At 56.3% G+C, this 114913-nt stretch carries 108 protein-coding genes, 1 other RNA gene and 1 pseudogene (1 of these 110 running past the window's edge); 72 read left to right on the top strand and 38 right to left on the bottom strand.

Annotation, left to right across the window (positions count from 1 at the left end; genetic code table 11):
• Window positions 1–138: 138 nt before the first annotated feature.
• The 6 genes from mmuP to tauD all read left to right on the top strand — a co-directional run bounded on the left by mmuP (window position 139) and on the right by tauD (window position 6044).
• Complete coding sequence (gene mmuP / locus INF68_RS10890) at window positions 139–1539, top strand: S-methylmethionine permease (RefSeq protein ID WP_001194698.1); 1401 nt, start codon at window positions 139–141, stop codon at window positions 1537–1539.
• Window positions 1526–2458, top strand: a complete 933-nt coding sequence (gene mmuM, locus INF68_RS10885) for a homocysteine S-methyltransferase (protein ID WP_126786055.1) — start codon at window positions 1526–1528, stop codon at window positions 2456–2458. Before mmuP ends, mmuM begins: the two co-directional genes overlap by 14 nt.
• A 176-nt stretch (window positions 2459–2634) precedes the next feature.
• The gene (tauA, locus tag INF68_RS10880; RefSeq protein ID WP_126786054.1) at window positions 2635–3597 is read left to right on the top strand and encodes a taurine ABC transporter substrate-binding protein; all 963 of its coding nucleotides are present in this window, start codon (window positions 2635–2637) and stop codon (window positions 3595–3597) included.
• A gap of 10 nt (window positions 3598–3607) precedes the next feature.
• Complete coding sequence (gene tauB / locus INF68_RS10875; RefSeq protein ID WP_126786053.1) at window positions 3608–4375, top strand: taurine ABC transporter ATP-binding subunit; 768 nt, start codon at window positions 3608–3610, stop codon at window positions 4373–4375.
• A complete protein-coding gene (tauC, locus tag INF68_RS10870) occupies window positions 4372–5199 on the top strand; it encodes a taurine ABC transporter permease TauC (RefSeq protein ID WP_000029254.1) in 828 nt (275 codons plus the stop codon). The genes tauB and tauC overlap by 4 nt, the downstream gene beginning before the upstream one ends.
• Window positions 5196–6044, top strand: coding sequence for a taurine dioxygenase (gene tauD / locus INF68_RS10865; protein WP_126786052.1), 849 nt, complete (start codon window positions 5196–5198; stop codon window positions 6042–6044). The genes tauC and tauD overlap by 4 nt, the downstream gene beginning before the upstream one ends.
• Before the next feature lie 40 nt (window positions 6045–6084).
• On the opposite strand, the gene INF68_RS10860 is transcribed toward tauD, so the two are convergent.
• Complete coding sequence (locus INF68_RS10860; protein ID WP_109844801.1) at window positions 6085–7785, bottom strand: lysophospholipid acyltransferase family protein; 1701 nt, start codon at window positions 7783–7785, stop codon at window positions 6085–6087.
• A gap of 127 nt (window positions 7786–7912) precedes the next feature.
• Window positions 7913–8887: a porphobilinogen synthase gene (gene hemB, locus INF68_RS10855; RefSeq protein ID WP_028017695.1), complete on the bottom strand. Its 975-nt coding sequence runs from the start codon at window positions 8885–8887 to the stop codon at window positions 7913–7915.
• A gap of 454 nt (window positions 8888–9341) precedes the next feature.
• Here hemB and INF68_RS10850 point away from each other — a divergent pair.
• Window positions 9342–12156 (top strand): annotated as a pseudogene (locus INF68_RS10850) (autotransporter outer membrane beta-barrel domain-containing protein).
• Window positions 12157–12247: 91 nt separating this feature from the next.
• Window positions 12248–12871, top strand: a complete 624-nt coding sequence (locus INF68_RS10845) for a helix-turn-helix domain-containing protein (RefSeq protein ID WP_054830101.1) — start codon at window positions 12248–12250, stop codon at window positions 12869–12871.
• A 2-nt stretch (window positions 12872–12873) separates the two neighbouring features.
• Here INF68_RS10845 and ampH read toward each other — a convergent pair whose 3' ends face one another.
• Complete coding sequence (gene ampH, locus INF68_RS10840) at window positions 12874–14034, bottom strand: D-alanyl-D-alanine-carboxypeptidase/endopeptidase AmpH (RefSeq protein ID WP_023310524.1); 1161 nt, start codon at window positions 14032–14034, stop codon at window positions 12874–12876.
• Window positions 14035–14238: 204 nt separating this feature from the next.
• Between ampH and INF68_RS10835 the strand changes: the two genes are divergently transcribed.
• The 3 genes from INF68_RS10835 (at window position 14239) to INF68_RS10825 (ending at window position 17220) form a co-directional block, all read left to right on the top strand.
• Window positions 14239–14772: an isochorismatase family protein gene (locus INF68_RS10835; RefSeq protein WP_126786051.1), complete on the top strand. Its 534-nt coding sequence runs from the start codon at window positions 14239–14241 to the stop codon at window positions 14770–14772.
• A gap of 115 nt (window positions 14773–14887) precedes the next feature.
• Window positions 14888–16108 carry a peptide antibiotic transporter SbmA gene (gene sbmA / locus INF68_RS10830; RefSeq protein WP_023310526.1) on the top strand — a complete coding sequence of 407 codons (1221 nt, stop codon included), beginning with the start codon at window positions 14888–14890 and terminating at the stop codon, window positions 16106–16108.
• Between the two features lie 14 nt (window positions 16109–16122).
• The gene (locus tag INF68_RS10825) at window positions 16123–17220 is read left to right on the top strand and encodes a DUF1615 domain-containing protein (protein ID WP_126786050.1); all 1098 of its coding nucleotides are present in this window, start codon (window positions 16123–16125) and stop codon (window positions 17218–17220) included.
• On the opposite strand, the gene INF68_RS10820 is transcribed toward INF68_RS10825, so the two are convergent.
• The gene (locus INF68_RS10820; protein ID WP_008503287.1) at window positions 17217–17516 is read right to left on the bottom strand and encodes a DUF2755 family protein; all 300 of its coding nucleotides are present in this window, start codon (window positions 17514–17516) and stop codon (window positions 17217–17219) included. The genes INF68_RS10825 and INF68_RS10820 overlap by 4 nt on opposite strands.
• 249 nt (window positions 17517–17765) lie before the next feature.
• Here INF68_RS10820 and INF68_RS10815 point away from each other — a divergent pair, with 249 nt between their 5' ends.
• The gene (locus INF68_RS10815) at window positions 17766–17993 is read left to right on the top strand and encodes a DUF2754 domain-containing protein (protein ID WP_023310528.1); all 228 of its coding nucleotides are present in this window, start codon (window positions 17766–17768) and stop codon (window positions 17991–17993) included.
• Here INF68_RS10815 and ddlA read toward each other — a convergent pair.
• Window positions 17990–19090 (bottom strand): D-alanine--D-alanine ligase, encoded by a 1101-nt coding sequence (gene ddlA / locus INF68_RS10810; protein WP_045356387.1) that lies wholly within the window; start codon window positions 19088–19090, stop codon window positions 17990–17992. The two genes, INF68_RS10815 and ddlA, sit on opposite strands and share 4 nt — an antisense overlap.
• Before the next feature lie 103 nt (window positions 19091–19193).
• Between ddlA and INF68_RS10805 the strand changes: the two genes are divergently transcribed.
• The 6 genes from INF68_RS10805 (at window position 19194) to adrA (ending at window position 24862) form a co-directional block, all read left to right on the top strand.
• Window positions 19194–19877, top strand: a complete 684-nt coding sequence (locus INF68_RS10805; protein WP_126786049.1) for an extensin family protein — start codon at window positions 19194–19196, stop codon at window positions 19875–19877.
• 168 nt (window positions 19878–20045) lie between these two features.
• Window positions 20046–21260, top strand: a complete 1215-nt coding sequence (locus INF68_RS10800) for a multidrug efflux MFS transporter (RefSeq protein WP_126786048.1) — start codon at window positions 20046–20048, stop codon at window positions 21258–21260.
• A 210-nt stretch (window positions 21261–21470) separates the two neighbouring features.
• Complete coding sequence (iraP, locus tag INF68_RS10795; protein ID WP_023310532.1) at window positions 21471–21731, top strand: anti-adapter protein IraP; 261 nt, start codon at window positions 21471–21473, stop codon at window positions 21729–21731.
• A 99-nt stretch (window positions 21732–21830) separates the two neighbouring features.
• Window positions 21831–23246: an alkaline phosphatase gene (gene phoA, locus INF68_RS10790; protein WP_126786047.1), complete on the top strand. Its 1416-nt coding sequence runs from the start codon at window positions 21831–21833 to the stop codon at window positions 23244–23246.
• A gap of 89 nt (window positions 23247–23335) precedes the next feature.
• On the top strand, window positions 23336–23656 hold the full coding sequence (gene psiF, locus INF68_RS10785) for a phosphate starvation-inducible protein PsiF (protein WP_023310534.1): 321 nt from the start codon (window positions 23336–23338) through the stop codon (window positions 23654–23656).
• Window positions 23657–23758: 102 nt separating this feature from the next.
• Entirely contained in the window at window positions 23759–24862 is a 1104-nt protein-coding gene (gene adrA / locus INF68_RS10780) for a diguanylate cyclase AdrA (protein ID WP_126786046.1), read from the top strand.
• Between the two features lie 14 nt (window positions 24863–24876).
• Here the strand turns inward: adrA and proC are convergent, their stop codons facing one another.
• Complete coding sequence (proC, locus tag INF68_RS10775; RefSeq protein WP_024906789.1) at window positions 24877–25686, bottom strand: pyrroline-5-carboxylate reductase; 810 nt, start codon at window positions 25684–25686, stop codon at window positions 24877–24879.
• A 97-nt stretch (window positions 25687–25783) separates the two neighbouring features.
• On the opposite strand from proC, the gene INF68_RS10770 reads away from it, so the two are divergent.
• From INF68_RS10770 to ppnP, 5 genes are all read left to right on the top strand, one after another.
• Complete coding sequence (locus INF68_RS10770) at window positions 25784–26242, top strand: YaiI/YqxD family protein (protein WP_010428006.1); 459 nt, start codon at window positions 25784–25786, stop codon at window positions 26240–26242.
• Window positions 26243–26385: 143 nt separating this feature from the next.
• Window positions 26386–26910 carry a shikimate kinase AroL gene (gene aroL, locus INF68_RS10765; protein WP_023310537.1) on the top strand — a complete coding sequence of 175 codons (525 nt, stop codon included), beginning with the start codon at window positions 26386–26388 and terminating at the stop codon, window positions 26908–26910.
• A gap of 44 nt (window positions 26911–26954) precedes the next feature.
• Window positions 26955–27146 (top strand): protein YaiA, encoded by a 192-nt coding sequence (gene yaiA / locus INF68_RS10760; protein ID WP_023310538.1) that lies wholly within the window; start codon window positions 26955–26957, stop codon window positions 27144–27146.
• Window positions 27147–27383: 237 nt separating this feature from the next.
• Window positions 27384–28061, top strand: coding sequence for an AroM family protein (locus tag INF68_RS10755; protein WP_008503271.1), 678 nt, complete (start codon window positions 27384–27386; stop codon window positions 28059–28061).
• 71 nt (window positions 28062–28132) lie between these two features.
• Window positions 28133–28420, top strand: coding sequence for a pyrimidine/purine nucleoside phosphorylase (gene ppnP / locus INF68_RS10750; RefSeq protein ID WP_008503270.1), 288 nt, complete (start codon window positions 28133–28135; stop codon window positions 28418–28420).
• Window positions 28421–28468: 48 nt separating this feature from the next.
• Here ppnP and rdgC read toward each other — a convergent pair whose 3' ends face one another.
• Complete coding sequence (rdgC, locus tag INF68_RS10745) at window positions 28469–29383, bottom strand: recombination-associated protein RdgC (RefSeq protein ID WP_023310540.1); 915 nt, start codon at window positions 29381–29383, stop codon at window positions 28469–28471.
• Window positions 29384–29506: 123 nt separating this feature from the next.
• On the opposite strand from rdgC, the gene mak reads away from it, so the two are divergent.
• Window positions 29507–30412 carry a fructokinase gene (gene mak, locus INF68_RS10740; protein WP_023310541.1) on the top strand — a complete coding sequence of 302 codons (906 nt, stop codon included), beginning with the start codon at window positions 29507–29509 and terminating at the stop codon, window positions 30410–30412.
• 155 nt (window positions 30413–30567) lie between these two features.
• Here mak and sbcC read toward each other — a convergent pair whose 3' ends face one another.
• Window positions 30568–33699: an exonuclease subunit SbcC gene (sbcC, locus tag INF68_RS10735; RefSeq protein WP_126786045.1), complete on the bottom strand. Its 3132-nt coding sequence runs from the start codon at window positions 33697–33699 to the stop codon at window positions 30568–30570.
• Window positions 33696–34901, bottom strand: a complete 1206-nt coding sequence (gene sbcD, locus INF68_RS10730; protein ID WP_126786044.1) for an exonuclease subunit SbcD — start codon at window positions 34899–34901, stop codon at window positions 33696–33698. Before sbcD ends, sbcC begins: the two co-directional genes overlap by 4 nt.
• 187 nt (window positions 34902–35088) lie before the next feature.
• Here sbcD and phoB point away from each other — a divergent pair, with 187 nt between their 5' ends.
• The 7 genes from phoB (at window position 35089) to INF68_RS10695 (ending at window position 46345) form a co-directional block, all read left to right on the top strand.
• Window positions 35089–35778 (top strand): phosphate response regulator transcription factor PhoB, encoded by a 690-nt coding sequence (gene phoB / locus INF68_RS10725; protein WP_008503265.1) that lies wholly within the window; start codon window positions 35089–35091, stop codon window positions 35776–35778.
• Window positions 35779–35799: 21 nt separating this feature from the next.
• Entirely contained in the window at window positions 35800–37095 is a 1296-nt protein-coding gene (phoR, locus tag INF68_RS10720; RefSeq protein WP_109844809.1) for a phosphate regulon sensor histidine kinase PhoR, read from the top strand.
• A gap of 409 nt (window positions 37096–37504) precedes the next feature.
• On the top strand, window positions 37505–38824 hold the full coding sequence (gene brnQ / locus INF68_RS10715; RefSeq protein ID WP_023310545.1) for a branched-chain amino acid transporter carrier protein BrnQ: 1320 nt from the start codon (window positions 37505–37507) through the stop codon (window positions 38822–38824).
• An 81-nt stretch (window positions 38825–38905) separates the two neighbouring features.
• On the top strand, window positions 38906–40279 hold the full coding sequence (gene proY, locus INF68_RS10710) for a proline-specific permease ProY (protein ID WP_008503261.1): 1374 nt from the start codon (window positions 38906–38908) through the stop codon (window positions 40277–40279).
• A gap of 162 nt (window positions 40280–40441) precedes the next feature.
• Entirely contained in the window at window positions 40442–42259 is a 1818-nt protein-coding gene (malZ, locus tag INF68_RS10705; RefSeq protein WP_126786043.1) for a maltodextrin glucosidase, read from the top strand.
• 88 nt (window positions 42260–42347) lie between these two features.
• Window positions 42348–44963, top strand: a complete 2616-nt coding sequence (locus tag INF68_RS10700) for a DUF2339 domain-containing protein (RefSeq protein ID WP_126786042.1) — start codon at window positions 42348–42350, stop codon at window positions 44961–44963.
• On the top strand, window positions 44960–46345 hold the full coding sequence (locus INF68_RS10695) for a DUF3999 domain-containing protein (protein ID WP_126786041.1): 1386 nt from the start codon (window positions 44960–44962) through the stop codon (window positions 46343–46345). Before INF68_RS10700 ends, INF68_RS10695 begins: the two co-directional genes overlap by 4 nt.
• A 42-nt stretch (window positions 46346–46387) precedes the next feature.
• Here INF68_RS10695 and INF68_RS10690 read toward each other — a convergent pair whose 3' ends face one another.
• Together INF68_RS10690 and acpH are read right to left on the bottom strand one after the other, a co-directional pair.
• Window positions 46388–46990, bottom strand: coding sequence for a peroxiredoxin (locus tag INF68_RS10690; RefSeq protein WP_014168840.1), 603 nt, complete (start codon window positions 46988–46990; stop codon window positions 46388–46390).
• 127 nt (window positions 46991–47117) lie between these two features.
• Window positions 47118–47699: an ACP phosphodiesterase gene (gene acpH, locus INF68_RS10685; protein WP_023310549.1), complete on the bottom strand. Its 582-nt coding sequence runs from the start codon at window positions 47697–47699 to the stop codon at window positions 47118–47120.
• Between the two features lie 92 nt (window positions 47700–47791).
• Between acpH and queA the strand changes: the two genes are divergently transcribed.
• The 7 genes from queA (at window position 47792) to INF68_RS10650 (ending at window position 54457) form a co-directional block, all read left to right on the top strand.
• On the top strand, window positions 47792–48862 hold the full coding sequence (gene queA / locus INF68_RS10680; RefSeq protein ID WP_047173805.1) for a tRNA preQ1(34) S-adenosylmethionine ribosyltransferase-isomerase QueA: 1071 nt from the start codon (window positions 47792–47794) through the stop codon (window positions 48860–48862).
• 53 nt (window positions 48863–48915) lie between these two features.
• Window positions 48916–50043, top strand: coding sequence for a tRNA guanosine(34) transglycosylase Tgt (gene tgt, locus INF68_RS10675; protein WP_003859110.1), 1128 nt, complete (start codon window positions 48916–48918; stop codon window positions 50041–50043).
• Window positions 50044–50065: 22 nt separating this feature from the next.
• A complete protein-coding gene (gene yajC / locus INF68_RS10670) occupies window positions 50066–50398 on the top strand; it encodes a preprotein translocase subunit YajC (protein WP_003859109.1) in 333 nt (110 codons plus the stop codon).
• Window positions 50399–50425: 27 nt separating this feature from the next.
• Window positions 50426–52273 carry a protein translocase subunit SecD gene (gene secD / locus INF68_RS10665; RefSeq protein WP_071789390.1) on the top strand — a complete coding sequence of 616 codons (1848 nt, stop codon included), beginning with the start codon at window positions 50426–50428 and terminating at the stop codon, window positions 52271–52273.
• 10 nt (window positions 52274–52283) lie between these two features.
• Complete coding sequence (gene secF / locus INF68_RS10660) at window positions 52284–53255, top strand: protein translocase subunit SecF (RefSeq protein ID WP_024906803.1); 972 nt, start codon at window positions 52284–52286, stop codon at window positions 53253–53255.
• A 141-nt stretch (window positions 53256–53396) separates the two neighbouring features.
• Window positions 53397–53762, top strand: a complete 366-nt coding sequence (locus INF68_RS10655; protein ID WP_109844812.1) for a VOC family protein — start codon at window positions 53397–53399, stop codon at window positions 53760–53762.
• Window positions 53763–53776: 14 nt separating this feature from the next.
• Window positions 53777–54457 (top strand): YafY family protein, encoded by a 681-nt coding sequence (locus INF68_RS10650; protein ID WP_126786040.1) that lies wholly within the window; start codon window positions 53777–53779, stop codon window positions 54455–54457.
• Between the two features lie 120 nt (window positions 54458–54577).
• On the opposite strand, the gene INF68_RS10645 is transcribed toward INF68_RS10650, so the two are convergent.
• Window positions 54578–55462 (bottom strand): nucleoside-specific channel-forming protein Tsx, encoded by an 885-nt coding sequence (locus INF68_RS10645; protein WP_025756198.1) that lies wholly within the window; start codon window positions 55460–55462, stop codon window positions 54578–54580.
• Window positions 55463–55729: 267 nt separating this feature from the next.
• Window positions 55730–56269: a DUF3251 domain-containing protein gene (locus tag INF68_RS10640; protein ID WP_023310555.1), complete on the bottom strand. Its 540-nt coding sequence runs from the start codon at window positions 56267–56269 to the stop codon at window positions 55730–55732.
• Between the two features lie 152 nt (window positions 56270–56421).
• On the opposite strand from INF68_RS10640, the gene nrdR reads away from it, so the two are divergent.
• From nrdR to thiL, 5 genes are all read left to right on the top strand, one after another.
• The gene (gene nrdR / locus INF68_RS10635; RefSeq protein WP_008503337.1) at window positions 56422–56871 is read left to right on the top strand and encodes a transcriptional regulator NrdR; all 450 of its coding nucleotides are present in this window, start codon (window positions 56422–56424) and stop codon (window positions 56869–56871) included.
• Between the two features lie 4 nt (window positions 56872–56875).
• On the top strand, window positions 56876–57979 hold the full coding sequence (gene ribD / locus INF68_RS10630) for a bifunctional diaminohydroxyphosphoribosylaminopyrimidine deaminase/5-amino-6-(5-phosphoribosylamino)uracil reductase RibD (RefSeq protein ID WP_126786039.1): 1104 nt from the start codon (window positions 56876–56878) through the stop codon (window positions 57977–57979).
• Window positions 57980–58066: 87 nt separating this feature from the next.
• Window positions 58067–58537, top strand: coding sequence for a 6,7-dimethyl-8-ribityllumazine synthase (gene ribE / locus INF68_RS10625; protein WP_006176874.1), 471 nt, complete (start codon window positions 58067–58069; stop codon window positions 58535–58537).
• A 21-nt stretch (window positions 58538–58558) separates the two neighbouring features.
• The gene (gene nusB, locus INF68_RS10620; protein WP_006809908.1) at window positions 58559–58978 is read left to right on the top strand and encodes a transcription antitermination factor NusB; all 420 of its coding nucleotides are present in this window, start codon (window positions 58559–58561) and stop codon (window positions 58976–58978) included.
• Window positions 58979–59055: 77 nt separating this feature from the next.
• Window positions 59056–60027, top strand: coding sequence for a thiamine-phosphate kinase (gene thiL / locus INF68_RS10615; protein ID WP_033144764.1), 972 nt, complete (start codon window positions 59056–59058; stop codon window positions 60025–60027).
• Between the two features lie 68 nt (window positions 60028–60095).
• Here thiL and INF68_RS10610 read toward each other — a convergent pair whose 3' ends face one another.
• The 4 genes from INF68_RS10610 to xseB form a co-directional block, all read right to left on the bottom strand.
• Complete coding sequence (locus INF68_RS10610) at window positions 60096–61070, bottom strand: aldo/keto reductase (RefSeq protein ID WP_126786038.1); 975 nt, start codon at window positions 61068–61070, stop codon at window positions 60096–60098.
• Between the two features lie 63 nt (window positions 61071–61133).
• Entirely contained in the window at window positions 61134–62996 is a 1863-nt protein-coding gene (gene dxs / locus INF68_RS10605; protein ID WP_126786037.1) for a 1-deoxy-D-xylulose-5-phosphate synthase, read from the bottom strand.
• Between the two features lie 24 nt (window positions 62997–63020).
• Window positions 63021–63920, bottom strand: coding sequence for a (2E,6E)-farnesyl diphosphate synthase (ispA, locus tag INF68_RS10600; protein ID WP_109844817.1), 900 nt, complete (start codon window positions 63918–63920; stop codon window positions 63021–63023).
• A complete protein-coding gene (gene xseB / locus INF68_RS10595; RefSeq protein ID WP_008503331.1) occupies window positions 63921–64163 on the bottom strand; it encodes an exodeoxyribonuclease VII small subunit in 243 nt (80 codons plus the stop codon).
• A gap of 191 nt (window positions 64164–64354) precedes the next feature.
• On the opposite strand from xseB, the gene thiI reads away from it, so the two are divergent.
• The gene (gene thiI / locus INF68_RS10590) at window positions 64355–65803 is read left to right on the top strand and encodes a tRNA uracil 4-sulfurtransferase ThiI (protein ID WP_109844818.1); all 1449 of its coding nucleotides are present in this window, start codon (window positions 64355–64357) and stop codon (window positions 65801–65803) included.
• Window positions 65804–65866: 63 nt separating this feature from the next.
• Here thiI and yajL read toward each other — a convergent pair whose 3' ends face one another.
• Complete coding sequence (gene yajL / locus INF68_RS10585) at window positions 65867–66457, bottom strand: protein deglycase YajL (protein WP_023310563.1); 591 nt, start codon at window positions 66455–66457, stop codon at window positions 65867–65869.
• The gene (gene panE / locus INF68_RS10580) at window positions 66420–67331 is read right to left on the bottom strand and encodes a 2-dehydropantoate 2-reductase (RefSeq protein WP_126786036.1); all 912 of its coding nucleotides are present in this window, start codon (window positions 67329–67331) and stop codon (window positions 66420–66422) included. The genes yajL and panE overlap by 38 nt, the downstream gene beginning before the upstream one ends.
• 121 nt (window positions 67332–67452) lie before the next feature.
• Here panE and INF68_RS10575 point away from each other — a divergent pair, with 121 nt between their 5' ends.
• Entirely contained in the window at window positions 67453–67944 is a 492-nt protein-coding gene (locus INF68_RS10575) for a YajQ family cyclic di-GMP-binding protein (protein ID WP_023334701.1), read from the top strand.
• A gap of 31 nt (window positions 67945–67975) precedes the next feature.
• Here the strand turns inward: INF68_RS10575 and INF68_RS10570 are convergent, their stop codons facing one another.
• From INF68_RS10570 to INF68_RS10535, 8 genes are all read right to left on the bottom strand, one after another.
• Window positions 67976–69337 carry an MFS transporter gene (locus INF68_RS10570; protein ID WP_059446568.1) on the bottom strand — a complete coding sequence of 454 codons (1362 nt, stop codon included), beginning with the start codon at window positions 69335–69337 and terminating at the stop codon, window positions 67976–67978.
• A 148-nt stretch (window positions 69338–69485) separates the two neighbouring features.
• Window positions 69486–70373 (bottom strand): heme o synthase, encoded by an 888-nt coding sequence (gene cyoE / locus INF68_RS10565; protein WP_013095848.1) that lies wholly within the window; start codon window positions 70371–70373, stop codon window positions 69486–69488.
• Window positions 70374–70384: 11 nt separating this feature from the next.
• Window positions 70385–70711: a cytochrome o ubiquinol oxidase subunit IV gene (locus tag INF68_RS10560; RefSeq protein WP_006176899.1), complete on the bottom strand. Its 327-nt coding sequence runs from the start codon at window positions 70709–70711 to the stop codon at window positions 70385–70387.
• Window positions 70711–71325 (bottom strand): cytochrome o ubiquinol oxidase subunit III, encoded by a 615-nt coding sequence (locus tag INF68_RS10555; RefSeq protein ID WP_008503324.1) that lies wholly within the window; start codon window positions 71323–71325, stop codon window positions 70711–70713. The genes INF68_RS10560 and INF68_RS10555 overlap by 1 nt, the downstream gene beginning before the upstream one ends.
• The gene (gene cyoB, locus INF68_RS10550; RefSeq protein WP_014168864.1) at window positions 71315–73306 is read right to left on the bottom strand and encodes a cytochrome o ubiquinol oxidase subunit I; all 1992 of its coding nucleotides are present in this window, start codon (window positions 73304–73306) and stop codon (window positions 71315–71317) included. The genes INF68_RS10555 and cyoB overlap by 11 nt, the downstream gene beginning before the upstream one ends.
• Before the next feature lie 16 nt (window positions 73307–73322).
• Window positions 73323–74270 (bottom strand): cytochrome o ubiquinol oxidase subunit II, encoded by a 948-nt coding sequence (gene cyoA, locus INF68_RS10545; RefSeq protein ID WP_014882770.1) that lies wholly within the window; start codon window positions 74268–74270, stop codon window positions 73323–73325.
• A 477-nt stretch (window positions 74271–74747) separates the two neighbouring features.
• Window positions 74748–76223, bottom strand: coding sequence for a muropeptide MFS transporter AmpG (ampG, locus tag INF68_RS10540; RefSeq protein ID WP_126786035.1), 1476 nt, complete (start codon window positions 76221–76223; stop codon window positions 74748–74750).
• A gap of 46 nt (window positions 76224–76269) precedes the next feature.
• Window positions 76270–76848: a lipoprotein gene (locus INF68_RS10535; protein ID WP_023310568.1), complete on the bottom strand. Its 579-nt coding sequence runs from the start codon at window positions 76846–76848 to the stop codon at window positions 76270–76272.
• Window positions 76849–77153: 305 nt separating this feature from the next.
• Here INF68_RS10535 and bolA point away from each other — a divergent pair, with 305 nt between their 5' ends.
• From bolA to INF68_RS10485, 10 genes are all read left to right on the top strand, one after another.
• Window positions 77154–77471: a transcriptional regulator BolA gene (gene bolA, locus INF68_RS10530; RefSeq protein ID WP_021241655.1), complete on the top strand. Its 318-nt coding sequence runs from the start codon at window positions 77154–77156 to the stop codon at window positions 77469–77471.
• Window positions 77472–77801: 330 nt separating this feature from the next.
• The gene (tig, locus tag INF68_RS10525) at window positions 77802–79100 is read left to right on the top strand and encodes a trigger factor (RefSeq protein ID WP_023310569.1); all 1299 of its coding nucleotides are present in this window, start codon (window positions 77802–77804) and stop codon (window positions 79098–79100) included.
• Window positions 79101–79360: 260 nt separating this feature from the next.
• A complete protein-coding gene (clpP, locus tag INF68_RS10520; RefSeq protein WP_010428105.1) occupies window positions 79361–79984 on the top strand; it encodes an ATP-dependent Clp endopeptidase proteolytic subunit ClpP in 624 nt (207 codons plus the stop codon).
• A gap of 126 nt (window positions 79985–80110) precedes the next feature.
• Complete coding sequence (gene clpX / locus INF68_RS10515; protein ID WP_023310570.1) at window positions 80111–81385, top strand: ATP-dependent protease ATP-binding subunit ClpX; 1275 nt, start codon at window positions 80111–80113, stop codon at window positions 81383–81385.
• Window positions 81386–81567: 182 nt separating this feature from the next.
• Entirely contained in the window at window positions 81568–83922 is a 2355-nt protein-coding gene (lon, locus tag INF68_RS10510) for an endopeptidase La (protein WP_047742685.1), read from the top strand.
• Between the two features lie 210 nt (window positions 83923–84132).
• Window positions 84133–84405 (top strand): nucleoid-associated protein HU-beta, encoded by a 273-nt coding sequence (hupB, locus tag INF68_RS10505; protein WP_002444653.1) that lies wholly within the window; start codon window positions 84133–84135, stop codon window positions 84403–84405.
• Window positions 84406–84617: 212 nt separating this feature from the next.
• Window positions 84618–86489: a peptidylprolyl isomerase gene (gene ppiD, locus INF68_RS10500; protein ID WP_109844824.1), complete on the top strand. Its 1872-nt coding sequence runs from the start codon at window positions 84618–84620 to the stop codon at window positions 86487–86489.
• 148 nt (window positions 86490–86637) lie between these two features.
• Window positions 86638–87018: a helix-hairpin-helix domain-containing protein gene (locus INF68_RS10495; protein WP_047650434.1), complete on the top strand. Its 381-nt coding sequence runs from the start codon at window positions 86638–86640 to the stop codon at window positions 87016–87018.
• A gap of 99 nt (window positions 87019–87117) precedes the next feature.
• Complete coding sequence (locus tag INF68_RS10490; protein ID WP_024906822.1) at window positions 87118–87516, top strand: YbgC/FadM family acyl-CoA thioesterase; 399 nt, start codon at window positions 87118–87120, stop codon at window positions 87514–87516.
• Between the two features lie 279 nt (window positions 87517–87795).
• A complete protein-coding gene (locus INF68_RS10485; RefSeq protein ID WP_109844826.1) occupies window positions 87796–88125 on the top strand; it encodes an addiction module antidote protein in 330 nt (109 codons plus the stop codon).
• A 2-nt stretch (window positions 88126–88127) separates the two neighbouring features.
• Here the strand turns inward: INF68_RS10485 and queC are convergent, their stop codons facing one another.
• Complete coding sequence (gene queC, locus INF68_RS10480; RefSeq protein WP_023310577.1) at window positions 88128–88823, bottom strand: 7-cyano-7-deazaguanine synthase QueC; 696 nt, start codon at window positions 88821–88823, stop codon at window positions 88128–88130.
• A gap of 66 nt (window positions 88824–88889) precedes the next feature.
• On the bottom strand, window positions 88890–90590 hold the full coding sequence (locus INF68_RS10475) for an SgrR family transcriptional regulator (RefSeq protein ID WP_193525317.1): 1701 nt from the start codon (window positions 90588–90590) through the stop codon (window positions 88890–88892).
• A gap of 101 nt (window positions 90591–90691) precedes the next feature.
• Between INF68_RS10475 and cof the strand changes: the two genes are divergently transcribed.
• Window positions 90692–91510 (top strand): HMP-PP phosphatase, encoded by an 819-nt coding sequence (gene cof, locus INF68_RS10470; protein ID WP_109844829.1) that lies wholly within the window; start codon window positions 90692–90694, stop codon window positions 91508–91510.
• Between the two features lie 40 nt (window positions 91511–91550).
• Here the strand turns inward: cof and INF68_RS10465 are convergent, their stop codons facing one another.
• On the bottom strand, window positions 91551–92600 hold the full coding sequence (locus INF68_RS10465) for a PLP-dependent cysteine synthase family protein (RefSeq protein ID WP_221885114.1): 1050 nt from the start codon (window positions 92598–92600) through the stop codon (window positions 91551–91553).
• A gap of 112 nt (window positions 92601–92712) precedes the next feature.
• Between INF68_RS10465 and INF68_RS10460 the strand changes: the two genes are divergently transcribed.
• From INF68_RS10460 to amtB, 5 genes are all read left to right on the top strand, one after another.
• Window positions 92713–93171, top strand: coding sequence for an Lrp/AsnC family transcriptional regulator (locus INF68_RS10460; protein ID WP_023310581.1), 459 nt, complete (start codon window positions 92713–92715; stop codon window positions 93169–93171).
• 30 nt (window positions 93172–93201) lie between these two features.
• A complete protein-coding gene (locus INF68_RS10455; RefSeq protein WP_126786033.1) occupies window positions 93202–94974 on the top strand; it encodes a SmdA family multidrug ABC transporter permease/ATP-binding protein in 1773 nt (590 codons plus the stop codon).
• Window positions 94967–96748: a SmdB family multidrug efflux ABC transporter permease/ATP-binding protein gene (locus INF68_RS10450; protein WP_126786032.1), complete on the top strand. Its 1782-nt coding sequence runs from the start codon at window positions 94967–94969 to the stop codon at window positions 96746–96748. Before INF68_RS10455 ends, INF68_RS10450 begins: the two co-directional genes overlap by 8 nt.
• A gap of 221 nt (window positions 96749–96969) precedes the next feature.
• The gene (gene glnK / locus INF68_RS10445) at window positions 96970–97308 is read left to right on the top strand and encodes a P-II family nitrogen regulator (RefSeq protein ID WP_008503304.1); all 339 of its coding nucleotides are present in this window, start codon (window positions 96970–96972) and stop codon (window positions 97306–97308) included.
• 35 nt (window positions 97309–97343) lie between these two features.
• Window positions 97344–98633, top strand: coding sequence for an ammonium transporter AmtB (gene amtB, locus INF68_RS10440; protein ID WP_023310584.1), 1290 nt, complete (start codon window positions 97344–97346; stop codon window positions 98631–98633).
• A gap of 190 nt (window positions 98634–98823) precedes the next feature.
• Here the strand turns inward: amtB and tesB are convergent, their stop codons facing one another.
• A complete protein-coding gene (gene tesB, locus INF68_RS10435) occupies window positions 98824–99684 on the bottom strand; it encodes an acyl-CoA thioesterase II (protein ID WP_109844832.1) in 861 nt (286 codons plus the stop codon).
• A 200-nt stretch (window positions 99685–99884) separates the two neighbouring features.
• Here tesB and INF68_RS10430 point away from each other — a divergent pair, with 200 nt between their 5' ends.
• Window positions 99885–100412, top strand: coding sequence for a YbaY family lipoprotein (locus tag INF68_RS10430; protein WP_008503301.1), 528 nt, complete (start codon window positions 99885–99887; stop codon window positions 100410–100412).
• Window positions 100413–100445: 33 nt separating this feature from the next.
• Here INF68_RS10430 and INF68_RS10425 read toward each other — a convergent pair whose 3' ends face one another.
• A complete protein-coding gene (locus INF68_RS10425) occupies window positions 100446–100757 on the bottom strand; it encodes an MGMT family protein (RefSeq protein ID WP_029741631.1) in 312 nt (103 codons plus the stop codon).
• Between the two features lie 170 nt (window positions 100758–100927).
• Here INF68_RS10425 and ffs point away from each other — a divergent pair.
• The 3 genes from ffs (at window position 100928) to INF68_RS10410 (ending at window position 101748) form a co-directional block, all read left to right on the top strand.
• An RNA gene (gene ffs, locus INF68_RS10420) (signal recognition particle sRNA small type) lies at window positions 100928–101024 on the top strand.
• Window positions 101025–101284: 260 nt separating this feature from the next.
• Window positions 101285–101536, top strand: coding sequence for a hypothetical protein (locus INF68_RS10415; protein ID WP_023310587.1), 252 nt, complete (start codon window positions 101285–101287; stop codon window positions 101534–101536).
• On the top strand, window positions 101533–101748 hold the full coding sequence (locus tag INF68_RS10410; protein ID WP_023310588.1) for a hypothetical protein: 216 nt from the start codon (window positions 101533–101535) through the stop codon (window positions 101746–101748). The genes INF68_RS10415 and INF68_RS10410 overlap by 4 nt, the downstream gene beginning before the upstream one ends.
• Before the next feature lie 81 nt (window positions 101749–101829).
• On the opposite strand, the gene INF68_RS10405 is transcribed toward INF68_RS10410, so the two are convergent.
• The gene (locus INF68_RS10405) at window positions 101830–103251 is read right to left on the bottom strand and encodes a PLP-dependent aminotransferase family protein (protein ID WP_126786031.1); all 1422 of its coding nucleotides are present in this window, start codon (window positions 103249–103251) and stop codon (window positions 101830–101832) included.
• Window positions 103252–103337: 86 nt separating this feature from the next.
• On the opposite strand from INF68_RS10405, the gene INF68_RS10400 reads away from it, so the two are divergent.
• From INF68_RS10400 to INF68_RS10390, 3 genes are all read left to right on the top strand, one after another.
• Window positions 103338–103949 carry a YitT family protein gene (locus INF68_RS10400; protein ID WP_126786030.1) on the top strand — a complete coding sequence of 204 codons (612 nt, stop codon included), beginning with the start codon at window positions 103338–103340 and terminating at the stop codon, window positions 103947–103949.
• A 77-nt stretch (window positions 103950–104026) separates the two neighbouring features.
• Complete coding sequence (locus INF68_RS10395; protein WP_126786029.1) at window positions 104027–105097, top strand: LacI family DNA-binding transcriptional regulator; 1071 nt, start codon at window positions 104027–104029, stop codon at window positions 105095–105097.
• Window positions 105098–105199: 102 nt separating this feature from the next.
• Window positions 105200–108289, top strand: a complete 3090-nt coding sequence (locus INF68_RS10390) for a beta-galactosidase (protein ID WP_126786028.1) — start codon at window positions 105200–105202, stop codon at window positions 108287–108289.
• Between the two features lie 39 nt (window positions 108290–108328).
• Here INF68_RS10390 and INF68_RS10385 read toward each other — a convergent pair whose 3' ends face one another.
• Window positions 108329–109150, bottom strand: a complete 822-nt coding sequence (locus tag INF68_RS10385) for a nickel/cobalt efflux protein RcnA (protein ID WP_193525316.1) — start codon at window positions 109148–109150, stop codon at window positions 108329–108331.
• A gap of 134 nt (window positions 109151–109284) precedes the next feature.
• Here INF68_RS10385 and INF68_RS10380 point away from each other — a divergent pair, with 134 nt between their 5' ends.
• Entirely contained in the window at window positions 109285–109557 is a 273-nt protein-coding gene (locus tag INF68_RS10380) for a metal-sensing transcriptional repressor (RefSeq protein WP_023310594.1), read from the top strand.
• Here the strand turns inward: INF68_RS10380 and INF68_RS10375 are convergent.
• Window positions 109550–111115 (bottom strand): EAL domain-containing protein, encoded by a 1566-nt coding sequence (locus tag INF68_RS10375; protein ID WP_126786026.1) that lies wholly within the window; start codon window positions 111113–111115, stop codon window positions 109550–109552. The genes INF68_RS10380 and INF68_RS10375 overlap by 8 nt on opposite strands.
• A 220-nt stretch (window positions 111116–111335) precedes the next feature.
• Here INF68_RS10375 and INF68_RS10370 point away from each other — a divergent pair, with 220 nt between their 5' ends.
• Both INF68_RS10370 and ykgO read left to right on the top strand, forming a co-directional pair.
• A complete protein-coding gene (locus INF68_RS10370; RefSeq protein ID WP_010428154.1) occupies window positions 111336–111596 on the top strand; it encodes a type B 50S ribosomal protein L31 in 261 nt (86 codons plus the stop codon).
• A gap of 2 nt (window positions 111597–111598) precedes the next feature.
• The gene (gene ykgO / locus INF68_RS10365; protein WP_003859006.1) at window positions 111599–111739 is read left to right on the top strand and encodes a type B 50S ribosomal protein L36; all 141 of its coding nucleotides are present in this window, start codon (window positions 111599–111601) and stop codon (window positions 111737–111739) included.
• On the opposite strand, the gene INF68_RS10360 is transcribed toward ykgO, so the two are convergent.
• Window positions 111736–112446 (bottom strand): GNAT family N-acetyltransferase, encoded by a 711-nt coding sequence (locus tag INF68_RS10360; RefSeq protein WP_109844841.1) that lies wholly within the window; start codon window positions 112444–112446, stop codon window positions 111736–111738. The genes ykgO and INF68_RS10360 overlap by 4 nt on opposite strands.
• A gap of 101 nt (window positions 112447–112547) precedes the next feature.
• Between INF68_RS10360 and INF68_RS10355 the strand changes: the two genes are divergently transcribed.
• Window positions 112548–114008, top strand: coding sequence for a PLP-dependent aminotransferase family protein (locus INF68_RS10355; RefSeq protein WP_126786025.1), 1461 nt, complete (start codon window positions 112548–112550; stop codon window positions 114006–114008).
• Here INF68_RS10355 and INF68_RS10350 read toward each other — a convergent pair.
• On the bottom strand, window positions 113980–114447 hold the full coding sequence (locus INF68_RS10350; RefSeq protein ID WP_023310598.1) for a YlaC family protein: 468 nt from the start codon (window positions 114445–114447) through the stop codon (window positions 113980–113982). The two genes, INF68_RS10355 and INF68_RS10350, sit on opposite strands and share 29 nt — an antisense overlap.
• Before the next feature lie 117 nt (window positions 114448–114564).
• A protein-coding gene (gene maa / locus INF68_RS10345) for a maltose O-acetyltransferase (RefSeq protein ID WP_023310599.1) crosses the window boundary here: on the bottom strand, window positions 114565–114913 show its 3' portion. It continues 203 nt past the right edge of the window; the window shows 349 of its 552 coding nt (coding positions 204–552); its start codon lies off the right edge, out of view; it ends in the stop codon at window positions 114565–114567.

The following is a 114913-nucleotide window of genomic DNA, read 5'->3' as shown; positions in this document are numbered from 1 at the left end:
CTATGTGATCCTCACGACCCACCCCAGACTCAGCGCGCGGCGCGCCCGTTTGCGTCTGGTCATCTAGCTTTTTATTAACAATCGCGGTATAACACACCTTCTTTGGATGTTTAGATGTCCATACGTATAGAAGGTAATATGCAAACACAACAAGAAAATGGGCAGCTTAAGCGCACCATGAAAACACGCCACCTGATTATGCTCTCGCTGGGTGGCGTGATTGGGACAGGGTTATTCTTCAATACCGGATACATCATTTCAACGACCGGGGCTGCGGGCACGCTGCTGGCGTACCTGATAGGCGCGCTGGTGGTCTGGCTGGTGATGCAGTGTCTGGGCGAGCTTTCCGTAGCGATGCCGGAAACCGGCGCGTTCCACGTCTATGCCGCCCGCTATCTTGGCCCGGCGACGGGCTACACCGTGGCGTGGCTCTACTGGCTCACCTGGACGGTGGCGCTCGGCTCGAGCTTTACCGCCGCGGGCTTCTGCATGCAGTACTGGTTCCCGCAGGTGCCCGTCTGGGCCTGGTGCGTGGTCTTCTGCGTGGTGATTTTTGGCCTGAACGTCATCTCTACGCGCTTCTTTGCTGAAGGCGAGTTCTGGTTCTCCCTGGTGAAAGTCATCACCATCATCGCCTTTATTATCCTTGGCGGCGCGGCGGTCTTTGGCTTTATCCCTATGCAGGACGGTTCACCCGCGCCGGGCTTAAGCAACATCACCGCCGAGGGCTGGTTCCCGCACGGCGGCCTGCCGATCCTGATGACCATGGTGGCGGTGAACTTTGCCTTCTCCGGGACGGAGCTCATCGGCATCGCGGCGGGGGAAACGGAAAATCCGCACAAGGTGATTCCGGTTGCGATCCGCACCACCATTGCGCGCCTGATTATCTTCTTTATCGGCACCGTGTTTGTGCTGGCGGCGCTGATCCCGATGCAGCAGGCGGGCGTGGAAAAGAGCCCGTTCGTGCTGGTGTTTGAAAAGGTCGGTATTCCTTACGCGGCGGATATTTTTAACTTTGTGATCCTGACGGCGATCCTCTCGGCAGCGAACTCCGGGCTGTACGCCTCCGGGCGCATGCTGTGGTCGCTCTCTAATGAGAAAACGCTGCCGCGCTGCTTTGCCCGCGTGAACAAAAACGGCGTGCCGCTGACGGCGCTGTCGGTCTCTATGCTCGGCGGCGTGCTGGCGCTGTTCTCAAGCGTCGTGGCCCCGGACACGGTGTTTGTCGCGCTCTCGGCGATTTCTGGCTTTGCGGTGGTGGCGGTGTGGATCAGCATCTGCGCGTCGCACTTCGTTTTCCGTCGCCGTCATCTGCAGTCCGGGCAGCCGCTCTCTGCGCTGCAGTATCGCGCGCCGTGGTATCCGCTGGTGCCGGTGCTCGGTTTTATTCTCTGCGTGGTGGCCTGTGTCGGCCTGTGGTTTGACCCGAGCCAGCGCATTGCCCTTTATTGCGGGCTTCCGTTTGTCGCTCTGTGTTATGGTGCGTACTACCTGACCCGAAATATGACATCGCAGGAGCCTGAACATGTCGCAGAATAACCCGCTTACCGCCATCCTTGAAAAACTGCCGTTTTTGGTGCTGGATGGCGCGATGGCGACGGAGCTGGAAGCGCGCGGCTGTAACCTGGCAGACAGCCTCTGGTCAGCCAAAGTGCTGGTGGAAAACCCGGAACTCATCCGCGAAGTGCATCTCGATTACTACCGCGCGGGCGCGCAGGTGGCGATCACCGCCAGCTATCAGGCCACGCCTGCGGGTTTTGCGGCGCGCGGCCTGGACGAAGCGCAGTCCCGCGCGCTAATCGGTAAAAGCGTGGAGCTGGCGCGCAAGGCGCGCGAAGCGTATCTGGCTGAAAATCCGCACGCGGGCACGCTGCTGGTGGCGGGATCCGTTGGGCCGTACGGCGCGTATCTGGCGGATGGCTCAGAGTATCGCGGCGACTACGTGCGCAGCGCCGGGGAGTTTACTGCCTTCCACCGCCCGCGCGTGGAAGCGTTGCTGGATGCGGGCGCTGACCTGCTGGCCTGCGAAACGCTGCCTTCGTTTGTGGAGATTAAGGCGCTGGCGGCGCTTCTGGCCGAGTACCCCCGCGCCCGGGCGTGGTTCTCCTTTACCCTGCGCGACAGCGAACACCTGAGCGACGGCACGCCGCTGCATGAGGTGGTCAGCGCGCTGGCAAACTCTCCGCAGATTGTCGCGCTGGGTATTAACTGCATCGCACTGGAAAACACCACGGCGGCGCTGAAGCATCTGCAAAGCCTGACGTCGCTGCCGCTGGTGGTCTATCCGAACTCGGGCGAGCATTATGATGCGGTCACCAAAACCTGGCACCACCACGGCGAAGCGTGCGAGACGCTGGCGGGGTATCTGCCGCAGTGGTTGGAAGTCGGGGCCAAATTAATCGGTGGATGCTGTCGCACCACGCCGAAAGACATTGCTGAGTTGAACGCGCAGCGCTGATGCCCTCACCCTGACCCTCTCCCACGGGGAGAGGGAAAAAACAACCGCACAAAATCAACTATCCTTTCCCGCTTTTTATCTAAAAACGAATCGTTATGAGCGATTCATTTTTATTCCTTTATCAAAATTCCCGCGCCGGAAATACTGCCCTCATAACAACAAGGGGAGCAGACACTATGGCAATTTCATCGCGAATCACACTTCTCGGCGCACTGGCGCTGTGGGCATTTCAGGCGCAGGCGGTGGACGTCACCGTCGCGTATCAAACCTCTGCGGAACCGGCGAAAGTCGCGCAGGCGGACAACACCTTTGCGAAAGAGAGCGGCGCGAAAGTCGACTGGCGCAAGTTCGACAGCGGCGCATCCGTGGTGCGTGCGTTAGCCTCCGGCGACGTGCAGATCGGCAATATCGGATCCAGCCCGCTGGCGGTGGCGGCCAGCCAGCAGGTACCGATTGAGGTTTTCCTGCTCGCCTCGCAGCTCGGTAACTCTGAAGCGCTGGTGGTGAAGAAAAACATCACCAAACCGGAAGATCTGATCGGCAAACGCATCGCCGTGCCGTTTATCTCCACCACCCACTACAGCCTGCTGGCGGCGCTCAAACACTGGGGCATCAAGCCGGGTCAGGTACAAATCATCAACCTGCAGCCGCCGGCGATTATCGCCGCCTGGCAGCGCGGGGATATTGACGGGGCCTATGTGTGGGCACCTGCAGTGAACGAACTGGAAAAAGACGGCACCGTGCTGACCGACTCAGAAAAAGTGGGCCAGTGGGGCGCGCCAACTCTCGACGTGTGGGTAGTGCGCAAAGACTTCGCCGAGAAACATCCTGATGTGGTGAAAGCCTTCGCCAAAAGCGCGATTGATGCCCAGCAGCCGTACATCTCTAACCCGGATGAATGGCTGAAGCAGCCCGCCAACCTGGAAAAACTCTCCCGCCTGAGCGGCGTGCCGGAAGCGGACGTGCCGGGTCTGGTGAAAGGCAATACCTATCTGACCCCCGCGCAGCAGGTGCAGCAGCTGACCGGGCCGGTAAACAAAGCGATTGTGGATACCGCCACCTTCCTGAAAGAGCAGGGCAAAGTGCCTGCGGTAGCGGCGGATTACAGCCAGTACGTGACCGATCGTTTTGTGAAATAAGGAGTCCGCCATGCTGAATATTACGAACCTGTACGCCGATTACGGCGGGAAACCCGCGCTGGAAGATATCAACCTGACGCTGGACAGCGGTGAGCTGCTGGTGGTGCTGGGCCCGTCCGGGTGCGGAAAAACCACGCTGCTGAATCTGATCGCCGGGTTTGTCCCTTATCAGCATGGCACCATCCAGCTGGAAGGCAAAAAGGTGGAAGGCCCGGGCGCCGAGCGCGGCGTGGTCTTCCAGAACGAAGGATTGCTTCCCTGGCGCAACGTGCAGGAAAACGTGGCGTTTGGGCTACAGCTTGCGGGCGTCAATCGCGAACAGCGGCTGGAAACGGCACGGACGATGCTGAAAAAAGTGGGGCTGGAAGGGGCGGAAAAACGCTTTATCTGGCAGCTTTCCGGCGGCCAGCGGCAGCGCGTGGGTATTGCCCGCGCGCTGGCCGCGAATCCGCAGCTGTTGCTGCTGGACGAGCCGTTCGGAGCGCTCGACGCCTTCACCCGCGAGCAGATGCAAACCCTGCTGCTGCGCCTGTGGCACGAGACGGGCAAGCAGGTGCTGTTGATTACCCACGATATCGAAGAGGCGGTGTTTATGGCGACGGAGCTGGTGCTGCTCTCGCCGGGGCCGGGCCGCGTGCTGGAGCGCTTGCCGCTGGATTTCGCCCGCCGCTACGTCGCGGGAGAGCCCGTGCGCAGCATCAAATCCGATCCGCTGTTTATCGAACAGCGTGAATACGTCTTAAGCCGCGTGTTTGAACAACGGGAGGCTTTCTCATGAGCATCGTCTTCAGTGAAAAAACGCGCCGCACGCGTCTGGCGCTGCGCTGGCCTTTCTCGCGCCAAATCACGTTGAGCGTCGGTACGCTGCTGTTGCTGCTGGCGGTGTGGTGGGCGGTTGCTGCCCAGCAGTGGGTCAGCCCGCTGTTTCTGCCGCCGCCGGGCCAGGTGCTGGCCAAACTCATTACCATCGCCGGGCCGCAGGGCTTTATGGATGCCACGCTCTGGCAGCATCTTGGAGCCAGTCTGGCGCGTATTCTGGTGGCGCTGCTGGCAGCGGTAATTATCGGGATACCGGTCGGGATCGCGATGGGCTTAAGCCCGACAGTGCGCGGTATTCTCGATCCGCTGATTGAGCTTTACCGTCCGGTGCCGCCGCTGGCCTGGCTGCCGCTGGTGGTTATCTGGTTCGGCATAGGTGAAACGCCCAAAGTTTTACTCATCTATCTGGCGATCTTTGCGCCGGTTGCAATGTCAACGCTGGAAGGCGTGAAGAGCGCCCAGCAGGTGCGGATCCGCGCGGCGCAGTCGCTGGGAGCCAGCCGCACGCAGGTGCTGCTGTTCGTGATTTTACCGGGCGCGCTGCCGGAAATTTTAACCGGGCTGCGCATCGGCCTCGGCGTGGGCTGGTCCACGCTGGTGGCGGCAGAGCTGATTGCGGCCACGCGCGGCCTTGGCTTTATGGTGCAGTCGGCGGGAGAGTTCCTGGCGACTGACGTGGTGCTGGCAGGGATCGCGGTGATCGCCGCGATCGCCTTCGGATTAGAACTGGGGCTGCGCGCGTTACAGCGCCGCCTGACGCCCTGGCATGGAGAAATACAATGAGTGAACGTCTGACCATTACCCCGCTGGGGCCGTACATTGGCGCGCAGGTGTCGGGCCTGGATGTGACCCGTCCGCTGAGCGATAACCAGTTCGAGCAGCTGTACCACGCGGTGCTGCGTCATCAGGTCGTTTTCCTGCGCGAACAGGCGATTACCCCGCAGCAGCAGCGCGCGCTGGCCCTGCGGTTTGGCGATCTGCATATCCACCCCGTCTATCCGCATGCGGAAGGCGTGGAGGAGATTATCGTTCTGGACACCCACAACGATAACCCGCCGGATAACGACAACTGGCACACCGACGTAACCTTTATCGAGACGCCGCCCGCCGGGGCGATTCTGGCGGCGAAGCTGCTGCCGGAAACCGGCGGCGATACGCTGTGGACCAGCGGGATTGCAGCGTATGAGGCGCTCTCCGCGCCGTTCCGGACGCTGCTGAGCGGGCTGCGGGCGGAGCACGACTTCAAAAAATCGTTCCAGGAGTACAAGTACCGTAAAACGGAAGAGGAACATCAGCGCTGGCAGGAGGCGGTTGCGAAGCATCCTCCGCTGCTGCACCCGGTGGTGCGGACCCATCCTGTCACGGGCAAGCAGGCGCTGTTCGTGAACGAAGGGTTCACGACGCGCATTGTGGACGTGACGGAGAAAGAGAGCGAGGCGCTGTTAAGCTTCCTGTTCGCGCATATCACCAGGCCGGAGTTTCAGGTGCGCTGGCGCTGGCAGGAGAACGACCTGGCGATCTGGGATAACCGCGTAACGCAGCACTATGCCAATGCGGACTATCTTCCGCAGCGCCGGATTATGCAGCGGGCGACGATCCTGGGGGATAAGCCGTTCTACCGCCCTTGATTACACGTAGGCCTTACCCGGCCTACAAAAAACTGCATATTTAAAGGTGCGCCTCAATATACCGCTGATAGCGGTTCGCCTTCAGGTAACACAAATCCACCAGCACCAGTCCGTCGACGCAGTCGTTAAACGCCGGGTCGCTGCCAAAATCAATAAACTGCACGCCGCCGGGTTCGCAAAGCTCGGAATACTGCTTGTAGAGCGGCGGAATGCCGCAGCCCAGATTGCCGAGCAGGGATTTCAGCTTCGTCAGATCGTCTACGTAATCCACGCCGCCAAACTGCGCGAGCACGTCCGGCAGCGATGCGGGATACGGCTGACGTGACGCGGCCAGCGGATGCGTTGCCGGGAACCACAGGCGGTAAAAGGCCACCAGCAGATCCCGTGCGGCAGGCGGTAAGCCACCGGAAATCGAGACCGGGCCAAACAGGTAGCGGTAGTTCGGATAACGCGCCAGGTAGGCTCCAATGCCGGACCATAAATAGTCCAGGCCGCGGCGTCCCCAGTAGCGCGGCTGAATAAAGCTGCGCCCCAGCTCAATGCCGTGCTCCAGTACGTCCTGCATTTTGTCGTCGTAGTGGAACAGGCTATAGCTGTACAACCCCTCAACGCCGCGCTTTTCGATCTGCATGGCCGTCGGCATAAAGCGATACGCCCCGACGATCTCCAGATCGTCCTCATCCCACAGGATCAGGTGCAGATAATCATCGTCGTAGCTGTCGGTGTCCCGACGTTTGCCGCTCCCTTCCTCGACCGCGCGAAAGGCAATCTCGCGCAGGCGGCCCAGCTCGCGCAGCAGCGGGGCGTCTTCCTGCCCGTTGCGCTGCCAAAGATAGATGGTTTTACCGTCGCTGGTATTGCCCAGACATTCGGCCTGCGCCAGCGCGCGTTTCAGGGTGGCACGGTCTTCCGGACGGGCAATGGCGCACTGGGTTTTAAAGACGCCAGGCAATCCCTTGCCAAGACGCATCACGTGCTGACGGCACTGTTCGGCCATCTCACGCGACGAAAGGGTGGCGCTGTGCCAGTGATGCCAGGCAATCTGCTGGCCGATCTTAATCGGCAGCTGGCTGTGGCGGCGGCGGAACATCTGCTGCATGAGTAACAGCATTGACAGCGTCGGGGAGACCAGCGTGCTGGCATAGAAGAGCAGGCTGTTATGCGCCTGAATATGCACCGGCAGCAGCGGAGCGCGCAGCTTGCTGGCGAGTTTGATAAAGCCAGAGTGCCACTTTTTGTCGCGAATGCCTTTGCGCGTGGGGCGGGAAACTTCTCCGGCCGGGAAGAAGATCAGCACGCCCGCGTTTTGCAGATGCTGTTCCATCTGCACCAGGGACGATTTCGCCGTCCTGCCGCCCATATTATCCACCGGAATAAACAGCGAGCTGAGGGGCTCAAGGTGGGTCAGCATCCTGTTGGTGACGACTTTAACATCGCGTCGCACGCGAGAAACGGCGTACATCAGCGCCAGACCGTCCAGCGTACCCGTCGGGTGGTTAGCAATAATGACCAGAGGGCCATGTTCGGGGATTTGTTCAAGATCGCGGGCGGAAACGGTGCAGAGAATATCAAGGTGTTCCAGAACTTGCTCCACCATATCCAGTCCTTTCAGGTGGCGGTGTGCTGCTGCAAATTGCTGAAATTCGTCTTCGTAAAACAGTCTTTTTAACAGACTTTTTTGCCAGGGTGCAGGCCTCGCCTGAGGCCAAAGATCGTCGAGAACGCTATCGAGGCTAAACATGGTTACTCCTCCTGCCGTCTTGCGAAGACAGTAGAAGGCGCAGATGTCGGTTGTATTGCAGTTTGGTGAAGATTAGCGCAGAGAGCAGGCCGGGTAAGGCGAAGCCGCCACCCGGCGCTAAAGCGGATTAACGCAGAATTTTCTTCTCGGCCAGATCCAGCGCGAAGTAGCTGAAGATCAGATCCGCGCCTGCGCGTTTGATGGCGCCGAGGCTTTCGAGGACCACTTTCTCTTCGTCAATCGCACCGGCCAGCGCGGCGAATTTGATCATCGCGTACTCGCCGCTGACCTGGTAAGCGCCCAGCGGCAGCTCGGTGCGCTCGCGGATGTCGCGCAGGATATCAAGGTACGCGCCCGCAGGTTTCACCATCAGGCAGTCTGCGCCCTGGGCTTCATCAAGCAGGGATTCGCGAATCGCTTCCCGACGGTTCAGCGGGTTCATCTGATAGGTTTTACGATCGCCCTTCAGCGCCGTGCCCGCAGCTTCACGGAACGGGCCGTAGAAGGAGGAGGCAAATTTGGTGGAGTAAGACATGATGGCGGTGTCGGTAAAACCCGCCGCGTCCAGCGCCTGACGGATCGCCTGAACCTGTCCGTCCATTGCGGCAGAGGGCGCGATGAAGTCCGCACCCGCAGCGGCAGCAACGACCGCCTGTTTGCCGAGGTTCAGCAGGGTGGCATCGTTATCCACGCCGTGATCGCACAGCACGCCGCAGTGGCCGTGGGAGGTATATTCGCAGAAGCAGGTGTCTGACATAACCACCATTTCCGGCACGGTCTCTTTGCAGATGCGGGACATGCGGGCGACGAGGCCATCTTCTTTCCACGCGTCGCTGCCGGTGGCATCGGTATGGTGAGAGATGCCGAAGGTCATCACCGAGCGGATCCCCGCGTTGGCGATGCGTTCAATCTCACGCGCCAGATATTTCTCCGGAATGCGCATTACGCCCGGCATGGCTTCGATGGCTTTGTAGTCATCGATCTCTTCTTCGACAAAAATCGGCAACACCAGATCGTTTAAGGTCAGGGTTGTCTCTTCAAACATAGCGCGCAGTGCAGGTGACTTGCGCAGGCGGCGGGGACGTGCAATTAAATCGGTCATGGTATGCCTGATGTTTGTGGAACAAAGAAGGCTAGTGTACCTCAAAGTGGAGACAGGTGTTTTGGTAAAAGTGGGCATTTTATTTTGTAAAATGCGATGAGTCTGGTTTTTTGGCATCAATATATAATGCAGGACAGTATAACGCTGAAATGGAGATGAGTTATTCATATTGTTTTTATATTAAATAGAAAACATCATTGAAAATGATTCATTATTTATATTTATATGTACATTATGTTTCGTCTCTATTTTAATGCTTTGTTTTTATAATATTTATCTGTAGTGACAGAGGCTTTCTCGGTTTTGATGTGTTATTAGTCTGGATACGGACTTAATGGAAACATTCATTGAACCTTTTCGAAATGAAAATGCATAATTCCCTCCGCAATTAAACTAAACATTGCAAAATCATTGATGGACAAACTTGCTTACGTCCCTGAGGAGGGATGACCCAATGCAAACATGGAAAAAGAAACTCGTTGTATCTCAACTTGCATTAGCCTGCACCCTGGCTATCGCTTCTCAGGCCAATGCGAAGGATATTTCCGGTACGACATATAATACATTCGGATACGATAATACCGCTTCCGCTCCCTGGTATTATGGCTATGCCGACTGGGATTACTCAGACGCGACCCACGACGGCGATATTTATCCGGTGATGAATAAAAGCACCGTGAATGGTGTTATTTCAACATACTATCTGGATGATGGCATCAATGGGCGGGCGAATGCGTTAAGCATTTCCAACAGTACCATTAATGGCATGATTACCTCTAAGTGTATGACCTCCTCGTGTGCTGACGGCCTGGATACCGATGGCACCAACCATTCTCAATACGATCGTTTTAGCCTGACCGTAGATAATTCCACCATTAACGATACCTATGAGCATTATGCGTATGATGTCGTGAACGGGGAAAATACGGAAAGACACTATCTGGACACGTATAATCAGGGTAATGCGATTACCCTGGATGTGGAGTCCGATATTGTTATCCAGAATAATTCCCACATTGCCGGTATTACCCTGACGCAGGGTTATCAGGAGTCGGATAACACTCCTTACGACGGTGTTGAAGGCGTAGCCAACAGCAGCAAAGTATTTACCGACACGCTGGTGGTGAAAGACTCCGTTCTGACCTCAGGCGCGTACAGCGATCTGGGAACCAGCGGGTTCTACGGTCAAACCGCGAAACCGAGCGACTACGGTGAAACGAATGCCACGGCGGCGGATGATGCAGCGCTGATCGTAGCCGCTAGCGCGTCTGATAACGCGATGCAGACCACTGCCACGTTCGATCACTCCACCGTTACTGGCGATATTCTGTTCTCCAGCACCTTCGACAACAACTTCTATCCGAACGGCGATCCGGCTACGGATACCACTGCAGACGGTGTCTATAACCCAACCACCAACGGCTGGGATGGTACCGATAAGCTGGATGTCACCCTGACCAACGGCAGTAAATGGGTCGGTGCAGCACAGTCCAGCGTCGAGGCTATCGGCACAGCGCAGATGTATGGTCTGGGCTACAGCAACGTAGACTGGAGTAGCTTATCCCCTAACAGCATTTGGCCGGATTCCATTTATGACAGTAACGGACACGTTACGGGTGAAGCGGTGTATCAGAGCGGGCTGTTTAACATCGCGCTGGATAACGGCTCTGAGTGGGATACCCGCAAGCTTTCTAATATCGACACGCTGACGGTAAACAACCAGTCTCAGGTTAACGTCGAAGACTCTGGTCTGCTGGCGGACTCCATCACCCTGACCAATGCTTCATCAATGAATATTGGAGACAGCGGTGCCGTGGCGACCGACCATCTGTATCTGGACAGCTATAGCCGTGCGGCACTGACGGAAGAAACGGCCCAACTGTATGCCAACACCATCACCGTGGATAACGGTGCTGAGCTGGCGCTGGGGCTGGGTCAGGTTGATACGCACAATATGGAACTGACCGATGGCGGGGTGCTGAACGTTGCCAGCCGTGATTACGTCCTGAACAGCGATTTGAACAACGCACGCTATATCACTAACGATAAGTACAATGCCGATTACGACTACGGTGTTGTGGCGATTAACTCAGACGGCCATCTGTCAGTGAATGGTAACGTTGCGGGTAACTACCAGGTGCGCATCGACGATGCGACCGGTGCCGGTTCCGTTGCTGATTACAAAAACAAAGAGATTATTCGCGTCTATGACAATAACGCGGATACCACAGCCAGCTTCACTGCCGCAAACAAAGCCGATTTAGGCGCTTACACCTACCAGGCGCAGCAGCAGGGTGATTCCGTTGTCCTTCAGCAGAAAGAGTTGACCGATTCTGCCAATATGGCGCTGAGCATCCCTTCTGCCAATACCAATATCTGGAATCTGCAGCAGGATACCGTTGGCACGCGTCATCTGGAATCTGCAGCAGGATACCGTTGGCACGCGTCTGACCAACAGCCGTCACGGCCTGGCGGATAACGGCGGGGCGTGGGTGAGCTACTTCGGTGGCAACTTCGACGGTGACAATGGCGTTATCAGCTACGATCAGGACGTGAGCGGCATTATGGTGGGTGTGGACACCCTGATTGACGGTAATAACGCGAAATGGATCGTCGGTGGTGCGGCAGGTTTCGCGAAGGGTGATACCAGCGATCGTACCGGTCAGGTCGATCAGGATAGCCAGACTGCGATGATCTACGCGTCAGCGAAGTTCATGAAAGATCTGTTCATCGACAGCTCCCTGAGCTACACCCGCTTCAACAGCGATCTCTCCGCTAACATGAGCAACGGTCAGTACGTTGACGGCAATACCACGAATGATGCTGTTGGTTTTGGGCTGAAGCTGGGTTATGACTGGAAGCCAAACCTCTCTGGCTACGTTACGCCGTATGCAGCCGTCTCTGGCCTGTTCCAGTCTGGCGATGATTATCGTCTGAGCAATGACATGCGCGTAGATGGACAATCTTACGATAGCCTGCGTTATGAACTCGGCGTTGATACGGGTTACACCTTCAACTACGGCGGTGAACAGGCTCTGACGCCTTACTTCAAACTGGCCTACGTATATGACGATGCTGATAACAATGCCGATATTAACGGTGACAGCATTGATAACGGCGTGAAAGGCTCCGCTGTGCGGGTAGGGCTGGGCACCCAGTTTAGCTTCACGAAGAACTTCAGTGCTTACACCGATGCCACTTATCTGGGCGGCGGCGACGTTGATCAGAACTGGGGCGCTAATCTGGGCGTGAAATATACCTGGAAATGAATAAAAGCGGGGGAGTGGTTATCTCCCCCGCTTTTTATACAGGTAATAAAAATAATATTGAACCGACAAATACGGATGACTTGAGGTCTGCATGAACGTTAATGCGAAACCACTTTCTGAATTACGCCGGCTCGAACAGCATTTAACAGCGGCCAGTACCCCTTTTACATGTGCGCCCCAGCAATTAATTACGTCAGACGAATGGAATGAGCCTTGTACGATCGTATTACAAACCGGCGTTATTGAGGTTTATCGAACTTCTGATGAACTGCTGGTGGGGATTGCGACTGCCCCTTTTATATTCGGGCTGTCTACGGTGGTGATTAATCACTCTCACGAATACAGGGTGATTGCTAAAACAGCCTGTACCGGTTTTTATCTGCCCACGGAAACCACCCGTCAACTTATCCAGCAGTATTCACTCTGGAAAGAGGCCTTCTGCTGGTTATCCTGGATAACTTATATTCTCGAGAAACGCGATAAGCAGCTGGTGGGAAATAACTCCTATCACCAGATCCGCTCGATGCTGCTGAATATGGCGGAATGGGATGAAACGCTGCGTTCAAAAATCGGTGTGATGAATCATATTCAACAGAGCACACGAATTTCACGCTCCGTTGTTGCCGAGGTGCTTGCCGCCCTGAGGCAGGGAAACTATATCAACATGAGCCGGGGCAAGCTGGTCAGCATCAACCGCTTGCCCACGGAATATTAAAATTAGTTAGACGCGGTGAGAACCTGGGCTTTATTGGCGCTCAGTTCAGCCACTAAGTTATTAATCCCGTCACTCATATTGACGAAACGCGTATGCGGGGAGCGGGTGACCACCACAAATGCGCCCACGTTTGACTGCGGGATCATGGCCATATAGGTGATGAATCCGCCGCCGCCGCCGGTTTTCTGAATAATACCCGGACGGCCATTTTTCGGTGCCATATAGACCCAGCCCATACCGAGCGCGTCGGCTTTACCCGGCACGTCCATCCCGATGACGCGTTGCAGTTGAGTGCGCTGATAAATCAGGGTCTGCATGCGATCGGCCTGGCTGCTGCGAGCGTAGAAATCTGAGGAAAGGAACTGCTGCATCCAGCGCATCATGTCGCCAGGCGTGGAATAGACCCCGCCGCTGCCCACGGCTGCGAGCGTGTTATTACAGGGGCTAGCGCCTTTCTCCGCCACCATCAGGCGACGGCACTGATCCGGGGACGGGGTAAAGGTGGTGTCTTTCATACCCAGCGGACGGGTTATCTGCTCTTCAAACAGCTGCGTGTAGGGTTTGCCAGCCGCCGTTGAAAGGGCGTCCGCCAGCAGGTCAAAGGCCAGGTTTGAATAAGAGGCCTGCGAACCCGGCGCCGCCTTCAGCGTGGCGGTACTCAGATAGCTCCAGCGCTGGTCGCGCGTTGGCCAGACAAATACGTCACGGTGTGCCGCCCCGCCTGGCTGCTCACGCGGCAGCGCGCTGGTGTGGGTGGCAAGGTTCACAAGCCGAATCGGCGTACCCTGATAGGTTGGAACCCGGGCGCCTGGAGGCGCGTATTTGCTGAGCGGGTCGTCGAGTTTCACCACACCCTGGTCGAGCAGCTTAACCAGCATTTCGCTGGTCATCAGCTTGGTTAAGGACGCGATGCGGATAACGGAATCCAGCTGCGGGTGAACGTTATTTCCTGGGCGCGTCTCGCCAAAGCTGCGGAACACACGCTGGTTGCCGTCGATGACGACCATCGCCATCCCGGTCGCGCCGCTGCCGTAATAGATAAGGTTCGCGTAGCGATCGGCAATATCTGAAGCTAAAACGGGCGCCGTCAGCGGTTGGGCTGCCTGGGCGGTAGAAAAGCTCACCGCACACAGCGCGGCAAAAGAGAGCAGACAACGTTTCAACGAAAAGCATCCATGAAGTGAATGAGGAAAGTAATGGGTATTTATACTACTAAACGGTACCGCGCAATGCCCCGAATTGCATAACGATAGCGAGAAAAACGTAACCATGGGTAAATATGAACAATTTACTGACGAGCCATCTCCCATTTTGTGACATCGGGCTTATGATAGGCACCAGTGTCACTCAATCTTACGGAGAACGGTATGTCTGAGAAGCGTGTGGTTATGGTTGTCGATATGCAGAACGGGGTATTTGAAACCCCTCGTCATCAGCGCGAAAAATGTGTCTCTCTGATCAACCAGCTTACGCAGGCAGCCGACAAGGTGATTTTTATTCAGCATGCCGAGGCCGGGGGCCTGGAAGAGGGAAGCGAAGGGTTTGCGCTACTGCCTGAACTCCATCAGCCTGCTGACGCGCTTTACGTCACTAAAACCGCCTGTGATGCCTTCTATAACACCGCGCTAGAGGCGCTGCTGCGTGAGCAGGGCATTCGCGAGTTTGTCATCTGCGGCTGCGCCACCGACTACTGCGTCGATGCGACGATTAAGAACGGCGTCAGCCGGGGTTATCACATTATCGTGGCGGAAGATGCCCACACTACCGCCAATCGCCCGGCGGCAGATGCGCAGATCCTGATTAACCACCACAACGACGTCTGGCGTAACTTCATCGCGCCGGCGAATCCTCTCGCGGTGAAACGCACCGAAACAATTCTTGAAAACTGGAAAGCGAACTAATAATTAACGCTCGGGTCTGACCTTTTTGCCGGAGCCGGGAGGCTGGCTCGGGCAGGTTTTTCGTGTGGTAACGTGTTGTGCACAGCAACAGCCATAACAACAAGAAGGAAGCATTATGTTTAAGTCTTTTTTCCCAAAGCCGGGGCCTTTTTTCCTGTCGGCATTTATTTGGGCACTCATCGCTGTCATTTTCTGGCAGGCGGGCGGCGGCGCATGGCTGACGCGTATCACGGGAGCAACGGGCGAGGTGCCGATTAGCGCGGCGCGCTTCTGGTCGCTGAGCTATCTGCTGTTTTACGCCTACTATATGGTGTGCGTAGGGCTGTTTGCGCTGTTCTGGTTTATGTATTCTCCGCACCGCTGGCAGTACTGGTCGATCCTCGGCACATCGCTAATTATCTTTGTCACCTGGTTCCTCGTGGAGGTGGGCGTGGCGGTGAACGCCTGGTATGCGCCGTTCTACGATCTGATCCAGACCGCGCTGAGCTCGCCGCACAAGGTGACCATCAACCAGTTCTACCATGAAGTCGGGATCTTCCTCGGTATCGCCCTGATTGCGGTTATCATCGGCGTGATGAACAACTTCTTCGTCAGCCACTACGTTTTCCGCTGGCGTACCGCGATGAATGAACATTACATGGCGCACTGGCAGCACCTGCGCCATATCGAAGGCGCCGCGCAGCGCGTGCAGGAAGACACCATGCGTTTTGCCTCCACCCTTGAAGATATGGGCGTCAGCTTTATCAACGCCATCATGACGCTAATCGCCTTCCTGCCCGTGCTGGTAACGCTCTCTGCGCACGTGCCGGATCTGCCTATTGTCGGTCATATTCCTTATGGTCTGGTGATTGCCGCGATCGTCTGGTCGCTGATGGGCACGGGCCTGCTGGCGGTAGTGGGGATCAAGCTGCCGGGTCTGGAGTTTAAAAATCAACGCGTGGAAGCCGCTTACCGTAAAGAGCTGGTTTACGGCGAAGATGATGCCAACCGCGCCTCGCCGCCGACCGTCCGCGAGCTGTTTGGCGCCGTGCGTCGTAACTACTTCCGACTCTACTTCCACTATATGTATTTCAACATCGCGCGTATTTTGTATCTGCAGGTGGATAACGTTTTCGGTTTGTTCCTGCTGTTCCCGTCGATTGTTGCGGGTACGATTACGCTCGGTCTGATGACGCAGATTACCAACGTTTTCGGTCAGGTTCGAGGCTCGTTCCAGTACCTGATCAGCTCCTGGACCACCCTGGTAGAACTGATGTCCATCTACAAACGTCTGCGCAGTTTTGAACGTGAGCTGGACGATCGTGACCTGCAGGAAGTCACCAACACATTTAGCTAATACAGGAAGTTGCTATGTCTTTTGCCGTACCGCGCGCGTTACCGTTGTCCTTGCTGGCCGCTCTTGTGCTGGCAGGCTGTGCCGAAAAAGGGGCTGCTCCGCTCAAAAAGGGGGAGAAGCCCGTCGATGTGGCGAGCGTTGTGAGGCAGAAAATGCCCGCCAGCGTGAAGGATCGCAATGCGTGGGCAGACGCGCTGGCAAAAACCTTTGAGAGCCAAAAGATTGCGCCGACCGAGGAGAATATCTGCTCGGTGCTGGCGGTGGCGCAGCAGGAGTCAATGTACCAGTCAGACCCGGTGGTGCCGGGTCTGAACAAAATTGCCTGGAAAGAGATCGACCGCCGCGCGGAGTCCATGCATATCCCGGTGTTCCTCGTGCACACCGCGCTTAAAATCACCTCGCCGAACGGTAAAAGCTACAGCGAAAGGCTGGATACGGTGAAAACCGAAAAACAGCTTAGCGCCATCTTTGATGATTTCATCAGCATGGTCCCAATGGGGCAGAAGCTGTTTGGCTCACTGAACCCGGTCCACACCGGCGGTCCGATGCAGGTAAGCATCGCGTTCGCGGAGAAGCATACCGACGGCTACCCGTGGAAAATCGACGGTACGGTGCGTCAGGAGGTCTTCTCCCTGCGCGGTGGGCTGTGGTTCGGCACGTATCACCTGCTGAACTATCCGGCGAACTACGATGAGCCGCTGTACCGCTTTGCCGACTTTAACGCGGGCTGGTATGCCAGCCGTAATGCGGCATTCCAGAGTGCGGTCAGCCGCGCAAGTGGCGTCAAGCTCGCGCTGGACGGCGATCTCATCGCTTACGGCAGCAGCGAAGCAGGGAGCACCGAGCTGGCCGTACGGAAACTTTCGACAACGCTGGGTCTGAGCAACAACGACATTCGCCGTCAGCTTGAGAAAGGCGATAGTCTGGCCTTTGAGAAAACGGATCTGTACAAGAAGGTGTTTGCGCTTGCGGAGCAGAAAAGTGGGAAAACGTTACCGAGGGCGATCCTGCCGGGGATCCAGCTGGAAAGCCCGAAGATCACGCGTAACCTGACAACCGCATGGTTCGCAAAACGCGTGGACGATCGCCGGGCGCGCTGTATGGGGCTTTAACGGCGGCGGCGAAAGCGCAACACTAACGCCACAACGCCCAGAATCATACATCCCGCGAGGAAGGGGATCAGGCCGAACAGGGTGCTGACGCCAAACCCAATCTCAACTCGCGGGCGTCCGTTATCCTGCACCTGCATCAGGTGTTCATAAACGCCAGGCGCATGGACCAGCATATTGAGCAGTTGGGAACCGGCCCAGAAGCAGAACAGGACAAACAGGGCATAAGCAATATTACCCGCCGTGGAGGTTTTTGGTTTGCCGCCAAAAATCGGTTTCGACAATGTAAAGTCAGCCATGTTGACCTCCCGTGGTATCACTCTGTTTTAATACGCGTCTTACGGGGTGAGTTTGACAGGTCATCGCATTTGTCAATATCAGAATCGTGGTAATTTGCGCTCAGGAATTCTCCTGGATTGTCGATTTCTGCAGCACATCACAATTTCATCACTTAAGTGAAATTGCGTCGCGTTTCAGAATTTCCGTATATGCCACAGACCTGGCCGAAAAACTGTGAGAGGATGTCTTTTTTTCCTGCCGGAGTTGTTATGAAGCTCACGTCCAAACTACGCCGTGACTGGCACTACTACGCCTTTGCCATCGGGCTGATCTTTATTCTTAACGGTGTCGTGGGCCTGTTGGGGTTTGAAGCAAAAGGGTGGCAAACCTATGCCGTCGGGCTGGTGACCTGGGTGATAAGTTTCTGGCTGGCGGGGCTGATTATCCGCCGTCGTCCTGAAGAGACGACAGCGGATGAGGCGAAGAGCGCCGATTAACCGTTTACGGAACTTTTAAGCGCGCTGTCGGCGGCGTGACGCTCCAGCGCCAGTTCGATCAGGCGGGTGATCAGTTCCGGGTAGCTCAGGCCGCTGGCCTGCCACAGTTTTGGATACATGCTGATGTTAGTGAACCCCGGCAGCGTGTTGATTTCATTGATCACCACCTCGTTTTCCGCCGTCAGGAACACATCCACGCGCGCCATGCCGCAGCAGCCGAGCGTCTGATAAGCGCGAATGGCGATCGCCCGGATCTTATCGTTAATCGCCGGATCGATATCCGCAGGAACGACAACCTGCGCGCCTTTGTCATCAATGTATTTGGTGTCGTACGAGTAGAAGTCGCTGTTTAACACCACTTCGCCGCAGGTGCTCGCCTGTGGAAAATCGTTGCCCAGCACGGCGCACTCAATTTCACGGCCTTTGATGCCCTGCTCAACCACCACTTTATGGTCGAACTCAAACGCCAGACGGACAGCCTGCGTGAACTCTGCTTCGCTGGTGACTTTGCTGACGCCCACGGAGGAGCCCTGGTTTGCAGGCTTCACAAACAGCGGCAGACCCAGCTCTCCGCTGATTTGCGCGAAGCTGTGTTTGTCGCGGTTGGCGCGGGTGAGGGTCACGAATGGCGCAATATTCAGCCCGGCATCGCGCAGCAGGCGTTTGGTGACGTCTTTGTCCATGCACGCTGCAGAGCCGAGGACGTCCGAGCCGACGAACGGCAGGTTGGCCATGCGCAGCATCCCCTGCAGGGAACCATCTTCGCCCAGGGTGCCGTGAACAATAGGGAAGACAACGTCGATCTGGGCGAGAGCCTGAGCGTTGCCGGCGTCGATGAGCTGCCCCTTCACGACGCCGGGTACGGTGGCGACGCTCACTTCCGAAGGATTAAGGGCGATATGCGCCGGATCGTGAGCGTTCAGCAAATACTGGCTGGCATCGTTAACGTGCCACTGACCCTGTTTATCAATGCCCAGCAGCACCACGTCGAAACGGCTTTTATCGATCGCATCAACGATATTTTTGGCCGATTGCAATGACACTTCGTGCTCCGCTGATTTTCCCCCAAAGACAATACCTACGCGCTGCTTAGCCATCTCACTCTCTTCCAGTCTGACGAAAAGCCAATAACATACCACGATGCCCGGCGGGTTTCGCGGCCTTCTGCCATAATGTTTTGGGGAATGTTGAGGGGGGAGAGTGAAAGGAAAAACGCTGCTGACCGTATTCATCATTGTGGCCGTTGCAACGGTGGGTTACCGCTGGTTGCCGCCTTACTACAACCCTTTCATACCGCTGACGCTGGACGACCCGCCGGGCCGAATCGCCCAGTATAAGCTTCGGCGCCTAACCCCCGAGGCGTGCGCGAGCCTGCTCGCGCAGGCTAACCAAAGAGATCTCATCCGCACCCAGCCGGTGGCCGACAGCGGTGGCGCGTGTCCGCTCAACAACGTCGTGCGCGTGCGTGATTTCGGCCCGGTCGGCCTGAACAGCAGCTTTCTTGCCAGCTGTCCGCTGGCGCTCAGCTCTGCGCTGTTTATCAGCCAGCAGGCCCGGCCGTTAACAAAACGCTATACGGGCAGCGACCTGGCGCGTATCGACCACCTCGGCAGCTTTGCCTGCCGCAATATTTACCATCGCCCTGACGCGCGACGCAGTGAGCATGCCACGGCGGAGGCGCTGGATATCGCCGCCTTTCGGCTGGCGAACGGGGAACGCGTCACGGTGCTGAACGGCTGGAAGGCGGCAGCAACGCAGCCATGGCTTAAGGCCATGCTGTCGGCAAGCTGCGGCTACTACGGAAACGGCCTCGGGCCGGAGTATAACGCGGCGCATGCCAACCATTTTCATCTGGGAATGCGCGGTTTCGGAGTCTGTCGGTGAAGCATAATATTCCGCCAGAAAATGGATGAATTGTGACTTATTTCACAAATATGATGACTGGGAAGATAAAACACCAAAGTCAGTCAGGCCGCATCTCTGGTGCGACGTCAAAACGCGTAACTTGCTAATCTGTAGGCGAATTCGCCTAAAAATGAAGACTATTTCTTTATGGAATCCTGGAAAGTTAATCTCATCTCGGTCTGGTTCGGCTGCTTCTTTACCGGGCTGGCCATCAGCCAGATCCTGCCGTTCTTGCCGCTGTACGTCTCGCAGCTGGGGGTGACCTCGCATGAAGCGCTCTCCATGTGGTCCGGCCTGACGTTCAGCGTCACGTTTCTGGTCTCCGCCATTGTGTCACCGATGTGGGGCAGCCTGGCGGATCGGAAAGGCCGAAAACTGATGCTGCTGCGCGCCTCGCTCGGGATGGCGATTGCCATTCTGCTGCAGGCCTTCGCCACCAACGTCTGGCAGCTGTTTTTCCTGCGCGCGGTGATGGGGCTGACGTCCGGGTACATTCCGAATGCCATGGCGCTGGTCGCCTCTCAGGTGCCGCGCGAGCGTAGCGGCTGGGCGCTGAGTACGCTCTCCACGGCACAGATCAGCGGCGTCATCGGCGGTCCGCTGCTGGGCGGCTTTCTGGCGGACCACGTCGGGCTGCGCGCGGTATTTATCATCACCGCGATCCTGCTGGTGGTCAGTTTTCTGGTCACGCTCTTTCTGATTAAAGAAGGGGGCCGCCCGGTGATCAGTAAATCTGAACGCCTGAGCGGCAAGGCCGTCTTCGCCTCGCTGCCCTATCCGGGACTGATGATCAGCCTGTTTGTGACCACTATGGTTATCCAGCTTTGTAACGGTTCGGTCGGTCCGATTCTGGCGCTGTTTATCAAGTCGATGGAGCCGGAAAGTACAAATATCGCTTTTCTGAGCGGCATGATTGCCGCCGTGCCGGGCGTATCCGCCCTGATTTCCGCACCGCGTCTGGGGAAACTGGGTGACAGGATCGGCACGGCGCGCATCCTGATGGCGACGCTGATTTTTGCGGTCGTGCTCTTCTTCGCGATGTCGTTTGTCACCTCTCCGCTTCAGCTTGGGGTACTGCGATTTCTGCTCGGGTTTGCCGATGGCGCCATGTTGCCTGCGGTACAGACCCTGCTGGTTAAATATTCCAGCGACCAGGTGACGGGGCGTATTTTTGGATATAACCAGTCATTTATGTATCTGGGGAATGTTGCCGGTCCACTTATTGGCGCATCCGTTTCCGCGATGGCCGGTTTTCGTTGGGTATTTGCGGCTACGGCGATTGTCGTTTTAATCAATATTATCCAGCTGGCTATTGCGCTGCGTCGTCGCAGACAAATTGCGGATGCGAAATCGTCGAGATAATCGTTTCGTTGATGTATTATATATTCTTATGGTAGCCGCATTTTTATATAACAAAATGCGGCTACTTTTTATAGAAAAACGTTTCGCTCATGGCGCTGACTCTTTATTTCCGTTCCTGTGTCACTTTTGCATACCATAATTAATTTCTTCTCTTTGCAATAGGGATTCAGAGTGATAACTTCAGACAAAACTGAAAAAGGAATTGGCACGATGAAAAATCTCATTGCTGAATTGCTGGTCAAGCTGGCACAAAAGGAAGAGGAGTCAAAAGAGCTGGTAGCCCAGGTCGAAGCGCTGGAAATTGTAGTCACCGCGCTGCTGCGACAAATGGCGAAAACCGATCAACAGGCTTTGATTGAGAGCGTGGAAGGCGCGCTGGACAGCGTCAGGCCTGAATCGCAGGTTCCGGTTGAGGATGCCGAGATGCTCCACCAGTACGTAAAGAAGCTGTTAAGGCATCCGCGCACCTAAACCGTCACAGGACGTAACGACGTGTCATAGAATTGTCATGCAGGATGCCTATAGTCGCTCTGTTTTTATTTTTATGTATTTGTACATGGAGAAAATAAATTGAAACAGAGCGCACTTTTCATCGCATTACTTCCCCTGTTAATTACCCCTGCCATTTATGCCGATACTGCCCAAACCAGCGTGCTGGATAATCGCGCGGCAAAAGGGGATATCACCCAGCCTGGCGGCGCACGCCGTTTATCAGAAGATCAAACTGCCGCTATTCGCGCTTCGCTGAATGATAAGCCGGCGAAAAATATTATTCTGCTTATTGGCGATGGAATGGGGGATTCCGAAATCACGGCGGCGCGAAATTATGCCGAGGGTGCGGGCGGCTTTTTTAAAGGTATCGACGCATTACCGCTGACCGGACAATATACCCATTACGCGCTGGATAAAAAAACCGGTAAACCGGATTACGTCACGGACTCCGCGGCCTCTGCTACGGCGTGGTCCACCGGCGTGAAAACCTATAATGGCGCGCTGGGTGTGGATATTCACGAAAAAGATCACCAAACTCTTCTGGAGATGGCAAAAGCGGCGGGCCTTGCGACCGGCAACGTCTCCACCGCTGAACTTCAGGATGCAACGCCCGCGGCGCTGGTGGCGCATATAACCTCGCGTAAATGCTACGGTCCGTCAGTGACCAGCGAAAAATGTCCGACGAACGCGCTGGAAAAAGGCGGCAAAGGCTCGATTACGGAACAGCTGCTGAACGCGCGTCCTGACGTGACCCTCGGGGGCGGCGCGAAAACCTTCGCAGAAACCGCGACGGCGGGCGAGTGGCAGGGCAAAACGCTGCGCGAGCAGGCGCAGGCCCGCGGCTATCAGCTGGTGAGTGACGCAAATTCTCTGGCAGCCATCACCGAGGCGAACCAGGACAAGCCGCTGCTGGGGCTATTCTCTGACGGCAACATGCCCGTGCGCTGGGAAGGACCAAAAGCCTCTTATCACGGCAATATCGATAAACCTGCCGTAACCTGTACGCCTAACCCGAAACGCACGGACAGCGTACCGACGCTGGCGGCGATGACTGATAAAGCCATCTCTCTGCTGAGCAAGAGCGAAAAAGGGTTCTTCCTGCAGGTGGAAGGCGCGTCGATTGATAAGCAGGATCATGCAGCGAATCCGTGCGGCCAGATTGGCGAAACCGTCGATCTGGACGAAGCGGTACAGAAGGCGCTTGAGTTTGCGAAAAAAGACGGCAACACCCTGGTGATCGTCACCGCGGACCATGCCCACGCCAGCCAGATCATCCCGGCAGATACCAAAGCCCCTGGTCTGACGCAGGCCCTGAATACCAAAGATGGCGCCGTTATGGTGTTGAGCTACGGCAACTCTGAGGAAGAGTCCATGGAGCACACGGGCACCCAGCTGCGCATTGCAGCCTATGGGCCGCACGCGGCAAACGTGGTAGGCCTGACCGATCAAACGGATCTGTTCTACACCATGAAGGCGGCGCTGGGTCTTAAATGATAAAATCCCGGCGGAAATCACATCTGCCGGGTGGTTTTTTTCCTGTCACGAACCAGACTTACAGGGAATGTTCACAAAAGGATGGTGCAATGAAAACAACATTACTGGTTACTCTGCTCTCTGGCCTGTTCCTGATCGCATCGGCGAACGCGGAAGAGAAGACGCTAACGCCGCAACAACAGCGTATGACCACCTGTAATCAACAGGCGACGTCTCAGAGTCTGAAGGGAGATGCCCGCAAGACATACATGAGCGACTGCCTTAAAAACGGCGCCGCGAAGCCGGCTGAAAAAAGCCTGACGCCGCAGCAGCAAAAAATGCGCGAGTGTAATGCGAAAGCAACCGAACAGTCCCTTAAAGGGGACGACCGCAGCAAGTTCATGAGCGCGTGCCTGAAGAAAAAAGTGTAGTTCAAACGGGTGAGCGGCTCCGGCGGCTCACCCGAAATTTCATACTTTCCCCGCAGACCCCCTCTCTATAATTTGGGAAAATGTTTCAGAATATTCCCAAAAATGATGAATGATGAAACGTATTACAACAAAAAGCGCATTCGGGAAGAGTGGAGTTTAACCCTTTCTCAGGATGACCCTCACCGCGCCGGCATTCAGTTTGCCCGGCGAGTCAGGCTGGCGCGCGCCGTCGGGCTGGCGGCAATGTTTTTCCCCGTTGCTGGGATGCTGGTCACCCATTTTTTACCCGGCGGCTGGTGGCTTTTACTGGTGGGGTGGTCGTTCGTCTGGCCCCATTTTGCCTGGCAGTTGTCCTGCCGCGCCGCTTCACCCCATCAGCAGGAAATTTTTAATCTTAAAATCGATGCCATTATTGCCGGGCTCTGGATCGGCGTGATGGGGATGAATGCGTTACCCACGGCAGCGCTGGTGATGATGGTGGGGATGAATATGATGGGTTCCGGGGGCTGTCGTCTGTTTCTCCCGGGGATCGCGTTGACCCTGCTCTCCGCGCTGGTGACGCTGCCACTCGTCGGGAAGGTGGCCGTCTTCAACCCCGACCTTGTGGAGTGGGGCTTAACGTTACCCGTGCTCGTGCTGTATCCCATGCTGTTTGCCTGGCTTAGCCACCGAACCGCCGTCAGGCTTGCGGAACATAAGCAGCGGCTGGAAATGATGAGCACACGAGACGGGATGACCGGGGTCTTCAACCGCCGACACTGGGAAATGCTGCTGCGAAATGAATTTGAGCATTGTCGGCGCGACCACAGCACCGCCACGATATTGCTGATTGATATCGACCACTTTAAAAACATCAACGACACCTGGGGGCACGACGTGGGCGACGAGGCGATCGTTGCTATTACGCGTCAGCTCCAGCGGTCGGTACGGTCAGGCGATGCGATCGGCCGGTTTGGCGGGGATGAGTTTGCAGTGATCATGTCGCAGACCGCGGCGGAGAGCGCCATCGCCGTGATGTCGCGACTGCATGAGCGTCTGGAAAAACTGACGTTACCGTGCGCGCCAAAAGAAGCGCTGCGCATCAGCGTCGGCGTTGCCCCCTGGGGACCGCAGTTTGGACACTATCGGGAATGGCTAAAGGCGGCTGACGTGGCGCTGTATAAGGCGAAAAATGCCGGGCGCGGCCGCACCGAAGTGGCCGCCTGACGCCCGGTCAGAAATCAGGATTTACTCAGCTTCTCTGATTTTTCCATGCATTTTGCCATCGCTTCAATGACGGCCGAGCGGAACCCGCGCTCTTCCAGCACCCGCACCGCTTCGATGGTGGTACCGCCAGGAGAGCAGACCATATCTTTCAGTTCACCCGGATGTTTGCCGGTTTCCAGCACCATTTTGGCGGAGCCCATGACGGCCTGTGCGGCGAACTTATACGCCTGCGCGCGCGGCATTCCGCCAAGCACGGCGGCGTCGGCCATCGCTTCTAAAAACATGAACACATAGGCAGGGGCTGAGCCACTCACGCCAACCACCGGATGGATCATCGATTCGGCAATCACTTCTGCTTCACCGAAGCAGCGGAAAATATTCAGCACGTCGGCCACTTCTTCCGTGGTCACCAGCGCGTTAGGCGTGACGGAGGTCATGCCGGCATTGACCAGCGAGGGGGTATTGGGCATCGCGCGGACGATTTTACGATCGTGACCCAGCGCGCGCGCCAGCTGATCGAGCGTGACGCCCGCGGCAATCGACACGACCAGCGTCTCTTTATTCAGGCTGGAGGTGATATCGCTCAGCACTTTGATCATGATGTTCGGCTTGACGGCGCCAAAGACGATATCGGCGACCTGGGCGACTTCCTGCGCGCTTTCGGCGGCGTTGATCCCGTATTGATCGCGCAACGCGGCGACCTTATCCGGTGACGGGGTATAGACCCAAATCTGACCCGGCAGCACCTGTCCGCTGGCGATCAGACCGCCCAGGATGGCTTTGCCCATGTTACCGCAGCCGATAAACCCGATTTTCTTGTCCATCACGATTCTCCGTCATTATGCGTTGTTTTCTCTGATTGATAGCTTAACAACGAAATGCAGGCGACAATAGTCGACAGAGTCATTATGGGGAGACAATATGGCAATTTGGGTTGATGCGGACGCGTGTCCGAATGTGATTAAAGAGATTTTGTTTCGCGCCGCCGAGCGCGTTCAGATGCCGCTGACGCTGGTGGCGAACCAGAATATTCGCGTACCGCCTTCGCGGTTTATCCGCTCTTTGCGCGTGCCGGCCGGGTTCGACGTGGCGGATAACGAAATTGTTCGCCTGTGCAGCGCGGAGGATCTGGTGATCACGGCAGATATTCCGCTGGCTGCCGAAGTGCTGGAGAAAGGGGCGGCGGCGCTCAATCCGCGCGGGGAGCGTTACTCGCCTTCGACCATTCGGGAAAAGCTCACCATGCGCGATTTTATGGATACGATGCGGGCCAGCGGCGTGCAGACCGGTGGACCGGACAGCCTGTCCCAGCGCGACCGTCAGCAGTTCGCTGCCGAGCTGGATAAATGGCTGCTGGAAGTGAAGCGCCGCACAGCGTAATGATAATTATTGTCAATTTGTGGTACAGTGTGACCTCCACAGGGTTGTCATCCCGTACCGCTTTGCAGTAAAGTAATCGCAACATCTTCTGCAATTATTTCTTTACACTCTTCAGCCATTCGGCATCAAGGGGAACACCTGGCATGACCCAACCCATCTTTTTAGTTGGCCCCCGCGGCTGTGGGAAAACCACCGTTGGCCTGGAGCTGGCACGCGTGTGTCATCGCCAGTTTGTTGATACCGACCACTGGCTGCAAACCGAGGCCGGAAAAACCATCGCTGAGATCGTTGAGCAAGAGGGATGGGAGAGCTTTCGCGCGCGCGAAACGGCCGCGCTGAAAGCGGTCACCACCCCGTCTGCCGTGATCGCGACCGGCGGCGGCATCGTTCTGGCGGAGTGCAATCGTCACTTTATGCGCGAAAAGGGGATTGTGATTTATCTCAGCGCGCCGGTGTCGGCTCTGGTAGGGCGGCTGGAAGCCTTTCCGGAAGAGGGGCAACGCCCCGCGCTGACCTCCAGGCCGCTCAGCGAAGAGGTGAGCGAAGTGCTGGCCGAACGCGATGCGCTATACCGCGAAGCGGCTCACCACGTGGTGGATGCGTCAGCCTCTCCCGAAGAGGTTGTGATTCAGATTATTACCGCCCTGCGTTTGGCTTGTGCCAGCTAACCGGCGTCTATACTTATAGCTCAGACATAAAAAAAGGATGAGCTATGCCAACCAGACCTCCCTATCCGCGTGAAGCGCGCGTTGTTACCGTTGAAAAAGGCCAGACGGGTCATACCGTGACCTGGTACCAACTGCGTGCCGATCACCCCAAGCCGGACTCGCTGATCAGTGAACACGAGACTGAACAGGAAGCGCTGGATGCGAAACGGCGCTATGAAGATCCCGACATAACCTGAATGTTTTCCTAAACGTTCCAGTATCGTGCCTGAATCACACTTTTTACTCATCGGGAAAGTTAAGCAGGAGTTAATATTTAGTTATTACAAGTAACTCCGGTATCGGCAGGCGATCTTTACATTTCGATGTCGTGATCGCCTGCTACGCTTGGTGCTGTTTTGTTGAAAAAATGAACTGTGCAGCGTAGTGAGCCTGTACCTGTGTGCACGATGTTGGAGTAATGGAAGGCGATCAAGATGAAGGCAACGTTGGCGATCCTCACCATTGGTGTGGTCCCTGTAAGCGAAGTGTTACCGCTCTTAACCGAGCATGTATCTGAACAACAGATAACGCATCTTAGCCTGCTGGGGAAGATGAGTCGGGAAGAGGTCATGGAAGACTACGCTGTCGAGGCGGGGGAGGATCCCCTGGCGACGTTATTAAGCGACGGTAAACTGGCGCACGTTTCGCGTCAGAAAATCGAGCGCTCGCTGCAGGGCGTGATAGAAGTGCTCGATAATCAAGGTTATGACGTTATTTTGCTGATGAGTACAGCGCCCATTAAGGGCCTCACGGCGCGTAATGCGATTTTGCTGGAGCCGATGCGGATCATTCCACCGCTGGTGGCCTCCATCGTGGATGGTCATCAGGTGGGGGTGATTGTGCCCATTGAGGAGCTCATGGATAACCAGGAGGCAAAGTGGCACGTGCTGGAAAAAGTGCCCTTGTATGCGCTGGCAAATCCGTTCTGGGACAGTGAGGCCAAGCTCATTGCTGCCGGGAAGGAGCTGCTTGAGAGAGGGGCAGATGTATTGATCCTGGACTGCCTCGGTTTCCATCAGCATCATCGTGATCTGCTGCAAAAAGCGCTGGATGTTCCCGTGCTGTTATCCAACGTTCTGATGGCTCGCCTGGCCTCGGAACTCCTCATGTAATGATTTTGCGTGACAGGTGATGAGCAAGGCCCCTATAGTGAATTTTTATCTAAAAATATAAGGGCCAGTTCATGCTTCAAAGTAACGAATACTTTTCCGGTAAAGTGAAATCCATTGGTTTTACCAGCAGCAGCACTGGCCGCGCCAGTGTTGGCGTTATGGCGGAAGGGGAATATACCTTTGGCACGGCGGAAGCTGAAGAAATGACGGTCGTCAGCGGGGCGCTGAACGTCTTACTGCCGGGTGAAACGGAATGGAAAGTTTACGCTGCCGGGCAAGTTTTCAACGTCCCTGGCCACAGCGAGTTCCATTTGCAGGTCGCTGAACCTACCTCTTATCTGTGCCGCTACCTGAAATAAAAAATAAGCCGGGTGGCGCTAACGCTTACCCGGCCTGCGTTTTGCCTGTTATCTCTGCGCTTCGCCGCCGAGACCTTCCACCAGATTCTGAATCAACGCGGCCAGCTCGCCGGTCATCAGAATGAAGTCCGCGTCAAAGCGCTGGGCGTAATCTTCCCTGTCGATATCTTCGTTCTGATCGCGCAGCTCGTCGCAGAACTTCAGACGCTTCACGGAGCCGTCGTCGCACATCACGAACTGAATGCGCTGCTGCCAGTCGAGCGCCAGTTTAGTGACCACTTTACCCGCTTCGATGTGTACAGCGATCTCGTCGCTCACCAGATCCTGCTTCTTCGCGCGGATCACGCCGCCATCTTCCAGCAGGGCTTTCAGCTCGGCTTCATCAAGGATCTGGAAACCCTGAGCCGCAGCGCCGCTGCGTACCCATTCGGTCAGCGTCAGCTCGATCGGCGTTTCCAGCGCCAGCGGAACGACCGGTAAAGATCCGATGCTTTTACGCAGCAGGGCCAGCGTATCTTCTGCTTTCTTGGCGCTGGCGCAGTCCACCATGATCAGCCCGTTGACGGTGTCGATCCACATCATGGTCTGGCTGAAGCGGCTGAAGGCGCGCGGCAGCAGGGAGTGCAGCACTTCGTCTTTCAGCGAATCTTTTTCGGTCTTTTTCAGCTTGCGGCCCTGTTCGGCTTCCAGCTTGAAAATTTTCGCTTCGAGCGCCTGCTTAACCACCGGCGTCGGCAGGATTTTCTCTTCTTTACGGGCGCAGACGATGATTTGACCCGTGCTGCTGGCGTGGGTCAGTGCATCGCTTTGTGAACCCATTGGCGGAACCCAGCCGGTTTTCGCCATATCCTGGCTACCGCAAGGGGAAAAGGTATAAGCGGCTAACTGTTTTTCCATCTCTTCTGCACGCAGCGAAACGTCGCGGCTGAGACGGTAAACCATCAAATTTTTGAACCACAGCATGATAATTTCCACGGCCTTGTCGTTAAATCAGCGGGCATGATAACGAATTGTCGCATCGCTTGCATTGCTAATCGGGAAGCGTGCTTCTACTCTGTTGATAATCAAAATAATGAGGAGAGTCTTGTGCGTATTGGGATCGATTTGGGCGGCACCAAAACAGAAGTCATCGCACTGAGCGAGCAGGGGGAGCAGCTGTTTCGCCATCGTCTGCCGACGCCGCGCGATGATTATCACCAGACTATCGAGACGATTGCCAGCCTGGTTGAGATGGCAGAGCAGGCGACAGGGCAAACCGGCAGCGTCGGGATGGGGATCCCGGGTTCGATCTCGCCGTATACCGGGGTGGTTAAAAATGCCAACTCCACCTGGCTCAACGGTCAGCCGTTTGACAAAGATTTGAGCCAACGTCTGAACCGGGAAGTGCGTCTGGCCAACGACGCCAACTGCCTGGCGGTCTCTGAGGCCATCGACGGCGCGGCGGCCGGTGCTCAGACCGTATTTGCCGTGATCGTCGGTACCGGCTGCGGCGCGGGCGTGGCGTTCGGCGGACGCGCCCATATCGGCGGTAACGGCACCGCGGGCGAGTGGGGACACAACCCGCTGCCGTGGATGGATGAAGACGAGCTTAAATACCGCGCTGAAGTGCCGTGCTACTGCGGAAAGCAGGGCTGTATTGAGACGTTTATCTCCGGCACCGGTTTTGCGACCGACTACCACCGCTTAAGCGGCCAGCCGTTAAAGGGCAACGAAATCATGCGTCTGGTCGAAGAACAGGATCCGGTCGCCGAGCTGGCCCTTAGCCGCTACGAAATGCGGCTGGCGAAATCCCTGGCGCACGTGGTGAATATTCTCGATCCGGACGTGATTGTGCTCGGCGGCGGCATGAGCAACGTTGACCGGCTGTACGCCACGGTACCGAACCTTGTCAAACAGTGGGTCTTCGGCGGCGAGTGTGAAACCCCGATCCGCAAAGCTGTCCACGGTGACTCCAGCGGCGTGCGCGGCGCGGCGTGGCTGTGGCCGGAATAAAAGCAAATAATGTTTATTCCCTCTCCCTGTGGGAGAGGGCCAGAGTGAGGCAAGGTAAAAGCAAAACAGCAACGAAAGTTGCTGTTTTTGATGTTTGTACCCTCTCCCCGTGGGAGAGGGCCAGGGTGAGGGCACCAGACCGCATCGATCCCCATTTATTCCACCGCAAACACCTTATCCAGCCTGCTGTATCCCAGCCCGTTGATCTTCTTCACCTTGATCTGCACCGGAATGCGCTCTTTCATCGCCTCTACGTGGCTGATCACGCCGATGGTTTTCCCGGTGGCGTTCAGCGCGTCGAGCGCATCCAGCGCGGTATCCAGCGTTTCACTGTCGAGCGTGCCGAACCCTTCATCCAGGAACAGGGAATCGATCCGCGTCTTATGACTCACCAGATCGGAAAGGGCCAGCGCCAGCGCCAGGCTGACGAGGAAGCTCTCGCCGCCCGAGAGCGTACGGGTATCGCGCACCGCATCCGCCTGCCAGGTATCGACCACTTCCAGCTCCAGCGCGTCGCTGGCCTTGCGCTGCAGCAGATAACGCCCGTGCAGACGGTTAAGCTGCTGGTTAGCAAGCCAGACGAGATTATCCAGCGTCAGCCCCTGCGCGAATTTACGGAACTTGTCGCCGGTGCTGGAGCCGATCAGCGCGTTCAGATAACCCCAGTCGTCCGCCTCGCGCGCGGCCTCTTCAATTTGCTGCATCAACGCCAGCTGGTGCTGACGGTTATCGCTGTCCTGCTTAAGCTGCTGGCGAATCTCGCCCTGATGCGTCGTGTTCTCGCGAAGCCGTTGCGCCAGCTGCAGCAGCTGGGTTTGCAGCGTGGGGGCATCGGCGTTGAGCCCTTCCGGCCGCAGCGCCAGATGAGAATGCAGCTGCTGGTTAGCCTGGCCGGAAAGGGCCGCGGCCTGCTGTATCTGGCTTTCCAGCGACTGCTTCAGCTGTTCGAGGCGACGAATAGCGTCGTCATCCAGCAGGGCGGCAAGGAACGCGTCCCGATCGGCAAAGCAGCTCGCTGCGAGCGCCGCGGTGAACTGTGCCTGCGACTGCAGCAGGCGCTCTTGCTCCAGCTTTTCCTGCTGCTGCTGCGCGGTGAGCTGGCTTTGTAGCGACACGCATTCATCGTGGACGTCTCGCCAGCCGTCCGGAATGGTCGGTTCGGCCTCTTCGCTTTTCGTTTCCGGAAGCGTGTCGAGCAGCGGCTTGAGAGCGTTTATGCGTTCCAGAAGCACGCCGTGCTGCGTTTGTTTCTCCTGCCACTGCGCGAATTCCGCTTCGCGGGCGTGCAGCCAGGCGGCTTCATTCCCGTCTTCAGGTACGTTAAGCGATAGCGAAAGTAGGGTGTTTTCCAGCGCCTGGCGCGCCGCCGTCAGCTGCTGCAGATGCTGTCGCTCCTGCACTTCCTGCTCGTTCAGCTGGTTTTGCAGGGTCAGACGCTGGCTGAGCTGATAGAGCTGGCGCTCGTACTGTTCCTGCTCGTTCATCCATGGCGTGATATCTTCCTGAATATTCAACGCGATGTTCAGGGAAGTGCAGGCTTCCATCCACTCTTTAGTGAGTGCTTGCTCTTCCTGAGATAGCATCTGCGCTTCGTCTGTCTCGCGCTGGATCTGCTGCGTCAGGGCATTAACCTGTCCCAGCACCAGCAGGCCTTCCTCTTTAAGCGCGGCGACCTCTTTTTCCAGGTCATCACGGCGGCGCTGGTTATCCGTCAGCTCAAGCGACTGGTATTGCGCAACGGCGGGATGCTCGCTGGAGCCGCACAGCGGACAGGGTTTGCCGGCCTCAAGCTGCGAACGATAATGTTCCAGCTTTTTGATCGTCGCTTCGGTTTCGCACAGGGCCTTGAGGTCCAGATAGTGCTGGTGTTTCTCTTTGTACTGCTGGCGACGCAGCGTCAGCGTTTCATTGAGTTTGTTTTGTTCGGCCTGGGCCTTCAGCACGCTTTCATCGCTCTGGCGCAGGCGCTTTTGTAGCGGCTGATAGCGGGCATGCAGCGACGTCAGCCGCTGACGCAGCGTGCGTGACCGGGACTGCTGCTCCATGGCCGCACTGACCTCATCTGCCGTCAGCGTCAGCGAATTTTCCGGCATCTCAGCCAGCCTGTTGCGTAATTCCCCCATCCGCGCAGCAAGCGAGGCTAACTGCGTTTTGTCGCGGTTAAGCTGAGAGAACTGGGCACGCCAGCCGGCAATCTCCTGCCCCAGCAGGCGATAGCGTTCGTGCTCCGCCAGCCACTGCGCCAGCGCCGTCTGCTCGGTCTGAAGCTGCTCATGATTACGCTGGGCGGTATGACGGATCCGCGCGCGCAGCGCGGTTTTGGCTTGTAAGCGAGTATTTACTTCAATAATTCGCTGCTGGGTTTGCGTCAGGCGCGCGGTTTGCTCCTGCTGGTGCTCCCAAAGCGGTCGAAGCTGGGCGGCGGGCAGAGCAAGCTGGAGCTTTGCCAGCTCTGGCGCAGCGTTCGTCAGCGCCTGTTGCACCTGCTGCTGCATCGCGGTGACGCGCTGTTGCTCAAGCACGAGCTCATCATGGCGCGTAAGCCACTGAAAATCTTTATGTTGGCTTTGCTGCTGAACCAGCAGGGTTTTCTCTTCGTCAGTAAGCGCCTGCAAACTTTGCTGCAACTGCTGCTGTTGCTCTTCGCTCAACAGCACGACGCCCGCCGCCTGCGCCTCGCACTTTTCAAGCACGCTGCGGGCGGCTTTGTGTTTTTCAAACACCATGGCGGAAATCTGTCCGTAGATCTCGGTGCCGGTCAGCTCTTCCAGCAGCTCGGCGCGATCGCTCGGCCTGGCATTAAGGAAGGCAGCAAACTGCCCCTGTGAGAGCAGCATGGAGCGGGTGAAGCGGCCATAGTCCAGCCCGGTGAGCGCGGCGGTTTGCTCCAGTTTATCCGTCACTTTGTCGGCCAGGATTTTGCCATCTTCGCAGCGCGCCAGCTCCACGCGCGGCGCCTGCAGGTTGCCGTCCGGCTGGTTGCGCGCGCGGTTCTGGCTCCAGAATGCGCGATAGGCGGTGCCTTTTACCTCGAACTCCACTTCCGCCAGGCACTCGGCGGTGTCGCGCGTCATCAGGTCGTTTTGCGCCTGAGAGACCTTCTGAAGTCGCGGCGTTTCGTGATAAAGCGCCAGACAGATGGCGTCAAGCAGGGTGGTTTTACCTGCCCCGGTCGCGCCGGTGATGGCAAACAGCCCGTTGCTGGCAAACGGCTCCGCGGTAAAGTCAATTTTCCACTCGCCCTTGAGGGAGTTGAGATTTTTCAGGCGCAGGCTCAAAATTTTCATGCGTTTTCTTCCTCATCATTGAGCGCATGCAGGGTATGGCTGAACAGTTCGCTGAGTCTTGCGCGCTTCGCGTCGTCAATTTCTTCCTGCGAGAGCCTGCGTTCAAACACCTCTTCAACCCGAAGCTCACTGAGCGTTTCACGCTGAGCGCTTAACAGAATTTTCTCGCGCTGCTCGCGGCTGCGGCGTACCAGTAAGACTTCGACGGGTAAATCTTCCGTCAGCGCCTGAATTTTACGCTGCATATCGTGCAGGTAGTCGTCGGTGGTGATTTCGATATCCAGCCAGACGGGCGGGTTAAGCGCCGCGCCGCGCCACTGCTCAAGCTGGGCGGTAATGGCGTCAAGATCGCCCTTCAGCACCGCCAGCGGCTGGGTGACGGGCACCTCCAGCGTCTCGACGGCGTGAAGTTTCCCTTCGTAGAAGCTCACCAGATGGACGGATTTGGCCTTGCCCGTTTCGTCAAAGCTGAGCGAAATTGGCGAGCCGCAGTAGCGGATGTGCTCGCTGCCGCCGACGATCTGCGCCCGGTGAATATGTCCGAGCGCAATGTAGTCGGCTGGCGGGAAGTTCTGCGCCGGAAAGGCGTCCAGCGTGCCGATATAGATGTCACGTACGGCGTCACTTTTACTGGCCCCGACGGTGGTGAGATGGCCGGTCGCAATCACCGCAATCGGCTGGTCGCCGCGCAGGGCGCAGGCATCGGCGTGCTGCTGGTGATAATAGTCGGTGATGGCCTGTAATAGATGCTGCTGCTTTTCCGCACCCGACAGCCCCGCCTGGCTTTGCACGATGTCGCGCGGCCGTAAAAAGGGAATGGGGCACAACACCGCCCCCGGCGTGCCGTCGCGTTTTTTCAGGATCTGCGAAGCGTGCCCGGCGCTGGCGACGACGGTGGTATTGAGAAATGCCAGGATGTCGCGGGATTCATTGAGCGTCGCGACGGAATCATGGTTGCCGGCGACAATCACCAGATGACAGCCGGTTTGCTGCAAATTCACCACGAAGCGGTTGTACAGTTCACGCGCATAGCTGGGGGGCGAGCCGGTATCAAAGATGTCACCCGCCACAATAATCGCGTCCACCTCGTGCGTCCGGGCCGTTTCCAGCAGCCAGTTCAGGAAGGCTTCATGTTCAGCCGCACGGCTTTTGCTGTAAAAATTTTGACCCAGATGCCAGTCCGAGGTGTGAAGTATGCGCATAGCTGATCCGTGGCAAAAAAGAGAAAGCAGGATTATAAACGTTCAGAGACGGGAAAATAACCGCTGTAATAAAACAACGGTTTGCCCCTTATCGTGGTACTGTTTTTCATAAATCTGTCATAAATCTGACGCATAATGGCGCCGAATTACAAACTTGTAACTTAAATAAGATAAGACAGGGCAAAGTATGGCGAGACGTATTCTGGTCGTAGAAGATGAAGCTCCAATTCGTGAAATGGTGTGCTTCGTGCTCGAGCAAAACGGCTTCCAGCCGGTTGAAGCGGAAGATTATGACAGCGCAGTGAACCAGCTGAATGAACCCTGGCCCGATCTGATTCTGCTGGACTGGATGTTGCCCGGCGGCTCCGGACTGCAGTTTATCAAACACCTGAAGCGTGAAGCGCTGACCCGCGACATCCCGGTTGTGATGCTCACGGCGCGCGGAGAAGAAGAGGATCGCGTTCGCGGTCTGGAGACCGGCGCGGACGATTACATTACTAAACCGTTCTCTCCAAAAGAGCTGGTTGCCCGCATTAAAGCCGTGATGCGCCGTATTTCGCCGATGGCGGTGGAAGAGGTGATTGAGATGCAGGGGCTGAGCCTTGACCCCACCTCACACCGCGTCATGACCGGTGAAAATCCTCTCGACATGGGGCCTACCGAATTTAAACTCCTGCACTTCTTTATGACCCACCCGGAACGCGTTTACAGCCGCGAGCAGTTGCTGAATAACGTCTGGGGAACTAACGTGTATGTCGAAGACCGGACGGTTGACGTACATATTCGCCGCCTGCGAAAAGCACTGGAACTGAGCGGCCACGATCGCATGGTGCAGACGGTCCGCGGCACGGGTTATCGTTTTTCTACCCGTTTCTGAACAATGACAGGAGTGTGACGCGTGCTGGAACGTCTGTCATGGAAAAGGCTCGTCTTTGAACTGATCTTATGCTGTATTCCGGCCTTCCTTCTGGGGGCCTTTCTTGGACACCTGCCGTGGTTTCTGCTGGCGTCGGTCACCGGGCTGCTGATCTGGCATTTCTGGAACCTGCTGCGCCTCTCCTGGTGGCTGTGGGTTGACCGAAGTATGACGCCGCCGCCGGGAAGCGGCAGCTGGGAGCCGCTGCTGTACGGTCTGCATCAGATGCAGATGCGTAATAAAAAGCGTCGCCGCGAGCTGGGAAGCCTGATTAAGCGTTTTCGCAGCGGTGCAGAGTCGCTGCCGGATGCCGTTATTCTGACGACCGAAGAAGGGACGATCTTCTGGTGTAACGGCCTTGCGCAACAGCTGCTGGGCCTGCGCTGGCCCGACGACAATGGCCAGAATATCCTCAACCTTCTGCGTTATCCCGAATTTACGCTGTATCTGAAAAAGCGTGATTTTACCCGCCCGCACAATCTGAAGCTCAATAATGGTCGCCATCTGGAAATCCGCGTGATGCCCTACAGCGATAAGCAGTGGCTGATGGTGGCGCGCGATGTCACCCAGATGCACCAGCTGGAAGGGGCGCGTCGCAACTTCTTCGCCAACGTCAGTCACGAACTGCGTACCCCGCTGACCGTGCTTCAGGGCTACCTGGAGATGATGCAGGAGCAAACGCTTGAAGGCGCGCCGCGTGAAAAAGCGCTGCACACCATGCGCGAGCAAACGCACCGGATGGAAGGGCTGGTGAAGCAACTGCTGACGCTCTCGAAGATTGAAGCGGCGCCGTCGCTCGCGCTAAATGACACCATTGATGTGCCAATGATGCTGCGGGTCGTTGAGCGTGAAGCGCAGACGTTAAGCCATAAAAAGCATCACCTGACCTTTGAGGTCGACAATACGCTGAAGGTGCTGGGCAGCGAAGATGAACTGCGGAGCGCCATTTCCAACCTTGTGTATAACGCGGTAAATCATACGCCGGAGGGGACGAATATCGTGGTGCGCTGGCATCATGTCCCAACGGGGGCTGAGTTTAGCGTGGAAGACAACGGGCCGGGGATTGCACCTGAGCATATTCCGCGTCTGACCGAGCGCTTTTACCGTGTGGATAAAGCGCGATCCCGGCAGACAGGCGGAAGCGGTCTGGGGCTGGCAATTGTGAAACACGCGGTGAATCACCATGAAAGCCGTCTCGATATTCAGAGTACGCTGGGTAAAGGAACCCGCTTCAGTTTCGTTATTCCGGAACGATTAATTGCCAAAAAGATCGCCTGACGGCAGGCGTGTCATTTTACCTTTCCACGGGTCAGCGTCTGCTGGCCCGTTTGCTTTGCAGTCAAGCGAAACGCGGATGAATTTTATACGGCTGACTGTTTTTTGTTCGCATGATTAGCCATGGGTTTTTCTTATAAATAGCGTATTGTTCTGAGGTGTGTTTTCATGCTGGCATATTGTTCTGGTTTTGCGATCCCACCTTGCCTTTAAACGTTATAAGCGTTTAAATTGCGCCCCAGATACTGTCAGACCGACTGTATTTGCGTGGTAAATCGAAAAACTATTCTTCTCCACGCCAGGACGGGAGCATTTCCCGCTGAAATTGAGCAAATTTTCGGCTGTATCGTCCCGTCAGGGAAATCGAAAATCTCAATGTTTTCAACACCACATCCACAGGCAGTAAGGTTTTATGACCCATCACTTAAAATCGCGTGACATCATCGCGCTGGGCTTTATGACATTTGCGCTGTTCGTTGGCGCAGGCAACATCATTTTCCCTCCAATGGTTGGCTTACAGGCGGGTGAACACGTCTGGACCGCCGCGTTTGGTTTCCTGATTACTGCCGTGGGTCTGCCGGTTCTGACCGTCGTTGCGCTGGCGAAAGTCGGCGGCGGTGTGGATAGCCTCAGCACCCCGATTGGCAAAGTGGCGGGCGTTCTGCTGGCAACCGTCTGCTATCTCGCCGTTGGCCCGCTGTTTGCGACCCCGCGTACGGCAACCGTTTCCTTCGAAGTGGGTATTGCTCCCCTGACCGGTGACGGCGCGATGCCGCTGTTTATCTATAGCCTGATCTACTTCGCGATCGTGATTCTGGTTTCCCTCTATCCGGGCAAGCTGCTGGATACCGTGGGTAACTTCCTGGCTCCGCTGAAAATTGTGGCGCTGATTGTTCTGGCGGTAGCGGCCATCGTCTGGCCAGCGGGCCCGATTAGCGACGCGATGGACGCCTATAAAAACGCCGCGTTCTCTAACGGCTTTGTGAACGGCTACCTGACGATGGATACGCTGGGCGCCATGGTGTTTGGTATCGTTATCGTTAACGCCGCGCGTTCCCGCGGTGTGACCGAAGCGCGTCTGCTGACCCGATATACCATCTGGGCTGGCCTGATGGCCGGCGTGGGGCTGACGCTGCTCTATCTGGCGCTGTTCCGTCTGGGCTCCGACAGCGCCATGCTGGTTGAGCAGAACGCCAACGGTGCGGCTATCCTGCACGCCTACGTTCAGCACACCTTCGGCGGTGCGGGCAGTATGCTGCTGGCAGCGCTGATTTTCCTGGCGTGTCTGGTGACGGCGGTTGGCCTGACCTGCGCCTGCGCAGAGTTCTTTGCACAGTATCTGCCGCTCTCTTACCGCACCCTGGTGTTTATCCTCGGCATCTTCTCTATGGCGGTGTCCAACCTCGGTCTGAGCCACCTGATTCAGGTCTCGATTCCGGTGCTGACGGCGATTTATCCGCCGTGTATCGTGCTGGTCGTGCTGAGCTTTACTCGCCCGTGGTGGAACAACTCTTCACGAATTATTGCGCCAGCCATGTTTATCAGCCTGATTTTTGGTATCCTTGACGGGATTAAAGCATCAGCTTTCGCGCACATACTGCCGGCATGGACACAGCGTCTGCCGCTGTCCGAGCAGGGGCTGGCCTGGCTGATGCCTACCGTTGTTGCACTGGTCCTGGCGATTATCTGGGACCGTGCTGCAGGGCGTCAGGTCGCATCGAACGCTCATTAATCAACGGCAACAAACTGTTTAACCACGGGGCTTAAGGCCCCGTGGTTTTTTGTTTTTTTCGTGTTGAATGGCAAGATTTAAATGGAAAGCACTAACAAACTTAAACGTGGATTGAGCACGCGTCACATCCGCTTTATGGCGCTGGGCTCTGCTATCGGCACCGGTCTTTTTTATGGCTCGGCAGATGCCATCAAAATGGCCGGTCCCAGCGTTCTGCTGGCGTACATTATCGGCGGCGTGGCGGCGTATATCATCATGCGCGCCCTCGGCGAAATGTCGGTTCACAACCCGTCCGCCAGCTCCTTCTCCCGCTACGCGCAGGAAAACCTCGGCCCGCTGGCCGGGTTTATCACCGGCTGGACCTACTGTTTTGAAATCCTGATTGTGGCAATTGCCGACGTGACGGCGTTTGGCATCTATATGGGCGTCTGGTTCCCGGCGGTGCCGCACTGGATTTGGGTGCTGAGCGTGGTGCTGATCATTTGCGCCGTTAACCTGATGAGCGTGAAGGTGTTCGGTGAGCTGGAGTTCTGGTTCTCCTTCTTCAAGGTCGCCACCATTATCATCATGATCGTGGCCGGTTTCGGCATCATCATCTGGGGAATCGGCAACGGCGGGCAGCCGACCGGCATCCATAACCTCTGGAGCAACGGGGGCTTCTTCAGCAACGGCTGGCTCGGAATGGTGATGTCGCTGCAGATGGTGATGTTTGCCTACGGCGGTATCGAGATTATCGGTATTACCGCCGGGGAAGCGAAAGACCCGGAGAAGTCCATTCCGCGCGCCATCAACTCGGTGCCGATGCGTATTCTGGTGTTCTACGTGGGTACGCTGTTCGTGATTATGTCCATCTACCCGTGGAATCAGGTAGGCACCAACGGTAGCCCGTTTGTTCTGACCTTCCAGCATATGGGGATTGCCTTTGCGGCCAGCATTCTGAACTTTGTGGTGCTCACCGCGTCGCTCTCCGCGATTAACAGTGACGTCTTTGGCGTGGGCCGTATGCTGCACGGCATGGCGGAGCAGGGCAGTGCGCCGAAGGTGTTCGCCAAAACCTCACGCCGCGGCACGCCGTGGGTGACCGTTGTGGTGATGACCGTGGCGCTGCTGTTCTCGGTTTACCTGAACTACATCATGCCGGAGAACGTCTTCCTGGTGATCGCATCGCTGGCGACCTTCGCGACGGTGTGGGTGTGGATCATGATCCTGCTGTCGCAGATCGCGTTCCGCCGTCGTCTGTCGCCGGATGAGGCGAAAGCGCTGAAGTTCAAAGTACCGGGCGGCGTTGCGACGACCGTCGTCGGGCTGATCTTCCTGGTGTTTATCATTGGCCTGATTGGCTACCATCCGGATACCCGCATTTCCCTGTACGTGGGCTGCGCGTGGATCGTCCTGCTGCTGGTGGGCTGGGTGTTTAAATGCCGCCGCGACCGTCAGCTGGCGGAAGCACAGTAATATTTTTTCTCCCTCTCCCTGTGGGAGAGGGTTGGGGTGAGGGCATCAGGCCGCACTGATGCCTCCTCCTCCTTTCTCCTCCCCCAATAATCCCGAACGTGATGAGCTATCCTTAACCACCCTGTGGCAAGGTGACGTCAATTTCATCAAAGGGGATTCGTGATGTTAAACGCCTGGCACCTTCCGGTTGCCCCATTTGTTAAGCAAAACAAAGACAACCTTGTGATTACGCTCTGGCTGGCGGGGGAAAATCAGCCTGAACGCGTGACGCTCCGCGCCGAAATAGATAACGAAGAGACCGGGCTGAAAATGCACAGGCTGCGCAGCCAGCCGCAGCCGGGGATCACTGCGTGGCGGGCGAATATCGACCTGAGCAGCGGACAGCCGCGCCGCCGCTACAGCTTCAAACTGCTGTGGAATAACCGCCAGCTGTGGTTTACCCCGCAGGGGTTTAGCCGTTTCCCGCCCGCACGGCTGGAGCAGTTCGCGGTCGATTACCCGGATAACGGCCCGCAGTGGGTTAACGATCAGGTGTTTTACCAGATTTTCCCGGACCGTTTTGCGCGCAGCGAAAAGCGCACCGCCGACCAGGATAAGATCTATCACCACCATGCGGCGGGCCACGACATTATCCTGAAAGCGTGGGACGAGCCGTTAACCGCACAGGCGGGTGGATCCACTTTTTACGGCGGCGATCTCGACGGGATCAGCGAAAAGCTACCGTACCTGAAAAAGCTCGGCGTGACGGCGCTGTATCTCAACCCGGTGTTTAAAGCCCCGAGCGTGCACAAATACGATACCGAAGATTATCGCCACGTTGACGCGCAGTTTGGCGGTGACGAGGCGCTGCTGCGCCTGCGTAAGAACACCCAAAACGAAGGCATGCGCCTGATTCTGGACGGCGTGTTCAACCACAGCGGAGATTCGCACGCCTGGTTTGACCGTCATAACCAGTCGATGGGCGGGGCATGTCATAACCCGGACTCGCCGCAGCGCGACTGGTACAGCTTTAACGAGGAGGGCCGCGCGCTGGACTGGCTGGGTTACGCCAGCCTGCCAAAGCTGGATTTCCAGTCGCCAACGCTCGTGAATGAAATCTACGGCGGTGAAGACAGCATCGTCCGTCACTGGCTGAAGGCGCCGTGGAATATGGACGGCTGGCGGCTGGACGTGGTGCATATGCTCGGTGAAGCCGGCGGGGCGCGGAATAACCTTCAGCACGTCGCCGGGATTACGCGCTCGGCAAAAGCGGCCCAGCCGGAGGCGTTCGTCTTTGGCGAGCACTTTGGCGACGCGCGCCAGTGGCTGCAGAACGATGCGGAAGATGCGGCGATGAACTATCGCGGCTTTACTTTCCCGCTGTGGGGATTTCTCGCTAACACCGATATCTCCTACGATCCGAATCATATCGACGCTGAAACCTGCATGGCGTGGATGGAGAACTATCGCGCCGGTCTGTCCCATCAGCAGCAGCTGCGGATGTTCAACCAGCTCGATAGCCACGATACCGCCCGCTTTAAATCCCTGCTCGGCAAGGATGCGGCGCGTCTGCCGCTGGCGGTCACCTGGCTCTTCACCTGGCCGGGCGTGCCGTGCATCTATTATGGAGACGAAGTGGGGCTGGACGGCAACAACGATCCGTTCTGCCGTAAAACCTTCCCGTGGGAGCCAGAGAAGCAGGACAAGGTGCTGTTCAGCCTGTATCAGCGGCTGGTGAGGCTGCGTAAGCAGAGTCTCGCCCTGCGCTACGGCGGCTGTCAGGTGGTGTATGCCCACGATAACGTGGTAGTGTTTGCTCGCGTCTACAATCAGCAGCGTGTGCTGGTGGCCATTAACCGGGGCGAAGCCTGCGAAGTGGTGCTGGATGATTCACCGTTGCTGAAGGTGGCGGCGTGGAAGAATAAAGAGGGCAAGGCGACGATACAGGACGGCGTGCTGGCGCTGCCTGCGGTATCCGCGACGATCTGGTTCGGCAGTTAAGACCTGTTAATGTTTCCACCTTTTAAGATGGCGCAAATGCAACTATTTGTGTCAATCTTAACGGATCGTTTACGGTGAAGGTGGAAACATGGACGAGCTTTACATCCTTGGCTGTTTGTTCCTGGTTTTTGCGCTGGTGGTTGCGCCCGTGCTTGCGGTTATTGGCTTTAACCGAAGTACGGCGGCGCGACAGGAGATCGCCCGGCTACGCCAGCGCATTGAGGCGCTTGAGCAGCGCGGCGCGAATGAGATAGCGCCAGAGCCGGTGCAGTCTGCCGCTCCGGCGGTCGTGACCGCGCCGATGGTTGAAGATGCTCCCGCGCCTGTCGACCCCTGGCGTTCCGATACTTCCGCAGCCGTGGCACAACCCGCTCCGGCTCCGACGCCTGCGGCAAAACAGCCTTCTGCCTTTGGCGGCATCCTGACGTCGCTTGCGCGCTGGTTTATGCAGGGTAATCCGCTGGCGAAGCTTGGGATCCTGCTGCTCTTCCTCGGTCTGTCATTCCTGCTTCGCTATACCGTTGAACATTCCCTGTTCCCGCTTGAGCTGCGCCTCGTGGCAATGGCGCTGTTTGCCATCGTTCTGCTGGCGGTCGGGTGGCGGCTGCGGCACAGGCAGCGTGTCTATGCCCTGATCCTCCAGGGCGGGGCGACCGGCGTGCTCTACCTGACGGTGTTTGGCGCATTCCGGCTCTGGCAAATGCTGCCGATGACGCTGGCCTTTGCGCTTCTGGTGGTGATATGCGCGGCGAGCGTCGGGCTGGCGGTGCTGCAGAAGGCGCTGAGCCTTGCCATGCTGGCAAGCCTCGGCGGGTATCTTGCGCCGCTGCTGCTGTCTACCGGGGGCGGCAGCTTTGTGGCGCTGTTCTCTTTCTATCTCCTGCTTTCCATCGGCATTTTCGCTATCAGCATCTGGCAGCACTGGCGCGAGCTGAATCTGCTCGGGCTACTGTTTACGTTCGGCGTGGGCGGCCTGTGGGGGCTGAATGACTACCAGCCTGAAGACTATTGGGTCTGCCAGCTGTTCCTGATCGCCAATACGCTGATATTCGGCGTCCTGAGCGTGGCGCTGTCGCTGCGGGCGCAGGAGAAAGGGAAGCAAATTATTGACGGCGTGCTGCTGTTTGCCCCGCCGCTGATCGGTTTCGGGATGCAGTACGGCATGACCCGGTACTGGGAGTATGGACCGGCCCTGAGCGCGCTGGGCTACGGCGCATTTTATCTTACCCTCGCGTTCCTTGCGCTGCGGCGCTATCCCTCTATCGGGCGACCTCTGGTCATGGCGGCGCTGGCTATTGGCGGCGGATTTGCCACGCTCGCCATTCCGCTGGCGCTGTCGGCGCGCTGGACGGCGATGGCCTGGGCGCTGGAAGGGCTGGGTATCCTCTGGCTGGGCGTACAGCAGAACCAGCGTCGCATGAGCTATAGCGGGACGGCGCTGCTGGTGCTGGCGCTTGGCAGCGCGCTGTGGGCGCAAGCGAACGGCGTTACGTCCCTGAGCCTGCTGCTGATCTTCACCATCCTCAGCCTTTGCTGGCTGGCTGCGGCCTGGCTGTGGAGGACTCTCTTCCTGCCGCTCAGCCGGGCGCTGCTGGCAGGAGGACTGCTGTTCTGGCTGGTGGCGCTATTGGGCGCATCGGGGCTGGTGATGACGCAGGAATTGCCGATTCTGGCGGGCGTGCTGGCGCTGACGGCGGTGTCGGCCTGGGGCTGGCGACAGGTAGCTGCTCGCCTGACGTGGCGGGAGCTGGATGCCAGCAAATGGCTGCTGTGGCCGGTTATGCTGCTGATGGTGGGTTATCAGCTCTGGCATCAGCAGATCGTTGCCGCCGGCTGGTCAAATCTCGCCTGGTGCGTTGCGCTTCCTGCCGCGCTGATGCTGTTGCGGCGCGACGATGAAAGACTCCTGCCGCGCATCGCGATGGGGCTGCATTTGTCGCTGTTCTGGATGATTTTGCTGGCGCTGGCGGCTGAGCTTTACTGGTTTGCCCGTTCATTGCCGTGGGGCATGGCGGCCTGGGGCAGCGGAGTAGCGATGGCAGCATGCGGCGGGGTAATTATGGGGCTCTCTGCAGCCGTACGGCGTCGAGGGTGGCCGTTCCGGGAGTGGCCTGCACTCTACGCCTGCCTGGCGCCGATCCCCGCGGTCGTGGCGCTGCTGGTACTGCTGGTGGTGACCAATTTCCAGGACGGCGTGATCTATCGTCAGACCTGGCTGCCGCTGATAAACCCGCTTGAGGAAGGCGCGGTGTTCGCGCTGCTGGGGCTGGTCGTCTTTTATCGGGCGGTGGATCGCTACTACCCGGCGTGGCTCTCGCAGGCCCGCCCGTGGCCTGCCGTTGCGCTGATGGCGTTTGGCTTCTGGTGGCTGAACGGCGCGCTGATGCGCGCCCTGGCCTGGTACGGCGACGTAGCCTGGAAAATGGCATCGCTGTGGGATTCGCGGCTTATCCAGACCAGTTTTGCCCTGTTCTGGATGCTGAGCGCGCTGGTGGTCATGATCCATGCCACCCGTCGGGCTTCCCGGCAGGAGTGGCTCTGCGGTGCCGCGCTGCTGGGCGTGGTGATGGTTAAACTGATGCTGGTGGACAGCGCGGGCGGAGGCGGTTTGTCGCGCGCGGTGGCGTTTATCGGCGTGGCGATACTGGTTCTGATCGTGGGGTATTTCTCACCGCTACCGCCCAAAACAGGAGATGAAAAATGAAATGGATGAAGGCGGTAGCCTGTACCGCGCTGCTGGCGCTTTCCGGCCCGGCGTTTTGCGACGAGGGACAAATGGAATCGCCCCGGGACTATGCTTTTGGTCTTTCACTCGATACGTCTGTTCCCTCCCAGTGGTATCGGGTGATGCTGCCGCTCGCCGTCTATGAGCAAAGCACGTCGCCGGATCTGCATGATGTTCGCGTCTTTAACCAGTCGGGCGAGCCGGTTCCCTTCAGCCTGGTCAGCGCGACGCGTCCGCAGGGGGCGGTGCAATCCACCGCGCTGCGCCTCTTCCCGCTGGACGCCTCGCCGCTTGCGGCTTCGCGAGGATCCGGTGATAGCGATAAGATCCTGCTCCGTTCCGGAAACGGCGTTGAGATTGTGCTGGAGGGGCAAAAAGCAGCCGCAGCCGGGCAACATTATCTGCTGACCCTGCCGGAACAGGCGACGGGCGAGATCGCTATATCCCAGCTGCAGCTGCTCTGGAATACCCCGCAGACGCCGTGGCAGGGAACGGCGTCGGTCTATTACAGCGAGGATCTTAAGCGCTGGTATACCCTGCGCGAGGATATGCCATTGCTGGACGTCGTCAGCGGCCAGGACCGTCTTAAGCTCGATCGGATCGATACCGATACGGTTTTATCTCCCGATGCGAATCGCTATCTCATGGTGGTGCTGAATGCGCAGAGCCAGGGGCTAGCCTTGACCGGCGTAAACGCAATCAGCGCACCTGCCCAGGCGGCCCCGGAAGCTATCGACCTTGAGGGGGAAGGGGAGCAGCTATCGACAAGCGAAGCGCAGTGGCACTGGGCGCGCCCGCAGCCGCTGAGTGCTGTCAGCATCTCACTGAATGGCGACGGCGTCCTTCCCGTCGAGATCGCGTGGCGGAGTACGGAAAAAGACGCATGGCATCCTCTGAAGAAAGAGGTCCTTTACCGTCTTGAGGGAAAAACGTCGCCACCGGTTTCGCTTAACGGGGGGCTGGTGCAGGCAGTGAAAATCACGACGCTGAATGCGCGTCTGCCAGAATACCTGCCGAGCGTCACGGGACATCGCGACCGCTATGACCTGGTGTTCAACGCGCAGGGGAAAGCGCCGTACGTGCTCGCCTGGGGCAACGGCGCCGCGAAGCCTGCCAGCGTGGAGCCCGGCATGCTGATCCCGGCCGACCTGCGCAAGACCTATGACATGGCGAACCTGCCGCAGGCCGACATTCTGGATGATGTCGCGTTAGGCGGCCAGGAGCGTCTGACCGCTACCTCTGCGGCCGAGCGGGAGAGCAGGATGAACACGCTTCTGGTATGGGGCGTGCTGATTGCGGGGGTGATTCTGCTGGCGGGCATGGCCTGGCGCATCTGGCGAGAGACGCAGCGTAAGGCATAAAAAAGGCCCGCATAAGCGGGCCTTTTTCGTAAACCGTGCCGATTACAGGCTGGATACGTTCTCAGACAGGTATTTAGCCACGCCGTCTGGAGACGCGTTCATGCCTTCTTTACCTTTCTCCCACTGAGCCGGGCACACTTCGCCGTGCTCTTCGTGGAACTGCAGCGCGTCAACCATGCGCAGCATTTCGTCGATGTTACGACCCAGCGGCAGATCGTTCACAACCTGGTGACGAACGATGCCGTTAGCGTCGATCAGGAAGGAACCACGCAGCGCAACGCCAGCGTCCGGATGTTCGATACCGTAAGCCTGCTGGATTTCGCGTTTGATGTCCGCAACCATTGCGTATTTCACCGCACCGATGCCGCCTTTATCGACAGGGGTGTTACGCCATGCGTTGTGTACAAATTCAGAGTCGAAGGAGACGCCAACAACTTCCACGCCACGCTTCTGGAATTCTTCATAACGTTTGTCGAAGGCAATCAGCTCAGACGGGCAAACGAAAGTGAAGTCCATTGGCCAGAAGAACAGAACGGTCGCTTTACCGTTGGTGTGCTGTTTGAAGTTGAAGTTTTCAACGATTTCACCGTTGCCCAGAACTGCTGCAGCTGTAAAATCCGGAGCCGGACGAGTTACCAGAACCATATGATTCTCCTGTAGATACTAAGGTTATTTGGAACGCAACGCGAGCCAGTATAGAGAGTGTTCATGGATAAGACAAAGAGGTGGTGACAATCGTTCCGCCAGCTTTTACCTATCAATACGAATTCTGTCAGAGCTGTTTGTTTTTCGCCTGCGCCATCATGCGCGGGTAAAACTGCCAGAAACGCGCTTCCAGCGCATCGTAATGTTCATCCAGGTCATACCAGGAATCCCGCAGCGCATCCAGTCGCGGTCGGCGGCTCGCCATCCCGTTCAGCACGTTCTGAATGAAGTCCATCTCGCGATAGCGCTCCAGCCAGCGCTCTGACCACAGGTAGTTATTCAGATTGACAAAGCGCGGCGGCGAGTCGGGCAGAATGATCGACACCTGCTGGTGGGCATAGCGCACAAACGCCGGCAAGGGCATCTCCGGCGACAGCTGTTCCCAGTGGCGCGACAGAAAGTGGTCCCACATCACGTCGAGCGTGATCGGCGCAACGCGGCGCGTTTCAGGGCGAAACCACGCTTTGGCTTCCGTCACTTCCGGCAGCTTATCCGTCAGCACGTCGATGCGGCGGTGCATAAAAATCCCGTCGACAACCTCAGGGGAATAGTCCTCAGCGGGGTTGCCGCGTACGAAATCGGCCAGCAAATTGCCGGACAGGGAGCTGTCAGCGAGGTGAGCGAGATGCAGGTGAGCGAGAAAATTCATGCGTTTCATTTGTCCGGGGGCGGCTAGTTGTTGCAGCAAAAGGGTGTGAGCACTAGACTATGCCGCCTGTTTTTAAGTCACGAGTATACGTCATGCGCGTCGCCGATTTCTCCTTTGAACTACCTGAATCCCTGATTGCTCACTATCCCATGCCTGAGCGCAGCAGCTGTCGCTTACTGTCACTGGATGGGCCAACGGGCGAGCTGACGCACGGTACTTTCACCGATTTGCTCGACAAGCTCAACCCTGGCGATCTGCTGGTCTTTAATAATACCCGCGTGATCCCGGCGCGCCTGTTTGGCCGTAAAGCCAGCGGCGGCAAGATTGAAGTGCTGGTCGAACGTATGCTCGATGATAAACGTATTCTGGCACATATTCGCGCGTCTAAGGCGCCGAAGCCGGGCGCTGAACTGCTGCTGGGCGATGATGAGAGTATCAAAGCGACCATGACCGCGCGCCACGATGCGCTGTTTGAGGTGGAGTTCAACGACGAGCGCACGGTGCTCGATATCCTGAACGCCATCGGCCACATGCCGCTGCCGCCGTATATTGAGCGTCCGGACGAAGAGGCCGACCGCGAGCTGTACCAGACCGTCTACAGCCAGAAGCCAGGCGCCGTTGCTGCCCCGACCGCGGGCCTGCATTTTGATGAGCCGCTGCTGGAGAAACTGCGCGCGAAGGGCGTGGAGATGGCGTTCGTGACGCTGCACGTCGGCGCGGGAACCTTCCAGCCGGTGCGCGTGGACAGCATTGAAGATCACATCATGCACTCTGAGTATGCTGAAGTGCCTCAGGACGTGGTGGACGCGGTGCTGGCGGCGAAAGCGCGCGGTAGCCGCGTCGTGGCGGTCGGTACAACGTCCGTGCGCTCACTCGAGAGCGCCGCGCAGGCCGCAAAGAGCGATCTTATCGAGCCGTTCTTTGGCGATACGCAGATCTTTATCTACCCGGGCTATCAGTACAAAGTGATTGACGCGCTGGTGACCAACTTCCATCTGCCTGAATCAACGCTGATTATGCTGGTGTCGGCATTTGCCGGTTATCAGCATACGATGGCGGCCTACAAGTCTGCGGTAGAACAAAAATATCGCTTTTTTAGCTACGGGGACGCGATGTTTATCACGTACAATCCGCTGGCTTTGAATGAGCGTGTCGGGGAATAAGTCCGCGGCACCGTTTTACAACGTTGGACTGTTTTTCTGACGTCGGAGAAAAAATGAAATTTGAACTCGATACCACCGATGGCCGCGCGCGTCGCGGTCGCCTGGTGTTTGATCGCGGCGTGGTGGAAACCCCCGCGTTTATGCCTGTGGGCACGTACGGCACCGTAAAAGGGATGACGCCGGAAGAAGTAGAAGCCACTGGCGCACAGATTATCCTCGGCAACACCTTCCACCTGTGGCTGCGTCCGGGTCAGGAGATCATGAAGCTCCACGGCGACCTGCACGATTTCATGCAGTGGAAAGGCCCAATCCTGACCGACTCCGGCGGCTTCCAGGTCTTCAGCCTGGGCGATATCCGCAAGATCACCGAGCAGGGCGTACACTTCCGTAACCCGATCAACGGCGATCCGATTTTCCTCGATCCCGAAAAATCGATGGAGATTCAGTACGATCTCGGCTCTGACATCGTGATGATCTTCGACGAATGTACGCCGTACCCTGCTGACTGGGACTACGCAAAACGCTCCATGGAGATGTCTCTGCGCTGGGCGAAGCGTAGCCGTGATCGTTTTGACTCCCTGCAGAACAAAAATGCGCTGTTCGGCATTATCCAGGGCAGCGTTTACGAAGATTTACGCGATATCTCTGTTAAAGGTCTGGTAGAGATAGGTTTTGATGGCTACGCTGTCGGCGGTTTGGCTGTGGGTGAGCCGAAGGAAGACATGCACCGCATTCTGGAGCATGTCTGCCCGCAAATCCCGGCGGATAAACCACGATACCTGATGGGCGTGGGTAAACCAGAAGATCTGGTTGAAGGCGTACGCCGCGGCATTGATATGTTCGACTGCGTCATGCCAACCCGCAACGCGCGTAACGGCCATTTGTTCGTTACCGATGGCGTGGTGAAAATCCGTAACGCGAAGCATAAGAGTGACACCAGCCCGCTCGATTCCGAGTGCGATTGCTATACCTGTCGCAATTATTCTCGCGCGTATCTGCATCATCTCGATCGTTGCAACGAGATTTTGGGCGCGCGTCTCAATACCATTCATAATCTTCGTTATTATCAGCGCTTAATGGCTGGTTTACGTAAGGCTATCGAAGAGGGTAAATTAGAGAGCTTCGTGACCGATTTCTACCAACGTCAGGGGCGGGATGTTCCACCGTTGAACGTTGATTAATTTTAATAATGAGGGAATTTGAATGAGCTTTTTTATTTCTGATGCGGTAGCGGCAACAGGTGCTCCAGCGCAGGGCAGCCCGATGTCTCTGATTCTGATGCTGGTTGTGTTCGGTCTGATCTTCTACTTCATGATCCTGCGTCCACAGCAGAAGCGCACCAAAGAGCACAAAAACCTGATGAACTCCATTGCGAAAGGCGATGAAGTACTGACTAACGGTGGTCTGGTGGGTCGCGTAACCAAAGTGGCTGAAAATGGCTACATTGCTATCGCCCTGAACGACACCACTGAAGTGGTCATCAAACGTGACTTCGTAGCTGCCGTTCTGCCGAAAGGCACCATGAAGGCGCTGTAATCCCAACTTTTCCCAAAGGGAACTGCCGTGTTAAACCGTTATCCTTTGTGGAAGTACATCATGCTGGTCGTCGTGATTCTCGTCGGCCTGCTGTACGCGCTTCCCAACCTGTATGGTGAGGATCCGGCTGTTCAAATCACTGGCGCGCGCGGTGTCGCCGCCAGTGAGCAAACGCTGATCCAGGTCCAGAAAACGTTACAAGAAGAAAAAATTACCGCTAAGTCTGTGGCTCTGGAAGAGGGGGCAATTCTTGCTCGCTTCGACACCACCGATACGCAGCTCCGCGCTCGCGAAGCGCTGATGGGCGTGCTGGGTGACAAATACGTCGTGGCGCTTAACCTTGCCCCTGCAACCCCGCGTTGGCTGGCTGCGATGAAAGCAGAGCCAATGAAACTCGGTCTTGACCTGCGTGGCGGCGTTCACTTCCTTATGGAAGTGGATATGGATACCGCGCTCGGCAAGCTGCAGGAACAGAATATCGACAGCCTGCGCAGCGATCTGCGTGATAAAGGCATCGCTTACACCACCGTGCGTAAAGAAGATAACTACGGCATGAGCATCACGTTCCGCGACAGCGCGGCGCGCGATCAGGCTGTAGATTACCTGACCCAACGTCACCGTGACCTGGTAATCACCTCTCAGGGCAGCAACCAGCTGCGCGCGGTGATGACCGATGCGCGTCTGAAAGAAGCGCGTGAATATGCCGTTCAGCAGAACATCAACATTCTGCGTAACCGTGTAAACCAGCTGGGCGTGGCTGAGCCGCTGGTACAGCGTCAGGGTGCTGACCGTATCGTGGTTGAACTGCCGGGTATCCAGGATACCGCGCGTGCGAAAGAGATTCTGGGTGCGACCGCAACCCTGGAATTCCGTCTGGTGAACTCCAACGTCGATCAGTCCGCTGCCGCCGCAGGGCGTATTCCGGGTGACTCCGAAGTGAAACAGACCCGCGAAGGTCAGCCAGTAGTGCTGTACAAACGCGTGATCCTGACCGGTGACCACATCACCGACTCCACGTCGAGCCAGGACGAATACAACCAGCCGCAGGTTAACATCTCGCTGGATAGCGCGGGCGGTAACATCATGTCTAACTTCACCAAGGACAACATCGGTAAACCGATGGCGACCCTGTTCGTGGAGTACAAAGACAGCGGTAAGAAAGATGCAAACGGTCGTGCGGTGCTGGTGAAAGAGGAAGAGGTGATTAACATCGCCAATATCCAGTCTCGTCTGGGTAACAGCTTCCGTATCACCGGTATTAACAACCCGAACGAAGCGCGTCAGCTCTCCCTGCTGCTGCGTGCCGGTGCGCTGATTGCGCCAATTCAGATTGTTGAAGAACGTACCATTGGTCCAACTCTGGGTATGCAAAACATTCAGCAGGGTCTGGAAGCGTGTCTGGCCGGTCTGGTGGTCTCTATCCTCTTCATGATTTTCTTCTATAAGAAGTTTGGTCTGATTGCGACCTCCGCGCTGATCGCCAACTTGGTGCTGATCATCGGCATTATGTCCCTGCTGCCGGGGGCGACGCTGACCATGCCGGGCATTGCGGGTATCGTTCTTACCCTTGCGGTGGCGGTCGACGCCAACGTACTGATTAACGAACGTATCAAAGAAGAGTTGAGTAACGGTCGCTCTATTCAGCAGGCGATTGACGAAGGCTATAAAGGCGCGTTCAGCTCTATCTTCGATGCGAACGTAACAACACTGATTAAGGTTCTTATCCTGTATGCAGTGGGTACTGGCGCGATCAAAGGCTTTGCGATTACAACCGGTATCGGTGTCGCAACGTCAATGTTTACCGCTATTGTCGGCACCCGTGCCATCGTGAACCTGCTGTACGGCGGCAAGCGCGTCAAAAAGCTGTCTATCTGAGGAGTGCGTTGTGGCACAGGAATATACTGTTGAACAATTGAACCACGGCCGTAAAGTCTGGGACTTTATGCGCTGGGACTACTGGGCCTTCGGCATTTCAGGTTTCCTGCTGATTCTGTCCATCGTCATTATGGGCGTGAAAGGCTTTAACTGGGGGCTGGATTTCACCGGCGGTACGGTCATCGAGATCTCCCTGGAAAAACCGGTCGATATGGACCAGATGCGTCTGTCTCTGCAGAAAGCGGGCTTTGAAGAGCCGCTGCTGCAGAACTTCGGCAGCAGCCGCGACATCATGGTGCGTATGCCACCGGTGCACGATGCCAACGGCAGCCAGGAGCTGGGCAGCAAGGTTGTTAGCGTGATTAACGAAACAACCAGCCAGAACGCGGCGGTCAAGCGTATTGAGTTCGTCGGCCCAAGCGTGGGTGCTGACCTGGCGCAGACCGGCGCGATGGCGCTGCTGGTGGCGCTGATTTCCATCCTGGTATACGTCGGTTTCCGCTTTGAGTGGCGACTGGCGGCCGGTGTGGTTATCGCTCTGGCGCACGACGTGGTGATCACCATGGGCATACTGTCGCTGTTCCACATTGAGATTGACCTGACGATTGTGGCATCCCTGATGTCCGTTATCGGTTACTCACTGAACGACAGTATCGTGGTATCAGACCGTATCCGTGAAAACTTCCGTAAGATCCGTCGCGGTACGCCGTACGAAATCTTTAACGTGTCGTTGACCCAGACGCTGCACCGTACCCTGATCACATCCGGTACCACCCTGATGGTGATCCTGATGCTGTTCCTCTTCGGTGGTCCGGTACTGGAAGGCTTCTCGCTGACCATGCTGATCGGTGTCACCATCGGTACGGCGTCGTCTATCTACGTCGCGTCCGCTCTGGCACTGAAACTCGGCATGAAGCGCGAGCACCTGCTCCAGCAGAAAGTCGAGAAAGAAGGGGCGGATCAGCCGTCCATTCTGCCGTAAGGCGACGTTTAGCGCGTTATCGAAATCCCGGTCTGTTGACCGGGATTTTTTTATCTGCTCCTGACAAACACTCCTGACACAATGCTGTCAGGAGCCCTGTCGTAGACTCCTTCTGAACCCTAATAACAGGCAGGAGGATGTATGAAAAGCGTCATTAACTGGTTTGAAATTCCGGTCGCGGATATGGATCGCGCCATCAAATTTTATGAGCCGGTGATGCAGCTCGCACTGCGTCGCGAGAAAATGGACTGTGCGGAGCTGGCCGTTTTCCCGCATGAGGATCCGTATACCGGCGGGGCGCTGGCAAAATTTGACGGCGTTACACCGTCTTTGCAGGGCGCTATTATTTACCTGCATACTGATAATCTGGCGGCCACGCTCGATCGCATCGCCTTCGCGGGCGGCGAGTGCGTGTTTGGCCCGCTGGAACTGCCGCATGGCATTGGCACTATCGCATTATTTACCGACAGCGAGGGTAACCGCGTCGGCCTCCATCAACCTGCCTGAGAGCGGAATAAGATATGACCCGACGCGCTGACCGTTTGTTTCAGATTGTGCAGATCCTGCGGGGCAGGCGTCTGACAACGGCAGCGCATCTGGCGGAACGGCTTGGCGTATCCGAGCGCACGGTCTACCGCGATATCCGCGACCTGTCGCTTTCCGGCGTGCCGGTGGAAGGTGAGGCGGGGAGCGGATATCGGCTGATGTCGGGTTTTGACCTGCCGCCGCTGATGCTGACAAATAGGGAGTCAGAGGCGCTGATCGTCGCGATTCGCCTGCTCAAAACCTGGGGAGGAGAATCGCTTTCGCGCGAGCTGGAGTCGGCTCAGGAGAAGGTGCTGGCTATCCTGCCCGAGGAGAGTCGTCGAAAGGCGGAGCAGACGCGGATCTACGCCCCGGATTTTTGCATGCAAAGCCACTCCCGTAGCGATTTTGACATGATCCATCAGGCAATTTCCGCTCAGCGTGTGCTGGCGCTGCATTACCGCGACGAAGTTGGGCAACTCTCACAGCGTGAGGTTCAGCCGTTAGGATTGTTCTTCTGGGGTGAGCGCTGGCTGCTGGCGGCGTGGTGCGAACGGCGCGATGACTATCGCTGTTTCCGGCTCGACCGATGTCTCAATATTGTGCAGACGGAGAGGCGGTTTAGCGAGAGTGCGGACAGGTCTCTGGCCGATTTTTTGCGGAAGGTTAAGCAGTAAAAAGCCTGGCGGCGAGGTAAAAGCAAAACGGCAACGTATGTTGCCGTTCTTAGTATTTGTTCCCTCTCCCTGTGGGAGAGGGTCAGGGTGAGGGCATCAGCCCGCACAGTCCAGCGCTGATTAGAAGTTATAACCCACAACCAAGTAACCACCCCAGCCGGTAGAGCGAACGCTGAAGTCGCCGTTGCCGAAGTTCAGGCTCGCGTCGTCGTTCCACTGACCACCGTTGTGCCAGTAACGCGCAACAACAGAGTAGTGCCAGTGATCGTAGTTCAGAGCCAGGATGTGGCTGGAAGCGATGGAGTCGTTGGTGCGCGCTTTCTTACCGTTCAGGTCGCGGAAGTCGTTGTCGCCCAGATCTGAACCCCAGTCAAAGTTGGTGAAGCCGATATAGCTCAGGTTACCGCCCCACAGCTGGGTAATTGGCACAAAGTATTTCACTTTGAAACGGTAGCCATCCCACTCGTTTTCGTTCGCGGCGCCGTAGTTCTGCCACTGGTACTTAGCATACACGTTCAGAGACAGGCTCATTGGCAGGCCGGTATCGATGTCCGTACCCAGACCCATGTACCAGGTGCTCTGGCGACCAGACTTATTGCGGCCCATGTCGTAGATGTAGTTGTTCGCGAAGTACCACTCTTTGAACGGACCAAACGCCAGGCTGGTACCGGTCAGTTTATCAATAGAGAAGCGTGGTTCAATTTCCATGAACAGTGGGGAACCGTGGTTCCAGATACCTTTCGCGTCGGTGTTACCGCCGAAGAATACCGGTGCATCCATATAGCCGTAGAAATCAAACCAGTCTTTCTTGGCGAACGCTTCGTACTCCAGGTAGGTATCGTTGCGGATCTGTGGTCCGAAACGGGTGTGGTAGCTGCCCACGACGTTAACGCTCTGGTGCCACCAGTCGGAGAGGTATTGTGGTTTATCGTTTTCCGCTGCGTTAACAGTGAAAGAGGAGGAAAGTGCCAGCACAGCGCCGGCTGCAAGTAATGTTTTTTTCATAATCATGCCACTGATTGAAATTCCCTTCCGGGAGTGAAAAATGCGCGAATTGCGTTTCTAAATATTTCGTGTTTCTGCGGTGCCTATTATAGGAATCCCTGCTCACAAAAATATGTGTTGTTTCACATATCTCTCACACGCGTAATCGATTGCGTTCACGTTTGCGTACTTTAAACGGGCGGGATTGTAGCGGCAATCATTTATGTTGCCAATCCATACGAAATGTAAATGTTAGCGGAGTGACATTGCACTCCGCTGAAGGAGGGGTTACTGCGCGGCGGGCTGGATATCGTGGATGCGGATAAAACCTAACTGATCTGGCGTGAGTCCACTCAGCTGAAGCGGGATATCAACATCGCTGGGCGCCAGTATACTCGCGGGAGCAGTGAACAACTGGTTCTTCACATTCACTTCCTGATAGCTCTCGGTTGTGCCCTGGATCTGGCCCCACTCGACGGTGCCACTGAAGGCCGGAAGTGGATCGTTGGATTCTCCCTGGATGCGTAATGTTGCGCGAGTACCATCTGCATTCGCCGCAACGTTCACCAGTGACATTTTAAGCGTGCCAATCTGGCTGTTGAGCCGCGCAGGCGTATTGGCACCAGGCAGCAGATACACCCCGCTGCTGGATTTTGCGTTCAGCGCGTTTTGTTGGGTGATCTTCACCGTTTCTTTATTCAGTTTGTCCATCGCCGTATTGAGCGTGTTGACGCTTTGTTTCATCTGGCGAACTTCGGTTTGCTGTGCACAGGCGCTAAGGGTGAAGAGGCTCCCCACCAGCAAAATTTTAAGGTAACGTCTTGTCATTGCGTTTATTTCCTTGAAATAACGGATCGCCTTAATGGTAGCCAGCCTTGACGTGTCAGACATAGATCCTTTGTCTCAAAAAGCTCTTCCTTTGTTGTCAGGCCAGATCAGGGTAAAATGAAAATTAGTTAACCACATAACAGGGATACCGTATGCATTGCCCATTCTGCTCCGCTGTGGATACCAAAGTCATCGACTCTCGTCTTGTGGGCGAAGGGTCATCCGTACGCCGTCGTCGGCAGTGTCTGGTGTGCAACGAGCGTTTCACGACCTTTGAGGTTGCAGAGCTGGTAATGCCGCGCGTGGTAAAAAGCAACGACGTGCGCGAGCCGTTTAACGAAGAGAAACTGCGCAGCGGGATGCTGAAGGCTCTGGAAAAACGACCCGTCAGCGCGGACGACGTTGAGATGGCGTTAAACCACATAAAATCTTACCTTCGTGGTTTGGGTGAGCGTGAAGTGCCGAGCAAAATGATCGGCAACCTGGTGATGGAGCAGCTGAAAAAGCTCGATAAGGTCGCCTATATCCGCTTCGCCTCGGTCTACCGCAGCTTCGAAGACATCAAAGAGTTTGGCGAAGAGATCGCCCGCTTACAGGATTAAGCTCATGCAGGATGAGATTTACATGGCGAGAGCCATGAAGCTGGCGCAGCGCGGTCGTTTTACCACCCATCCCAACCCGAACGTCGGGTGCGTTATCGTTAAAGATGGCGAGATCGTAGGGGAGGGGTTTCACTATCGTGCTGGCGAGCCGCATGCCGAGGTCCATGCGTTGCGCATGGCCGGTGAGAAGGCGCGCGGTGCCACAGCCTACGTCACGCTGGAGCCCTGCAGCCATCACGGGCGTACGCCGCCGTGCTGCGAAGCGCTGATCGCGGCGGGTGTTTCACGCGTGGTCGCCTCAATGCAGGACCCGAATCCACAGGTTGCCGGACGCGGTCTGTATCGCCTGCAGCAGGAAGGCATTGACGTCAGCCATGGGCTGATGATGCAGGACGCGGAAGCGATCAACAAAGGCTTTCTGAAGCGCATGCGCACGGGGTTCCCGTATATTCAGCTTAAGCTGGGCGCCTCGCTGGACGGTCGTACGGCGATGGCAAACGGCGAAAGCCAGTGGATCACGTCGCCACAGGCAAGGCGCGATGTGCAACGTCTTCGCGCGCAAAGCCATGCTATTCTCACCAGCAGTGAAACCGTTCTGGCTGACGATCCGGCCATGACCGTGCGCTGGGACGAGCTGAATGCCGATACTCAGGCGCTGTACCCGCAGGAGAACCTGCGTCAGCCGCTGCGTATTATCATTGATAGCCAGAACCGCGTGACGCCGGAGCACCGTATTGTCCAGCAGCCGGGTGAAACCTGGATCGCCCGCACTAAAGAAGATACGCGCGAATGGCCGGAAGGCGTGCGCAGTATTATGGTGCCGGAGCATAACGGTCATCTGGATCTGGTGGTGCTGATGATGCTGCTCGGCAAGCAGCAGGTGAACAGCATCTGGGTTGAAGCGGGGCCAACGCTCGCCGGTGCGCTTTTACAGGCCGGGCTGGTGGATGAGCTGATTGTTTACGTTGCGCCTAAACTCTTAGGTCACGACGCGCGCGGCCTGTTCGTTCTGCCCGGCCTTGAAAAACTGGCCGGCGCACCGCAACTCAAATTTAGCGAGATTCGTCCGGTAGGCCCGGATGTCTGCCTCCACTTAACGACAGCGTAATTGCTCCTGAAATAGGGAAGCAGTGCGCAAAGTATTATGATAAAATCCGCCCCCCTGCGGGGCCAAATGAACCCGTAAAGGAAGAGTATGAACATTATTGAAGCTGCTGTAGCTACCCCGGACGCTCGCGTCGCCATCACCATTGCGCGTTTCAACAACTTCATCAACGACAGCCTGCTGGAAGGTGCGATTGACGCCCTGAAACGTATCGGCCAGGTTAAAGATGACAATATTACCGTTGTTTGGGTTCCAGGCGCTTACGAACTGCCACTGGCGGCGGGCGCGCTGGCGAAAACCGGTAAATACGACGCGGTGATTGCGCTGGGTACCGTTATTCGTGGCGGCACTGCGCACTTCGAATACGTTGCGGGCGGTGCAAGCAACGGTCTGGCACACGTTGCGCAGGATGCTGAAATTCCTGTCGCGTTCGGCGTGCTGACCACCGAAAGTATTGAACAAGCCATCGAACGTGCTGGCACCAAAGCCGGTAACAAAGGTGCAGAAGCTGCACTGACCGCGCTTGAAATGATCAATGTATTGAAAGCCATCAAGGCCTGATTTTTTTGTAAGGGGAATTCCGTGAAACCTGCTGCTCGTCGCCGCGCCCGTGAATGTGCCGTCCAGGCACTTTACTCCTGGCAGTTGTCCCAGAACGACATCGCTGATGTTGAATACCAGTTCCTGTCAGAACAGGACGTAAAAGACGTTGACGTTCTGTACTTCCGCGAACTGCTGTCGGGAGTGGCGACTAATAGCGCGTATCTCGATGGCTTGATGAAGCCATACCTGTCCCGTCTGCTCGAAGAGCTGGGTCAGGTTGAAAAAGCAGTGTTGCGTATCGCGCTGTTTGAGCTGTCTAAACGTGATGATGTGCCGTATAAAGTGGCCATCAACGAAGCGATCGAGCTGGCGAAAACCTTCGGCGCTGAAGACAGCCACAAGTTTGTAAACGGCGTACTTGATAAAGCAGCACCTGCGATCCGTCCCCACAAAAAGTGATCCGCAAACCGGAGTCCTGCATTGCCTGACGGGCAGTGCGGCTCCGGTTTTTTCTTTTATTTGCTGAGGCATAACGTATGGCATGCGGCGAATTCTCCCTGATTGCCCGTTATTTCGACCGTGTCAGAACCTCTCGTCTTGATGTTGAAACCGGCATTGGCGATGACTGCGCACTTCTCAATATTCCCGAAAAACAGACGCTGGCAATCAGCACCGACACCCTGGTGTGTGGCCGTCATTTCTTACCGGATATCGATCCTGCCGATCTGGCGTATAAAGCCCTGGCGGTTAACGTCAGCGATCTGGCGGCGATGGGGGCCGATCCCGCGTGGCTGACGCTGGCTCTGACGCTGCCTGAGGTAGATGAAGCCTGGCTGGAAGCCTTTAGCGATGCGCTTTTTGAGCAGCTTAGCTATTACGATATGCAGCTGATTGGCGGCGACACGACTGCCGGTCCGCTGTCGATGACGCTGGCGATCCACGGCTACGTGCCGCTCGGCCGCGCGCTGAAGCGCTCGGGTGCAAAACCCGGCGACTGGATCTACGTGACCGGTACGCCGGGCGACAGCGCGGCCGGGCTGGCGATCCTTCAAAATCGTTTAACGGTTGAAGATGCTGACGATGCGGCGTATCTGGTGAAACGCCACCTGCGGCCAACGCCGCGTATTTTGCACGGCCAGGCGCTGCGCGAACGGGCAAGCTCGGCTATCGATCTCTCTGACGGGCTGATCTCCGATCTCGGCCATATCCTGAAGGCCAGCGGCGTAGGTGCGCGCGTTGACCTGGATCTCTTCCCGCTGTCTGAGCAACTGCTTCGCCATGTGGAGCCTGAGCAGGCCCTGCGCTGGGCGCTCTCCGGTGGTGAAGACTATGAGTTGTGCTTCACGGTGCCTGAGCTCAACCGTGGAACGCTGGACGTGGCGTTAGCGCATCTCGGCGCGAAGTTTACCTGCATCGGTCAGATCATGCCGGAGAGCGAAGGGCTGAAGTTTGTGAAAGACGGCGCGCCCGTTACGCTGGACTGGAAAGGGTACGATCACTTCGCGTAAGCTTTTGCCGGGTGGCGGCTTCGCCTTACCCGGCCTATGTGTTTTGTTCCCTTTCTCTGTGGCAGGGCTTACTTAAACCCCACCACCGGATGCGGCTGATACGGCGTCTCCAGCTCGGCAATCTGCTCTGGCGTCAGCGTGATATCCACCGCATTCAGCAGCTCATCCAGCTGTTCTTCCCGCGACGTTCCAATAATCGGTGCCGCGACCCCGCGCTTGCCCAGCAGCCAGGCCAGCGCTACCTGGGCGCGAGTGGCACCGGTATCGTCGGCAATTCCGGCTAAACGTTCGGCAATCAGCGCATCGCTGGCTTCTGTACCGGAATAAAGATTTTTTCCCACTTCATCCGATACCAGGCGAGCCGTGGTTTCCCCCCATGGACGGGTCAGGCGGCCGCGCGCCAGCGGACTCCACGGGATCACCGCCACGCCCTCCTGATGGCACAGCGGCAGCATCTCGCGTTCTTCTTCACGATAGATCAGATTGTAGTGATCCTGCATGGTGACAAATCGCGCCCAGCCGTGCTGCGCCTGGAGAGCCAGCGCCTGGGCAAACTGCGACGCGTGCATAGACGACGCGCCGATGTAGCGAGCTTTCCCGGCTTTGACCACGTCGTTGAGCGCCTCAAGCGTCTCCTCGACTGGCGTGTTGTAATCCCAGCGGTGAATTTGCAGCAGATCGACGTAATCCATGTTCAGGCGTCTGAGGCTGTCATCAATGGAGCGCAGGATCTGCGCGCGAGAAAGGCCCTCAGCCAGATCGCCCACCGGGTAGTAGACCTTGGTGGCGACGACGATATCATCACGACGGGCAAAATCGCGCAGGGCGCGGCCGACAATCTCCTCGCTGCTGCCGTCGGAGTAGCTGTTGGCGGTGTCAAAGAAGTTAATGCCGCCCTCGATGGCGCGTTTGATAATCGGACGGCTGCTCTCTTCCGGCAGCGTCCAGGCGTGGTTTCCCCGATCGGGCTCGCCGAAGGTCATGCATCCCAGACATAGTCGGGAAACCTTAAGGTCCGTTTTTCCTAATGTTGTGTATTGCACGGTTCCGCTCCTGCTGTTTAAACACCAGGTTTAAGCATAGCAGGAGCGGAAAAGGGGGAGGGGTCAGTCCAGCCAGGTACGGATTTTGGCTTCGATACCGGCGGCGTCCAGGCCAATAGCCGCACGGGCTTCGTCCTGAGTACCTTGCGGAATGAAGTGATCCGGCAGGCCGATGTTCAGCACCGGCACGGCTTTACGGTTCGCCATCAGTACCTCGTTCACGCCGCTGCCCGCGCCGCCCATGATGGCGTTTTCTTCCAGCGTGACCAGCACGTCATGCGTCTCAGCCATACTCAGGATCAGAGAGTCGTCGAGCGGCTTCACAAAGCGCATGTCCACCAGGGTGGCATTCAACGCTTCAGCCGCTTTAGCCGCCTCCGGCATCAGCGTGCCGAAGTTCAGTATCGCCACTTTTTCACCGCGACGCTTCACCAGACCTTTACCGATCGGTAGTTTTTCCAGCGGCTGAAGCTCAACGCCCACCGCATTGCCGCGCGGGTAGCGAACGGCGCTTGGGCCATCCTGATAGTGGTAACCGGTAAACAGCATCTGACGGCATTCGTTCTCGTCGCTTGGCGTCATGATAACCATATCGGGAATACAGCGCAGGAAAGACAGATCAAACGCGCCCTGGTGCGTCTGGCCGTCGGCACCGACGATGCCTGCACGATCTATAGCAAACAGTACCGGCAGCTTCTGAATCGCCACGTCGTGGATCACCTGATCGTAGGCGCGCTGCAGGAAGGTGGAGTAGATAGCGACAACCGGCTTGTAGCCGCCAATGGCCAGGCCCGCCGCAAACGTCACCGCATGCTGCTCGGCAATGGCAACGTCAAAATACTGGTCAGGGTATTTTCTGGAGAACTCCACCATGCCGGAGCCTTCACGCATGGCAGGCGTCACCGCCATCAGCTTGTTGTCTTTGGCTGCGGTTTCGCACAGCCAGTCGCCGAAGATTTTGGAATAGCTCGGCATGCCGCCGCTGCTTTTTGGCAGACAGCCGCTGGACGGGTCGAATTTCGGCACCGCGTGGAAGGTGATCGGATCTTTTTCCGCCGGTTCGTAACCGCGCCCTTTTTTGGTCATAATGTGCAGGAACTGCGGGCCTTTCAGGTCGCGCATGTTCTTGAGCGTGGTCACCAGGCCCAGCACGTCGTGGCCGTCAACCGGGCCAATATAGTTAAAGCCCAGCTCTTCAAACAGGGTGCCCGGCACGACCATGCCTTTGATGTGCTCTTCGGTGCGCTTGAGCAGCTCTTTAATCGGCGGTACGCCGGAGAAGACTTTCTTGCCGCCTTCGCGCAGCGAGGAGTAAAGCTTGCCGGAGAGCAGCTGGGCCAGATGGTTGTTCAGCGCGCCGACGTTCTCGGAAATCGACATTTCGTTATCGTTAAGGATAACCAGCATGTCCGGCTTGATATCGCCCGCGTGGTTCATGGCTTCGAAGGCCATCCCTGCGGTGATGGCGCCGTCGCCAATCACGCAGACGGTGCGGCGCTGCTTGTTCTCTTTCTCGGCGGCAACGGCAATCCCGATGCCCGCAGAAATGGAGGTGGAAGAGTGGCCGACGCTCAGCACGTCGTACTCGCTCTCACCGCGCCACGGGAACGGGTGCAGGCCGCCTTTCTGACGAATGGTGCCAATTTTATCGCGACGTCCGGTCAGAATTTTGTGCGGATAAGCCTGGTGCCCCACGTCCCAGATCAGCTGATCGAACGGCGTGTTATAGACGTAGTGCAGCGCCACGGTCAGCTCTACCGTGCCAAGCCCGGAGGCGAAATGGCCGCTGGAGCGGCTTACGCTGTCGAGCAGGTAGCGACGCAGCTCGTCGCACAGCTTCGGCAGGCTCTCTTTCGGCAACAGACGTAGCTCCTGGGTGGAGTCAACTAACGCCAGTGTCGGGTATTTGGCAATATCAAAACTCATCAAAGGCTCATCGAGATATATAGTTTATTTATTACGCTGGATTATATAGTCCGCTAGCGCTTCCAGTGCCGAGGTATCCAGCGATTGCGCGGCCAGTTCATTTAGGGACTGGCGGGCTTCGTCAATCAGATCCCGGGCTTTACGTTGGGCTTGCTCAAGGCCCAGCAGGGCGGGATAGGTACTTTTGCCAAGCTGCTGGTCCGCACCCTGACGTTTACCCAATGTTGCAGTATCGCCCACCACATCCAGAATGTCATCCTGAACCTGGAATGCCAGACCGATACTTTCTGCGTATCTGTCCAGAATCGGCAGGGCTTTGCGCCCTTGTTCACCCGCGCTCAGCGCGCCCAAGCGAACGGCGGAACGAATCAACGCCCCGGTTTTATGGCGGTGAATACGCTCCAGCTGTTCCAGATTAACCTGACGTCCTTCCGCTTCAAGATCCAGCGCCTGTCCGCCGCACATGCCGGCCACGCCGCTGGCCATTGCCAGCTCGGAGATCATCGCCAGCCGATCGCGGTCGGCCACTTCCGCCATCGGCGCGTCGCTCAGAATCGAGAACGCCAGCGTTTGCAGGGCATCACCCGCCAGAATGGCATTCGCCTCGCCAAACTTGATATGGCAGGTGGGTTGACCCCGACGCAAATCGTCGTCGTCCATGGCCGGGAGATCGTCGTGGATCAGCGAGTAGGCGTGGATGCACTCCACGGCGGCTGCCGGGGCGTCCAGCGTGTTATCGCTGATGCCAAACATATTGCCTGTGGCGTACACCAGGAACGGGCGCAGGCGCTTTCCACCCAAGAGTGCGCCATAGTGCATGGCTTCAACCAGTGGAGTGTTCTGAAAAGGCTGTGGCGCAATAAAACGGCGCAGGGCGTCGTTGGCGCGTACGACACGCGCCTGAAGCTCGTTGGCAAAATCCATTTACTCGGCGTCCGGTGTGAAAGGCGTGGTTTTCGCGTCTTCGCTGTCGGAAAGCAGGATCTGCACGCGCTGCTCGGCCTGCTGCAGTTTGACCTGTCCCTGGCGCGCCAGCTGCACGCCACGCTCGAATTCATTGAGCGCCTCTTCCAGCGGGAGATCGCCGCTCTCAAGACGGGTAACGATTTGCTCCAGTTCACTCAGCGCAGTTTCGAAACTGGCCGGTGCGTCGTTCTTCTTCGGCATAGTGAATTGACTCTTATATTCTCAGCCCCGACATGGTAACGGACTCAGGGCAATTATCAAATAACGCGCAATGTGCACAGGAGCGGCGCGATGGTGGTATACTTGCGCGCCTGGATGCAGCCACGGGTGTGGGCTGCTGTACTCTTTTCCATTACAAGCCTTAATACGCTTGCCTAAGAAACATTGCCGCCATGAAGTTTATCATTAAATTGTTCCCTGAAATCACCATCAAAAGCCAATCTGTGCGTTTGCGCTTTATTAAAATTCTCACCGGGAACATTCGTAACGTATTAAAGCACTACGACGAAACCCTCGCCGTGGTGCGCCACTGGGACCACGTTGAAGTGCGCGCCAAAGACGAAAACAAACGTCAGGATATTCGCGACGCGCTGACCCGTATTCCGGGGATCCACCATATCCTGGAAGTGGAAGATGTTCCGTTCAGCGATATGCACGACATCTTCGAGAAAGCGCTGCTCCAGTACCGCGATCAGATCGAAGGCAAAACCTTCTGCGTGCGCGTGAAGCGTCGCGGCAAGCACGAGTTCAGCTCTATTGAAGTGGAACGTTACGTCGGCGGCGGTTTGAACCAGCACGTTGAAACGGCGCGCGTTCGTCTGACCAACCCGGACGTGACCGTGAACCTGGAGATCGAAAACGATCGCCTGCTGCTGGTGAAAGGGCGCTATGAAGGTATCGGCGGCTTCCCGATTGGCACCCAGGAAGACGTATTGTCCCTGATCTCCGGCGGCTTCGATTCCGGCGTTTCCAGCTATATGCTGATGCGTCGCGGCTGCCGTGTGCACTATTGCTTCTTCAACCTGGGCGGTGCGGCGCACGAAATCGGCGTACGTCAGGTGGCGCATTATCTGTGGAACCGCTTCGGCAGCTCCCACCGCGTGCGTTTCGTGGCGATCAACTTCGAACCTGTGGTCGGCGAAATCCTCGAAAAAGTGGACGACGGCCAGATGGGCGTGGTGCTGAAGCGCATGATGGTGCGTGCGGCGTCCAAAGTTGCCGAGCGCTACGGCGTGCAGGCGCTGGTCACCGGTGAAGCGCTGGGCCAGGTATCCAGCCAGACGCTGACCAACCTGCGTCTGATCGACAATGTGTCTGATACGCTGATCCTGCGCCCGCTGATCTCCCACGACAAAGAGCACATCATCGACCTGGCGCGCGAAATCGGCACCGAAGATTTTGCCCGCACCATGCCGGAATACTGCGGCGTGATCTCAAAAAGCCCAACGGTGAAGGCGGTGAAGGCGAAGATCGAAGCGGAAGAAGAGAACTTCGATTTCAGCATTCTGGAAAAAGTGGTGGAGGAAGCCTCCAACATTGATATCCGCGAGATTGCCCAGCAGACCGAGCAGGAAGTCGTTGAAGTTGAAACCGTGAGCGGTTTCGGCGCTAACGATGCAATTCTGGATATTCGCTCCATTGATGAGCAGGATGACAAGCCGCTGCAGGTTGAAGGCGTCGAAGTGGTTTCTCTGCCGTTCTACAAGCTGAGCACCAAATTTGGCGACCTCGACCAGAGCAAAACCTATCTGCTGTGGTGTGAGCGTGGGGTGATGAGCCGTCTGCAGGCGCTGTATCTGCGCGAGCAGGGCTTTGCGAATGTGAAGGTGTATCGCCCGTAGTTTATTGCAGGGCGGGGGCGACCTGTTGCCTCCGCCCCTCTCCCACAGGGTGAGGGAGAACACCTATTCGTAATAATTATAAATCCCCGCAGGCATCACCAGCGATGACGCTACTTCGTAGGCCTTCTCGCGCCCGACCAGCAGGTCAATAATCTTTAAGCCAAAATCAATCGCGGTGCCTGGCCCCTGGCTGGTCAGCAGGTTGACGCGCGGATCCCAGACGACGCGTTTATCCACCCAGTGCTCTTCCGGGATCGTATCCTTGAGCCCCGGGAAACCGGTCATGTTGCCGATGGGGAAGATATCGTGCGGAATCAGAACCGTTCCGGCGGCGGCACAGATTGCCGCGACGATGCGGCCGGATAAATGAAACTGACGCACGGTCTCGACCAGCAGCGGACTGTCGCGAAAACATTCCGCGCCTTTTAAGCCGCCGGGCAGAACGATGATGTCGTAATCGCCGTCAGCCACCTGAACAAGGGGGGCATCCGCAAGGATTTTCACCCCGCGCGAGCAGGTGATTGCCAGATTACCGTCGCTGGCGACGCTGGCGGTGGTGACCTTAATGCCGCCGCGCACCATCAAATCAATGGTGGTGACCGCTTCCATCTCTTCGCTACCAGGGGCGAGGCAGATCAGTGCTGACGCGCTCATATTCACTCTCCTTACGTTTAACCAGGTCATACAGACGGGCGTTTTCCGGCACGGCTATACCGTGCGCGCGGGCGCGTTTTAACAGATAGCCGGTGATGTAGTCGATCTCCGTGTGGCGTAATGCCCGAACATCCTGCAGCATCGAGGAGATGTTATCTGCCGTGCTCTCAATTACCTGCTCGACATAGCAGCGCAAATCGTCGGCCGAGGTATGCAGGCCTTCCCGCTCAACGACCGCCGCGACTTCCGCACACAGCATGGCAACGTCCTGCGGATGATTTTTCAGCTCTCCGTTCGGGCAGTTCCATAGCGCCGTCAGCGGATTGATTACGCAGTTTACCGCCAGCTTGCGCCACAGCTGAGGGCGGATGTTGTTGTGCCAGGCGACGTCCGGCAGCACCTTCTGCAGCACATCGGCAAGATAGCTGTAATCTCCATTCTGAGTTCTGGCGGGCCCGATGTGCGTCACGCCGCTGGCGACATGCACGATGATGTTGCCGTCGCGACGCGCAGCGTGCGTGGTCGTCGCCATCAGCAAGGGTTGCGGGACGTTTTTCAGCTCATCAAGCGTCCCCATGCCGTTATGCAGCAGCAGTATGGGCGAAGTGGAGGGGAGCTGCGCGGCCAGCGTTTTTACCGCGTCTGAGACCTGCCACGCTTTAAGCGTTACCAGTAAAAGATCGCTTTGCGCCAGGAAGTCAGGATCGTTCGCGGTGAGGGATTCGTTAAAGATGCTTCCGTCTTCACCAATCAGGTTTACACTGCAATAGGGCTGGGGCACGCGCAGCCAGCCCTGAACCTCATGTCCGTGCTTGCACAGCGCGGTCAGCCACAGCTGACCAAGCGCTCCGCATCCGAGCACCGTAATTTTCATTGTTCCTCCTCACCTGCAACTGCGCCAGGTGTTACAGCTTAATTATACAGCTAAGCTTCTGTTGAGTTATGCCTCGTAGCGGGTATTATGCAACGCAACAAAAGTGAAGGGAGAAGAAAAGATGCCATCTTTCGATATTGTTTCCGAAGTTGATATCCAGGAAGTTCGCAACGGCGTTGAGAACGCAACCCGCGAAGTTGAGTCACGTTTCGATTTTCGCGGCGTTGAGGCGTCGTTTGAGCTGAACGACGCAAATAAGACCATTAAGGTGCTGAGCGAGTCTGATTTCCAGGTGAATCAGCTGCTCGACATTCTGCGCGCCAAGCTGTTGAAGCGCGGCATTGAAGGGACGTCTCTGGACGTGCCGGAAGAGTTTGTGCACAGCGGTAAGAACTGGTTTGTGGAAGCTAAGCTGAAGCAGGGCATTGAGAGCGCTGTGCAGAAGAAGATCGTTAAGCTCATCAAAGACAGCAAGCTGAAGGTGCAGGCACAGATTCAGGGCGAAGAAATTCGCGTGACCGGTAAATCCCGCGATGACCTCCAGTCCGTGATGGCGCTGGTGCGCGGCGGCGATCTGGGGCAACCGTTCCAGTTTAAAAACTTCCGCGATTAATATAAAAAGCCCGGTTTGACCGGGCTTTTTTTCACGCTTTGATCGCCTGCTCTACCTCGAAGCGGTTGGTCATTTTACTGTCTATTTTGACGTAAGCGCTGCGCTCTTCCGGGACGATGAGCACTTCTGTCACACCCTCTTTGGCTTCCAGACGCTGCTTCAGCATATCGCTGATTTCCACATCATCCGGGATTTCCACGCGCAGGCTGCTCACGTAGCGCGGCTCTTTCATGGTGCTGGCAACCAGCAGCCAGACTGTTGCCAACAGCGCACCGGCGAGGAACACGGTTTGTGAATCAAACAGGCCGTCCACCCAGCCGCCGAGCGAGCCGCCGATCGCCACGCCGAGAAACTGGCTGGTGGAGTAGATGCCCATCGCGGTGCCTTTATATCCGGCGGGGGACTCTTTGCTGATCAGCGACGGCAGCAGCGCTTCCATCAGGTTAAAGGCCAGGAAGAACAGCTGTACGCCGGCAATCAGCTCCCAGAAGTGCGGACCGGCACCCCAGAGCACAATTTCGGCAATCAGCAGGACCGCCACGCAGCCCACGAAGACGCGCTTCATTTTGCGCTTCACTTCGGCGTAGATGATGAACGGCACGACGGAGACAAACGAAATCAGCATCGTGACCAGATAGATTTTCCAGTGCTCAGCCGCCGGGAAACCCGCAGCGGCAAGCTGGCCGGGCAGGGCGACAAAGGTCGACATCAGCAGGATGTGCAGGCACATAATGCCAAAGTTCAGCTTGAGCAGGCGCGGCTCGACAATTACTTTGCTGAAGCAGCCTTTTACCATCCCTGATTCGCGGTTCAGAACGTGGTTCTTGCTGTCCGGCACGACCCACAGGGTTAAGGCAATACCGATGGTCGCCAGCACGGCAATCATCCAGAACAGGGCGTGCAGACCCAACGTGTGCGTAATGATGGGGCCCAGCACCATCGCAATCGCAAAGGTCACGCCAAAGCTCACGCCGATGAACGCCATCGCTTTGGTGCGGTTCTGCTCGCGGGTTAAGTCGGACAGCAGCGCCATCACCGCGGCGGCAATCGCGCCGGAGCCCTGCAGGGCGCGGCCGAGAATAATCCCCCAGATGGAATGGGAGAGGGCGGCAATCACGCTTCCGAGCACAAAGACCAGCAGCCCGCCGACGATCAGCGGCTTTCGACCTACCCGGTCAGAGAGCAGGCCAAAGGGGATCTGGAAGACCGCCTGCGCCAGACCGTAGATGCCGATCGCGAGCCCAATCAGCGCCTCGCTGGCCCCCTGTAGCGCCATACCGTACGTGGTCAGAACAGGCAGGACCATAAACATGCCAAGCATCCGTAGCGAGAAGACAGTCCCTAAGCCCCAGGTCGCGCGTAGCTCGCCTGGCGTCATTTTATAATCGTTCATTACCACCTCAGTTCAAAAGCAGGCCATAGTGTAGTGCGGGGAAGGGGCGGGGTAAATAAAGGGTTATTTAACAAATATTACATGCGTTATTAGTAGATTCAGTGAATAAAAAAGGGTGCCGAAGCACCCTTTTATTGACCTGTTTGGCTTACCAGACGTAAGTCAGCAGGTTGTGTGAATCTGGCACCATGAAGTCCACGGACATCATCACGGACAGTGAGGTGATGGCCACAATCGAGAACACAAACAGTTTGCGCGCCCAGACTTTGTCATCTTCCACTTTGTAACCGCGCAGCGCCATACCGAGCCACCAGACGCTCACCGCGGCCGCTACCGCCAGATATTTGTATCCAGCGTAACCGCCCAGAGAGAGCATCAGCGTTGCCACGGCAAAGGCGATGATGTACAGCGTGATGTGGTTCTTGGCAACAGAAATGCCCTTCACGACCGGCAGAACCGGAATGTTCGCTGCCTGATAATCCTTAAAGCGGAAAATCGCGATGGCATAGGAGTGCGGCATCTGCCACAGGCTAAAAATAGCCAGCAGGATCAGCGCACCGCTGTCGAACTCGTTCGTTACCGCGCAGTAGCCAATTACCGGCGGCGCAGCGCCGGAGAGAGAACCAATCAGCGTGCCGTAGACGGAGTGGCGTTTCATATACAGGCTGTAGACGCCCACATACACCACGAACCCCATCACCCCCAGCCAGCAGGCCAGCGGGTTAGCACCAAACCACAGCAGCATAAAGCCAGCAATACCCAGCAAGGTGGCGTACACCAGCGAGACGGAAGGGGCGATCAGGCCTTTCACCAGCACCCGATTTTTGGTCCTTTCCATCTTCTTGTCGATATCCATGTCGATGTAGTTGTTAAATACACAACCGGACGCAACAACCAGTGACACACCGACCAGCGTGTAGATAAAGAGGGTGTAATCAATGCTGCCCTTAGAGGCCAGCAGGAACCCTCCGATCACGGAGATCAGGTTGCCAAAGATGATGCCTGGTTTCGTTACTTGCAGGTATTGCTTAAACATACTCGCCGCTCTTAGTGAACCATCATGTTGTAGTTGAGGTTCCACATAATCCAGATGGAACCGACTACCAGGATAGCGATGATAATCACGGTAAAGATAAAGGCGGTCATATTCCAGCCTTCATCGGACTTGGTGTTCATGTGCAGGAAGCAAACCAGATGCACCAGAATCTGAATCACCGCGGTCACCAGGATTGCACCCAGAATAACCGGCTTAGACGCAGAACCGCTCATCACCATCCAGAACGGGATCACCGTCAGGATGATCGACAGGATGAAACCTGTCATGTAGGTTTTTACGCTACCGTGGGAAGCGCCATGATCGTTTGAATGACTCATTACATCGCCCCCATCAGATATACAACAGAGAACACACAGATCCACACCACGTCCAGGAAGTGCCAGAACAGGCTCAGGCACAGGATACGGGTACGGTTAGTACTGGTCAGGCCGCGACGGGAGATCTGGAACATCAGTACTGCCATCCAGATCAGACCGGAGGTCACGTGCAGACCGTGGGTGCCGACCAGCGCGAAGAACGCGGACAGGAAGCCACTGCGATCCGGGCCGAAGCCTTCCATGATCAGGTGATGGAATTCATAGATTTCCATCCCGATAAATCCAGCACCAAACAGCCAGGTCAACGCCAGCCAGGACACAACCTGGCTCTTGTTGTTTTTGTACATGGCGATAGCCGCCATGCCGTAGGTGATGGAGCTGAATAACAGCAGTGCGGTTTCAACCAGAACGAACGGCAGTTCAAAGATGTCCTTGCCGGTCGGGCCGCCCGCCGTGCCGTTCACCAGAACGGCATAGGTCGCGAACAGACAGCAGAACAGAATGCAGTCGCTCATCAGGTAGATCCAGAAACCGAAGACTTTGGTCGGTCCTGTATCGTGGTGCGCATGCTCATGCGCGTGGGCAGTTGAGTGCGCCAGAGTATCAGTTGCCATTTTTCAGCCCCGCTTTAGAAATCTCGTCGAAATGCTGATTTTCCAGCTTCTCAACTTCACGGACTGGTACGTAGTAGTCCACGTCCTCGTCAAAGCTCTTCACAATCCAGCTGATTACGATGCCGGCGAAGCCAACAATCGCCATCCACCAGATGTGCCAGATCATTGCGAAACCAAATACCGTTGCGAAGGCGGCAATCACAATACCCGCACCGCTGTTTTTCGGCATGTGGATTTCTTCGTAATGAGCAGGTTGCTTGTACGCTTCACCTTTTTCTTTCATTTCCCAGAATGCGTCGCGTTCATGAACCTGCGGCACGATGGCAAAGTTATAGAAAGGAGGTGGAGAAGAGGTTGCCCACTCCAGCGTACGGCCACCCCATGGGTCACCGGTCAGGTCACGGTTCTGGTCGCGGTCGCGAATAGACACGTAGAACTGAATCAGCTGAGACGCGATACCACAGGCAATCAGCACGGCACCGCCCGCTGCAACCATCAGCATTGGGTGGAACTGCGGATCGATCTGCTGGCTCAGGCGACGGGTCATACCCATGAAGCCCAGCACGTACAGCGGCATAAATGCTACGAAGAAGCCGATGATCCAGAACCAGAACGCGCGTTTACCCCATTTTTCGTTCAGCGTGAAGCCGAACGCTTTTGGCCACCAGTAGGTTACGCCAGCGAAGCAGCCGAAGACCACGCCACCGATGATAACGTTATGGAAGTGCGCAATCAGGAACAGGCTGTTGTGCAGAACGAAGTCAGCGCCTGGTACCGCCAGCAGTACGCCGGTCATCCCACCTACGGAGAAGGTTACGATGAAGCCGATAGTCCACAGCATCGCTGAGTGGAACACGATGCGGCCCTGGTACATGGTGAACAGCCAGTTGAAGATCTTCACCCCGGTAGGGATGGCGATAATCATGGTGGTAATACCGAAGAAGGCGTTTACGTTCGCGCCCGCACCCATGGTGAAGAAGTGGTGCAGCCAAACGATGAACGACAGAACGGTAATACACACGGTTGCCCACACCAGAGAGGTGTAACCAAACAGACGTTTACGCGAGAAGGTTGCCGCGATTTCGGAGAACACACCGAACACAGGCAGAACCAGAATGTACACTTCCGGGTGACCCCAGGCCCAAATCAGGTTGATGTACATCATCATGTTGCCACCCATATCATTCGTGAAGAAATGGGTGCCCAGGTAGCGGTCCAGGGTCAGCAGCGCGATGGTGACGGTCAGAATTGGGAAGGAGGCAATAATCAGGATGTTTGCGCACAGAGATGCCCAGGTAAATACCGGCATCTTGAACATGGTCATGCCAGGGGCACGCATCTTGATAATGGTCACGAAGAAGTTGATACCGGTCAGGGTAGTACCGACACCGGAGAGCTGAAGCGCCCAAATCCAGTAGTCGACGCCAACGCCCGGACTGTACTCAATTCCTGACAGCGGTGGATAAGCCAGCCAGCCGGTCTGCGCGAATTCGCCCACACCCAGTGACAGGTTAACCAGGATAACGCCGACAACCGTGAACCAGAAGCTCAGGTTGTTTAGGAACGGGAACGCCACGTCGCGCGCGCCGATTTGCAGCGGAACGACAACGTTCATCAGACCGATAACCAGCGGCATCGCCACGAAGAAGATCATGATAACGCCGTGGGCGGTAAAGATCTGATCGTAGTGGTGCGGTGGCAGGAAGCCGGCTTCACCCGCAGAAGCGAGTGCCTGCTGGCTACGCATCATGATCGCATCCGCAAAGCCACGAATTAACATGACGATACCGACGATGCAGTACATGATACCGAGTTTTTTGTGGTCAACCGAAGTCAGCCACTCGTTCCACAGGTAGCTCCACTTACCGAAGTAAGTGATCAGGGCCAGTAAGGCCGCGCCACCAATGATAATTGCAGCCACCGTAACCACGATAATCGGTTCATGGTAGGGCACTGCATCCAGTGTCAATTTTCCGAACATTTTCTTCCTCGGCCCCTTAGTGAGCGGTTTCCGCGTGGCTCATGTCCATGCCTTCCATACCTTCGTGCGCGCTGTGCTCGCCTTCAGGCTGGGTCATGTCCATGCTCTTGCCGTGATCCATAAATTTGCCAATAACGTCTTTGAACAAATCTGGTTTCACATTAGAGAAGTACTCCACCTTGTTGTATTCGCTTGGTGCAGCCACTTTTTCGAACGCCGCCATGTCAGACATGGTGTTTGGAGACTGCTTCGCTTTTTCAACCCACTGGTCGAAAGCGGCACGGTCTGGCGTCGCAATAGCTTTGAACTTCATACCTGAGAAGCCCGGGCCGCTATAGCTGGCGGAGATACCATCATAGGTGCCTGCTTCATTCGCGATCAGGTGCAGGTTGGTCTGCATACCGGCCATCGCGTAAATCTGGCTACCCAGACGTGGGATGAAGAAGGAGTTCATTACGGAGTTGGAGGTCACTTTGAACTGAACCGGAGTGTTCGCCGGGAAGGCGATTTCATTCACGGTAGCAATCCCCTGCTCTGGATAGATGAAGAACCATTTCCAGTCCATGGAGACCACTTCAATGGTAATAGGTTTCTCATCGTGAACCAGCGGTTTGCTTGGCTCAAGTGCGTGAGTGGTTTTCCAGGTCAGTACGGCAAGGAACAGGATGATCAGAATAGGAACCGTCCAGACCACAGCTTCCACTTTATTGGAGTGTGACCAGTTAGGGCTATACTTCGCATCTTTATTGCTCGCACGATACTTCCAGGCGAAACCAACAGCCATCAAAATGGCAGGAATAACCACAATCAACATCAGGCCAAAAGCCGTCAATATCAGTGAACGTTGTTCCAGTCCAATCTGTCCTTTGGGGTCTAGTAGTGCAGAATCGCAGCCACTGAGTAATACAGTGCCCGCGAATAATGACAACCATCCCAAACTTTTATTGTATTTCCCGAGTCTCATTTAACGACCTCAATTCCACGGAGTCTGGTGGCGTTTAAAGTGTGCGGGCATTTTACGGGAAGGTTACATTACTGTAAACATCATTAGGCCTGTGTCAGGAAGGTGTTACCGGGTTCTGCCGCACGTGTCACAAGTGTTGCAAATTATGTCGGTTTTTATGACCGAAGCCGCACGGCATGGGCTTTATAACGAAAGGACCCCCAAGCATACCCTAAAAGGGGCAATTGGTATAACCATTGTTAAAAATAAACAAAAAATTAACAATTAATTATCAATAAAAAGACATCTAAAAAACGAAAAATCAAACTCTCGTATGCTGAATCGTTTAATGAAAAATAGCGTTTTGGAATGGGAGCCAATAATTTCCAAATCCTATCCCGCACAAATCAACAAATATTTTTTTTGCGGTTGGCGGCTATTTCACCGTTATAATTTCAGTTAGTGATTACAACGGGAAATAACCTTTCGCATTTTTCTTCAGGTCATCTGCGTTTTACGCAACGCCATGAAATCAAGCAGACCTCCGATCAGGATCCCGGCGATAGCCAGCAGGGCGCCTGCGTCCAGCAGAAGGGCTTCGAAAGGGAGTACCAGAGAGGTGCTGGCATTGATAATAAGCACCACAAGCCAGAGCGCCAGAGCGATGCAGCCCGCCATTAACAGACGTAGCGCAAAACGGTAGGTGCGGCGATATTCGGTGCGCGGCATAAAATGTTCTGTCCGCTGGGTATATTCCAGCGTCTGACGGCAGACCAGCAGCAATAAAATTCCCGGCACGGCAGCCACGACCGAGAAGAGATAAAATGTTGGCCAGCCGTGGGCTTCCACGAACCAGCCGGCAATCGGGCCAACGTACACCCGACCAACGGCGGAGAGCGCCGAGAGCAGCGCGAACTGGGTAGCGGAAAACGACTTGTTGCACAGGGTCATCAGCAGGGCAACAAACGCCGCGGTTCCCATGCCGCCGCAGAGGTTTTCGAAGAACACCGCTGCGGCCATGCTGATCGTATGTTTGTCGGTAATCGACAGCAGCCAGTAGCCTGCGTTAGAGGCGCCCTGAAGGATGCCGAAAATCAGCAGCGCGCGGAACAGCGTCAGGCGCTGCATCAGCACGCCGCCATACAATGCCCCGACGATGGTCGCAAACAGCCCCAGCGTTTTATTCACCACGCCCACTTCACCGGCGTCAAAACCGACGCCCCTGATAAGGAAGGTGGTGGTCAGGCTCATGGCAAAGGCATCGCCCAGCTTATAAAGGACGATAAGCAGCAGGATCAGCCAGGCGTTGTTGCGGCCAAAGAAGTCACGGAGCGGTTCGGCGACGGCCTGCTCCAGCGAGCGGGGAACCGGGATGACGTCACTCGGTTCGGGCGCGAACAGCGTCGCGATAATGCAGGGGATCAGCAGAGCGGCCATCAGCCAGTACATGCCCTGCCAGCCGAGGTAACGGTCGGCGAGCCACAGCGCCAGCCCGCCGGAGACCAGCATCCCGAGGCGATAGCCCAGCACGCTGATTGCCGCACCGGCGCCGCGCTCTTCCGCAGGTAACACGTCCGTCTTCCAGGCGTCGAACACGATATCCTGAGAGGCGGAACAGAAGGCAATCACCACTGCAAGCGCGGCCATCCAGCGAAGCTGGGTGGTGGGTTCAAGAAATCCCATCGCCGCAATAGCCAGCAGCAGCAGGATCTGCGTCATCACTAGCCAGCCGCGTCGACGTCCGAGGAAAGGCGGCGTGTAGCGATCCATAACCGGAGACCACAGGAACTTAAAGACATAGGCCTGGCCGACAAGCGAGAAGAAACCAATGGTTTTAAGATCGATGTTCTCAACCGTCATCCACGCCTGTAGCGTGCCGGAAGTGAGCGCGAGGGGTAAACCCGAGGCGAAGCCGAGGATCAGCAGAATCGCTGATTTCGGTTGCTGGAAAATGCGTAAGTAGTGGCTGGACATGTTCTTATAAAACTGACCCGGTGATACACCGGGTCAGAGAGCGGGATTAACGCGCGTTTTGCTTGATGAAGTCGTGAATGCTGGTGTCCTGCGCCATATCGGCGATGGTGTCGGTCAGTACGCTGTTCACGGCGTTAGCAATGTTCTGGTTAGAAGCCTGGAAGGCACCTTCAACAGAGTAGCTGGCGCGGTAGTTTTTGGTCATCTTGTTGCCATTCTTCGCGGTGGCAATGATGGCGATATCCGCTTTGGTCGCGATGTTGTAGCGCACGTTGCCCTGAGACACGTCAGCGTACAGGTTGTTCACGATGATCTGCAGATCGACCGCGCCGCTTGGGCCAATCATGTAGCCGCGAGCGGTCATCTGTTTCTCCAGCACTTCCTGGAGCAGGAAGCGCAAGTCGCGGGACGCGGTGAGAGTAACCTGCTGGTTATCGCGGGTCACTTTAGCCAGCGCCTGATCCTGACGCTGATCGGCACCGTTAATGCTCACGGTGACGCCCATCAGGCTTGGGTCCTGCTGAGGCAGGGTGATTTTTGGTGAGACATCAATGGTGGTAGGCGGGGTAGCACAGCCTGCCAGCATAAAAAGGGCTACCAACGGAAAGAAGAGTTTTTTTAACATTTTCGGGTTCTCAACGAATCGTAAGCATATTAAGAGAAAAATTGCCGCCATCATAACATCGCCAACGGCGAGGGGAAGTGGTCAACGCATGTAAATTCATCGCCTTGTCCGAAAACTGACCAGAACACCCTTTTTCCCAATCCGTGTATGACAAAACGTATGAGTCTCACAGTGAACTTCATTCGTTTGAATGAGAAAATCAGACGAAAGCTAAATATTTGTTGTCAAGGTGTAATGGAAACGGTAAAAGCGGCTAACATTTAAAGGGATGGGTGACATCCTGGCGTTGTCGGAGGAGTAATTTCATGATGATACGTGAGCATATAGAAGATAAATTAAGGGCAGCGTTCAACCCTGTGTTCCTCGAAGTCGTCGACGAAAGCTATCGTCATAACGTGCCGGCAGGTTCTGAAAGCCACTTTAAAGTGGTTCTGGTTAGCGATCGCTTCACGGGAGAACGTTTCCTGAATCGACACCGCTTGATCTACAGCACCTTGACGGAAGAACTCTCCACGACCGTGCATGCTCTGGCACTGCATACCTACACCATTAAGGAATGGGAAGGCCTGCAGGATACGGTTTTCGCATCGCCGCCCTGTCGCGGTGCAGGCACTATCGCCTGATAAATCGGATTTGCAACGGCTGGAGCTTTTCCAGTATGTTGCTTACAGATTTCCTCAAAACGGCCTTCGGGCCGTTTTGTTTTGTTTGAGTTTTGAGCGGATGGTGCGATTTTAAGGCTAAAAATAGCCTTAAAGTGTGAAAAAAGCCGCAGCAACATGCCCCAACCGTTCTCGACTCACCTAAATGATGCCGCTATAATGCCGCGTCTTATTGAATGTCTTCGGGATGATTCTGGCGACAGGGAATGTGAATCTGCACTAAGAGAGCATCCCGGTATAACAGACAGATTCAGAGTTGACCGAGCACTGTGATTTTTTTGAGGTAACAAGATGCAAGTTTCAGTTGAAACCACTCAAGGCCTTGGCCGCCGTGTAACGATTACTATCGCTGCTGACAGCATCGAAACTGCTGTGAAAAGCGAGCTGGTCAACGTAGCAAAAAAAGTACGTATTGACGGCTTCCGCAAGGGCAAAGTACCAATGAATGTTGTTGCTCAGCGTTATGGCGCTTCCGTGCGTCAGGATGTGCTGGGTGAACTGATGAGCCGTAACTTTATTGATGCGATCATCAAAGAAAAAATCAATCCGGCCGGTGCGCCGAACTACGTTCCAGGCGAATACAAACTGGGCGAAGACTTCACCTACTCCGTAGAGTTCGAAGTGTACCCGGAAGTTGAGCTGAAAGGTCTGGAATCTATCGAAGTTGAAAAACCAGTTGTTTCCGTGACTGACGAAGACGTTGACGGCATGCTGGATACCCTGCGCAAGCAGCAGGCGAACTGGAAAGAGAAAGAAGGTGCTGTTGACGCTGAAGACCGTGTCACCATCGACTTCACCGGTTCTGTAGACGGCGAAGAGTTCGAAGGCGGCAAAGCGTCTGACTTCGTACTGGCAATGGGCCAGGGTCGTATGATCCCAGGCTTCGAAGACGGTATCAAAGGCCATAAGGCTGGCGAAGAGTTCACTATCGACGTGACCTTCCCGGAAGAATACCACGCTGAAAACCTGAAAGGGAAAGCAGCGAAGTTCGCTATCAACCTGAAGAAAGTTGAAGAGCGCGAACTGCCAGAACTGACTGAAGAATTCATCAAGCGTTTCGGCGTGGAAGATGGTTCCGTAGCGGGTCTGCGTACCGAAGTGCGTAAGAACATGGAACGCGAACTGAACGGCGCGGTGCGTAACCGTGTTAAATCTCAGGCGATCGAAGGTCTGGTGAAAGCCAACGAAATCGACGTTCCTGCTGCCCTGATCGACAGCGAAATCGACGTTCTGCGCCGTCAGGCTGCACAGCGTTTCGGTGGCAACCAGCAGCAAGCGATGGAACTGCCACGCGAGCTGTTCGAAGAGCAAGCGAAACGCCGCGTTGTTGTTGGCCTGCTGCTGGGCGAAGTGATTCGTACCCATGAGCTGAAAGCTGACGAAGAGCGTGTGAAAGGCCTGATCGAAGAGATGGCTTCTGCATACGAAGATCCATCAGAAGTGATCGAGTTCTACGGTAAGAACAAAGAGCTGATGGACAACATGCGCAACGTTGCCCTGGAAGAGCAGGCTGTTGAAGCGGTACTGGCGAAAGCGAAAGTGACCGAAAAAGCGACCTCTTTCAACGAACTGATGAACCAGCAGGCGTAATTTCGCCCCAACGGTTTAAAGTTTGAACAGAAAACCCGTTGCCTTGCGGCAGCGGGTTTTTTTTATCGCAGCGATAGCCCAGGAAGAGTGCTAAAACGCCCTTTCGGTGTTAGCGTAACAACAAAAGGTTGTTATGCTTGAAATAGGGCACTGTGAACCCCATAAGTACGTAATCATGATGAATGAGACTGGCTGATAATCCGTCCGTAAGGTTACAATCAGTACAGCAGGTGTTTTCAATTTTGATCCAGGAGACGGAAATGTCATACAGTGGCGAACGAGATAACTTTGCACCCCATATGGCTCTGGTGCCAATGGTTATTGAACAGACCTCACGTGGTGAGCGTTCTTTTGATATCTATTCCCGTCTGCTCAAGGAACGCGTTATCTTTCTGACCGGCCAGGTGGAAGACCACATGGCTAACCTGATCGTGGCGCAGATGCTGTTTCTGGAAGCGGAAAACCCGGAAAAAGACATTTACCTGTACATTAACTCCCCTGGTGGCGTGATTACAGCAGGTATGTCCATTTATGACACCATGCAATTCATCAAGCCTGATGTAAGCACTATCTGTATGGGTCAGGCTGCATCGATGGGCGCGTTCCTGTTAACAGCAGGGGCGAAAGGTAAGCGTTTCTGCTTGCCAAATTCCCGCGTGATGATTCACCAGCCGCTGGGCGGTTACCAGGGGCAGGCGACGGATATCGAAATCCACGCCCGTGAAATTCTGAAAGTAAAAGCGCGCATGAATGAACTTATGGCGCAGCATACGGGTCAACCACTCGAGCAGATCGAGCGCGATACCGAGCGCGATCGCTTCCTCTCTGCTCCAGAGGCAGTTGAGTACGGCTTAGTCGACTCCGTGTTGACCCATCGTAATTGATGCCCGCGACGCGAGTGTGCCGCTATACTAAGGTAGGGCGGCACGCTGCTGATTGCAGCTTGCGTCTTAGAATGGCATTTGCGTCGTCATGTGCGGCACAAAGAACTTAAAAAGAGGTTTGGACTCATGACAGATAAACGCAAAGATGGTTCGGGCAAACTGCTGTACTGCTCTTTTTGCGGCAAAAGCCAGCATGAAGTGCGTAAACTGATTGCCGGGCCGTCCGTGTATATCTGCGACGAATGCGTCGATTTATGTAACGACATCATTCGCGAAGAGATTAAAGAAGTCGCACCGCACCGTGAGCGCAGCGCGCTTCCAACGCCGCATGAAATTCGTCATCACCTTGACGACTACGTCATCGGACAGGAGCAGGCCAAGAAAGTGCTGGCGGTAGCGGTCTATAACCACTACAAACGTCTGCGTAACGGCGACACCAGCAATGGCGTAGAACTGGGTAAAAGTAACATTCTGCTGATCGGCCCAACCGGTTCCGGTAAAACGCTGCTGGCTGAAACCCTGGCGCGCCTGCTTGATGTTCCGTTCACGATGGCGGATGCCACCACCCTGACCGAGGCCGGTTATGTGGGTGAGGACGTCGAAAACATCATCCAGAAACTGCTGCAGAAGTGCGATTACGACGTACAGAAAGCCCAGCGCGGGATTGTTTACATCGATGAGATCGACAAGATCTCCCGTAAATCTGACAACCCGTCCATTACCCGTGACGTATCGGGTGAAGGCGTACAGCAGGCACTGCTGAAGCTAATCGAAGGTACGGTTGCCGCCGTTCCGCCGCAGGGTGGTCGTAAACATCCGCAGCAGGAGTTCCTGCAGGTTGATACCTCCAAGATCCTGTTCATCTGTGGTGGCGCGTTTGCTGGCCTGGACAAAGTCATCTCCCACCGTGTTGAAACCGGCTCCGGCATTGGTTTTGGCGCAACGGTGAAATCGACGTCCGAAAAACCAAACGAAGGCGAACTGCTGTCTCAGGTTGAACCGGAAGATCTGATCAAATTCGGTCTGATCCCTGAATTCATCGGCCGTCTGCCGGTTGTGGCAACGCTGAATGAGCTGAGCGAAGACGCGCTGATCCAGATCCTGAAAGAGCCGAAAAATGCGCTGACCAAGCAGTATCAGGCGCTGTTCAATCTGGAAGGCGTTGATCTGGAATTCCGCGACGAAGCGCTGGATGCTATTGCCAAGAAAGCGATGGTCCGTAAAACCGGTGCGCGTGGTCTGCGTTCAATTGTTGAAGCGGCACTGCTCGATACCATGTACGATCTGCCGTCGATGGAAGACGTTGAGAAAGTGGTGATTGACGAGTCCGTGATTAGCGGCCAAACCAAGCCGCTGCTGATTTACGGCAAACCGGAAGCACAGCAGGCATCTGGCGAATAATTAACCAAATCATACAAGCAGTTAATCAAAAAGGGGGGATTTTATCTCCCCTTTACTTTTTCCGTATTCATAGCGTTGAATGTGTGGGAAACATCCCCATATACTGGATACATGTTAATGGTTATGTGAAGCACAGTAACATGACCAGCTTACCTGGCGGACACTAACTAAGAGAGAGCTCTATGAATCCTGAGCGTTCTGAACGCATTGAAATCCCCGTATTGCCGTTGCGCGATGTGGTGGTTTATCCGCACATGGTCATACCCTTATTTGTAGGGCGGGAAAAATCTATCCGTTGCCTCGAAGCCGCCATGGATCATGATAAAAAAATCATGCTGGTGGCGCAGAAAGAAGCATCAACGGATGAGCCGGGTGTAAACGATCTTTTCACCGTCGGGACCGTGGCCTCTATTTTGCAGATGCTGAAGCTGCCTGACGGCACCGTGAAGGTGCTGGTAGAAGGCCTGCAGCGTGCGCGTATTACCACTCTGTCAGATGACGGCGAGCACTTCTCTGCAAAGGCCGAGTACCTTGATTCGCCTGAGCTTGATGAGCGTGAACAGGAAGTGCTGGTTCGCACCGCGATTAGCCAGTTTGAAGGCTATATCAAGCTGAACAAGAAAATTCCACCAGAAGTGCTGACGTCGCTGAACAGCATCGACGATCCTGCGCGTCTGGCTGACACCATCGCTGCACACATGCCGCTGAAGCTGGCTGACAAACAGTCCGTGCTGGAAATGTCCGACGTCAACGAACGTCTGGAATACCTGATGGCGATGATGGAGTCTGAAATCGATCTGCTGCAGGTTGAGAAGCGCATTCGCAACCGCGTGAAAAAGCAGATGGAGAAATCTCAGCGCGAGTACTATCTGAATGAGCAAATGAAGGCCATTCAGAAAGAACTGGGCGAGATGGACGACGCGCCGGACGAAAACGAAGCGCTGAAGCGTAAGATCGACGCGGCGAAGATGCCGAAAGAGGCGAAAGAGAAGGCTGAGGCAGAACTGCAGAAGCTGAAAATGATGTCTCCAATGTCGGCTGAAGCGACCGTTGTACGCGGCTACATTGAGTGGATGGTGCAGGTTCCGTGGAACGCCCGCAGCAAGGTCAAAAAAGACCTGCGTCAGGCGCAGGAAATCCTGGATACCGACCACTACGGTCTGGAACGCGTGAAAGACCGCATTCTTGAGTACCTCGCGGTACAAAGCCGTGTAAACAAAATCAAGGGCCCAATTCTGTGTCTGGTTGGACCGCCGGGGGTGGGTAAAACCTCTCTGGGTCAGTCCATCGCTAAAGCGACCGGACGTAAGTATATCCGTATGGCGCTGGGTGGCGTACGCGATGAAGCGGAAATCCGCGGTCACCGCCGTACCTACATCGGTTCTATGCCGGGTAAACTGATCCAGAAGATGGCGAAAGTGGGCGTTAAAAACCCGCTGTTCCTGCTCGATGAGATCGACAAGATGTCGTCGGACATGCGTGGCGACCCTGCGTCTGCGCTGCTGGAAGTGCTTGATCCAGAACAGAACGTGGCGTTCAGCGATCACTACCTGGAAGTGGACTACGACCTGAGCGATGTGATGTTCGTGGCGACCTCCAACTCCATGAACATTCCGGCCCCGCTGCTGGACCGTATGGAAGTGATCCGTCTCTCCGGTTATACCGAAGATGAGAAGCTGAACATCGCTAAGCAGCACCTGCTGCCGAAACAGATTGAGCGAAACGCGCTGAAAGCCAACGAGCTGACCGTCGAGGACAGCGCGATTATCGGCATCATTCGCTACTACACCCGTGAAGCGGGCGTGCGTAGCCTTGAGCGTGAAATCTCTAAACTGTGCCGTAAAGCGGTGAAACAGCTGCTGCTGGATAAGAGCCTGAAACACATTGTGATTAACGGCGACAATCTGCATGCGTACCTGGGCGTTCAGCGCTTTGACTACGGTCGCGCTGACAACGAAAACCGCGTTGGTCAGGTGACCGGCCTGGCATGGACGGAAGTGGGCGGCGATCTGCTGACCATCGAAACCGCCTGCGTGCCGGGCAAAGGCAAGCTGACCTACACCGGCTCGCTGGGTGAAGTGATGCAGGAATCCATCCAGGCGGCGCTGACCGTGGTGCGCGCGCGCGCGGAGAAATTGGGTATCAACGCGGATTTCTACGAAAAACGCGACATCCACGTGCACGTTCCGGAAGGGGCGACGCCGAAAGACGGTCCAAGCGCGGGTATTGCCATGTGTACCGCTCTGGTTTCCTGCCTGACAGGGAACCCGGTGCGTGCCGATGTGGCAATGACCGGTGAAATCACGCTGCGTGGTCAGGTTCTGCCGATTGGTGGTTTAAAAGAAAAACTGCTGGCGGCACACCGCGGTGGGATCAAAACCGTATTGATCCCTTACGAAAACAAACGCGATCTGGAAGAGATTCCAGACAACGTGATTGCCGACCTGCAGATCCATCCTGTGAAGCGAATTGAGGAAGTTCTCAGTCTCGCATTGCAGAATGAACCCTCCGGAATGCAGGTTGTAACCGCAAAATAGTGACCTCGCGCAAAGAGCGTCAATAAAAACAAGGCTGGTAAGTCATTTCGCACTTGCCAGCCTTTTTTTGTATAGCTAATTTAGATTGCTGATTAGGTCAGCCATCAACAACGGGTGTTGTAAGGTCATGGCAGGCCTGATATAACTGCTGCGCGGTCGCGTTGTGAAGGATTCAGGCGCGATATAAATTATAAAGAGAGGAAGAGAACAGTGAATAAATCTCAACTGATTGACAAAATTGCTGCGGGTGCTGATATTTCTAAAGCTGCAGCTGGACGTGCGTTAGATGCTTTAATTGCTTCTGTTACTGAATCTCTGCAGGCTGGGGACGACGTTGCACTGGTAGGTTTCGGTACTTTTGCTGTTAAAGAGCGTGCTGCCCGTACTGGCCGCAACCCTCAGACCGGTAAAGAGATCACCATTGCTGCTGCTAAAGTGCCGGGTTTCCGTGCAGGTAAAGCGCTGAAAGACGCAGTAAACTGATTGCTTTCCCGTTTCAGGGAAGCCGGAAAGTACAAGGGCGCATCATTTGATGTGCCTTTTTTGTTTGTCCAGACCTGATTTGTGCGAGTTTATGCGAGTTGTGGGCTGACAATCGCCCCGTTTTCTTGTCACAATACGCCTTCACGCGCGACGGGCAGGATTTTCCGTCAGCGTCAGGTAACCAGTCACCTACAGCGGAGTGTTGTTACACCATGATGGACAGCTTACGCACGGCTGCTAACAGTCTCGTGCTCAAGATTATTTTCGGTATCATTATCGTGTCGTTCATATTGACCGGCGTGAGCAGTTACCTTATTGGCGGTGGCGCAAACTATGCCGCAAAAGTGAATGGCCAGGAAATCAGCCGTGGTCAGTTCGAGAATGCTTTTGCTGGTGAACGTAACCGTATGCAGCAACAGCTGGGCGACCAATTCTCTGAACTGGCGGCGAACGAAGGGTACATGAAGACCCTGCGCCAACAGACGCTGAACCGTCTTATCGACGAAGCGCTGCTTGATCAGTATGCCAAAAAACTGGGCCTTGGCATCAGCGATGAGCAGGTGAAAAAAGCCATCTTCTCCACGCAAGCCTTCCAGTCTAACGGTAAATTCGACAACGCGCGTTACAACAGCATCGTCAATCAGATGGGGATGACGGCCGACCAGTACGCTCAGGCGCTGCGTAACCAGCTGACCACCCAGCAGCTCATCAATGCCGTCGTGGGCACCGATTTCATGCTCAAAGGTGAAACGGACGAACTGGCCGCGCTGGTGGCGCAGCAGCGTGTTGTACGCGAAGCGACTATCGATGTGAACGCCCTGGCGGCGAAACAGCAGGTGAGCGATGCTGACGTTAACGCTTACTACGAGCAGAACAAGAATTCCTTTGTTTCTCCAGAGCAGTTCCGCGTGAGCTATATCAAGCTCGATGCGGCTGCGCTGCAGGAAACCGCGTCTGATGCTGAAATCCAGTCTTACTACGATCAGCATCAGGATCAGTTCACTCAGCCGCAGCGTAACCGCTACAGCGTGATTCAGACGAAAACCGAGGCTGATGCTAAAGCGGCGCTGGATGAGCTGAACAAAGGCGCTGATTTCGCGACTGTTGCTAAAGCGAAATCCACCGACATTATCTCTGCGAAAAACGGCGGTGATATGGGCTGGCTGGAAGACGCGACCACCCCTGACGAGCTGAAAAATGCCGGTCTGAAAGAGAAAGGTCAGCTTTCAGGCGTCATTAAGTCTTCCGTTGGTTTCCTGGTCGTGCGTCTGGACGACATCACCGCGGCGAAAACCAAGCCGCTGGCTGACGTTCACGATGATATCGCGGCGAAAGTGAAACAGGAAAAAGCGCTGGATGCCTACTACGCGCTGCAGCAGAAGGTAAGCGATGCTGCCAGCAACGATAACGAATCCCTGGCAGGTGCAGAGCAGGCTGCGGGCGTGAAGGCGGTTGAGACGGGCTGGTTTGGTCGTGACAACCTGCCGGAAGAGCTGAACTTCAAACCGGTTTCTGATGCTATCTTCAACGGTGGTCTGGTGGGTGAGAACGGCACGCCAGGCAGTAACTCTGACATCATTACCGTCGACGGAGATCGTGCGTTTGTGTTGCGCGTCAGCGAACACAAGCCAGAAGCGGTCAAACCGCTGGCGGAAGTGAAGGATCAGGTTATCGCTCAGGTTAAGCACAACAAAGCGGAACAGCAGGCGAAACTGGATGCTGAGAAGATTCTGTCCGATCTGAAAGCGGGTAAAGAAGACGCGCTGAAAGCGGCTGGCCTGAGCTTCGGTGAAGCGAAAACGCTGAGCCGTACCGGCCAGGACCCAATCAGCCAGGCCGCGTTTGGTCTGACGCTGCCTGCCAAGGACAAGCCAAGCTTCGGCACCACCACCGATGCACAGGGTAACGTCGTTCTGCTGGCGCTGGATGAAGTGAAAGCCGGTACCCTGCCAGAAGCGCAGAAGAAAGCGATGGTTCAGGGGATTACCCAGAACAATGCTCAGATTGCCTTCGAAGCCATGATGAGCAACCTGCGTAAAGAAGCCAAAATCAAGCTGGGTGATGTGATGACTCAGCAGCAGTAATTACGCGTCTGCTCGCAGATTTTCGTAACGCTCTGCAAAAACTAAAGGCCGCTTTCGCGGCCTTTTCCATTTCTGCAATCTGCTGTTTGTGCCGGTTTTAACTGGTGGCTATCGTGACGTGGCTGTCAACAAACAAGGAGATAACAGCATGAAATGTGGAATCAAAGCACTGTTAATTACGCTGGCTATTGCCACCACCGGGATGAGTGCGGGTGCGATGGCGTCGGCCCCCGCCACCAAAACACAAGCTACCCAGAGCAAGTCCGACGCGGCAGCGCCGGCGCAAGGGCAAACCAAAGCGACAGACGCCGGTAAAAATGCGGATGATGACGGTACGCGGGTCAGTATCAATTCTGCCTCTGCGGAAGATCTCGCCCGTGCGATGAATGGCGTGGGCCTGAAAAAAGCGCAGGCCATCGTTAGTTACCGCGAAGAGTATGGCCCTTTCAAAACGGTCGACGATCTCAAGCAGGTGCCGGGCATGGGCAGCGCGCTGGTTGAGCGCAACCTCTCACACCTGACGTTGTAATTACGCAATTTCTTGCACTGCGGCAAAATTTTGCCAGGATAAAGAGGTCATACCAGTTATGACCTCTCTTCCTACAATAACAGTAAAGGCTATTGCGCTATGCAGACAAAAATCAAAGTACGCGGTTTTCATCTCGACGTTTATCAGCATGTGAACAATGCTCGCTATCTTGAGTTTCTTGAAGAAGCGCGCTGGGACGGGCTGGAAAATAGCGAAAGCTTTCAGTGGCTGACCGCACACAACATCGCGTTCGTGGTCGTCAATATCAACATCAACTACCGCCGTCCGGCCGTGCTGGGTGACGTGCTCACGGTCACCAGCCAGGTGCAGCAGATCAATGGCAAAAGCGGGGTCTTAAGCCAGGTGGTGACGCTCGATCCAGAAGGGCAGGTGGTCGCAGATGCGTTGATCACGTTTGTCTGTATCGATCTGAAAACGCAGAAAGCGCTACCGCTGGAAGGGGAATTGCGGGAAAAGCTGGAGTTGATGATAGCTTAGAAAGTTTGTCTTTTATAAAAGACAAAAGGATTTTTCAGGGATAGAATAATGGACAGGGACTATGTCGTTGAACGCTACCGGACCCGTGACGGAAAAGTACCGTTTGAGGAGTGGGTAACGAAGATGAAGCGAAAGGATCCGGAGTTAGCGTTTCGGATCCTTCTGCGGTACAACATCGGAAGATCCTGTTGTTGCTGATCGGCGGTGACAAAAAGAGTCAAAAAACTGATGTGAAACTGGCAATAGATTACTGGAAAGATCATCAAAAGGATAAACCGGATGAGCAAGATCCAACGAAAATTTTCTAGTTCCATCAGCCATGATGACGCCGTCGTAAAAATGCTTCGTGAAGACCCTTCCTGTGCTCAGCTATATCTGCAGGTTGCGTTGGATGAGATATACGAAGAGCAGGGGATCCCTGCATATTTAATCGCATTAAGACGTGTCATCGAATCCCGCGGCGGCATAGGTGAAATCGCTGCCAAAGCAGGCCTGTCCCGTCAGCAGCTATACCGAACCCTATCAGACAACGGAAACCCAACGCTGACAACGCTGATGAAAGTCACCCGTGCTGCCGGTGTGAAACTGTTCGACAGCACGGTCAAGTAGCCCTATTTAAGCCCGGTTTTTTTCTGCATCGCGGCCATCACGCCGGATTTATCGGCAAGATAGTGGTTCAGCCCGTTAGCGCGCAGATTACAGGCCGCACACTGGCCGCAACCGTCGCCTTTGATACCGTTATAGCAGGTGAGCGTTTCGCTGCGAACAAGGTCCAGCTTGCCCCAGTAGTCCGCCAGCGCCCAGGTTTCGGCTTTATCCAGCCACATGAGCGGAGTTTCAAAGCGCGTCTCTTTCGCCATCCCCAGATTAACGGCGTGGTTTAACGCTTTCACGAACTCATCACGGCAGTCCGGGTAGCCGGAGAAGTCGGTCTCGCACACGCCTGTGATCACCGCTTCGGCCTTTACCTGATAGGCGTAGATCGCCGTCAGGGTCAGGAAGAGGATATTACGGCCCGGCACGAAGGTATTCGGAATGCCGCTGGCATCAGGTTCGTAGTCCGGGACGGGAATACTGTCGCGTGTGAGGCTGCTCACGGCCAGTTCATTTAACAGCGTAACGTCCAGCACCTTGTGCGCGCGTGCACCTAGTTTCAGAGCAAGTTCACGGGCAACGTCGATTTCAGCGCGATGACGCTGACCATAATCGAAAGTGACACAGTGAACTTCATCGTACTGATGAAGGGCCTGAACCAGGCAGGTAGTAGAGTCTTGTCCTCCGCTGAACACGACGACGGCACGTTTCATAAATCATCTCGACTGTTACGGTAAAAACGTTATGTTACCGTCTGCCTGTGGCGGCGACCAGCTTCTTCACGATTTAGGGGCGGGAAGCCAGGCTTCGGTAAAGTCAAACCAGCCGCGGGTATTGAGACGTATACCATTCACGCCTGGTGGAGCACTGATTTGGTATTGATAATTAAAGAGTGGCGTCAGCACCGCACTCTCCATTAGCCGGTTGAAGATGGTTTGCAGCCCCGCGTGTCTATCCCGAGCCTCAGCCTGAGTCTGTACCGCATCCAGCGTGGCTTGCAGATGAGCGTAAGCCGGAGCGCTAAGAACGTGCGGCCAGAGGGCATCGCAGCGAAGCCACTGTTCCAGCGTATATTCTGGCGCTTCGCCAATAAGCCTGTCGCCCATCATGATGTCTGCATCGGCAAGCTCCAGGCATCCGTCCCACGTCTTGGCGTCGTGAAAGATGACGGTCAGTTCACACCCCTGTAGCACCAGGTATGCCTTCAACTGGCTGGCCATGGTGTGAAGCTCAACAGGGAGATGGTAAACCAGCGTTAACGCTTCAGGGAGGGGTACGTCCGATAAATCAGGCCAATCCGGGATGGTCCACCCGGGGAGCAGTTCCTGAGTGGGCGTGATAAGCCCTTCGTTTAGCGGAAGTGTGTGAAGAAGCCTGGAGAGATGAATGATATTGATAAGCCGCTTTGCCTGAATCTCACTCAGGCGGGCGCTCTGTTTTAGCGTGAGGTAGCAGAACCCCAGGCTGGTGCTGCTGCTTACCAGCCGCAGACTTTCCAGCTCGTCTGCCTCGCCGATCGCGATTTGCACCGGGTGACGACAGCTGGTGCCCAGGCTGTAATCAAAAAGCTGGGGAGTGATCCAGTATTCGATGGCTTTGAGCAGCGGATGGCTCAGGTGATACTGCTCATGGCTTTCCAGACGAACCAGGTCGGGCTCAAAAGCGGCCAGCCGAAAGGGGCCACTGCCAACCGCAGGATGGTCGGGATGCGCCAGACGGCTACAGTAGGTTGCCAGCCTGTGCGGCAGCCAGTAGTCCGGTTGATGCAGCGTAAACGTCAGACACTGAGGATGCGTTGTTTCAATACATAAGACGCTCTGAAACAGAGTGCGCAGGGCAGGAAGCGTCAACAGCGCTGTCAGACTTCGCTGGAGTTGCGCCGTTTCTATTTTATCGCCGTTATGCCAGTGCAGGGTGGAGCGAATGTAGAAATGCCAGCGCAGGCCGTCAGCAGAGACATCCCAGTGATGCGCCACATCGCCCGCGGGTTCACTGCTGTTACCGTTAAAACGCGTCAGGCCTGAAAACACCTGTCCCGCCAGATGCTGCTCTGCCCGGCCCGGTAAAAAACCCGGCTGAAGCGGCTCCAGCGAGCGATAGTAGGGGATGCGCAGCGTCGGCGTGTCGTTTTGCCACTGCCCGCCCAAAAAAGGATGCAGTAATGACCGCAGCGCTTCAGGGGCAAGCTGGGCCAATTCCAGCGCGTTATGCTGCTGCCCGCTTTTCAGCGCCTCTTCCATCATCGCATTGCGCAGTGACTCCGGGGCGACATGGAACGTTAGCTCACCGCGCTTACCGCGGCCAGACTGCGCTCGCCAGCTGAGCCAGCCCGCCTCCTGGGCCTGACGCAGCAACGTTCGGACATGCCGCTCGCTGCAAAAACAGCGGGCGGCCAGCTCGCTGATAGTGACCTGTTGGGTTGCACCCTGGGAAGGCTGCCAGAGGCGGTGATACTGATTGAGTCGATTGAGCTGGCGCATAAAAAACCCGGAACAATAATTTTCATCTATTCACTATTACTTCCGTATATCTCACACGATACTGATGCACAAGTTAACCGCATCACATTTCGGGAGTAATCATGGCTCGGCTCGCTGCATTTGATATGGACGGTACGCTGTTAATGCCGGATCACCGTTTAGGGGAAAAAACCCTGAACACGCTGAAGCGCCTGCACGAGCGTGATGTTACCCTGACGTTTGCCACTGGCCGCCATGTGCTGGAGATGCGCCATTTGCTGGGGGCGTTTTCCCTCGACGCTTTTCTGATTACCGGCAACGGGACGCGAATTCATACTATAGAAGGCGATGTACTGCACCGTCAGGATCTCAATCCGGAAGTGGCGGATATCGTGCTGCACAGCACCTGGGACACGCAGGCCAGCGTCCACGTCTTTAACGATCGCGGCTGGTTCACCGGAAGCGAAATCCCGGAATTATTGCATGCGCATGTTTACAGCGGTTTCAAATACCAGCTTATCGATCTGCGTCGGATCCCCGCCCATGCGGTAACCAAGATCTGCTTCTGCGGCGATCATGACGATCTGTGCCGCTTAAGGATTCAGCTGAATGAGGCGCTGGGCGACCGGGCGCACCTGACCTTCTCGGCGGTGGATTGTCTGGAAGTGCTGCCGGTGGGCTGTAACAAAGGCTCCGCTCTGGCGGTGCTGAGCGACCACCTTGGCTTAACGCTGCAAGAGTGTATGGCGTTTGGCGACGCGATGAACGACCGCGAAATGCTGGGTAGCGTAGGTCGCGGTCTGATCATGGGGAATGCGATGGCGCAGCTGAAAGCAGAACTTCCCCATCTGCCGGTTATTGGCCACTGCCGCAATGAAGCAGTGTCCCATTTTTTGACGCATTGGCTGGACAACAATAATCTCCCGTATTCCCCCGAATAGTGAGACCCTTCCAGCAAGCCAGACTTCGGTCTGGCTTTTTTTATTTCACCAGTTCGGCAATCTGCGCTTTCCACGGGGCGATATCGCCGATGTTGGCCTGCACCCACTCCGCGTTGTAGTAGGTATCGAGATAACGCTCGCCGCTGTCGCACAGCAGCGTGACGATGGAACCGGTGCGGCCCTCTTCGCGCATACGGGCGGCAAGCTGCAGTGCGCCCCACATATTTGTGCCCGTCGATGCGCCCACTTTGCGGCCCAGCTGCGTTTCCAGCCAGTGCGCCGTTGCCACGCTTGCGGCATCCGGCACGCGCATCATCTCATCCACGACGTCGGGGATGAAAGAGGGCTCCACGCGCGGGCGGCCAATCCCTTCAATTTTACTACCCACCGGGCTGCGCAGACCGGCATCGCGGTTTTGCCAGTAGTCGAGGAACACGGAGTTCTGCGGGTCAACCACCATCAGTTGGGTATCGTAGCCCTGACAGCGGATATAGCGTCCAATCGTGGCTGACGTGCCGCCGGTACCGGCGCTCATGACGATATAGGACGGAACCGGATGCGGTTCGTGGGTCATCTGGCGGAAAATACTGTCGGCAATGTTGTTATTGCCGCGCCAGTCCGTCGCGCGCTCGGCGAAGGTGAACTGGTCCATATAGTGGCCGTTCAGCTCACGGGCCAGCATTTCAGAGGCGGCATAGATTTCGCAGGCGCTTTCCACAAAGTGGCAGCGACCGCCGTAAAATTCGATCTGTTCGATTTTGCGTTTTGCGGTGCAGGACGGCATTACCGCGATAAACGGCAGGCCCAGCAGGCGGGCGAAATAGGCTTCGGACACCGCCGTTGAACCGGACGAAGATTCAATAATAGTGGTGCCTTCTTTAATCCAGCCGTTACATAAACCGTATAAAAACAGCGAGCGCGCCAGGCGATGCTTCAGGCTACCGGTGGGATGGGTGCTTTCATCTTTCAGATAGAGCTGAATGCCGTCAAATCCCGGCAGGGAAAGGCGAATCAGGTGCGTATCCGCCGAGCGCTGATAGTCGGCATTGATTTCGCTGATCGCATGTTTAACCCAGGTGCTATTCATCATCGTTATCCGTTTGTCATTTTGTGCCTAGGATAGCGAAAAGCACAGAAAAAATTGTTGCTATCTGGCCTTTAAAATAGAATGAAGAGAGAAAAATTTTCTCTGTGAGGTGGGTATGCTAGATAAAATTGACCGCAAGCTCCTTTCATTGCTGCAAAATGACTGTACCCTCTCTTTGCAGGCGCTGGCAGATGCCGTTAATCTGACCACCACTCCGTGCTGGAAGCGCCTTAAGAAGCTGGAAGATGACGGCATTCTTCTGGGGCGCGTCGCGTTGTTAGATCCCGAAAAACTGGGGCTTGGGCTGACGGCATTTGTGCTGATAAAAACCCAGCATCACAGCAGCGAGTGGTATTGCCGCTTCGTTACTCAGGTGTCTGAGATGCCCGAGGTGCTCGGTTTCTGGCGTATGGCCGGAGAGTATGATTACCTGATGCGCGTCCAGGTGGCCGACATGAAGCGCTATGATGATTTCTACAAGCGGCTGGTGAACAGCGTCCCGGGTTTGTCGGACGTCACCTCAAGCTTCGCCATGGAACAGATTAAATACACCACAGCATTACCCATTGAATAACTTCGTAAAATACCTTCAGGAACAAACCGCGTGCGATTATTTGCCCAATTAAGCTGGTACTTTCGTCGGGAGTGGCAACGCTACCTCGGTGCAGTCGCCCTGCTTATTATTATTGCCATCCTTCAGCTGATCCCGCCGAAAGTGGTGGGGTACGTCGTGGATGGCGTCACCGAACAGCATTACACCACCGCACGGGTGTTGATGTGGGTCGGCACGCTGGTGCTGACGGCGGTTATTGTTTATCTGCTGCGCTACGTCTGGCGCGTGCTGCTGTTTGGTGCGTCCTATCAGCTGGCCGTTGAGCTGCGTGAAGATTTTTACCGCCAGCTGAGCCGACAGCATCCCGAATTTTATCTGCGTCATCGCACCGGGGATCTCATCGCCCGCGCGACGAACGACGTCGATCGCGTGGTCTTTGCCGCCGGGGAAGGGGTGCTGACGCTGGTGGACTCGCTGGTGATGGGCTGCGCGGTGCTGATCGTGATGTCCACACAGATCAGCTGGCAGCTGACCCTGCTTGCCCTGCTGCCGATGCCGATCATGGCGCTGGCGATCAATCGCTATGGCGAACAGCTGCACGAGCGCTTCAAGCTGGCGCAGGCGGCGTTTTCGTCGCTGAACGATCGCACCCAGGAGAGCATGACCAGCATCCGCATGATCAAAGCGTTTGGTCTGGAAGACCGTCAGTCTGCGCTGTTTGCCGCCGATGCGGCAGACACGGGGGCGAAAAACATGCGCGTCGCGCGTATCGACGCCCGTTTTGACCCGACGATTTATATCGCAATCGGCATGGCAAATATGCTGGCCATTGGCGGCGGAAGCTGGATGGTGGTGCAGGGCACGCTTACCCTGGGGCAATTGACCAGCTTTGCGATGTATCTGGGACTCATGATCTGGCCGATGCTGGCGCTGGCCTGGATGTTTAACATCGTGGAGCGCGGCAGCGCCGCCTACAGCCGCATTCGCGCCATGCTGGCCGAAGCGCCGGTGGTCATCGACGGTAGCGAAGCCCTACCGGAAGGGCGCGGCGTCATGACCGTCGACGTCCGCAAGTTTGTCTACCCGCATACGGAGCATCCGGTACTGGAGAACGTCAGCTTTACCCTGCAGCCAGGGCAAATGCTGGGCATCTGCGGTCCGACGGGATCCGGCAAAAGTACCTTGCTCTCTCTGCTTCAGCGCCACTTTGACGTCACCGAGGGCGATATCCGCTTCCACGATATTCCCCTGACCAGACTGCTGCTGGACGAGTGGCGCGGTCGCCTGGCGGTCGTCAGCCAGACGCCGTTTTTATTTTCGGACACCGTGGCGAACAACATTGCCCTGGGACGCCCCGGAGCGACGCAGGAGGAGATTGAACATGTGGCGCGTCTGGCCAGCGTACATGATGATATTTTGCGTCTGCCGCAGGGGTACGAAACGGAAGTCGGGGAACGCGGCGTTATGCTGTCCGGCGGGCAAAAGCAGCGTATCTCCATTGCCCGCGCGCTGCTGCTGAATGCTGAAATCCTGATCCTGGATGATGCGCTTTCCGCCGTGGACGGCCGTACCGAGCATCAAATTCTGCATAACCTGCGCCAGTGGGGCGACGGACGCACGGTGATTATCAGCGCCCACCGTTTGTCAGCGCTCACTGAGGCCAGCGAAATTGTGGTCTTACAGCACGGGCACATTGCCCAGCGCGGACAGCATGAAACGCTTGCCGAGCAGCCGGGCTGGTATCGCGATATGTACCGCTATCAACAGCTTGAGGCGGCGCTGGACGATGCGCCGGAGCAGGATGAGGAGGCCGCCAATGCGTAAGCTCGGAACGATGTGGCCGACGCTCAAACGTCTGCTGGCCTACGGCTCGCCGTGGCGTAAACCGCTCTCCGTGGCCGTGCTTTTACTCTGGATAGCGGCGATTGCTGAGGTGAGCGGTCCGCTGCTCATCAGCTATTTTATCGACAACATGGTCGCCAAAAGCTACCTTCCGCTGGGGCTGGTGGCGGGTTTAGGCGTGGCCTACGTTGGCCTGCAGCTGGCGGCGGCAGGGCTGCACTATGCGCAGTCGCTGCTGTTTAACCGTGCAGCCGTGGGCGTTGTTCAGCAGCTGCGTACGGATGTGATGGACGCGGCGCTTCGCCAGCCGCTTAGCGAGTTTGATATCCAGCCGGTCGGGCAGGTGATTTCGCGCGTGACCAACGATACCGAGGTGATCCGCGATCTGTACGTTACCGTGGTCGCGACGGTGTTACGCAGCGCGGCGCTGATTGGCGCGATGCTGGTGGCGATGTTCAGCCTCGACTGGCGCATGGCGCTGGTGGCGATCACCATCTTCCCGGCGGTGCTGATTGTCATGGTCATTTACCAGCGCTACAGCACGCCGATTGTGCGTCGGGTTCGCGCCTATCTGGCCGACATCAACGATGGCTTCAACGAAGTGATCAACGGCATGAGCGTCATCCAGCAGTTCCGCCAGCAGGCCCGCTTTGGCGAACGCATGGGTGAAGCCAGCCGTTCGCACTACATGGCGCGTATGCAGACGCTGCGGCTTGATGGTTTCCTGCTGCGTCCGCTGCTGAGCCTTTTCTCGGCGCTGGTGCTTTGCGGGCTGCTGATGCTCTTCGGGCTGAGCTCAAACGGTACGATTGAAGTGGGCGTGCTGTACGCCTTTATCAGCTATCTGGGACGCCTTAACGAGCCGCTGATAGAACTTACCACCCAGCAATCGATGCTGCAGCAGGCGGTTGTCGCCGGTGAGCGCGTGTTTGAGCTGATGGACAGGCCGCGCCAGGCCTACGGCAATGACGAGCGGCCTCTGCAAAGCGGGACTATCGCCTTTGATAACGTCTCGTTTGCCTATCGCGAAGACCGGCTGGTGCTGCAGGACATCACGCTTGACGTTCCGTCGCGCGGTTTCGTGGCGCTGGTGGGGCACACCGGCAGCGGTAAGAGCACGCTTGCCAGCCTGTTGATGGGCTATTACCCGGTCACGCAAGGTGAAATCCGCCTCGACGGGCGCCCGCTCGCGTCTCTCAGCCATACCGTGTTGCGTAAAGGCGTTGCGATGGTGCAGCAGGATCCGGTCGTACTGGCCGATACCTTCTATGCCAACGTGACCCTGGGACGGGACTATTCAGAGGCGCAGGTTTGGGCGGTACTGGAAACGGTGCAGCTGGCAGAGCTGGCGCGCGGGTTCAGCGACGGGATCAACACGAAGCTGGGCGAGCAGGGCAACAACCTCTCCGTGGGGCAAAAACAGCTCCTGGCGCTGGCGCGCGTCCTGATTGAAACGCCACAGGTGCTGATTCTTGACGAAGCCACGGCCAGCATAGATTCCGGCACCGAGCAGGCGATTCAGCAGGCGCTGGCCGCAGTACGCGACCATACAACGCTGGTGGTGATTGCTCACCGTCTTTCCACCATCGTCGACGCGGACACTATTCTGGTGCTGCATCGCGGACAGGCCGTTGAACGCGGTACGCACCGTGAACTGCTGGAAGCAAAAGGGCGCTACTGGCAGATGTACCAGCTGCAGCTGGCGGGCGAAGAGCTGGCGGCCAGCGTGCGTGATGAAGAGTCGCTTAGCGCCTGATGCACTAAAATGAGGCGCCGCGCTAACAGTCATTCCTGTTGGTGCAAAACTGAAACGCATCCTGCACCGGCATGGTGCGTTTTTTTTTCACCGGTTCATTTATCAGGACCGTGTAACGCACATCGCACCGCTATTCCCTCACGTTTTCATTTCTGGCACACCCCTTGCAATAACTTCTGCGTAAGCTGCGGCCATTACCGAATTCTGACTGGAGGGGATCTATGAAGCTGGTTACGGTTGTAATCAAACCATTCAAACTCGAAGACGTGCGCGAAGCGTTGTCTTCAATGGGTATTCAGGGACTGACTGTCACCGAAGTGAAAGGCTTTGGTCGTCAGAAGGGTCATGCCGAGCTTTATCGCGGGGCGGAATACAGCGTTAACTTTCTGCCAAAAGTAAAAATTGATGTCGCGATTGCTGACGATCAGCTTGATGAAGTCATTGATGTCATTAGCAAAGCGGCCTATACCGGCAAAATTGGCGACGGCAAAATTTTCGTTGCCGAACTGCAGCGCGTCATTCGCATCCGTACCGGCGAATCTGACGAAGCGGCACTGTAATTAACGCCTGGCACACAGTGATAGGGATCGAGAAAATGAAGATAGCAACACTTAAAACGGGTCTGGGTTCGCTGGCACTGCTGCCGGGCCTGGCGCTGGCAGCTACCCCTGCGGTGGTCGACAAAGCCGATAACGCCTTTATGATGATCAGCACCGCGCTGGTGCTGTTTATGTCCATTCCGGGCATTGCGCTGTTCTACGGCGGCCTGATCCGTGGCAAAAACGTTCTCTCCATGCTGACGCAGGTTGCCGTGACGTTCGCACTGGTCTGCGTGCTGTGGGTGGTTTACGGTTACTCGCTGGCGTTCGGCACGGGCAACGCGTTCTTTGGTAACTTCGACTGGGTGATGCTGAAAAACATTGAGCTGACCGCGCTGATGGGCAGTTTCTATCAGTACATCCACGTTGCGTTCCAGGGCTCCTTCGCCTGTATTACCGTCGGGCTGATTGTGGGCGCGCTCGCCGAGCGTATTCGTTTCTCTGCCGTGCTGATCTTCGTGGTGGTCTGGATGACGCTCTCCTATGTGCCGATTGCGCACATGGTCTGGGGTGGCGGTCTGCTGGCAACGCACGGCGCGCTGGACTTTGCGGGCGGTACGGTTGTACACATCAACGCCGCGGTAGCGGGTCTGGTGGGTGCCTACCTGATTGGCAAACGCGTGGGCTTCGGTAAAGAAGCGTTCAAACCGCACAACCTGCCGATGGTGTTTACCGGTACGGCTATCCTCTACTTTGGCTGGTTTGGCTTCAACGCCGGCTCGGCAAGTGCAGCAAACGAAATCGCCGCGCTGGCCTTCGTGAACACCGTTGTGGCCACGGCCGGCGCAATCCTCTCCTGGGTGTTTGGCGAGTGGGCTGTACGCGGTAAACCGTCTCTGCTGGGTGCCTGTTCGGGTGCCATTGCCGGTCTGGTTGGCATTACGCCAGCGTGTGGTTATGTCGGCGTGGGTGGCGCGCTGCTGGTCGGCCTGGTGTCCGGTCTGGCGGGTCTGTGGGGCGTGACCGCACTGAAACGTGTGCTGCGCGTTGACGACCCATGCGATGTGTTTGGTGTTCACGGCGTGTGCGGTATCGTGGGTTGTATCATGACCGGTATCTTCGCTGCGAAATCGCTCGGTGGCGTGGGCTACGCAGAAGGCGTGACCATGGTTCATCAGGTGCTGGTGCAGCTGGAAAGTATTGCAATCACCGTTGTCTGGTCTGCCGTTGTCGCTTTCATTGGCTATAAGCTGGCGGATATGACGGTGGGTCTGCGCGTACCGGAAGAGCAGGAACGCGAAGGTCTGGACGTCAACAGCCACGGCGAGAATGCGTATAACGCCTGATAAACAGCAAAACGGCAACTTCGGTTGCCGTTTTTATTGTGTATTCCCTCTCCCCGTGGGAGAGGGTCAGGGTGAGGGCATCAGGCCGCACAAGGCAAAAGCAAAACGGCAACCTTTGGTTGCCGTTTTTAATATGTATTCCCTCTCCCCGTGGGAGAGGGTCAGGGTGAGGGCATCAGGCTGTACACAATCACCCGCGATTACGCATTACCCCTTCCTGCACCGTAGACGCGACCAGCACGCCGTCCTGAGTATAAAACTCCCCGCGCACAAATCCGCGTGCGCTCGACGCTGACGTACTCTCCACGCTGTAAAGCAGCCACTCATTCATGTTGAACGGACGGTGGAACCACATGGAGTGATCGATCGTCGCAACCTGCATCCCTTTTTCCAGGAAGCCAACGCCGTGCGGCTGCAGCGCCACCGGCAGGAAGTTGAAATCTGACGCATAGCCCAGCAGATACTGATGCACGCGGAAATCTTCCGACACGGTCCCGTTAGCCCGGATCCAGACCTGGCGCTTCGGCTCGGCGGTATGGCCTTTCATCGGGTTGTGGAACTCAACCGGGCGGATCTCCAGCGGCTTATCGCAGAGAAACTTCTCTTTGACCTGCGGCGGAAGCAGATGCGCCAGCGCGCGGGCGATATCCGTCTCTGACTTTAAAGAGTCGGGTGACGGAGCCGGGGGCATCACCTTTTGATGTTCGTAGCCGGGTTCCGGCGCCTGGAAAGAGGCGGTCATGTAAAAGATCGGCTTGCCGCTCTGAATGGCCGCTACGCGGCGTGCGCTAAAGCTGTTGCCGTCTCGCAGGACTTCAACGTCATACACAATCGGTTTTGCGCTATCGCCAGGGCGTAAGAAGTAGCTGTGGAATGAATGCACCAGACGGTCTGCCGGGACAGTCTCCTTTGCTGCGTACAGTGCCTGTCCGACGACTTGCCCCCCGAAGACCTGGCGTAAGCCGAGATCTTCGCTCTGTCCGCGAAAGAGTCCTTCCTCAATTTTTTCCAGATTCAGTAATGTCAGCAGATTGTTCAGTGCCTGACTCATAGTTGTCCTCAATAAACGCCGTAGCGAAAGATAGGCAGAGTATAACGCAGAAATGAAAGTGGTCCGATGGGTAGAATAATCTGAATATCGGCACGTTTTCAGGCATAAATCGGTGATCTGTGCCACACTTGGATACGTTATGTGATTGAAACGACATCGGATGGGATCGATCCCGCTGGTGCATTGATAAGGAGACTTCAATGAAACTCGTGCCCATGCTAAGTGGTGTAGCTATTGCGGTGGCGTTGTCCGCCTGTGCCGGTAAGAGTGCCCAGGTGCCGGTACCAGCAGCAGACCCGAACGGGATTAATACCCTTTCACAGCAATCCATTCAGCAGCCTAATGTTTCCGGTACCATCTGGATTAAACAGAAAGTTGCGCTGCCGCCGGATGCGGTATTAACCGTAACGCTGTCTGATGCTTCTCTGGCCGACGCACCGTCGAAAGTTGTGGCCCAGCGTGCCGTTCGTACTGAAGGCAAGCAGGCGCCGTTTAGCTTCGTGTTGCCGTATAACCCGTCGGACGTGCAGCCTAACGCCCGTATCCTGCTGAGCGCAGCGGTAACCATCAACGGCAAGCTGGTGTTTATCACCGATACGGTCCAGGAAGCGATCAACAACGGTGGGACAAAAATCGACCTGAACCTGGTGCCGGTACAGCAGACCGAAGTGCCGGTCGCACCGCAGACCAATCAGCCGTCCCTGCCAACCCCACCGACTCAGATGTAATTTCTGCATTTCCCCTCTCCTCCGGGAGAGGGGTCAATACACCCAGCGAAACTTCTGCAAATCGATCTGACCCGACCCTGACACCTGCACCCCTTCTGAAAGTAACGCCTGACGCTGACGCTGAAGATCTGGCCCGGTGAGCGAAATGGCGCCATGACGATTCACCACCCGATGCCAGGGCAGCGTACTGCCTTCCGGCAGCCGTTTCAGGACGCCGCCAACCTGTCGCGCCGCGCGCGGGGAACCGGCCAGACGCGCGACATCACCATAGGTGGTGACATAGCCTTCCGGGATTGAGGCCACGATTTGCCATACGCGTTGTGGAAAGGAGTCGTGTTCGTCCATACCTTGACCTGTAGGGAGTGTCTGGAAAGCTATGGTAAACGAAGATCTTCATGATTGCTGCGCCTGTTTGCGCAAGAAACCAGCATCCGGTTGCTGGTCGCTTGCAATTGGGCTTTAGCACAGGGATAATGCGCCAGCGCGTTGGTTATCAACGCTCTCAATGGGGGCTCTGTTGGTTCTCCCGCAACGCTACTCTGTTCACCAGGTCAGGTCCGGAAGGAAGCAGCCAGGGCAGACGACGTGTGTGCCGGGATGTAGCTGGCAGGGCCCCCACCCATTTGTGGCCTCATAAGATTCTTCAGCTTCACCTCTCCCTCAAATCATTACTCCACAATAAAACTACGCCTATATCGTGTAATATATATTTCATTGCACTGAAATATTATTGTCATAAACCTGTAATAATAGACTGTCATTTTATAATCGGACGGTTATTTTCTTCCATAACTCAAAAAAATATATATCTGGATAACATTGTTAAGTTCGTGTATTAAATAAAGTACTTATTCCGAAGGGAAATGACAAACATGGCTACAGCGGTATTAAACGTTAAGATTGATGACGCGCTAAAAGAAAGACTTCGCCACTATGCGGAAGTCAATAACGAGAATTTAAGCGTGACGACAGAGAAACTGCTGCTGCTGGCGTTCGAAGCAGTAGAAGAGGCGGGAGTATCGGAAGAGGATATTGATAATCAGCATACGGAAGAAGAGAGTGTTTCTCCATTTACTCCTAAAGAAATCAAGGCTCTACGTAAACTTCTGAAGAAGAGAAAATGAAACAACAACTGTCAACCGCCAGTGACTACAACGAGGCCTGCGATCTGTTGCGTTCAGGCTACGTGAAGCATGTACGTCTTGGCTGGAATGTTGGAAGCGATGAGTTCTTTCGTATTGCGTCTGACTGGTGTGATACCGGTGCAAAAATAAAGAAAGACGGTGATAATTTCGTTATTTCACTAAAAGGCTTTCCTATTCCTCCTCAGCATTAAACCCTGACCAGTGAAAACTGCTGACTGCATATGTTACAGTCAGCAGTTTTTATTTTATGATCTGCTTCAACTATTTTAATATTAGATCACGCTGCGTTTTAACGATGGCACGTTTTTATTCAGGGCGAGCCATAACGGTTTGATCCTCAGTAACGCCTGCTCAAGCTCTGTCGATTCCAGCGAGAAGGGCATACGTAAATAGCGGTCAAACGCCCCTGATAAACCAAATCGCGTCCCGGTTCCCAGGTTAATCCCGATTATTTCTGCCCGCGCGGCAAGCTGTGTCGCCAGCATGCCCGGAAGCTCTATCCAGTAAGAGAGCCCGCCTTCCGCCTCGTGGAATTTCCACTCCGGGAAATGTTCACGCAGCAGGTCACCACATCTATCGCGCCGTTCCGCCAGCATCTTCCGGCGAGCGGGCAGAAACGTCTCACTGTTGTTAATGAGCCATTGCATTGCCAGCTGTTCGAGCAGCGGCGAGCCTAAATCCAGGGTATCCCGCGTCTGGGCAAGCGTGGCGATGATGCGCGATGAGGCGCGGATCCAGCCGAGACGCAGCCCTCCCCAGAAGCTTTTTCCGGCAGAGCCTAAGGTGATGACGGTGGCCTGCGGGTTAAAGGCGGCCAGCGGCGGCGGGGGAGGCGCATCAAACCAGAGATCCACCATCGTTTCATCCACCACCAGCGCCGTGCGGGTTTGGGCTGCAATATCCATGATGGCCTGACGGGTGGCGATATCCATACAGCGCCCGGTCGGATTATGAAAATCTGGCATCAGGTAGGCCAGGCGCGGCGCCGTCTGGGCAAGCGTTGCGGCAAAGCCATCCGTATCCCAGCCGGTTTCCGGCAGCGATACCCCGACTGGCCAACACTGCGCCCCCTGAATGGCGGCAATCGCAAGCGGATAGGTGGGATGATCGACCACTACGCGGTCCCCCGGCCCGGTCATCATCCGCAGCACCAGCGCAAAGCCGCTGACTGCGCCATTGACGACCATCACTTCGTCTGCGCGGGTGGGAAGACCCCGCGCGGTGTAGCGCGCAGCGATGGCCTCCCGCAGCGTCGGCAGCCCTAGCTGATCGTAGCCCGTCAGCGAGAGATGCGGGGTAATGGCCGTGAGCGCATGGGCATAAGCCTGATGGATCTCCGGCCCGGCATTCAGGGCGGCAGTGGAGAGATCCAGTGCGGCGCTCGCCGCTGAAAGGGTAGGAACGGCGCGCGTGTCAGGAAGAATGACCCGTGACCCGCTGCCGTGGCGGCTTTCAAGGTACCCTTCTTCACGCAGGTGGGCGAGGGCGCTGCTGACGGTGGTTCGGCTCACGTCCAGCGCCGTGGCCAGCTCACGCTCGCCCGGTAGACGCGTATTCAAAGCCAGACGTCCATCAAGGATTAACAAACGCAGCGCGTCGGCCAGCTGTCGCCAGAGCGGGGTGCGTGATGAGGCTTGCTGCCAGTGGCCTAAAAGGCGTACCAGAGACTGGCTTCCGAAACGACGTGATGACATATGCAGTCCACTATTTGAAAACTGGACATTAATCATAGTGCCATTTTAGGTCAGGATGAAAGCCTGGTTCACTGGAGAAGATAAAAATGGTACGTCGTCTGCTACAACTCTATGTCGGTTTAGGACTGTATGGCCTTTCCACCGCGATGTTTATTCGTTCCAATTTGGGTGTCGATCCCTGGGATGTGTTTCACCTCGGGGTGGGGATGCAGCTGGGGATGACTATCGGGACGGTGATCATTGTGACCGGCGCTGCGGTGCTGCTGCTGTGGATCCCGCTGCGCCAGATGCCGGGCCTTGGCACGATCAGCAACGTGATTTGTATCGGTCTGGCGGCGGACGCCAGCATGGCGCTTATCCCGGAACTGGATTCGCTAGCCGTTCGAATCGCTTTCCTGGTATCGGGCATCGTGATGAACGCGATTGCGACCAGCATGTACATTGGGGCCGGTTTCGGAGCAGGCCCGCGCGACGGTCTGATGACCGGCATTCACGCCCGGCTGGGGTGGTCCATTCGCAGCGTGCGTACATCAATTGAGGTGTCCGTTCTGCTGATTGGGTGCGTGCTTGGTGGCACGTTTGGGGTGGGAACCGTACTGTATGCTCTGACCATTGGCCCGCTTATTCAGCTCTGTCTGCCCTGGTTCCGCCAGAAGCCACGCATTGCGGAAATAACCCAGCCGGAGCGGGTTGTTTAATTTTGCGAAGCGCTCACATGTTTTAACGGCGTCGCTGTGCCAGAATAGACGCTTCGAAAAGCGCGATGCCAGAAAGCATGAAAGCAATCACTCTCTATGATGTCGCCCTCCTTGCGGGGGTTTCTTATCAGACCGTTTCCCGCGTCATTAACGACGCGGAACATGTGTCTGCCCGCACGCGAGAAAAGGTGCAGCAGGCGATGGCGGAGCTGCACTACGTTCCTAACCTTCGGGCGCAGCAGCTGGCGGGGAAACGCACCCGTACGCTGGGCCTCATCACCACCGACCTGGCCCTGCACGCGCCTTCGCAAATTGTGTCGGCGGTAAAATCCCGCGCGGCGGAACAGGGGGCGAGCGTCCTGATTTCCATGGTGGAGCAACCCCGGCAGTGTCAGGCCGCGCTTCAGACGCTGCTGGCACAGCGGGTGGACGCGCTGCTGGTGAATGTGCCGCTTGACGATCCGCACGCTGAAGAACTCAGGGCGCTGGCGTCACCCGTCCCGGTGCTGTTCCTCGATGTGGCGCCCTCAGCGCGGGTAAACAGCCTCGTGTTTAACGCGGAGCAGGGGGCGCGTCTGGGCGTTGAGCATCTGCTTTCGCTGGGGCACCAGCGCATTGTCCTGCTGAGCGGGCCGGAAAGCTCGGTCTCTGCGCGGGCGCGCCTGGCGGGCTGGAAAGCGACGCTGGCGCAGGCGGGTCTTAACGCGGCGGCTGTGGCCTACGGTGACTGGAGCGCGGCCAGCGGTTATGAGAAGGGACACGTGCTGCTGTCGGGGGCGGCATTACCGGACGCGATTCTGGTGGCGAACGATCAGATGGCGCTCGGGGTGATGCGCGCCTGCGCGGAAAAAGGAGTAGCGATCCCTGGCCAGCTTTCGGTGGTTGGGTTTGACGATACGGCCGACAGCGCCTGGTTTTCCCCGCCGCTGACGACCATTCGTCAGGCGTTTCGCGAGGCGGGCGAACGCAGCGTGGAGTGGCTGCTGGCGCCTTCCGGGGGCGAAGCGTGCCGGCAGGTTCAGCTGCCGGTGACGCTGGTTACTCGTCATTCCAGCGCGCGGCGCAACCCTAAGCAGGCTGAACGCGAGGATCTGGCGCAGCAGCTCAGAAGCCTGGCACTCCTTGCCGAGCAGATTGCCCGCAAATAAAACTTTGTGATCGGACTCGCTACCCCGCTATTGAACGCTTTACCGTTGCCGGATGCCAGGGCATGTTAACTAAAATTGTGAGCGCTTCGCAAAGAGGTTACTATGTCCATCACTTCACCGCTGACCCTCAGCGCCATTCTGGCCCGTCGGGACTGGGAAAATCCTGGCGTCACCCAGTGGAATCGTCTGGCCGCACACGCGCCGTTGCACAGCTGGCGCAATGAATCTTCCGCAAGAGATGACGCTGGATCCGCCAGCAGGCACGTTCTCAACGGGCTATGGCGGTTTAGCTACTTTACCGCGCCGGAGCGGGTTCCTCAGGCATGGGTAACCGAAGATTGCGCAGATGCCGTTGCGATGCCCGTGCCGTCTAACTGGCAGATGCAGGGGTTCGACACGCCCATCTATACCAATGTCACCTATCCCATTCCCGTTAACCCGCCTTTCGTGCCGCAGGAAAACCCGACCGGTTGTTACTCGCTCACATTTGAGGTGGATGATGCCTGGCTTCGGAGCGGGCAGACCCGCATCATCTTCGACGGCGTGAACTCGGCGTTCCATCTGTGGTGCAACGGTCAGTGGATGGGCTATTCCCAGGACAGCCGATTGCCCGCTGAATTTGACCTCTCGGCGGCATTACGCCCCGGGCAGAACCGCCTGGCGGTCATGGTATTGCGCTGGTGCGACGGCAGCTATCTGGAAGATCAGGACATGTGGCGCATGAGCGGCATCTTCCGCGATGTGACCTTGCTGCATAAACCCGATACGCAGATTGCCGATTATCACGTGGTGACGGACCTGAATGCGGAGCTGGACCGCGCGGTGCTGAAGGTGGATGTCGCGCTGGCAGGCGCTGGCTTTGCAGACTGCGAGGTGGTCATGACCCTGTGGCGCACGGGTGAAAAATGCGCCAGCGTTTCCCGGCGTCCAGGATCTGCCATCGTCGACGAGCGCGGCAGCTGGGCAGAGCGCTTAACGGCGGCGATCCCCGTTGACCAGCCCGCGCTCTGGAGCGCTGAAACGCCAGAACTGTATCGCCTGACGATTACGCTTCTTAACCCGCAGGGTGAGGTGCTGGAGGTTGAGGCGTGCGACGTGGGCTTCCGCCGCGTTGACATCAGCAATGGCCAGCTGAAGCTTAACGGTAAACCGCTGCTGATCCGCGGGGTTAACCGGCACGAGCATCATCCGGAAAACGGTCAGGTGATGGACGAAGCGACCATGCGCCGCGACATCGAAATCATGAAGCAGCACAACTTCAACGCCGTGCGCTGCTCGCACTACCCTAACCATCCGCTGTGGTACCGGCTTTGCGACCGCTACGGGCTGTACGTCGTTGACGAAGCCAATATCGAAACGCACGGCATGGTGCCGATGAGCCGCCTTGCTGACGATCCGCGCTGGCTGCCCGCGATGAGCGAGCGGGTGACCCGCATGGTGCAGCGCGATCGTAATCATCCCTCGGTTATCATCTGGTCCTTGGGCAATGAGTCGGGGCACGGTGCGAATCACGATGCGCTGTACCGCTGGCTGAAAACCACGGATCCGACGCGTCCGGTGCAGTATGAAGGCGGCGGCGCGAACACGGCGGCGACCGATATTGTCTGTCCGATGTACGCCCGGGTCGATCGGGATCAACCCTTCCCGGCAGTGCCTAAATGGTCAATCAAGAAATGGATCGGCATGCCGGACGAAACGCGCCCGCTGATCCTCTGTGAATACGCTCACGCGATGGGAAATAGCTTCGGCGGGTTTGCGAAGTACTGGGAAGCATTTCGTAGCCATCCTCGCCTGCAGGGCGGGTTTGTCTGGGACTGGGTCGATCAGGCTCTGACGAAACGGGACGAAAGGGGCAACGCGTTCTGGGCCTACGGCGGAGACTTCGGGGATAAGCCGAACGATCGGCAGTTTTGTCTTAACGGGCTGGTGTTCCCCGATCGCACGCCGCACCCGGCGCTGTACGAGGCGCAGCGCGCCCAGCAGTTCTTTACCTTTACGCGGGTTAGCACCTCTCCGCTGGTGATTGAGGTGCAAAGCGGCTACCTGTTCCGCCACACCGATAACGAAGTGCTGAACTGGACGGTTGCCCGGGACGGGGACGTGCTGGCCGCGGGCGAGGTGACGCTCTCGATGGCGCCTGAAGGCACCCTGCGTCTGGAGATTGACCTGCCGGCGCTGAACGCCGGGCCGGGTGAGATCTGGCTGAACGTTGAAGTACGCCAGCCGCGGGCAACGCCGTGGTCTCCGGCAGACCATCGCTGCGCGTGGGAGCAGTGGCCGCTTCCGGCTCCACTCTTTATTGCTCCGCCAGTCCCGGCGGGCGAGCCTCCAGTGTTAACGCAAACCGATCGCATCCTGGAGATCGCCCATCGTCAACAGCGCTGGCAGTTCGATCGCGCAACCGGAAACCTAACCCAATGGTGGCAAAACGGCGTTGAAACGCTCCTTTCACCTCTGACGGACAACGTCAGCCGCGCGCCGCTGGATAACGACATTGGCGTGAGTGAAGCGACGCAGATCGATCCGAACGCCTGGGTTGAACGCTGGAAAGCGTCGGGCATGTACGATCTCACCTCGCGCGTTCTGCACTGTGAGGCACAGCAGCACGCAGGCGAGGTGGTGGTCACAACCCAGCATGTCCTTGAGTATCGCGGCAAGGCGCTGTTCCTGAGCCGTAAAGTCTGGCGGGTGGACGATCGGGGCGTTCTGCATGGCGATATTCAGGTCGATATGGCGTCTGATATCCCTGAACCCGCGCGCGTTGGCCTGAGCGTTCATCTTGCCGAAACGCCGGAAAACGTTCACTGGCTGGGGCTGGGGCCGCATGAAAACTACCCGGACAGAAAGCTGGCGGCGCAGCAGGGTCGCTGGACATTACCTCTCGCAGACATGCACACGCCGTATATCTTCCCGACGGAAAATGGTTTGCGCTGCGATACCCGGGAGCTTGTGGTGGGAACGCATCAGCTGAACGGCCGGTTCCATTTCTCGGTGAGCCGCTACGGCCAGCAGCAGCTGCGTGAGACAACCCATCATCATCTGCTACGCGAAGAGCCGGGATGCTGGCTCAATCTCGATGCGTTCCATATGGGCGTGGGCGGCGACGACTCCTGGAGCCCCAGCGTCTCTCCGGAGTTCATCCTGCAGACACGCCAGCTTCGCTATACCTTCAGCTGGCAGCAGAACCCTTAACTGACCATGAAGATGCGGCCACAGGGCGTGGCCGCAGTCCTACGCCAGAATGCCGCTCAGGCCATGCAGGCTCATGTAAATCCCTACTACGGTAATTAGCGCAGCGGAGATCCAAGGCGCTTTACGGGAGAATTCGCTAAACCCGGGCCAGCGTTTGGTCGCGTGCTTGAGGCTTAAGGCGGCAATCGCGCCGGAAGCGACCAGCGTTAACGCCAGACCAATACTGAAGCTGAACACCAGCGTCGCGCCGAGGGCGAAATGCTTCAGCTGCAGGCAGATCAGCAGCACGGTGATGGACGCCGGACAGGGGATAAGCCCGCCGGTCAGGCCAAACATCACGATCTGTCCGGTGGTGACATTTTGACCGCTGAAGCGCCGGTTAATATCCTGCGCGTGAGCGCGCTGGTGGGCGTCCTGCCACTCTTCTTCAACCAGCGAGTGTTCGTGGTGGTGATGATGATCATGATGGTGGTCATGGTCATGGTCATGGTCATGGTGGTGGTGATCGTGATCGTGCGGCTGGCTCTCTTTCCAGGTTCGCCACGCCATCCACAGGGCGATCGCAACGATCAGCACCCCGGAGATCAGCTGAAACCAGGGTTCGGACGTGTGTGCATCCCAGCCCCGACCAAACCATAATCCCGCCATCGCAACGAGCCAGACCACCGCCGTATGGGAGAGCGTGGCCGCCAGGCCGAGCAGCACCGCCTGTTTCAGCGTGCCGCGGATGGCAACAATAAAGGCGGCCATCATTGTTTTTGAATGGCCCGGTTCCAGGCCATGCAGTGCACCGAGCAGGATAGCGCTGGGAACAAACAGCCAGGCATTGCCCTGCTGAAGGAGTGAAGCAAAATCGGTCATGGGAAATTCCGGAGTGGAAAGCGTGCGGAGATACTACTCCCCCCCAGTAGCTCAATACTACCCCCCAGTAGAAAAATACTCAGGGGGAGTAGAGCGTGATATGCTTTAAAAGCCAAAAAATAAGGAATACAGAGATGTCACATACCGTTCGCGACAAGAAGATGTTACTGACTCGCCTGAAGAAAATTCAGGGGCAGAGCACCGCGCTGGAAAAAATGCTCAACAGCGATCACGAATGCGCCGAGGTGTTACAGCAGCTGGCGGCGATCCGCGGGGCGGTCAATGGCATGATGATGCAGGTGATCGAAGGGCATTTAACCGATCATGTGGTGAAAGAGCCTGAAGAAGCGCAGCGTGAAGCCGATCTTGGCGTGGTGTTGCGGGTGATGAAATCCTATCTTAAGTAGAGTGCATGCCGAGGTTATTTTCTGCCCAAAGAATAAATTCCGTCTTTGGCAGCGCTTTACTGTAAAACCATCCCTGACCGTACTGCACGCCGTGGCGGTGTAGCCAGGCGAGCTGTCCTGCGGTTTCGACGCCCTCCGCCACCATCGCCAGCTTCAGCGACTTCGCTATTTCAATGATGTGCGGCGTCACGTTTTTATACTCAAGCGCATCCACGAACGATTTATCAATTTTTAGCGTGTCGACGTCCAGATCCTGCAGATAGCTCAGGCTGGAATAGCCCGTGCCAAAATCATCAATATAGACAGGGTGGCCCGAACGACGGAATGCGGCGATAGCCGGTGCGCTAATTTTGGGATCGGCAAAGCCGCGCTCGGTGAGCTCAAGGGCGATTTGTCGGGGATGGATTTGCCACTTATTCAGGAGCTTACTCAACAGAGGCGGCAGGATGCCGGAGGTTAAATCGGCAGGGGCGAGGTTAATGGAGATATGCTGATCCGGATGACGCTGCAGCCAGTGTCCCATATCTTCAAACACCTTTTCGATGACTAACTGCGTCAGCTGCGAGATGAGCCCCGTTTGCTCGGCAAGGGGGACAAAAATATCCGGTGAGAGGCAGCTTCCGTCTGGCTGCGGCCAGCGCGTCAGCGCCTCAGCGCCCACAATTTTTCCACTACAGAGCGCCACGATAGGCTGATAGTGAACCACAAAATCGCGGCTGTTAATGGCGTCAAGCAGGCGATTGCGCGGCGACTGGATACGCCGCAGGATCCGCAGGACAAACAGTGCGGCGAGCAGGCTTACCAACATGCCGAACGGTAACCAGAAAAGAAGCTGCCGGTGCCAGGTTTCAGCGAGCGGTTTGAGCGTTGCCCATGCGACGACGTTAAATCCAAGCTCAGGTACAGACTTCATTACGTACATTGAACCGTTGTACTGCACGCTTTTCACACCCCGCTCCTGAACCATGTCGCGGATGTGAGAGTCGAGCTTGCTGCTGCTGGCGAATATGCGGTGCGTTGCGCTTCCTACCAGGGCGGCATCAATCGCTATCTCGCCGAAAGGGATCACGTCCACCAGCGAGGCAGGATCGATCATGACAAGGTAGTGGCCTTTTCCCAGCACCGTCATGTAGCGGTTAAACCCAAGATCGTTTTGCGTGGTCAGCCACGCGCTGTAACCATCTTCGGTAATGCGCATTGGAGGGGGAAAAGGGGGCGCATGACTGGTCTGCTCCAGGGAGGAGCAGAGCGGTCGAAGGTTGTCGATATAAATTACTTCCTGGACATATCGCCACGAGAAAGCGACCCGGCGCATTTCCCTCAATTGCAAGGGGCTACATGGCACTCCCTCAAAAGCCTGCAGGTGATCGAGTGCTTCCTTTGCCTGGTCTACAACCCTGTCGGTGCGTACCAGCACGCGGGAGGCATAGTTATCCAGCGCATCGGCGAATTTATCTTCCGCCTGGCGGTGGGCCAGCCAGATGCTCAGGCAAATGGGGACCAGCACTGAAAAGATAAGTACGCCAGTCACCAGACTGACCAGATGTCGGGTTTTCATGCTGTCGTGTCCTTCCTCGTACACCCGTTCCTGGGCATTGAGTTCCCTGCCTGAAGAGAAAGATTTTACCGCGAAATGATATAGTTATAGCACGTGGTTGGCATGGTTTTCATTTTATCTCAGGCAAATGAGAAAATATCGCCAGGCGAGAGGGGGTTGTTTTTTCAAACTGGCCTGGATATTATTTTGTAATGTTATAACAAAACATAAAGGATTTACGATGAAACCCGATATCCACCCAGCCTATCGCACCGTGGTATTCCACGACACCAGTGCCAATGAATACTTTAAAGTAGGCTCAACCATTAAAACCGACCGCGAAATTGAACTCGACGGTGAGACGTATCCGTACATCACCATCGAGGTTTCTTCAAAATCGCACCCGTTTTATACCGGCAAGCAGAAAACGTTCTCCACGGACGGCAGCGCAGCGCGCTTCCGCAAGCGTTTTGGCGGTTTTCTCAATGCGAAGCGGGGCTAACCATGCAGGTACTTAACTCATTACGCAGTGCAAAGCAGCGTCACCCGGATTGCCAGATAGTCAAACGCAAGGGACGCTTATACGTGATTTGCAAATCTAATCCGCGCTTTAAGGCGGTTCAGGGACGTAAAAAAAGACGCTAAACGCGCGTTTCTCGCCAGCTTTCCAGGGATCTTTTCTGTTTGCCATCGGCAGTAAAATTGTCGGTGGCAAGCCAGCTTTCAAAGGCGTTAGCCAGCGCCGGCCACTCTTTGTCGAGAATCGAAAACCAGTCGGTATCCCGGTTACGGCCTTTTATGACCAGCGCCTGACGAAAGCGTCCCTCAAACTGAAAGCCCAGACGCAGCGCCGCTTTGCGGGAAGGCTCGTTCAGGCTATTGCACTTCCACTCATAGCGCCGGTACCCCAGGGTATCGAACACGTACCGCATCAGCAGATACTGCGCTTCTGTCGACCCTGGCGTGCGGCTTAACAGAGGAGAGAAGTGAACGTGCCCCACTTCCACGACGCCGTTTTTAGGATCGATCCGCATCAGGGACAGCGTACCGACAGGAGACTGGGTCCGGTTATCCATAACGGTAAAGTGGATGGGATCGGATAACTCACTTACGCTCGCCACCCATTCGGCAAACTCCTCTGCGGTGGCATCGGGTTCACGCAGCAGCCACGTCCAGCTGCGGGTATCTTCGGCCAGGGAATAGGCGGAGAACAACGCGTGGGCATGCTCCACGCGCAGCGGCTCAAGCCGACAATAGTGACCCTGAAGGACCACTCGGGACGGGGGCTGACGAGGCTGCCAGTCGATAAGGGCTTCACCTACGGGCTGCCCAAACGCATTGAATGTATTCATCTTTATTTCCGTGACGTTGAAAAGATCTCCAGATTAGTGAATTGCTGGTTCCTTAAAAAGAACCACCAGGCTATGTTTTTCTGGTACCACAAGGAGGGAAGATGAATATACCGGGTGATGAGCTTTACGCTTTGCTCCATGCTGCGCTGAAAAAGCGTGGGCAAGAGACGCTCCAGCGCGCGCTCTATCTCGCTTTGCGGGAGGCCATACTGGGCGGAAGGCTTCGGTCCGGCAGCCAGCTGCCCGGTTCGCGAACGCTGGCGCAGCAGATCTCGGTTTCCCGAAACACCGTCAATGCGGCGCTGGACCAGCTCGCGCTCGAAGGCTATTTGCTGCGTAACCGTCAGGGTACGCGGGTGGGGCAATTCGCTCATCGTACGATTACCCGGGCATTGCCGGATCCTGACGTCAGGCTGACAAAACGGGTTGCCCTGCTGTCCGCGCCCGTGCCGCGCGACACCCCGGTGATGGCGTTTACGCCGGGAACGCCTGCTATTAACTATTTCCCCTTGCCGCTGTGGCGGCGATTGTACGATCGCGTCCTGCGCGAGGAGGGGAGTGCCCTGTTAGGCTATGGCGACCCGGCCGGCGAGCCGTCGCTGCGGGCCGCGATTGCCCGGCATCTCGCCCTGTCCCGCGGTATCGACTGCGACGCCAGCCAGATTGTGATAACTGAAGGAGCGCTTGAGGGCGTCAACCTCTGCACGATGCTGTTAAGCGAGCCTGGCGATGTCGCCTGGGTAGAAAACCCCGGCTATAGCGGGGCAAAGAGTGCGTTTGTTAAAACCGGCCTGGCAATGACGGGAATACCGGTTGATGGCGAGGGAATGTGCTGGGAAGGGCTGGATGCGCCTGTGCCCTCAATGATTTTTACCTCTCCTTCGCATCAGTTCCCTTATGGAAGCGTGCTCAGCGCGCGGCGGCGGCTGGCGCTGCTGGAGCTGGCCCGGAAGCACAACGCGTGGATCATTGAAGACGATTACGACAGCGAGTTCCGCTATGCCGGTGAGCCCGTACCGGCGATGCTGGGAATGGTCAACAATGCGCCCGTTGTATATCTGGGGACGTTCAGTAAAACGCTGTTTCCGTCACTTCGAATGGGGTTTATGGTTTTACCGCCAGCGCTGGCGAAAGCGGCTCGCCCGGCCATCGGCTCGCTGTTGCGCGGGGGGCATCGCGCGGAGCAGCGTACTCTGGCGCTGTTCATTGAAGAAGGTCATTACGCCCGTCATCTTGCCGCCATGCGTAGGCTCTACCGTAAACGCTACCGCCAGCTACGTGAGGTGCTGGGCGCAGAGCTTTATTCTCCGCATCGCATTCTGGCAGGCGAAGGGGGAATGCATCTGGCGCTGGCGATAGAGGATATTGACGACCAGAGGCTAGTGGAGCAGGCGAGGGCGTTTCAGCTGGCACCCGCTGCGCTGAGCGGGTACTACCTGGAGGCGAAGCAGGGGCAAACCGGTCTGGTTTTAGGTTACGGCAATACCTCTGCTTCTCAGTTTGCGCCGGGGATCCGACGCCTGCAGACGTTAATTACGCAGCAGCAGGGCGGGAAAGGGTAAAGACATCATAGAAAGAGAGCTGACCTTTGGTGGAGACCATTTTCTGCAGTTTCTCTTTTTGCCCGGCTTCTACCGCCGGAGAGTGCATAATGTTTTCGATCAGCTCCTCTGGCACGTAACGCGTGTTGTACCATTCGCCGTTATAGCAGACCCGGAAATCGAGCACGTCGATATCTTCGTAACGGTAGCGCGGATTCACGTCGAAAAAGAAAAAGGCGTTAAAGACGACAAACAGTACAACCAGCAGCCAGACGGAGTCCACCAGCGTTTCGGACTTCAGCATCACAATCAGCGTCGCCAGCCACGCGGCATACATGGCGACAAACAGTCCAGGATGTTTGCGAATAAAGCTAATGCTAAAGCGCGGGCGATTGTCGCGCTTTTCGCGGAGGTTAAGATCGTCGATGGTGGCGGTAAGCAGGCGCTGTATCTCGGTCATTTTTTGCCTTCATGAGAGTTGACAATACAGGGTGTCTGCCAATTTTAGGGGAGCCATCAGGCTGAAAAAAGTAACAGTCTGGCGCTAAAAGACTATAACAGTTGACTCCCCGCAACCTTACAGCGTTTTGATGATTTTTGCCGGGTTGCCGCCAACGACGACGTTAGCCGGGACGTCTTTCGTCACGACGGCGCCGGAGGCCACGACCACATTATCACCAATGGTGACGCCAGGGTTAATGACCGCCCGGCCACCAATCCAGACGTTATTGCCAATATTGACAGGTTTTCCAAATTCCACGCCGCTGTTTCGTTCTTCCGCGTCCAGGGGATGGGTAGCCGTATAAATATGAACACCCGGCGCGAGCATGCAGTTATCGCCAATATGAACAGGGCAGACATCCAGCATCACGCAGTCGAAGTTAGCATAAAAGTTTTTGCCCAGATAAATGTTATATCCGTAGTCG

It is taken from the genome of Enterobacter cloacae complex sp. P16RS2, assembly GCF_014982155.1.
Taxonomy (GTDB): domain Bacteria; phylum Pseudomonadota; class Gammaproteobacteria; order Enterobacterales; family Enterobacteriaceae; genus Enterobacter; species Enterobacter cloacae_M.
Note: the sequence above shows the minus strand (reverse complement) of the source record. Positions and strands in the feature narration are given on the sequence as shown.

Bases quoted from the DNA above. Each gene is read 5' to 3' on its own strand.
- mmuP (WP_001194698.1), top strand. From the start codon at position 139: ATGCAAACACAACAAGAAAATGGGCAGCTTAAGCGCACCATGAAAACA.
- tauD (WP_126786052.1), top strand. From the start codon at position 5,196: ATGAGTGAACGTCTGACCATTACCCCGCTGGGGCCGTACATTGGCGCG.
- INF68_RS10645 (WP_025756198.1), bottom strand. From the start codon at position 55,462: ATGAAAAAAACATTACTTGCAGCCGGCGCTGTGCTGGCACTTTCCTCC.
- queC (WP_023310577.1), bottom strand. From the start codon at position 88,823: ATGAAACGTGCCGTCGTCGTGTTCAGCGGAGGACAAGACTCTACTACC.
- tauA (WP_126786054.1), top strand. From the start codon at position 2,635: ATGGCAATTTCATCGCGAATCACACTTCTCGGCGCACTGGCGCTGTGG.
- thiI (WP_109844818.1), top strand. From the start codon at position 64,355: ATGAAGTTTATCATTAAATTGTTCCCTGAAATCACCATCAAAAGCCAA.
- INF68_RS10390 (WP_126786028.1), top strand. From the start codon at position 105,200: ATGTCCATCACTTCACCGCTGACCCTCAGCGCCATTCTGGCCCGTCGG.
- INF68_RS10575 (WP_023334701.1), top strand. From the start codon at position 67,453: ATGCCATCTTTCGATATTGTTTCCGAAGTTGATATCCAGGAAGTTCGC.
- INF68_RS10655 (WP_109844812.1), top strand. From the start codon at position 53,397: ATGAAAAGCGTCATTAACTGGTTTGAAATTCCGGTCGCGGATATGGAT.
- INF68_RS10370 (WP_010428154.1), top strand. From the start codon at position 111,336: ATGAAACCCGATATCCACCCAGCCTATCGCACCGTGGTATTCCACGAC.
- yajL (WP_023310563.1), bottom strand. From the start codon at position 66,457: ATGAGCGCGTCAGCACTGATCTGCCTCGCCCCTGGTAGCGAAGAGATG.
- hemB (WP_028017695.1), bottom strand. From the start codon at position 8,887: ATGACCGATTTAATTGCACGTCCCCGCCGCCTGCGCAAGTCACCTGCA.
- ampG (WP_126786035.1), bottom strand. From the start codon at position 76,223: ATGTCCAGCCACTACTTACGCATTTTCCAGCAACCGAAATCAGCGATT.
- ddlA (WP_045356387.1), bottom strand. From the start codon at position 19,090: ATGGCTAAGCAGCGCGTAGGTATTGTCTTTGGGGGAAAATCAGCGGAG.
- proC (WP_024906789.1), bottom strand. From the start codon at position 25,686: ATGGACAAGAAAATCGGGTTTATCGGCTGCGGTAACATGGGCAAAGCC.
- dxs (WP_126786037.1), bottom strand. From the start codon at position 62,996: ATGAGTTTTGATATTGCCAAATACCCGACACTGGCGTTAGTTGACTCC.
- INF68_RS10640 (WP_023310555.1), bottom strand. From the start codon at position 56,269: ATGACAAGACGTTACCTTAAAATTTTGCTGGTGGGGAGCCTCTTCACC.
- INF68_RS10860 (WP_109844801.1), bottom strand. From the start codon at position 7,785: ATGTTTAGCCTCGATAGCGTTCTCGACGATCTTTGGCCTCAGGCGAGG.
- INF68_RS10425 (WP_029741631.1), bottom strand. From the start codon at position 100,757: ATGGACGAACACGACTCCTTTCCACAACGCGTATGGCAAATCGTGGCC.
- panE (WP_126786036.1), bottom strand. From the start codon at position 67,331: ATGAAAATTACGGTGCTCGGATGCGGAGCGCTTGGTCAGCTGTGGCTG.
- queA (WP_047173805.1), top strand. From the start codon at position 47,792: ATGCGCGTCGCCGATTTCTCCTTTGAACTACCTGAATCCCTGATTGCT.
- bolA (WP_021241655.1), top strand. From the start codon at position 77,154: ATGATGATACGTGAGCATATAGAAGATAAATTAAGGGCAGCGTTCAAC.
- INF68_RS10535 (WP_023310568.1), bottom strand. From the start codon at position 76,848: ATGTTAAAAAAACTCTTCTTTCCGTTGGTAGCCCTTTTTATGCTGGCA.
- clpP (WP_010428105.1), top strand. From the start codon at position 79,361: ATGTCATACAGTGGCGAACGAGATAACTTTGCACCCCATATGGCTCTG.
- brnQ (WP_023310545.1), top strand. From the start codon at position 37,505: ATGACCCATCACTTAAAATCGCGTGACATCATCGCGCTGGGCTTTATG.
- ribD (WP_126786039.1), top strand. From the start codon at position 56,876: ATGCAGGATGAGATTTACATGGCGAGAGCCATGAAGCTGGCGCAGCGC.
- INF68_RS10430 (WP_008503301.1), top strand. From the start codon at position 99,885: ATGAAACTCGTGCCCATGCTAAGTGGTGTAGCTATTGCGGTGGCGTTG.
- INF68_RS10700 (WP_126786042.1), top strand. From the start codon at position 42,348: ATGGACGAGCTTTACATCCTTGGCTGTTTGTTCCTGGTTTTTGCGCTG.
- ykgO (WP_003859006.1), top strand. From the start codon at position 111,599: ATGCAGGTACTTAACTCATTACGCAGTGCAAAGCAGCGTCACCCGGAT.
- INF68_RS10380 (WP_023310594.1), top strand. From the start codon at position 109,285: ATGTCACATACCGTTCGCGACAAGAAGATGTTACTGACTCGCCTGAAG.
- thiL (WP_033144764.1), top strand. From the start codon at position 59,056: ATGGCATGCGGCGAATTCTCCCTGATTGCCCGTTATTTCGACCGTGTC.
- lon (WP_047742685.1), top strand. From the start codon at position 81,568: ATGAATCCTGAGCGTTCTGAACGCATTGAAATCCCCGTATTGCCGTTG.
- INF68_RS10350 (WP_023310598.1), bottom strand. From the start codon at position 114,447: ATGACCGAGATACAGCGCCTGCTTACCGCCACCATCGACGATCTTAAC.
- cyoE (WP_013095848.1), bottom strand. From the start codon at position 70,373: ATGTTTAAGCAATACCTGCAAGTAACGAAACCAGGCATCATCTTTGGC.
- INF68_RS10360 (WP_109844841.1), bottom strand. From the start codon at position 112,446: ATGAATACATTCAATGCGTTTGGGCAGCCCGTAGGTGAAGCCCTTATC.
- INF68_RS10835 (WP_126786051.1), top strand. From the start codon at position 14,239: ATGTCTGAGAAGCGTGTGGTTATGGTTGTCGATATGCAGAACGGGGTA.
- INF68_RS10400 (WP_126786030.1), top strand. From the start codon at position 103,338: ATGGTACGTCGTCTGCTACAACTCTATGTCGGTTTAGGACTGTATGGC.
- ribE (WP_006176874.1), top strand. From the start codon at position 58,067: ATGAACATTATTGAAGCTGCTGTAGCTACCCCGGACGCTCGCGTCGCC.
- INF68_RS10405 (WP_126786031.1), bottom strand. From the start codon at position 103,251: ATGTCATCACGTCGTTTCGGAAGCCAGTCTCTGGTACGCCTTTTAGGC.
- cyoA (WP_014882770.1), bottom strand. From the start codon at position 74,270: ATGAGACTCGGGAAATACAATAAAAGTTTGGGATGGTTGTCATTATTC.
- INF68_RS10800 (WP_126786048.1), top strand. From the start codon at position 20,046: ATGGAATCCTGGAAAGTTAATCTCATCTCGGTCTGGTTCGGCTGCTTC.
- phoB (WP_008503265.1), top strand. From the start codon at position 35,089: ATGGCGAGACGTATTCTGGTCGTAGAAGATGAAGCTCCAATTCGTGAA.
- tesB (WP_109844832.1), bottom strand. From the start codon at position 99,684: ATGAGTCAGGCACTGAACAATCTGCTGACATTACTGAATCTGGAAAAA.
- cof (WP_109844829.1), top strand. From the start codon at position 90,692: ATGGCTCGGCTCGCTGCATTTGATATGGACGGTACGCTGTTAATGCCG.
- aroL (WP_023310537.1), top strand. From the start codon at position 26,386: ATGACCCAACCCATCTTTTTAGTTGGCCCCCGCGGCTGTGGGAAAACC.
- INF68_RS10845 (WP_054830101.1), top strand. From the start codon at position 12,248: ATGAACGTTAATGCGAAACCACTTTCTGAATTACGCCGGCTCGAACAG.
- INF68_RS10415 (WP_023310587.1), top strand. From the start codon at position 101,285: ATGGCTACAGCGGTATTAAACGTTAAGATTGATGACGCGCTAAAAGAA.
- proY (WP_008503261.1), top strand. From the start codon at position 38,906: ATGGAAAGCACTAACAAACTTAAACGTGGATTGAGCACGCGTCACATC.
- INF68_RS10555 (WP_008503324.1), bottom strand. From the start codon at position 71,325: ATGGCAACTGATACTCTGGCGCACTCAACTGCCCACGCGCATGAGCAT.
- tauC (WP_000029254.1), top strand. From the start codon at position 4,372: ATGAGCATCGTCTTCAGTGAAAAAACGCGCCGCACGCGTCTGGCGCTG.
- INF68_RS10385 (WP_193525316.1), bottom strand. From the start codon at position 109,150: ATGACCGATTTTGCTTCACTCCTTCAGCAGGGCAATGCCTGGCTGTTT.
- psiF (WP_023310534.1), top strand. From the start codon at position 23,336: ATGAAAACAACATTACTGGTTACTCTGCTCTCTGGCCTGTTCCTGATC.
- INF68_RS10755 (WP_008503271.1), top strand. From the start codon at position 27,384: ATGAAGGCAACGTTGGCGATCCTCACCATTGGTGTGGTCCCTGTAAGC.
- INF68_RS10560 (WP_006176899.1), bottom strand. From the start codon at position 70,711: ATGAGTCATTCAAACGATCATGGCGCTTCCCACGGTAGCGTAAAAACC.
- xseB (WP_008503331.1), bottom strand. From the start codon at position 64,163: ATGCCGAAGAAGAACGACGCACCGGCCAGTTTCGAAACTGCGCTGAGT.
- adrA (WP_126786046.1), top strand. From the start codon at position 23,759: ATGATGAATGATGAAACGTATTACAACAAAAAGCGCATTCGGGAAGAG.
- nrdR (WP_008503337.1), top strand. From the start codon at position 56,422: ATGCATTGCCCATTCTGCTCCGCTGTGGATACCAAAGTCATCGACTCT.
- INF68_RS10770 (WP_010428006.1), top strand. From the start codon at position 25,784: ATGGCAATTTGGGTTGATGCGGACGCGTGTCCGAATGTGATTAAAGAG.
- INF68_RS10410 (WP_023310588.1), top strand. From the start codon at position 101,533: ATGAAACAACAACTGTCAACCGCCAGTGACTACAACGAGGCCTGCGAT.
- INF68_RS10820 (WP_008503287.1), bottom strand. From the start codon at position 17,516: ATGGCTGACTTTACATTGTCGAAACCGATTTTTGGCGGCAAACCAAAA.
- INF68_RS10485 (WP_109844826.1), top strand. From the start codon at position 87,796: ATGAGCAAGATCCAACGAAAATTTTCTAGTTCCATCAGCCATGATGAC.
- cyoB (WP_014168864.1), bottom strand. From the start codon at position 73,306: ATGTTCGGAAAATTGACACTGGATGCAGTGCCCTACCATGAACCGATT.
- tauB (WP_126786053.1), top strand. From the start codon at position 3,608: ATGCTGAATATTACGAACCTGTACGCCGATTACGGCGGGAAACCCGCG.
- INF68_RS10570 (WP_059446568.1), bottom strand. From the start codon at position 69,337: ATGAACGATTATAAAATGACGCCAGGCGAGCTACGCGCGACCTGGGGC.
- INF68_RS10495 (WP_047650434.1), top strand. From the start codon at position 86,638: ATGAAATGTGGAATCAAAGCACTGTTAATTACGCTGGCTATTGCCACC.
- iraP (WP_023310532.1), top strand. From the start codon at position 21,471: ATGAAAAATCTCATTGCTGAATTGCTGGTCAAGCTGGCACAAAAGGAA.
- INF68_RS10375 (WP_126786026.1), bottom strand. From the start codon at position 111,115: ATGAAAACCCGACATCTGGTCAGTCTGGTGACTGGCGTACTTATCTTT.
- INF68_RS10650 (WP_126786040.1), top strand. From the start codon at position 53,777: ATGACCCGACGCGCTGACCGTTTGTTTCAGATTGTGCAGATCCTGCGG.
- ppiD (WP_109844824.1), top strand. From the start codon at position 84,618: ATGATGGACAGCTTACGCACGGCTGCTAACAGTCTCGTGCTCAAGATT.
- acpH (WP_023310549.1), bottom strand. From the start codon at position 47,699: ATGAATTTTCTCGCTCACCTGCATCTCGCTCACCTCGCTGACAGCTCC.
- ispA (WP_109844817.1), bottom strand. From the start codon at position 63,920: ATGGATTTTGCCAACGAGCTTCAGGCGCGTGTCGTACGCGCCAACGAC.
- sbmA (WP_023310526.1), top strand. From the start codon at position 14,888: ATGTTTAAGTCTTTTTTCCCAAAGCCGGGGCCTTTTTTCCTGTCGGCA.
- malZ (WP_126786043.1), top strand. From the start codon at position 40,442: ATGTTAAACGCCTGGCACCTTCCGGTTGCCCCATTTGTTAAGCAAAAC.
- mmuM (WP_126786055.1), top strand. From the start codon at position 1,526: ATGTCGCAGAATAACCCGCTTACCGCCATCCTTGAAAAACTGCCGTTT.
- INF68_RS10815 (WP_023310528.1), top strand. From the start codon at position 17,766: ATGAAGCTCACGTCCAAACTACGCCGTGACTGGCACTACTACGCCTTT.
- sbcC (WP_126786045.1), bottom strand. From the start codon at position 33,699: ATGAAAATTTTGAGCCTGCGCCTGAAAAATCTCAACTCCCTCAAGGGC.
- INF68_RS10355 (WP_126786025.1), top strand. From the start codon at position 112,548: ATGAATATACCGGGTGATGAGCTTTACGCTTTGCTCCATGCTGCGCTG.
- ppnP (WP_008503270.1), top strand. From the start codon at position 28,133: ATGCTTCAAAGTAACGAATACTTTTCCGGTAAAGTGAAATCCATTGGT.
- glnK (WP_008503304.1), top strand. From the start codon at position 96,970: ATGAAGCTGGTTACGGTTGTAATCAAACCATTCAAACTCGAAGACGTG.
- amtB (WP_023310584.1), top strand. From the start codon at position 97,344: ATGAAGATAGCAACACTTAAAACGGGTCTGGGTTCGCTGGCACTGCTG.
- INF68_RS10690 (WP_014168840.1), bottom strand. From the start codon at position 46,990: ATGGTTCTGGTAACTCGTCCGGCTCCGGATTTTACAGCTGCAGCAGTT.
- INF68_RS10395 (WP_126786029.1), top strand. From the start codon at position 104,027: ATGAAAGCAATCACTCTCTATGATGTCGCCCTCCTTGCGGGGGTTTCT.
- rdgC (WP_023310540.1), bottom strand. From the start codon at position 29,383: ATGCTGTGGTTCAAAAATTTGATGGTTTACCGTCTCAGCCGCGACGTT.
- INF68_RS10460 (WP_023310581.1), top strand. From the start codon at position 92,713: ATGCTAGATAAAATTGACCGCAAGCTCCTTTCATTGCTGCAAAATGAC.
- INF68_RS10465 (WP_221885114.1), bottom strand. From the start codon at position 92,600: ATGATGAATAGCACCTGGGTTAAACATGCGATCAGCGAAATCAATGCC.
- INF68_RS10490 (WP_024906822.1), top strand. From the start codon at position 87,118: ATGCAGACAAAAATCAAAGTACGCGGTTTTCATCTCGACGTTTATCAG.
- INF68_RS10450 (WP_126786032.1), top strand. From the start codon at position 94,967: ATGCGTAAGCTCGGAACGATGTGGCCGACGCTCAAACGTCTGCTGGCC.
- tgt (WP_003859110.1), top strand. From the start codon at position 48,916: ATGAAATTTGAACTCGATACCACCGATGGCCGCGCGCGTCGCGGTCGC.
- INF68_RS10695 (WP_126786041.1), top strand. From the start codon at position 44,960: ATGAAATGGATGAAGGCGGTAGCCTGTACCGCGCTGCTGGCGCTTTCC.
- tig (WP_023310569.1), top strand. From the start codon at position 77,802: ATGCAAGTTTCAGTTGAAACCACTCAAGGCCTTGGCCGCCGTGTAACG.
- INF68_RS10475 (WP_193525317.1), bottom strand. From the start codon at position 90,590: ATGCGCCAGCTCAATCGACTCAATCAGTATCACCGCCTCTGGCAGCCT.
- sbcD (WP_126786044.1), bottom strand. From the start codon at position 34,901: ATGCGCATACTTCACACCTCGGACTGGCATCTGGGTCAAAATTTTTAC.
- yajC (WP_003859109.1), top strand. From the start codon at position 50,066: ATGAGCTTTTTTATTTCTGATGCGGTAGCGGCAACAGGTGCTCCAGCG.
- yaiA (WP_023310538.1), top strand. From the start codon at position 26,955: ATGCCAACCAGACCTCCCTATCCGCGTGAAGCGCGCGTTGTTACCGTT.
- INF68_RS10825 (WP_126786050.1), top strand. From the start codon at position 16,123: ATGTCTTTTGCCGTACCGCGCGCGTTACCGTTGTCCTTGCTGGCCGCT.
- clpX (WP_023310570.1), top strand. From the start codon at position 80,111: ATGACAGATAAACGCAAAGATGGTTCGGGCAAACTGCTGTACTGCTCT.